Below are 115,343 nucleotides of genomic sequence, written 5' to 3' on the forward strand. Positions count from 1 at the left end.
TTATCTCAAATTTATTGCTTGCGAATTGACTTCGCTTTCGTTTGGGGTTACTCACCCCGCACACTTTGCGAAACTTTGTTCAGTTTTCAAGGTACGAAAGTCGATAAACGACTTATTTAATTTATCATATCTCGTCATCTTTGTCAAGATGTTTTTTGATAAATTGTTGCGCTGTCTAATGACAACTTTATTAGTCTAACATTACTTATTAACTTATGCAAGAAGAAATTTTACTTCTTAGTCACTTGTCATAAGCAACGAATAATACTTTACATGATTATCTTCTCTTAGTCAACACCTTTTTTATAAAAATAATAAATTTAATCTATACTTCTGATTGATAGTCCTGCCTTAAGCTCATTTGTTGCGTTATTAAATGCCCTAACCCAATATTCACCACTACCGTTTATTCTAATCCACTTGTCTCCTTCCACACATAATTGTTTTGTAATTTTTCCGTTATTGATTATCTCAATTTTTAACTTTTGATTTTTATCTTGCGAAATATGAATTCTACATCCCTTTCGACAATTAATTTTACTAGTACTAGCCGTTTTTACTCCTTCATAAAGACCACCTTCACCATAAGTTTCATATTTTTTCTTCCTAAAAAGCATAATTTCCCCCCTAAAATAAAAATCTTTCTTCAAACGAAGAAAGATAATTATAACTAAAACGTCTTCATACTGTTCAATGGCCAATAACGCCAAATAACCTTGCCAATAATTGCAGATTTCTTAACGTAGCCAAAGTATCGACTATCTTTAGAAACATTACGATGATCACCCATAACAAAATAAGAATCTTTAGGAACAGACTTACCTAAATGCTTTGATTGTAATGAAAAGTTCTCAGTATAAAGTTGTCCTTTTGAATTAAACTCTTTTTTACCCTTGGTTAAATATGGTTCTTTAACTTCCTTGCCATTAATGTAGAGTTTATCATTTTGATATTTTAAACTATCGCCTGGCGTCCCGATAACTCTTTTAATATATAAAGCACCTGGTTCATCTGGCGCCTTTAAAATTACAATATCGCCTCTCTGCAGCTTAGAGTTTCTTAGTGCAATAACTCGATCACCTGATTCAAATGTCGGCTGCATCGAAGTACCTGAAACAGTATCATTACTCAAAAAGAATTTAAATACTATGCCGAATACAGCCCAGATAGCTACAACAATCACTACTACTTGCAAGATATCTTTTAATAATGAATCTTTTTTCTCCATAAATAAAAAATCCTCCTACTACATAGGAAGATTTTAGTATAAATATTTTATTTTGACTAATTAATTATTCACCAAGTTTTGGTTGTTTAGTAATAACTTCCATGCCATGCATGTAGGGACGTAATACTTCAGGAACAGTAACACTACCATCTTCATTTTGGTAATTTTCTAAAATAGCTGCCACAGTTCTACCTACAGCAAGACCAGAACCATTTAAAGTATGTGCTAAGTGAAGCTTACCATCTTCATCTCTATAACGAATTTGAGCACGACGTGCTTGGAAGTCGGTACAGTTAGAACAGCTGGAAATCTCACGATACTTATCTTGAGCTGGCATCCAAACTTCTAGATCGTAAGTTTTAGCACTTGTAAAGCTAGCATCCCCTGTTGATAAGGCTACTACATGGTATGGTAAGTTTAATTTTTGTAATAAATGTTCCGCATTATGGGTTAATTTTTCCAATTCATCCCATGAACTTTCTTCATCAACAATCTTGACCATTTCAACTTTTCTGAATTCGTGCATTCTGATTAAGCCACGGGTATCGCGACCAGCAGATCCAGCCTCACTTCTGAAAGCTGGAGATAATGCAGTCACATTGATTGGTAATTGCTTATTATCCAAAATCTTACCACGGAAATAATTTACCAAAGGAACTTCAGCAGTTGGAATTAAAGTTAAATCCAAAGGTTTAGTTGGATCATCATTGTCAACAATAGTATATACATCTTCAGTAAACTTAGGGAATTGACCTGTACCTTGCATAGAATCGCGATTTACCATGTAAGGGGTAATCATTTCAGTGTATCCATCTTTAATATTTTCATCTAAGAAGAAATTAAAGACAGCACGCTCTAGCATTGCGCCTGCACCCTTATAGTAAACAAAACGTGCACCTGAAACTTTAGCAGCAGTATCCCAGTCTAGAATATTTAAATCAGTACCAATATCCCAGTGAGCTTTTGGCTTAAAGGTAAACTTAGTTGGCTCCTCCCACTTACGAACTTCTTCATTGTAACTTTCATCTGGACCGATTGGGTCAGAATCTGCAGGGAAGTTAGGTAGGCGAAGTAAGATATAATTTTGCTTTTCAGTTAATTCATTAACTTCACTATCTAAATCCTTAATTTCTTTACCAACTTCACGCATTGCAGCAATTGCATCGCTAGCATCTTCTTTGTTGCGCTTAGCTTGGGCAATTTGATCAGAAACTTCATTACGCTTTTGTTTTAAAGTTTCACTCTTAGTCAAAGCTTCACGACGCTTCTTATCAATTGCGACTAATTCATCAAGTTCTTCTGGCTTGATTCCTCTAGTTGCTAACTTTTCTTTTGACCAATCAAGGTTTTCGCGGATAACTTTAATATCGAGCATTTTTTCCTCCTAAAAATAAAAAAACTGATTCATCCCAATATTGGGACGAATCAGCTCACGGTTCGCGGTACCACCCATCTTCGGTTATAAAACCACTCTCTAAAGCAGTAACGGCGCCAACCGTGTAGAATTACCTACCCACATTTTGAAATCTGGAAATGACGTTCACCTACTCACACCAACCGTAGGCTCTCTGAAGCTGTCTTAGGATTTCGTGTTTAGTTGCATTATAACACGCCAGTCTTGTGGTGTTAATACAAAAAATTTTTCTTTATAATTTAAAAGCTCCGAAACCCCATCATAATCAACTGTATAAACGTATCTAAAACCTAATTTTTTTAGCAAGTTTTGTGAAGCTTCATTTGATGAAAAGGTTCCTGCCCAAATTTGGTTCTGTCTTAAATCACTAAAAGCATAATTCAAAATAATAGTTAATGCCTCAAACATATAGCCTTGGTGCCAATAACTTTTATCCAACATAAAGCCAATAGACTTAGTAAAAAGCAGTCCAGCTTCTACATCTGTGCCTCGCTCATATAGTTCTACCAATCCAATTGTTTGCATATTTTCTTTTAAGACTATGGCATAGCTATACGGTCGTTTACTATAAATTTCGGCACCTTGACGTGCTTTTTCAAGTGAGGAATAACCACTATAGCCTGCCATTTTATGATAAATCGGATCCTTACCCCACTTAAATAAAGCCGGAGCGTCACCTATTTCTATCTTCCGTAAGTAAATTCTCTTCCCTATTAACATTATTTACCTAATAAATTCATTACCCACTTAGCACCATACATTAAGCCGAAGCTATAAGCCGCAATTGTCCATGGTTTACCTAGAATAATAATCAATAAATATGTTGAAAATTTCATCTCAGTTAAGCCTGAGATCATACATAGAACATCATCAGGTGCAGCGGGGGCAATAATACATAAAGCAAAAAACCAATTATATTTTCGTTGGTTTTTGGTCCATTTCATATATTTTTGATAAGTTTCTTCAGAAACTAAATGCAAAATAAACGGCTTACCGTAATATCTCGCCAAAAAGAAGATGATAATCGAACCAATACATATACCAACATAATTATAGATAAATCCCCACACCGGGCCGAAGAATACTACCCCACCTAATAAAGAAATTCCACCTGGAATAATTGGAATAACAACTTGCACAATTTGAATCAGAATAAAAACAACCGGTCCAATAATTTGCTTGTTAGCTAAGTATGCCCTCATTTTAGCCTGACTATCAAAGATACCCAGCCTATACCAATAAATCGTAAGTAAAATAATGATAATAGTTGACACAATAGTTAAAATATTTATTAATTTTCGGCTAGTTTTAGCAGTCATACATCACTCCTCCTTCGAACAGTCATAGTTAAAAATATTATACAAATTATTATTACAATTTACGAACTTCATCAAGTTAATTTTAGTAACTTTAAATTATAATTAGTAATAGTAGTAGATTAGATTTTTCGAGGTTTAATTATGGTTTTAATAAAAAAAGACATTGTATATGATCAAAGCAAAAATTTAAAAACTGATATCTATTTTCCTAATGATACCAGCTCTAAGACTAAAATTTTAATTTTTTGGCATGGTGGCGGCTGGTTCCGTGGCAGTAAAGACGATCTCAAAAAAATAGGTATTCACTTAGCCAATGCTGGTTTTATGACCTTAATTCCAGACTACCGCCTAGCTCCAAAATATCTCTTTCCATGCGCTCATCAAGACAGTGATGACTTTATTCATTGGCTGCTAAATTCTCGATATACCGATGAAGATGATATAAAAAATATTGTTCAAATCGGAGCTAGTGTTGGTGGCAATATGGCCTTGTACTTAGCTGGAAAATATGGTTTCCCAACTGTTACCTGGTCAGCTCCATTAGAGTTCTCTAATTGGATTAAAAACCACGCCAATACCATCCCTTCTAAAGATGGTGCTAACGAATTAGGCTTATCTGATCCACACCAAATAAGAGAAGCCTTTTATAAATATTTCACTCTAGCCTATATTGGCAGTGAAGATAACAGTTTACTAGAAAAAATCGACGCAAGTAACTTTGACTTTTCCAATCTAAAGCAGCTAAAGATGATAAATTCTGCAGATGAGTTAACACCTCTGGCTAGTGTTTTAGATTTTATTCAATTTTTAGCTAGTCAAAATCATGAAGTTGAACTCTTAGTAATTAAGGGTACAGGTCATGCAATGGATTATGCTCAAGATTACCTAGATGAATCACTGGACTTTCTCTATCAAACAATTAAAAGACAAGATAAGGCTTAACAGACCAAGTTATTACTATCACAAACTAAATATTTGCTTTCAATTAAGAAAGCGCTTTACAATGAACTCATAGAATTGTGAGAGGTGATTTTTAATGTCAAAATATGAATCCGTTAATCCTTATACCAATGAAGTTTTTAAAACATATGATAATGCTACAGATGAGCAAATTGAGCAAGCTTTAAAAACAACCCATGAACTCTATCTTAACTGGCGCAACCAAGACATTAGTGAAAGAGCTAAATTACTAGCTAAAGTTGCTGACAGCTTTGAGGCAAATCGTCAAGAAATGGCTAAAATCATGACCTTAGAAATGGGAAAGCTCTTAAGCGAATCGCTTGAAGAAGTTGACCTATGTATTTCGATTTGTAGATATTATGCTGAAAAAGGCCCTGAGATGCTCAAGCCACAACCAATTGAATCCTCACTTGGCAAGGCTTACTACCTCAAGCAAGCTACTGGTGTAGTAATGGCATGTGAGCCTTGGAACTTCCCACTCTATCAAATTATTAGAGTTTTTGCACCTAACTTTATTGTAGGTAATCCTATCATCTTAAAGCATGCTCATAATGTACCTGGATCAGCTGCTTTAGCTGAAAAAATTATCTCAGAAGCCGGTACTCCTAAGGGAAGCTTGATTAACTTATTCTTATCTTACGATCAAATTAATCAAGTAATTGCTGATACACGTGTACAAGGTGTAGCCTTAACTGGATCAGAGCGTGGCGGCAGGAGCGTGGCTGAAGCCGCAGGCAAAAATCTTAAGAAGTCGACAATGGAATTAGGCGGCAATGATCCATTTATAGTTTTAGATGATGCTGATGCTAAAACCTTAAAAGATGTTCTCTCTGATGCTCGTACTTATAATGCTGGCCAAGTATGTACATCTTCCAAGCGGATCATTGTAGTTGAAAGTCGTTACGATGAAGTTTTAGAAGATTTAAAGGAGATCTTCTCTAATCTAAAGCCTGGAGATCCATTGAAAGACGACACTACCTTAGCCCCATTAAATTCTCAAAAAGCTAAAGAAAAACTAGCTAAACAAGTTGACCAAGCACTTGCTGGTGGTGCTAAAGTCTACTACCAATACCCAGAAATTGATAACAAGGCTGCCTTCTTTAGACCTATTATCTTGACTGATATTAATAAGGATAATCCAATCTTTGATGATGAATTATTTGGTCCTGTTGCTGAGGTTTATAAAGTAAAGGATGAAGCTGAAGCCATTAAATTAGCTAACGATTCAAGCTATGGATTGGGTTCTAGCGTAATCTCTTCTAATCCTGATAGGGCTGCGAGAGTCGCCAGTCAAATTGAAACTGGAATGACAGTGATTAACGGACGCTGGATTACCGCTGCAGAATTGCCATTTGGTGGGGTTCAGAAATCTGGATATGGTCGTGAATTAAGCGAACTAGGCATTATGGCCTTTGTTAATGAACACTTGGTAATTGACGTTTCTAAATAAAATTTTATTCAGTACGTAAAAAGGAGTTGACTCATATGAGCCGACTCCTTATTTTTGTGTATTCAGATTTTTACTTGCGATTATAGTGGTTAAGATACTAGAAATGAATAATAAATACGCTGAAATACCGAAAGAAACTACATTAGCTAGCACTTGCTGAATTTTTGCATCACTTATTACATTACTGTTAGTTATTCCAATTGATTTACCAGCATTAAGAAAAACTAATTCAAAAACGCAAATAAATAAAATAATCGTTTCAACTATGGCTAAGGTAAAGACTATTTGTCGATTATACTTTTTATTTTTTATCGTGATGACAATAATTGCAATAGGAATTAGAGTAAATACCAGCCATAGTCCATACCCAATTAAAGCGTACTTACCTCCAAGTCCACCAAGATTCAATAATACCTTAGAAGTTGATAATTCTCTATACCCTAGCATAGCGTTAGATGCAAATGGACCAAAAAAGACCGTTATTAAATTGAAAGCCGCCATCAATATCACTCCAAATTGAGCAGCTGTCCTCTTAGGTCTTACTTCAATAGATTCACTATCTCGTTGTATTCCTCGTTTGGCATCTAGGCGCTTTTTTTGAACTTTGAGTTTATTTTCACCTTGCTCAAGTGAATTAACTACATTGGAGCTAACCCTATTTACTTCTTCGGTTAAGCGTGCATCTGCAGTATATTGCTGGGGTTGTTTATTTTTATTACAAATTATAAATAGCCATACCATTAAAGCAAAGAAACTAAACCAAGCTAAAGGTCTTGAAAAACTCATCAATATCAACAATGCCACGCCTATTAAAAAGACAATAGTCGCATTGACACGTATCCAAGTAATCATAGCCTCTACTGTACTGTTAGAATTCTCATGGAGGTCCTTTTCATGGGCTGCTCTTCTAGACATCCTAGTACCAGTCTGCCGGGTTGGGTTTGGACCATTATTAATAGAATTTTCTTGAGATACTTTTAAATTAAAGCCACAATGTGGGCACTTTTCATCATTTTCGTTTATGACTTGATCGCAATTAGGACACTTCATATTTCTTCCTCAACATTCAATTATTAATTTACTTGATGATGCTCTTTACTTGCTAGATTTACTAAAAAAATTGCCATTACAAATAATACTAAAATTACAATTACTACCCCGATAATTCTGCTCATATCTCCTTTAAATATTGCATCCCCACCAAAGGCATATAAGTATGAAGTTGGTAACATTCCAAATAATACTATTGGAAGATACTTCTTTATACTTAACTTCATATTAGCACAAGCGTAATTAACTAATACACTTGGTATAAACGGAATCATGAAACCGATACTTAAACCTAATAAGGGATTGTTTTGTTGCAAAAGAAATTTCAAAATTTTATTTTCTTTAAAGCGATGAGAAAAATCAATTTTTTCAATTAATGAAAGAATTATACTGTTGCCTATAATATTACCAATCCAATTAATTAAAAAGCCTATCCAAGGCCCGTAACATAATCCTGCCAAGATACATATTAAAGAGTTAGACAAGCCAGGAATCGCATTTAGGATCGCTATCAGACCTAGCAAGAATATACTATCCCTAAGTTCGTGTTGTCTAATAAGTATTAGTAACTTTTCCTGGGTATTATCAGTAGGATGTAATAAGAGATTAACTTCTGGACGATAATCTCGATATAGTAAAGCTATTAAGATAAAAGCAAATCCTAAGCCTATAACTACTAAAATTGTTTTTTTAAATTTCTTTTTCATATCAATTCTTTCGTAGACTAAACAAAAATCCATTCATACTTAGTATTATTTTCTAACAAATTAACCCAATAAGCAAAAAAGTTCGCAGCCAAAAACTACGAACCTTTTAAAATTATTCATTTAGCTTACTTAGAAGTACTTTTCTTTTTAAGCCAATTAAAGTTAAGTCCTTCATAAGTAATTTTCATTGCTGCTGACATATTTATCGGAATTAAGAAGATTAGTAATAATAAACCAAAGATCACCGCTAAGGCAACCTCAATCAAAGTTGGAACACCCGATGGCATCAATGCAGCAAATGTACCACCTAAGATAATTGCAGCAGAAATGACTACGACACCAATTGCAATACATGCCTTTAGGATTCTTTCACTAGCTGTCATATTGCTATCTTCAATTCCTTCTTCACGATATCGCATCATCAAGAAGATACTATAGTCTACACCAAGTGCTACTAACATAATGAAGCTAAAGAACGGCGTATTCCAAGTTAACATTGAACGATGCATAATGTCTTTTACTACTAATTCAGTTATTGATAAGGATGTGAAGTAAGCGATTAATAAAGTACCTAAGATAAATACAGGCTGTAATACTGAACGGGTAATAATAATCAAGGCGATTCCGATACCAACTAGCATGATAGTAGCTGTTCTTAAGAAGTCTTGGCTAGCAATACTTTGTGTATCATAAATTTTTTCAGATTGACCACCCATTGCTACGGTTGCCTTATCTAAATTAGTTCCTTGAAGTGACATCTTAGCCATCTTATTAATTTCATTGGCTTTTTTAGCCATTTTCAATGAACTTGGATTACCCTTAAAGATAATCATAATCTTAGTAGCTTTTTTATCTTGGCTTAGATAGTTATCAATAGCTGGCTTAAAAGTAGCTGACTTCAGTACTTGAGTTGGAATATAAAAAGTATCTGCAGCAGCCGACTTACTTAATGGATTAGTATAATCTTCAATCTTGCCTAGTCCCTTATTGACCTTATTCATACCTTTAGTTAATTCAGGAGCTTGAGAATAAAGTTGCTTAGCACCAGAATTTAACTTATCTGCTGCAGGCATAGCTTGACCTATAGCACTCTGTACTTGAGTTAATCCACCTTGTAATTGTGTAATGGCACTTGCTGCCCCTGGTAAGGCAACATTAGAAGCAGTCGCTAATTCATTGACTGAGCTTCTTAAAGTAGATAGTTGTCCCATACTACTTTGAAGTCCTTGCATACTTGAAGCTACACTAGTCATGGATCCAGCAAGTGAACGATCTGCTAAGCCCGCAGCTTGTAAGTTGTTAGCGACTTGTTGCAATTGTCGACCAGCTGCTATTTGTTGACTATTAACCTTAGACTTAACTCCTTGCAAGGTTTGTTGCATTACCTTACCCATTGCAGCTTGCTGAGCAGTAGTTAATCTTGCCTGGCTAGCAGCATTTTGATATTGGGACATAATTTGCGTGGTATCCATATTTGAACTTGAACTAGCAGCTTGAATATTTCTTAAGTTATTACCAGCAGATGTTAAATTATTACCAATATTTTGAGCTTGAGTTCCAACATTATTCAAATTACCAGCAATACTTGCTGTATTTGGCATTTGGGCATTTTGAAGTCCACTATTAATTTGTTGAATACCGTTGTTAATTTGTGGCAAGCCACTTTGAAGTTGAGCCAATTGACTAGAGCTACCAGACATTTGCTCACTTAATTGGTCATTCATAGTACTTAAGCCACTGCTTAATTGTTCAGTACCATCACTTAATTGACCTAATCCTGTAGTTAGTTGTTCAGAACCCTTAGATAATTTATTTAAACCTTTTTTTGCGCTAGATAGACCGCTATTAACTGTCTTAAGTTGATTATAAAGGTAAAGGTCACTGACCTTCTTACCAGCAGGCTGCGTAATTGACATTACGCTAGATACATCTTTATCTTTTTTGATTTTCTTAGTAAGAGCATCAATTTCTTTGAGATACTTTTCATTATCAAGTTTTTTGTTGTTCTTAATATACAGGGTCGAATATTCTGCTGTTCCCTTAGTGAAGTGATCTTGAATAACTAATAAACCAGCTTTAGCAGGTTCAGAATCCCTTAGCTCATCTGCATCATCATAATTTAGATGATTAGAATATTGCAACATAATTGGAACTGTGATGATGGCAGCTACAGCTAAAAAGATCAGTGGGTACTTCAAAGTACTCTTAGATAACCAGCCCCAAAGTTTGGAAGATGATTTGCCGTTAAATTCTTTAACTGGCCAGAACATTTTTTCACCTAAAGTAGCCATAAAGAATGGATTTAGGGTTAAAAGAACTAGTAACAAGACAGCGACACCAACAGCAACACCAACAGCTGACTTATAAATTGAGAATTTAGCTAAGCCAAGGGCAGTAAAACCAATCAAAATTGACGAACCAGAGAATAAGATTGTGCGTCCTGCCTTTTTGCGGGCATCTTTAGCTGCCTCATAGCGCCCCATATCAGCGCCCAAGTTTTCCTTAAACTTATCATACAACAGGATATTATAGTCTGTCCCAATACCAAATAGGACAATAACCATAAATACCTGAGTAAAGTTAGAAAATGGGAAGTTAGCATGTTCCACTAAGTTAGTAACTAAGGAGAATGATACTAAGAATGAAATTCCTACAGTTAATAACGAAATTAATGGCACAATTGGTGAACGGAATACTAAAACTAAAACAATAAAAATAAAGATTACTGTAATTGCTTCGGTTTTCTTAATACCTTCCTGTACTTCTTCTGAAAAACTGTCTTCCAGAATCTTAACACCAGTGACATAAGTCCTTAGCCCCTTAGTTTTAGCTGCTTTTATTAACGCTTTATTAGTAGCTGACACAGTTGAATGGTTCTTATCAATATTTAATTGAACTATTTCTGTCGTCTTATCTTTAGAAATTAATTGCTTTTTAGCAGCTTCATTATCATTAGGGGTCATCATAGACTTAATACCTAAGCTCTTTTTATTGTCTTGGAGGTATTGAATCGTATTATTAATTTCAGATTTATCCTCACTTGTAAGCTTGCCATTCTTCTTATTAAAGACAATCCCAGCTTCATAAGTATTATCTTGATTATGACCCCACTTATTTTGAATATTAGTGGCGATTGAACTTTCAACATTTTTAGGAAGTGTGATATCCGAATGTGCACGTGTTAATGCATTTACATTTGGTAGTGTCACTACAGCAATTATTAAAATTGCCAACCATGCTATTAATGAGCCTACATGGTTCTTGATGAAATTCTTCATCGAGCTAATCCTTTCTCTAATAACTTTCCTTAACTAACCTTTTCTTTAGGTGCGACCAGTCTAAGAAGTAATTGGTGATAATTATCATTTGATTGCTTCTCAGTTTCATGTTCAAACATGTGTGACCTATCTAAGAAGACATATCCCAATACAGCCGCCAATAATCCATGTAAAGAAACGATGTTTTTGTTATCAACATCGAGCTTTTCACCTAATTTTACAATTTGGTGCACCTCTTGCTTAACCCCTGAATTGTTCCCAATCTCATCTATATTGTAAAAAATACTCGACATTGCGTGGTCATTCAAAAGAAAATTTCTAATCTCATCTGCAAAGGCAAACATAGCCTCGCGACCAGATAATCCAACTATCTCTTGTAATAATTGTTGACGCAGAACTTGCAATCTCTTAACACAGACTAGCGAGAGCAACTCTTGGCGATTAGCGACATAGTGATAAAGTGATTGCGAACGAATATTTAATTCTTGGGCTAAGTGCGGCATTGTCAGTGCACTTAGTCCCTCATTATTAATTATTTCGGTTGCTTTGGCAATAACCTTATCTTTATCTAAAATTCTATGTTTAGTTATGGTCCTCACCTCGATTTTTCTATACCTAGATACTATATCATCAAATGGTGTAGATTACAATCTACAATCTGTAGATTTTTGATAAAAAAATAAAACTTTATTACCAAATTCTCGACAACTAAGCATTCAGAAATAAAGTTCCATGTTAAAATTATTTTTTACTTTCGCTTATTCTTTATCGCTTGTGGACTGCACTATTAACAGCCTCACCTAAAGATTCATAATTAAAGTCTGCTTTCTCATTGATGCAGGCCAGAGCATAATTTTTACCATTGACTTCTACTAATGCTACACCACCACTAGGTCCACTAATGCTATAAGACCTGCCTGATATTTTGGCAGTTAGTTTTTTATTCTTTGATCCAATTAAATAGCCGATTATTCTAGTATCATGCATAACGCCTAAAACTTTCCCTTGATAAAGAGATTTCATAACCTTAGTCATATCATAAGCACTAGTTTGACCAATATTCTTGCTACCAAATTTACCAGTAATTTCAGTATTAGTTGCTCCAAATTTTTTAGCTACTTTATTAACTTGCTTGCGTCCAATTTTATTTAAGAGAATATTTGCAGCTACATCACTATCCTGATTTATCATCATATCTCTAATATAAGTATAGCTATATTGCAATCCTGTCTGGAGCATCTTATCCTTAGACTTTAGTTGATCACTAGATTTTATTTTATAAGAATAATTAGCAATTATTTTTTTAGATTTTACTGCGTTTTCATAAGCCAGTAAGAGATAAAATTTTAAGCTGCTTTTTGCCTGTAAACTTGCCTTATTGTTATTAGCCACCCTAGCAAAGTCATTAGGCTTATCTAAATCCAAAAAGCTAACTTGATAATTCTCATCTTGGTCAGCTAACTGCTTTTTGATATCCTTGACAATCTTTTTATTGCTTCCAGAAGCAATTGTTAATTTAGAAGTAGTTTTTTTCTTCACAGTTTTTTTAACACTTTTTTTAGGTGCTGGAGCCTTATTGACAGATTTTTTACTTTGCTTATGTTGAGTTACTTTAGTAGTATTGCCATTATAGACTTCAATCTTAGTCATTTTTATACGATTAATATTTGTCATATAAAATGCTAAACTACAAAATGCTACTAAAGCTGAACCAAAAAATATTTTATTTTTCATAAGAATAATTCCCTTGTGTTTTTTTATTTATTTTATCATGCAAAAAATGATAAAGTAGTAAAAAGGTTAATATGATTTATTTCATTAACTATAGACCATACATATAAAGTTATAATATAATGTATGCGTTCACAAATTAATCTTTAGATTAAACTTTAAATTTTATAGGAGAAATGGTTATCTATTATGATTAAATACATGATTGGTATTGATGCTGGTGGTACTCACTCTACTGCTATTGCATATGACGAAAATGGTAAAGAATTAGGTCGCGCAGAAAGCGGTCCAGGTCAAATCAATAACGATTACGATCTTGGTATTAAAAATATTGCCGCTGCAGTCAATGAATTACGCGATAAAATCGACGGCGACTGTGTTAAAGTTTTAGCAGGTATTGCTGGACTATCAGTTGTAGGAAATGCACCAGAAGTTGCTGCAACAATTTCTTCATTAGTTGGTAACATTCCAACTCGTGCTATTACTGACTCTTTATTAGCACTTTATAACGGTCTAGAAGGTGCTGACGGTGCATTAGTTATTGCAGGTACCGGTTCAGTTGTTAACGGCCGTCAAAATGGCTCATTAATTTCTGTTGGTGGCTACGGTTCATTACTTGGTGATGAAGGTAGTGGTTACGCTATTACTAAAGCCGCTCTTCAAGCAGCATTACTTAAATGGGATAAACGCGAAAAGAGTTCATTAGTTGACCTCTTTGTTAAGATTTGGAAGCTTGATTCAATGAATGATGCTCCTGCTAAATTCTACGAAATGACCAGCCCAGAAGTTGCTTCTAACGCCGTTGAAGTGGCTAAACTTGCAGATAGCGGTGATGAAGAAGCTCGTGATATTATCCAACATCAAGCTCATCTTCTTGCTAGAGATATTATAATGTGCCTTAACCGTTACGAAGAACCTAAGCCAATGCGTGTTGCTTTAACTGGTTCTGTTCTTTCTAATAACGCTATGATTCGTTCATTTATGGAAGATGAAGTTAAGGAACAATATCCTGATGTTGTTTTCAGTGTTTCAAACGGTGAAAACGCACGTGGCGTTATCTTCGACAAGAGTAAGGACTACCGTTACTTCACTAATCACGAAGATGAAAAATAAAAAACTAACTTACTTACAAAAATCCGATGCAAATGCATCGGATTTTTGTGTTTTATTGCTGAATTTAGAGTCTTTTTCTCATACCAATATGTTTAACTCCGCCTTCTAAGAAATAGTCACCTTCGGTTTCATAGCCAAGATTGGCATAGAAATCTTGCACATATGCTTGCGCATGGCAAAAAATACTTTCTGCATGGACTTCATTTTTTAAATAATCATGAACTGCTTCTAACATTTTTTGCCCTAAATGTTTTCCACGAGCTTTTTTTGAAACAACTACCCGCCCTAAAGTCCATGTTTTATGTTCATCTTGAAAAATTCGACAAGTTGCTAGGGCATCATTTCTTTCATCATTCAATAAAAATACATGGATTGCCTTTAAGTCTTGGTCATCTAGGTCAGGTAAGGTAATTTTTTGTTCAGCTACAAAAACTTCATTTCTCAACCGAAAAATGCAAAAAACTTCTTGTCCAGTCATTTCATCAATTTTTTTAAACTCAAAATTCATCCTAGGCCTCGTCAGTTAAGCTTTTTAATAAAATATAATCAGTCTGAGGGTCATCACCTACAATAAAAGTATGCTGGCTAATGCGCTTAAATCCATCCTTTTGATAGAATTTTTGAGCATTAAGATTATGCTCCCAAACTCCCAACCACATATTATCTTTATTGTTTTCTCGCGCGATCTTTTCAGCTAATTTAATTAGCACTAATCCTAGCCCACGATGTTGGTAATCTTTAGATAGATAGATTCGCTCTACTTCCAAAGCATTTTTGGCAACATCTTCACTTTGAGCGTCAGCTTCATTTACCTTTAGATAACCGGCGACTTTATTGTCAACTAGCAAAAAGAAAAATTGACTGTTAGGATTTTTTATTTCCTTGAGTAACTTTTCTTCATCATAGGCTTTATCTAAAAACTCTGCCATATTTTCTGCACTATTATCAGCTCCAAAGGTTTCTTTAAAGGTTAAACGTGAAATCTTTTGAAGTTCTTTAACATCTCTTGTAGTAACTTTCTTGATTGTATAATCCATTAATATCCCCTTCTACCGCCATTTTTGACAAAATTCCAACTTCTTGATGTATTACGTTCAACCTTGGCTAACATTTCCTGTAACGATTTTTGTTCATCTTCTGAGAGTCCAGCTAGGGCATTTTTATTAGAGTAAGCATTTTCTCTTTCAATTACTTCTGCAAGATGTAATCCTTTATCAGTTACAAAGAGCCGTTTAATCTTTTTATTTTTTTCATCAGCTTCTTTATGAACCAAGCCTTGCTTTTCTAACTTTTGAATACTGCGAGCAGCAGTAGTTCGGTCTACATTTAATAAGTTAGCTAACTGATCAGAGAATAAGCCTGGATATTCCATAATCCTTACCAAGTATAAATATTGACCTCGATTCAAGTTAATCTTTTTAAACTCAATATTAGCAATAGAATCTAATGCTCGAGCAATTGTACCAATTTGTCGCAAAATATCTTCACTCATATTTATCTTCCTTTCAAAATTATTTTATCTAAAAATTGTCGTACTTACCACGATATAGTTTTAAAAAGTTAAAAAATATTCACTCCTAGTAAAAAATAGGCTATCCTTATATGTGTTAATTAATTCTTAGAGAGGATAACAATATGCAACTGATCGGAATAATTTTAGCTTTCATCGTTGGAGTTGAACATTTAGGCATCTGCTTTTTAGAAATGTTTGCCAAACCTGAAATGCAGGCCAAGGCCTTTGACATGGATTCTAACTTTTTAAAACAAAAGCCAGCTCAGATTTCAATGGCCAACCAAGGAATTTATAATGGCATGCTGGGGCTTTTAATTATATTGACCTGGTTTATTTTTCCAATGCACTATTTAGTAATGGTATGGCAACTACTATTAGGATTTATAGTCGTAGTTGCAATATTTGGTGGCTTTACCGCAACTAAAAAGATCTTTATTGTCCAAATGTTGCCAGCTTTAATTGCTTTGATTTGTATATCGCTTTAGCATAAAGAGAGTAGTCCTAGTTCTCGTGACTGCTCTCTTTTAAGCATAAATTTAATTTTATTAATCTCAGGCACTTTGAAGTTAAGTCTTATCATCAATCAATTTGTAAATTTCAATTACCTCCTTTTTTGCTTAAGCAAAAATATTCTCTATCTTTTTTAAATACATAAATAGTTAGTATAATTATGTAATAAATCAACAAACCGTTTACTTAACTTAACAGCTAATATATAATACTATTTTAAAATAGTAGAACAAGATAATAGCATCTTTGTCACTAATGAAACTAAATTTGAAAAATCAAGAATTATAAAAAAGATACTAGAAAATGTAAATTTTTATGCCTAACTTCATACAAATAAAGTTAAGCATGAATAAAAAATGCTAAAAAGCTATGAATAAACTTGCTAATGAACTAGGCTTAACAGTAATGATCTTGAACTTAAAAAATATGATACTTTAATTTATGAAAAAGAAGACGCTAATGATTAATAATTTAGAACTAAAAAAACAATTGCTAGACATAATAAAGCAGTATGATGATCCTCATACTGCTTTACCTGAAGATGAACATCCAGATTTATCTAAACTTAGTATGGAAGATTCATTAAGATACTTCACATTACCTATGGCCTTAGATTATAGAAGAGATTCTTATAAGCTATGGCAAAGTGCAAAAGCGACTTTTTTGGATCCAGCTACTAACTTTGTATTCAAGCCAGAGGAAGTAATTAATTTAAGCGTTAATGACGTTCAAGAAGCATTAACTAAATATAAATTAGCAATTCAATATAATAAACAAACTGAGATATGGATAAAATTATGCGAAACCTTGCACAATAATTACAATGATAAAGTATCTGAGTTATTGGCAACAAACAATTATTCTGTTATGCTCTTGAAAAAAGAAATGCAGAAAACTAATAAAAAATCATATCCATATATTTCAGGAGATAAGTTATTTAACTATTGGCTAATGGTTCTAAAGAAATATCTAGATATTCCATTGCAGGATATAGAGAAGTTATCTCTTGCAATAGATTCACATATAGTTAAAGCAAGCTATAAGTTACAAGTAATTACTGAAGAGGAATTAAATAAATATAACAGTGCCAAGTTATCAATGAGAGCATGGGATAAAGTACTACAAGAAACATCAATACGAGCAATTGATTTACAAAATCCTTTATGGCTTTGGGCAAAAAATGAATTAAACGAATAATAGCACAAAAATTAAACATAAAAAGAGATTTCCAAATTGTAGGAAATCTCTTTTTATGTTTAATCTAAATTTTATTGATTCCAAGCGCTTTGAAGTTTAGTCTTGCCAGCATCAATTTGTGAGTTCCAGCTGCTGCCCTTCTTTGCTTGAGCAAAGATATTTTGCATAATTGGGTTTAGTTCACTGTATGCAGCGTTACCGTTGGTTACTACTGGTACACTGTACAAGTTCTTCATAGCCTTACTCAATTGAGCTGGGACTTTAGACTTAGTTGAGTTCTTGTAAGCTGCTGAATTAATTACTGAATTAGTTACAGGAATATAACCAGTTTGGTTAGCCCAAGTTAATTGTTGCTTCTTGCCTAATAAGTACTTAATGTACATGAATGCGGCAGCTTTTTGTTCTGCAGTACCCTTGTTGAACATGTAAATATCAGTACCTTGTTGCATATTGTATTTTGAAGGACGTGGTGCAACACCGTATTGGAACTTGTTACCTACACCCATCTTAACAAATCCTTCACCAGCACTTGTACCAACGAACATAGCTACCTTTTCGTTAGAGAAGTCACCAGAAAGGTAACCTGCTGAACCAGCAGTCTTGAAATAACCAGCCTTGATACCATCTGCGTAGTAGTTGATTACCTTCTTAGATTTAGAACTAGTGAAGTCTAAGTTCTTACTAAAGTTCACACCTTCATCTTTCATACCCAAAACGTAGTAATTTGAAAGTGAATCAAATCCAGCACCAACCACTTTACCCTTACTCTTCTTGTAAATAGTTTGAGCTGCTTGCTTTAATTCAGCCATTGTCTTAGGTACCTTAACACCGTATTTATCTAATAAGTCCTTGTTATAAGTTAACATTTCAACTGACTTATTAAATGGAATACCGTATTGTGTTCCCTTAATTTGAGCACCATCTAACAATTCTTGTCTAATATCACTCTTAGCTGCAGAGCCCCAACCAATATCAGAATTATTAATATATGGCGTCATGTCAACCAAACGCTTAGAGTTAGCTGCATTAATTAACCAACCTGGGTATGCTTGAGTAATAGTAGGTAAATTATTTGGTGATTGCAAGGTGGAATTAATCTTAGCTTGCAAGTCAGTATACTTACCTTGGAATTCAAGCTTAACTGTAACTTTTGGATTCTTCTTTTCAAAGTCCTTAGTTAAACTCTTCAATGTCTTTTCCTGGGTTCCAGTCATACCATGCCAGAAAACAACAGTTGTTTTCTTAGTGATCTTAGTTGGAATCTTAGCAGAACTGCTACTACTATTGCTGCTCTTATTTGAACAAGCTGCAGTACCTAAAAGTGCTAATGCAGCAACACTAACAGCGGCTAACTTTTTAGTGAACTTCATTGGGTCCTCCCATAAAACAAAATATAAAATACAACAATTTTAATTTTAACTAAGTGTGAATACTTCTCCACGCTTAGGTAAAACCCGTTTCCCAAATGGGTTTTCTTCTAATTCTGGATGCAATGTGTGCACCGGAGCCAAAATCTTCGGCTCAAAACCCGCAATGATTTCTTTAAGTTCCTTGGCATCGGCATGCCCAGAGCAACGTAATGCCACGAACTCAATTCCTCGCTTCTCAAAGCCTTCAACAAAAGGCCGATAAGCTGGATCGAAATCACCTAGTGGCTGCGCATTACTATGAATGTATAAGCCACCTTCTTGTAACTTATCGTAATCTCCAACTGCTTGCCAGAAGAATTGGTGATCATCAGCAAGTAAGTCGGAGTAACTTACTTCTAATTCAGATTTAAGATCATCAATCTTTGTCTCTCCTGGCAAGTAATAATATGCTACATCCTGATCAAGAGCACCTTTTAATAGCTGTGCCCGCTTAGCATGCAAGACAACCTTCCTAGGTGAATCAGAGATAATTCTTAACATTCTCTCAACATTAGTTAAGTAAGTATTGAAAGTAATCTGGCGTTGAGGATTATCTTTTTGGTACTGGATGATTTGTTCAGTTAATTCATTCTCATTTTTGGGACCCTGGAATTCTTCTCCATCTTTTTGCTCTGGAAACGAAACTCCAGTCCCTTCAATGATTAACATGTCACATCCCTTACCCTTAGCCATAAACTCACGCACCCAGTCTGGATGATAGCCATGCAAGCGAATATCGCCTGTATGAACGATAGTCTTATCAGGTGTATGGATGATTAATCCTGTAGCCCCATAAGCATCATGATCACTAGGAACTATTTCCAGGGTAATATCTCCAACCTGGATAGGCTCGTTGAGTTTAGCAGCGATAATTGGTCTAGTATATCCCTTCGGCTTATCTGCTGCTGGCAAAAGGAAGTCCCCATCCCTATTTAAAGCAGGTAATAAATGCGCCGTAATTGGTCCTGTGTAAAGTGGTATTTCAGGAGATAACAAATTTAGCGCCTTACTATGATCTAAATGCACATGTGAAATATAGGCTGCACTGTGTTGCCAATGCTCATGGTCAATCTCTTTACCAGTAACTTTACTATCATAGAAGTTAGGTACATCACCAATTAATTGATTTTTAATCAATACTTCGTATGTTTCATCTTCTAAACTTAGACCAAGTTCAGGTCGATAAACTTCGCCCAAATCAAATAACACATGTGACTTATCATATGCCACTTCAATCATTGGACCACCTATCGTAGTCAATCCATTATAAAAAGTTACTGTCGTTTTAGGCTTTAAGGTCATTTCTTACTACCCCATTAATAATCTGTTTTCTGAAGATAAAGTAAATAATCAATACTGGTAATACAGTTAAAGTAGCTGCGGCTAATTGCAATTGGGTTTGAGCACCTGCATCATTAGCAAAGGATGACAACCCATTATTCAATAGTCTCATACTATCTTCGTTAGTTACCAATAATGGCCATAAGAATGAATTCCATCCTGAAATAAAGCTAAGCAAGGCTACTGTTACTAGTCCACCCTTAGACATTGGCACTAAAATCTTCCAAACGTATTCCCAATCTGATGCGCCATCAATTTTAGAAGCTTTATAAATAGTTGGTGAAATTGCAGTAAAGTAGCTTTGAAGATAATACATGTAAAAAATTGAAGTTAAGAATGGCAAGACCAAGCCCAAGTAAGTATTAAGCAAGCCTAACTGTGCGATTGTATTATAGTTAGTAAAAATTATTGCCTCACCTGGTACCATCAACAAGGATAAGAATACTAATTGAACAAATCCCTTTCCCTTAAACTTCAAACTAGTCATCGCAAAAGCGCCTAATACTGAAGTAAATAAAGTGACAACTGTAGTTACACTAGCTGTAATGAAGGTATTCAAAAAGTATCTAGCAAATGGAGCCTGCTGGAATACCTTTTGATAATTAGACCAGTTCCAGTTCTTAGGGATAATAGTAGGTGGGATAGTTGTCGTTTCTTGATAAGACATCAATCCGCCCAAAATCATATAGATAAACGGAAAGACCGTTACAATAGCAAAGATGGCTATAAAGAGATAAACAAATATCATACCCCAACGGAATTTACTTTTTTGCTTCATCTTAGCTATTCACCTTCTTCATGAGTTTTCTTTGTAAGTAAGTTACAAATAAGATAAACAAGAATAATACTACTGTAGCTGCCATTGCTACTCCAGGTGTTCCTACTATTTGGAACTTATTATAGATATAGAACACAGCAGTCATAGCGGAGTTACCAATTCCAGCTTGTCCATTAAACAAGGCATAGACCTGAGTATAAATCTTGAATGCCCCAATGATATTAACAGTTAACAAAAAGGCAATTGTTGGAACAAGTTGAGGTAAGGTAATTCTCCAGAACTTTTCTTTATCACTGGCGCCATACATATTAGCTAAAACGTAGTAATTAGGGTCAATATTTCTTAAAGCTCCCATTAAGATAACAATATTAAAAGCCAACGACGACCAAATACCAAAGATAATCAATGATACTAAGCTTAAACTAGGATTATCTAACCAGTCTGGCTGTGGTAAGTGAACCGCCTTTAATAAGAAATTTAGTAAACCATATTCGCCATTAAAGATGTATCTAAATACGATTCCAATTGCAATTGTACTTGTTACATAAGGCATGAAAAACATCGTTTCAAAAAAAGCTGTATGCTTGATCTTGGAAAAAATAAACCAAGCTAAAGCGATTGAAATTACTAAAGCAACTGGAACAGCAACGAAAGCATAAATCGCAGTATTCTTTAATGCACGCCAAAACTCTGGATCAACAAAAATATATTTGTAATTCTGTAAGCCATTAAAGTGCATGTCAATTAAAGGACCACCCTGAAAGCTCATCAAAAAAGCCCTAATAATTGGCCAAATACTGAATAAAGTGATTAAAACTAGAGATGGAGCTAGAAAGAGCCAAGCTTTTTTCTGGTTTTCTTTCATTAGTAAACACGCTCCCCATTATCTTTAAACAGAAATGCCCGATTTAAGTTCATATTGAGGCTAATCTTATCTCCAGAATTTACATCTTGTTCTAAGTCAATTAAAGCACGCTCTTGTAAATTATCATGCGTAAACTTAACTACACGCTCGCGTCCAATCAACTCAACATCGTCTACTACACAGTTCAATAATCCATCTTCATCAAGTGATAAGTTCTCTGGACGAATAGCTAAAGTATATTCGCCATCTTCTAAAGATTCTGGTAGGCGACTTGGCGTAAGTTCACTAACCGAGAAGCTAAAGCCAGCACCAATAATATTGTTATCTTCAACACGAACTTTAAAGTTATCAATCACAGGATTACCAATAAAGTTAGCAACAAATTGATTATTAGGATTCAAGTAAAGTTCTTGCCCTGAATCATCTTGCTGGATAACACCTTCATGGAACAAAATAATCTTATCCCCAATTGACAAAGCTTCTTCTTGATCGTGAGTAACAAATAAGGTAGTAATTCCGACTTCTTTGACTAAGGAGCGGATTTCTTCACGAATCTTTAAGCGCAAACGTGCATCAAGGTTACTTAAAGGTTCATCCATCAATAAAATCTGTGGCTCTTGAACCAAAGCACGGGCAATTGCAACACGTTGCTGCTGACCACCTGATAATTTACCTGGCTTTTGATCAGCTAAGTCTTCAATATGAGTAAGTTCCATAAAGTGCTCGGCAATCTTTTGTGCTTCAGCCTTAGACTTTTTATTTTTACCGACTGTCATTGGGAACATAACATTTTGTAAAACAGTCATATGAGGATACAAAGCATAATTTTGGAAGACATAACCAATATTACGATCCTTCGGCTCAACATCTAACATTGACTTGCCGTTAACAATGATATCGCCGCCAGTGGGATTTAATAAACCAGCGATCATATTTAAAGTCGTTGTCTTACCGCAACCACTTGGTCCTAGCAAGCAGACTAAGTCACCCTTCTTAACGGAAAAACTAACAGATTTAATGGCTTGATAGCCATTTTCGTATGTTTTTTCTAATTGTTTTACTTCAATAAAATTATCGTTGCTCATTTAACTCTCACTACTATATATAGAATTTATTTATGTTTATTCACCACAAATTGTATTATAAATCTGGCTCAAGCACAAACCTTTTTTATAAGAAAAAATTCGGACTTCATCAATTCTATACAAATAAGTTGATAATTTTTTCACTAAAATTAATCAAAAGCTGAACTTTATAATATAAAATTGATATATAAATCGTTCTCTGCTGTATAGAATAAATTACAATCATTGAATTGTCAACATACTATATATTGATGCAAATAATAAAGACGAACAATACTACTATTTTCAAAAAAATAAAAATACACAAATAATTTTTGTCTCATAAAAAAGCCTTCAAAAAAATTGAAGACTTTTAAACCTTTATTCATTAACGTACATATTACGATCTATTCTTGCCCTACCATTTGCATAATTAAAGGTGTAATTTGGCTGTACATTAAAAATATAGACATTAAAATCTAAATTACCAGCAAGAGAAATTGCCTGCAAATTAATTCCCCGCGCCATTAATTCATTTCCTCTAAAGATTGGCGTTGCTTGATATATCACCTTATAGCCTTGACGCAGGGCTTTACGGACTTTAGATTCAAAAATTGTTTGAATTTTTTGATTCGTAAAAGCACTCTGAGTAAATAAGTTCTTAGGATTATTCTGGTCACCTGACTTATTCGCTGGATTATAATTTCCATCTTGGTCAATACCTGCCGACACAGAATATGCAATTAAGTGGCCACGGTTATAAATCTGAACACCATTGCGCCTATTTGAATGCCAACCAGTTGGATCAACATATTGACGCACACGCAAGCTCTGGTCAGCAACGTTACGCCTTTCTAAAAAGGCTGTGTTAGATGACGAAGTCCGATTTAAATTATCTAAATTAGAATAAATAACCTTATTAACTTTCCAGGCATTTTTGATTAATGTAGAGTGGTTATTATTGACATATACATAAGCTTGCCCACCACTCTTAAAGTTTAGATTGGCTAATTTTTGATAGTCTGTTTTGGACAACCCACCGTAGGGAGTATTAGCGGTACCAGCATTTTGGGTAGTATCAGGATTATTATTTGTGTCATTGGCATGATTAGGTTTACCCCACTGATAAACAGCAAAAATAACCATAATAAAAAATATAATCCAACTTATTATTTGTTGATTGCGTTTATTTTTCCTTTTTCTTCTTTTCGCCATAAAATATCTCACTTAACTTCAAACTAAATTATACTAATTCTAAGTTAACTACCAGCTACTAAGGTAGCTGGCTTGCAGACTTCAAGCTTCAGCTCATCACCTTAGCTCTACTAGCTGCAACTTATCCAGATAAGGCACTACCTCAAGCCGTTGACGAAAGCAAGCTTTCGTGACTGACTCTTGGTCTTACACGCCAATTACCAGGACTTTCGACGTGAGTTACCAAACACCGATAGATTCTTTATTGTCTATCTACAAAAGACATATTCGTTATTAGCTACTTTTAATGATTGATGTCCTTTAGCTAGAATATTCTTAGCGGCATTGTAGTCTCTAACGTGATGTTTTCCGCAATTAGGACAATCCCACTCACGCTGGTCTAGCGTTCTAAAAAATATATTCAAACATATCTAGTGCTTACACATTAGTAATTTATATGTTTTATTTTTCTCACTGCCGTCTACGCAATCATTCCAGCCATATCCCCTCAGAGATATAGTCACATTGGATCACCACGCCTAAATGACCGATCATTCCACTGACCTTTTTACATCATCTAGGTTGCTAATCTTTTTAGATTAGTCTGACAACTCCTAGCTCAAATTACTCTGAGCACAGACGGAACTCGCCTGCAATACGTTGAATTAATAAAGCTTATAAATTATGCAAATGCGTAAACTCTATCATTTGTTTTCTTTTGTTTTAGAATGCTTTTCATCATTGACTTACTATAGCGCATTAATACAGGAGCTACTTTTTCATCTCGATCCGCTTTATATCCACAACCATAACAAATAAATTCATTATGTGCCGTTTTATGCTTTTTATTACCGCTTAAACTAATTTTTTCATCGCCGGTTTTAATCAATCCGCATTTAGGACACATCTGTGTAGATGGAAATAGCTTATCTGCAATAATCAGCCTTCTACCATACTCTTGACACTTATATTCAAGCGTTCGTCTGAAATATCCAGCCATTGCTCGATGCATTCCTTTAGAGGCTACATGGCTCATAAGCATCTTTTTAACATTTAGATCTTCAATTGTAATTGCATCATGATATTTAACTAAATAAGTAGTATATTTCTGCATCAAGTCGTGTTGAATATTAGTAACTTTTCGGTGATCTCTACGCAGGTGTTCTTGAATTATTTGATAATTTTTTGATTGTCTTGCCTTTTTCGTACCATTGACTATCCTTTTTTTGGCAAGCATTCTTTGATAGTGCTTAATTCTTTTGTACAGAAATTCCAGTCTTTTAGGTAAAACAGTTAAGCGATAGCCTGTTGAAACATACTCTCTTGTATTAACATCAACGGCATCGTTTTGTCCTGTCTTCATTAAATGAAGCAAGGTTTTTTCTTGAGCAATAGCTACATAGTAATTGTCATCTTTCTTAATAACAGTTATTGTTTTAAGTTTTTGATCAGGTAGTTTTTCGGCCATTCTGATATCACCATAGGCTTCTTTTTCATTAGCACCACTGGTTAAATGAAGTTTGCCTTGTTTAATGCTTGCCTGATCATCTTTGTAAGAACCAGTTAGTGAAGTTAAATTCTTGTATTTTGGCTTTTTTGCTTCAGGTCGTTTCTTATCAAAAAAAGCTTTATAGCTTTGACCCAGATCTTGCATGGTCAACCCTATCAAGTGCGCTGGAAAAAGATAATCTGAATTATTCTTTTCAGCTACAATCTCATTTCTAATACTACGCCAATTAGGAGAAGGATTAAGATGATGGTCAATTTGTTTAACCTTGATTTTGCCATGTTTGTCTTTTTTAGGAATGAATTCTGTATATAAAATTTTGTCTAGCAAAGAATGAGCCTGGTATTTCATCTCCCAGTAGGAGATACCTTTATTCCAAACAATATCTCGCATCTTGATATAGCGATTAATACGTCTCTTATTTTGATTATTTGGATAGATTTTGATTAGATGAGTTAGAGTTATTGTGTTCTTGCCCACGCTTTTGTTCTTCCTTTAATTCTTTTTTTATCTTACTTTGATATTTACGAATTCCATAAGAGCGGCTACTGAATACATGTAAGATAGTAATTAAATCATCAGTGATTTCTTGCTCAGGTGAAGTTTCTGGATTGTTTAAAACAATAATTTCAGCGTTATGTTCACTACAATATTGCTTAAACCAATCAAAGCCAAATCTTATAAAGCGATCTTTATAAGTAACGAATATTCGATTCACTTTTCTTGCTTCTACATCTTTCAATAACTTGTTCCATTTGGGACGTTTATAGTTCAACCCAGAACCAATATCAGTAATTTCTTCATTAAGAATAAATCCCTTAGCATTAGCGTAATTTCTAATGTATTCAAGTTGATGCTTTAATTCTGCTTTTTGACTATAAGATGATACTCTAGCATACGCCACATTTATTTCTTTTGTTTTAGACTTAATACCTAAAAATTCATTTAATTGATCTTCAGTATAGTATCTACGATTAGTTGTTGTTCGGTGCGCAACTAACTTTTTTTCACGATCAAGTCTTTGTAAAGTAGTAACTGATCGATTTATCTTTTTAGCAGCGTCTTTAGGCTTATAAATTTTCAAAAAAACACCTCAAATCTACTAATTATTATAACAGATTCGAGGTATAAATACACAATATTTAAATATAAGCAAGTATAATTAAATACATTTTTAATAACTATTAATTAACCGTAAGCTTTTTTGTACCGTTTGTCCCCATAACAAATTTACAGTCATAACAAGTCTGCGTTGTATAAGCTGGATTGACTAAAACGAAAGTTTTACCGTGCAGCGGTGCTTTATACTGAAGCATTCCAATAAATGTTCGCCAACCAACATCGCTAATGCTCATAGCCAAAGCGTGATCCTTCAATAAGTTCTTGCTTTTTAGATTTTCACCAACTACTAAATCGTGGTTCTTGATATATGCAGTTGAAAGTTGATCTAAAAAACTGTGTCTTTGATTGAAGATTCTGTGATGAAGTTTAGCCACCTTAATCTTTTGCTTTTGATAATTCTTAGACTGCCAAAGCTTGCGCTTTTCTTTCTTGGCTCTTCTGGCTCTTCTAGATAGCTTCCTTTGTTCTCTAGCTAGCTTATTTTTGATCTTTTGATAATACTTTGGGTTAGGCTCTTCATGTCCAGTTGTATCCATCAAGAAGTTCCTAACATTCAAGTCATAACCTACTTCAGAACTAGTTTTAGAATATGTTTCAGCTAGGGCATCATTGCTTTTAATTAAGAGTGAGATAAAGTATTCACCAGACGACAGATGAGAAATAGTGGCTTTCGTAATCCTAATTTCTTCGCCTTCAGGCAAAGGACGAGAAAGAACAACTTTCAAGTTGCCTAATTTGGGCAGCTTTAAGTGCTTCTTATCAATAAATCTAACTGTCCCATTGAATAAAGATTGCTTATTATCTTTAAGTCCAACATACTGACAATTAGTTGAATAAGACTGCTTTGGAGCAGATTTACGTTTGAACTTAGGATGACCTGCATGATTAACTTTTCTAAATAAGCTCCAGGCAGCTTGATAATTAATCTGAGTATTATAAGGCATCAAGCTATCTAAATCTTTATCAGCTAGCCAAGGGTATTTATCTGCAGTAATTCTGTCTAGTCCAGTCGATCTCTTCTTTGATTTAGCGATCACGTTTCCTTTAGAATTATAGCGCCAGTACTCTTCAGGTATTGGATAATGCTTATCTAATTTATTACGATGAATTGCACTGTCAGTACAAGAATTAGCTAAAAGCTGATTATAGATAAAGCGAGCAGTGTCCGTGTTCTTTTTGATAATGGCTTCTTGCTTATGATTAGGAAAAGCTCGCATCTTAAGACCAAGCATGTACTTCATTTCCGTTTTACGCATGTTTTTCACCGCCTGCAATTAATTATACCTTATGCCAATGTATGATACAATTATATTGTTAATGTCAGGTAATATAGGAGAACATATAAATGTCAATGAATAAGAAAAGAGACAAAATAAAAGATGCAGTCTATGAAAGAAGATATGTTTATACTACTCACTATCATCTAATCTGGTGTACCAAATATCGTAATCAAATTTTTACTACTCAAACACTGGCAAATGAGATGAAAGAGCTGTTACTACAAATTGCGCAAGATAATGACATCAAAATCGAAAAAATTGAAGTAATGCCAGAACATATTCATCTGCTTATTTCATTCAAGCCTCATAAAGCAGCTTCAAGCGTAATCAAAGCTCTAAAGGGAAGAAGTGCATTTTTATTTTTTCAAACTCATCCTGAGATTAAGAATTCTAAAATGTGGGGTGGACACTTATGGTCGTCTAGTTACTACTTGGGGACTGTAGGAAATATGTCGAAAGAAATTGTCGAAAAATATATCAATGATCAGATATACAATGCGAAAAAAGAAAAAAAGCCCTATCCATCCAGGGATTAAAATCCCTGGATTTTGGGGCAAATTTCATTAAAAATCATGCTAAAAAATACAATTTTTTTAAAATTATAGTTAACTTGTTACAATTAAGATGTAATTAGAGAAAGTGAGGTCAATCAAATTGGAATACTTTAACTTAAATGATGGTAACCGCATCCCTAAAGTAGGATTCGGAACTTACAAACTAAAGGGCGCCAGCGGCGTAAATGCTATTAAGGCAGCATTAGATGTTGGCTATCGCCTACTTGATTCTGCTGTCAACTATGAAAATGAAGGTACAGTTGGTGAAGCTATACGTAAATCTAGCGTTAAGCGTAGTGATATCTTTGTAACCTCTAAGCTTCCTGGACGCCACCATGACTATAAAGAAGCTATTGACCAAATTAAGGAATCATTGTTTGCTTCTGGATTAGATTATTTTGACATGTATTTGATCCACTGGCCAAATCCAAAGCATGGTGCATACGTTGATGCTTGGCAGGCATTAATTGATGCACAGCGCTTTGGCTTAGTTCGTTCAATTGGCGTTTCTAATTTTGAACCAGACCACTTAAGAAAGATAATTGCTGCAACTAGTGTAGTACCAGCTGTTAACCAAGTTGAACTTCACCCTTACTGGTCAAGTCGTGATGTTCGTGAGTTTGATGACAAGCACGGCATTATTACTGAAGCTTGGAGTCCACTCCGTCGCGGTAATGAAGTATTTTCTGAACCCATTATTAAAAAACTGGCTGAAAAATACCACAAGTCACCAGCTCAAGTTATCTTGCGTTGGGAAACACAATTGAATGTTGTGCCAATTCCAAAGGCAAGTTCATACGTCCACCAAGAAAGCAATATCGATATCTTCGACTTTGAATTAACCAAGGAAGAAATTGCCTCAATCTGTGCATTAGATGTCTTAAGCGCAAGACGTTTTGATCCAAATGAACATGAAGAAATGTAACTTTTTAACTTTAAAAGGGAATCTACAAAAATGGATTCCCTCTTTTTATTATGATCTTGCCCAATTATCTAAAACATTCAAGAAATATTCTTCTGACCAAATACTAATTTTTTGACCGCTCTTTTTTAGAGATTTCGCTTTAGTTAAGTCAACAATATCAGTTCTAAAACGATCATGATCACCAATTAATACATAATCAGTATCGCTGCCAACTTCATCTTGAACAATTCCGCCTAAATTTTTAATTGCATTAGCTAATTCTAACTTATCAATTTCCAAATCTCCAGCTACCACAACTCTTTTGTTCCTAAATGGGCTTCTGAAAACTTGCGTTTGCTTAACAATATCAGGCCACTCTTGACCCAAATCTAGCGTCTTTACCATCTCATGAGCCCTAAGTAAATGATCTTGCTTGAATTGCTCGTGGAATTTATCAAATACCTTCTTAGTATCTAAGCAATCATCTAAGCCACGATGTTCTTGACTTTCCGCAATCCCCAGTCGCTTCATACAATCTAGTAAGCGATTATGTCTTTCATTTGGATAAAAACTACGTGCCAAGCGATAGACATCTACATAATCATTGCTTAATACGGGCAAATTGAACTTCTGTGTTAAATCATAAACAAAATTCAAATCAAAGTTAACATTATAACCAACAATTGGATCACTACCAATGAAGTAGCGGTATTTTTCAATTGCTTCTTTCACTGGCATCCCTTCAGCTTCAATTTTAGCCTCATCAATTCCGTTTAATTTTGTAATAAATGGCGGGACATAATTAGACTTGGGAAACTTTACCAACTCAGAAAAAGTATCAACTACTTCTCCATGTCTGACCTTTAAGCCACCCATTTCTGTAATTCGATCACGCCATGGATAAAGACCAGTCGTTTCAACATCAATTAAAGTATAATTTTCGGGAAAACTAGGCTTTTCTATTCCTTTAGCACGGATCTTATGTTGTGATCCTGGGATATTTAATACACCCTGGACAATTGCAATACTCATAATATTATTTCATCTTTTCTAGTAATTCTTTGCTGCCAATATTTAAACCTAAGCCGCGATTTTTAAGACTATCTGGCAATTCATCACGGCTTAGGTCTGCAGCTATATACTTCCAATTGCCAAATTGCTCAACTAGTTTTACCATTGGCTCTAATAATTGGGGGCTAGTCAAGTCTACGCCTAATTCTAAGACAACAACTTTTTGATCCTCATTTCTAGTCAAAAACCAGCGAAAACGTGTATTAGCGTCCCCATCTGGGAAAAAGTGCTCATTAAGCGGCATATGCAATTCCATCTCTGAGTTGCAATCCTCACACTTAGGGACTTGTCCGCATCCAGCGACATAATCTTGTACTGCCTTAACATCTGACACTTGTCCATGATTCAGCCCACTAGAGCATTGCATCCTAGTCCAATCACCAAAAACATTAAAGATTCTATTTTCATCAAATCCTGCTTTTTCAAAGAAATGCCCATATGTACTTGTAGCAATAAAGTAATTTTTGCCTTGCAACAAGTCTACTAGTGTCTGCATTTCAGGACTTGGCTCATAGTCTAAGGAATATTGCTTTATTAATTTACTCCAAAAGTCCCACTGCTCATCCCAAGAATCGAATTTTTTATCTAAAGCATCAGCAATAGTGTGTACATGGTATTTTGGGCTAATTTGAGGATAATTGTATTCAAATCCTTCCTCACTAAGCATATCGAGCCCTTCCATTTGAGCAAAGCCATTCCCCGCCGTTACAATTACTGCATCAGCATCATCTAGCCATTTTTTTACTTCTTCTATCTGATTCATTAATTTCATCTCTTCTTTTTACTATAACCAATAAATTTCAGTTTTCTCTGATTATATTCAGCCAAAAATACATCTTCGATGTTCTCATATCCAGCATAACGAGCTTCTTGACGCAGCCAATTTTCAGATTTGCCAATTAATTCTAAAACATCTTCATTAATCTGCCCATCACTAATAATGGGGAAGCGAATATTAGATTCATCATTTTCAATCACAGTCAGTTGCCCATTTTGTTCGAAAATACAGTTTTTAACCTTTTCAACGCTATAAATACCACGGCTACGTAGTTTAAACATCAATTCATTAGCTGAAATTCCAGCCTTCATGCAGTTAGCCACTAAAACCTCACCATTTTTGATTACTTGGACAGGTTTGCCATCAACTAAATTTCTAATCCACCGATTGTGTTCACGGGCAAACTTCAAAATAAAGACTACCAATGTCCAAACTACCAAAACCAACAAAAATTGCAAAACAGTAATACTCGAATTATAGATCATACCACCTACAATTCCACCTAAAACGTAATTTTGTAGTTGATCCATTGCAGTCGTCGGTGCCAAGTTAGTCTTACCAAAAAGATTAATTTGCAAAATTAAAGTTAACATTCCTAAGGCAAACTTGATAAATAACTCTGTATAATTCATCTCTATTTCCTTATATCCACCTTATGATCAATAACATGTGCCCGCGTTAGGGTATAGCTATTATTATCTTCGTTTAAATGAAGCTGATAATCAATGTTCTTGGAATCAATCCTGACTATCATTCCATCTTGCAAGCTTGTAGCGTTTACCAGCACATCGCTTTGCTTGACATTATGGTCAATTGCTACAGCTTTAATAAAGGGAATGATCTGGGTAGCTTGAGCTTTTTGAGCGCTAGTTTGGACATACTTTTCATACTGTGTCCCCGCAAAGAGTAACAAAAACAGTAGTGCTATAATGCCTAAATCACGATATCGCGTAGCAAAGCGGTCTCTAAGATATAAGAAAGTAAAGACTAGTAAAGCTAGGGCTGCAATTATCATCAAAATGTATATAGTAGTTTTATCTTTTGCTTGATTGTTTTTTATGTAATTTAAACTATAAAAAGTCATCTTAGTATTTTCTTTTTAGTTCAGTTTCATCACGGTTATTATTCATCTTAAGGTGGGTTTTAACTATTTCTACCAAAGTTTGAGATAGTTTCATCATGCTTTCCGTTGTTACATATTCATAAGGTCCATGGAAGTTAGCCCCTCCATTAAATAAGTTAGGCGTTGGTATCCCCTTCTCAGAGATGAAATCACCATCAGTACCACCCCGAAATGGAATAACCTTGGGCTCAATATTTAAATTATGGTAAGCATGTAAGACGAGATTTACTACATATGGATGAGCTTTAATCAGATCGCCAGGGCTACGGTATTGATCATGCATCTCAAGTTTCACATGATCTTTGCCATATTTTTGGTTTAAATCAGCAACTATCTTATTAACTAGATTCTTTTTAGCTAAAAAAGTTTCCGTATCAAAATCGCGAATAATAAGTTCTACTTGAGCATGATCTACATTACCATTATTAGACACAACCATAAAATAGCCATCAAAGTCTTTACTCTTTTCTGGTACTTCATCACTAGGGAGGGCACTGATAAATTCACTTGCCATTACAGCTGCATTAACCATTAATCCATATGCTTCTCCGGGGTGCACAACCGTTCCCTGAAAATCGATCTTAGCATCTGCAGCGTTAAAAGTTTCATAAGCAATATCACCAATATCGCCATTATCTAAAGTATATGCAAACTCGACAGGGAACCGACTAACATCAAATCTGGCTGCCCCTTTACCAATTTCTTCATCTGGACCAAATGCTACCCAAATATCACCATGCTCTACTTCTGGATTATCTACCAAGTACTTAAGCATCCCTAATAACCCAGCAATTCCAGCCTTATCATCAGCACCTAAGAGCGTATCGCCACTAGCGGTAATCAGTGTTTCGCCAATATGCTTATTTAGGCTAGGGAATTCATCACTTGAAAGAATCAATCCATGACCCAGGTCAATATCTTGACCATTATAAGCTTTATGAACCTGGGGTGTTATATTTTCTGCATTAAAATCTGCCGTATCAACATGTGCAACAAAGCCAATTGGGGTTGCACTTTTATTACTATTGGCTGGCAACTTAGCGACAGTATAAGCATCTAAATCAGAATAAGATACATCAGTTAAGCCTAGTTTTTTTATTTCCTGGGCAATAATTTTAAGTAGTGTTACCTGCCCCTGAGTTGTTGGAATTGCATTGTTACTGTCATCTGAACGGGTATTCAATTTACAATATTCAATAAATTTATCTTGAATATAGTTGCCATCATAATCTGTCATGTTTAGTCCTCCTACTTTTAATGTTAATTTAATATTAATAAAGTTATACTAATAAAGAAAGGACTAGTCAAGCACCTAAGTCCATTCTTCAGATGCACCGGTACTTGTGTCTACTTCTGGAATATCTACTTCATTATCTGGATCATCTACTAAACTTTGACCAGTTGCTCTTAAATAAAATTTGACTAGTGGATAAATATCCTGACTTTCAATACCTATTCCAGCAAAATGACTATCCTGATCTTCTATTCGATAGTAAGAATCTACCACAAAGTGCTTTTTAGTATTACCTGAATTGCCCTTATAAATAACCTTTTTACCAGCTTTCAATTCCGCGAAAATTTTATTAGCTTCATTTACCTTATCGGGATCTTGTAAATACGTTCCAAATTCTTGCCCGATTTCATCAGGACTATAATTTAAATTCACAGGTTGCTTATAATAGTGCAGTCTTTTATCTGAATCAACAAAAGATAAGACACTAGTACTATTTAAAAAATTGTCAATTTCATTGATAGTCATCAACCCTGCATTCAATCTAATGTAATCTTTATTGTTGCTATTTTGTTCAAGCCAATTATCCTTCAAAATTATCACCTCAATTCTATTTTAGAGAATAAAAAAATAAGTTGAAACTAATTTGTTTCAACTTATTATCTAAATGTTAATCTTTTATTTCTTCTAGACCTTCGCGACGGCGACCATGATTGAACCATGGAGATACTGTAAAGGCTAAGACATCGTTCATAACATAAATTAATGAATTAACAGCCATTGCCAAGGTTGCATCCCCTTGGGCAAAAGTAATAGCCCACAAAATCAATTGAAATACACCTGAAGCAGTCCACCAGAAGTATTGGTTGTTATAACGCATAAAGCACATAATACCAGCTGTCAAAGAAATAGCAAAGCTGATAGCATCAATCCAAGGACGTGGATCATTAGTGAACTTGCCAATTAAGTAACCAGAAACTACATAAACAACTAAGGTACCAACGATAGCAACTAACCATTCCTTACCGCCAAACTTACGCAAGTGATTCTTAGTATCATCATTCCAAGATCTAACAGAGATAATCACTGGCAAGTCCAAAGTTAAGATATAAGCAACTTGCTCGAATATAGAAAGGTAATTCTTAGCTTCTAAACCTGCATAAATAAAGCAAGCAGCTGAAATTAACCCTAGCCAACCATTAATTGCCTTAGTAGCATTGATTGCTAATACACATAAAGTTCCAAGTAAAGTACCAATAAAGGTAATTACAGTAACTGTAGTAATCTTATTCTGAATTAAAATCGCTAATTGAAAGCCAAAAGCGAAAAACCATAACATATAATTTTGGATTGGCCAGCCTTGAAGCTGCTTAAATAACCAAACGAAGTAATTGTCTTTTTTGGTAGACTTAGAACCATTAAGTGATGCAGATTCTTGCATACTATCTCTCCTTAACTTTAATTAGGTTCACAATACTAGATATTGTGCCTTATCCGCGTTTTTATCAAAAAGCGCATCGATATCTAGTATACCAGTTCAAAATATCAAAGCAAGGTATTGACAAATTTAATAAATTATTGCATACCTATCAGATTGGGATTTGATTATATAAAAAATTTTTTTGAATTTAAAATAGATTTTTGACAATTATTTCTTTATAATCTTTATGAAAACTTTAATAATTTATTTGAAAAAGGAGAAATCTATGCTCAAAGAATTTAAAGAATTTATTTCTCGTGGCGATGTTATGAACTTAGCGGTCGGTGTAATTATTGGATCTGCATTTACTGCAATCGTTAATTCTCTAGTTACTAATTTGATTAATCCTTTAATTGGACTTTTTGTTGGAAGAATTGACCTATCTAACTTGGTCCTAAAAGTTGGCGATGCCACTTTCAAATATGGGAAGTTTATCAATGCTGTTATTAACTTTTTAATTATTGCATTTATTGTCTTCTTATTAATGAAGATGGTTAACAAGCTTATGCCTAAAAAGAAAGAAGAGCCTGCAGAACCAGAACCAACACAAGAAGAAGTTTACTTACGTGAAATCCGCGATTTATTGGCTGAACAAAAGAAGTCTAAATAAGGATTTTATAATAAAAACGACCCATTTGGGCCGTTTTTATTTTTCAAATTTATGCCAATAATCTTTGAGATATCGAATTGTCAAGCTATTGTTATCCATAATTAACTTATCTGGCTGACCACTTGCGACAATCTTGCCACCTTTATTTCCGCCTCTTGGGCCAAGATCAATTAGGTAGTCACAATTGATAACTAAGTTAAGATCGTGTGTAATTACAATAATGGTTGCACCTTGATCAAGTAGTCTCTGCATTACTTGGACTAGTACTCTAACATCAAGTGGGTGTAATCCTATTGTTGGCTCGTCAAAGACAAATAGAGTATCATCTTGCTTTTTAGAAAGGTGAGTCACTAATTTTAATCTCTGTGCTTCACCACCAGATAAGCTTGGTGTACTCTCACCTAAATGCAAGTAATCTAATCCTACTTCTTGAAGAAGCTTTAAATCACGCTCTATATTAGGGACTTTTTCAAATATTGGCAATGCTTGTCTGACATCGAGATTTAAGATATCAACAATCGAATAGCCATTCCATTTTATAGCTTTGATTTCTTTTTTGTAGCGCTCGCCATGGCAAGTAGGACAAGTTTGCTGCATATCAGGCAAAAATTGAATATCTAGCGTTACAATTCCTGTCCCATTACAAGTTGGACAAGCTCCTTGTTTATTATTATAAGAAAAATAAGTTGGCGTGTAGTGATGTTCTTTAGCTTGCGATTGACCAGCATAAAGTTTACGCAAATTATCCATTATTGAAGTATAAGTAGCAACAGTTGAGCGCAAGTTTTTGCCTACTGGGGACGCATCAACGCTCACTACATTATTAATTGGTGATGAAAAGCTTGTAACTTGCTTGGGTAAAGATAGTCCCTTTTTCTTATTCTGAATAGCTGCTACTAAGCTATCTAAGATTAGGCTTGTCTTACCTGCACCAGAAAAGCCTGTCACACCCGTCAACTGATTAACTGGTATCTGTGTCGTTACGTCCTTTAAGTTAAAATAGTTCTTAACTTCAAAACTAATCTTCTCATTATTAATTTCTTTAATATGTTGACGAACAATTAAGTCTGCATTGCCATTTAAATATGGGGCAATTAAAGAGTCTTTATTAGCTGCTATTTGACTTGGTGATCCCTGAGCTAAGATTCTTCCACCATTTTCACCTGAACTTGGCCCTATCTCAATAATTTCATCAGCAGCTGCTATTAAATCAACATTGTGGTCAACTACTACTAGCGAATTTCCTTGTGCCACTAATCTTCTTAAAATCTTGATTAAACCAGATACATTAGCCGGATGTAGTCCGATTGATGGTTCATCTAAAACATATAAAACACCAGTTGTTTCGGTTCTTAAGGTGCGAGCTAATTGAATTCTTTGTAATTCGCCAGTAGAGAGTGTATTACCATTTCTTGCAAGAGTTAAATAATCCAAGCCTAAATCAAGCAAAGGTTGCAAATTATCGTCAAATTCCGCAAATAATGACCTAGCCATTTTATGCATATTGTCTGCTAACTCAGACTGCAGCTTATCTTGCCAAGAGTGTAATTCTCCTAATTGCAAGTGTGATACTTGATCGATATTCAATCCACCAGCTAGCTGCTTAAGTAATTCAGGCTTTAAACGTGAACCATGACAGACAGGACAAGTTTGGTAAGAAAAGAATTCACTAATTCGCTTCTGGGAACGTTCACTCTTACTTGTTTGAGCTGACTTCAATACTGCTTGATGTGCATTTTCATAAAGTGTATTAAAATCGTGAAAGACACGCCCCGTTCCAGAAAGAAAATCCATTTTAAATTTTTGTTCTGGACCGTTTAAAACGAAGTCCTTTTCCTTATCAGTCAAGTCCTTATAAGGAATATGGATTCTAACCCCAGCATGCTCTGCTACACTTGGCATAAAGTTTCTACCTGGTAAGGACCAAGCCGCAACTGCTCCATCGGCAATAGTAAGATTTTCATCTGCAATTAGTTTGCTTTCGTCTAATTGACGAATCTTGCCTGTGCCGCCGCATTTAAGACAAGCTCCTGTGGAATTAAAAGAAAACTCTTCTGCACTAGGAACAGCAAATTTTACTTGACAGATAGGACAGGTAATCTTGCCCATATTTTCTTCGGAACGACTCATTGCCTGGGCAATATCCAAACTGGGACTTATCCTGTGACCATTAGGGCAGACAGGTGAACCTAGCCTAGAGAAGATTAAACGCAATACATTGAGCACTTCACTCATCGTTCCCACTGTTGCCCGTTCATACGGAATCGTAGGACGCTGGCGCAAGGCTAAGGCTGACGGAATATGCTTGACACTAGTTACATCTGCTTGGTTGCCTAACTTAATTCGGCGCCGTGTATATGTAGACAAGGCATCGAGATAACGTCTAGATCCTTCCTCATAAAGAATCCCCATCGCCAGCGAGCTTTTTCCAGATCCAGAAACTCCAGAAATTGCAACAAATTTATGTAGCGGAATATCAACGTCAATATTTTTTAAATTATGGACTCGACCGCCACGAACTTCAATTTTAGTAGGTAAGTTTTGCATTGTTAATTAATTCTCCAATTTTTTGAACATGATTTTGGGCAATTGGGCTGAGGTTAATCATTTCTTCAGCAGTTAGCCTTCTTCCAGTATTAAGAACACCACTAGAAATAACTTCTCCCAAATATTGAACCTTAGTATATGCAAAAATTCTTTTAATCGACTTTAACATTTATCCACCGACTAATTAAAGATGAAAATGAATACCAAAACACAGGCGGTACACTCTGTAGCTATTTCTGAACACCAAAACTCTCTTTCTGGAGTAGAAATAATTTTAACCTGATTTAATACTAATTTTATGTCATCTAATGATAAATCTAATTCACGTAATCCAGCAATTAATTCAAACTGATAGAGTTGATCGGGATCATATAGCCTGTATCCTTTTTCAGTTACTTTAGCTGGTGAAAAAAGTCCCTTTTAATCATAAAAGATCAGAGTACACCTTGTAGTTTTAGCCAATCTAGCAAATTCAGAAATTTTTAGCATTTATAGTTACCTTTAGGTCATAATTAAAAGAAAAAGCCCTAATTTCTTAGGACTACTTCAATCTAGAACTTATCAGCACGAGCCTTATAATCGCCATTCTCAGTACCGATTACCAACTCTTCGCCTTCTTTAATAAAGTCAGGTACTGTAACAACTAAGCCTGTTTCCATAGTAGCAGGCTTACCTCCAGCAGCTGCCGTTGCCCCTTTAATACCAGGCTGAGTTTCTACGACTTTCATTGTAACTGTTGAAGGCAGGTTGATACCAATTAATTTACCATCACTAGTGAACTTTAAGTCTACATCAATATTAGGCATCAAGAACTTAGACTCAGCTTCTAAGTGTTCTTTAGGAATCATGTACTGTTCGTAAGTATTAGTATCCATGAAGATATAGTTAGTTTCATCGTCGTACAAGTATTGTGATTTAACTAGTGATACTTCTACTAAGTCAACTTTTTCAGTTGGACGCATTGTCTTATGAACAACTGCACCCGACATCACATCACGTAGGTCCATTTGCATAACGGTGTTACCCTTACCTGGCTTGTGGTGGTTACTCTTTAACACTTCGATCAACTTACCGTCTTGACTAAAAATCATGCCTTTTTTCAATTCAATTGCTTGTGTCATCTTTTTTCTCCTCAGAATTTCCGTAAATAAATATCACTAAAAGAGTGATCGAATTTTTTCTTAAGAATCATATTCGCCCTTTCTTTAGTTGGAGCAATATACTCATCTAAATTTTTTAAATTAACATTTTTCCAAACTTCATGAGCAAACTCATCTGCTATGTAGCGTGGCTTATGCGCCCATTGATAAAAGAAGTTGCCTGGATTATCTTTATTAATATCTAGCATTTGATGAAAGCGCTGCATGTACCACTCTTCTAAATCTAGCCTGTCTGCGTCTAGATAAAAGCTAAAGTCAATAAAGTAATTGGGGGAAATTATACCCTGGGGAGCTTGTTGTAACATATTTATTCCTTCAACTATTAAAACATCTGGTTGAGTGATATATCTTACCTCATCAGACAAGTCTGATATTTCATGAGAATATACCCGATATGGCACACGAGTTGCCCCACTTTTAACTGAAGACAAAAAGTTCGCTAAACTTTTCCAATTAAAAGATGAGGGGAAGCCCTTTTCATCCATTAAATTTTTAGCTTTTAATTCATCATTAGACATCAAAAAGCTATCGGCAGATACTACTTGTACTTTCTCTTTAGAATTATTTTCAACTAGCTTTTCTTTTAAATTTTCGGCAAAAGTTGACTTTCCAACAGACACTGAACCAGCTACACTAATAATAAAGGGAGCTAGCGACCATGTTTGCTTTAACAAGTCTTGCTGCATGTTGATTACTTGTCTTGAATTATCTTTTTTAATGTTGATAATCTTAACAAGAAGCTGCCATACATCACTTGGGGGCATTAAGTTGCGCCATTTTTCAGGTGCTAAATGTAAGTACTGACTTTGCAAAAATGATCGCCTTCTTTCAAAAAAAACGCTTAACTAGTATTTTTACATTATTCAGACTAACATATTTATAGATAGAAAGAAAAGATGATAATATGCAAAAAATAATTTTATATGGCGATTCCATTCTAGCAGGTTATCGAAATGGTCACGCGACAGAACTTGTAACAGAGTCCTTGCAGACATACTTTTCAGATCATCAAGTCATCAATAGCTCAATTCCAGGTGCTACAACAGAAGAAGGGTTAGACTTTTTATCCTTAAAAGTAACAAATCTAAAATATAGCGCCGTTGTCTTGGGGCTAGGAACCAATGACTGCAGTGTTAAGTTGGGTTTATCACCAGGTCATTATGCAGCTAACCTTGATAAATTAGTGCAAATGATCGGTAGAGATAAAATTGTCTTAATGGGACCAGCTTATACCAACTGGAAGATTGCCGAAGATCATTCTTGGTCCCGCACCTTACAATTTCAGCTAGTAGCTCAAGAATGTGCTAAGCATAATAACTTGCCTTTCTTAGATTTAGCTAAAGCGATGGAAAACAGCAACCATCCTAATGACTTACTAGAAGATGATGGCATCCACCTTAATGATGAAGGAATTGCTCTTTTAACTAAAAAGCTAGCGCCATTAATTAAGGAAGTCCTTGCCTAATAAAAAAATCAGCCGCATTGCAGCTGATTTTTTTACTTATTGCGATATGTTTTTGGATCAAGATTATCTAATAATTCACTCTTTTCACCAGTATAAAGCAAGTCTAGCTTATACATTGCGCGTGAAGTGATTGTATACAATAATTGAGTTTCATCAATAGAATGATAATTATCTTCAGACACTTCCCAAGCAATTACTGCATCGAATTCTAACCCCTTAGCCAAGTATGATGGCATTACTAAAGTACCAGGAACTAGACGCTGATTAGCACTACCAATTAAGGTAGCCTTGACTTTTTGTTCTTTTAAAGCTCGAGCAACAGCTTGAGCTTCTGCTAATGTCTTGGTAATGATTGCCGTAGTTAGATCCTGTTCAGCATTTTCTGATAGGATACTTTCTAATGCATGGTATTCTTTTTCAAGATTATCCCGCTTATAAAATACTGGCAATGGCCCTTGTCGGTCAAATGCTTCAATCTTTTCACCTTGGCGTAAGATTTGCTTGGTAAATTCAGTTAATTCCTTGGTAGACCGATATGACTTAGTAAGTTGGACAACTTCCGTCTTTTCTGAATCAAATAATTTAGAAATCTGACCCAACAAAGTCCGACTTTCATCTTTAGTAAAAATCGCCTGGTTCAAGTCACCTAGCATTGTAAACTTAGCACGCGGAAAATTGTACTTCAAGTATGCTAATTGAAATGGCGTATAATCTTGGATCTCGTCAATAAAGGCATAACGCATTTCATAATCAGTTCTTCGCCCAGTAACTAAGTCATACAAATAAAGATAGGCAGAAATATCAGCCATCTTGATTCTACGCTCAATAAACCGATGCTTGACCCTTTCTAAGTGATCCTCCCATTGCTGCTGGCTAATGTTCCACTTAGAAAGATCAATTAATTTAGGTACTGCTCGTAAGAATGCTAGATATTGCCCTCTAATATTTAAGAAACGATTTTGATTAATTTTGCGGCTGACCTGCTTTAATTGCTTAATGACAATTTTTTTAGCCAAAAAGTGTTCTTCTTTAGCACTTGATTCAAATTCTTGGTCTGGATGATCATACAACTTATTTAATTCTTCTTGATCAAGGGATTCTATTGTTTTACTTACCCAAGCCTTTTTGGTTTCTGGTTCAACACGGTGTGAGAGACTATTTAAAAGTGCTTCTTTAGTAGCTTCAATCCGATTTCTTAAGTGGTAATTTTCATTGAAGCTATAATAAATCTCTTTAACTTTATCCTTACTATAGAAAGGCTTGTCTTTGCTCTTAAAGTAAATATTTTTAAAAAGCATCCCTTTCTTTTCTAAGTGTTTAGCATAATGAGTTATCGCATTGAAAAATTGAAGTGAATCCTTTAATTTAACGATATCTTTATCTTCATGATCGTCTTCGAATTGTTCAAATAACGTTTCAACGTTCATCCCAGGAACACGCCGCGAAGCAAATTGCCAGTAAGTCATCTGAACCATGTTCTGTTCACCCATCTCAGGCAAAACATTTTTAATATAGTCATTAAATAACTGATTTGGGCTAAACATAATCACTTGGCTCGAATTCAAGTTGCCACGATAGCGGTACAATAAATAAGCTACCCGCTGCATAATTGCACTAGTCTTGCCAGAACCAGCAGATCCTTGCACGAACAGTAAATCCGCATCAGTATTTCTAATAATTTTATTTTGTTCTCTTTGGATAGTCGTTACAATCGACTTCATTTGTATTGAAGACTTTTCATTTAAGACATTCAATAACATTTGATCACCAATCTGCTCATTAGTGTCAAACATATTGACAATCTTACCATCTTCAATTAAAAATTGACGTTTCTTAGTCATTTCTACAGTTTGCTCACCATCAGGGGCATTGTAAGAAACTTCGCCAAGTTTACCATCATAATATATTGAAGAAATTGGTGCACGCCAATCATAAATTAAAAAATGATCTTCATTATTCGCAAATGATCCCAAACCAATGTAGATTGTTTCAGGTTTATCTTCGCCCTTTTCTTTAAAGTCTACCCGTGCAAAGTACGGCTTTTGCTCTAACCGTTGCAGCGTAGACAATTGCTTAGTATCATGTTGCCAGGCATTCTGGCGTTCTTGCAACATTTGTTGCTGCTGGTGGATCGAGAGAGCAGTATCCATTGAAGTCGAATAACCGTCATAGTCTAATTTTACATCATCAAAAAAGTGAGCATTTAAATTTTGAGCTTCACTTTGAGCACTGTCGATTGATTTATCAAGTGCTCTTTCTTTTTGTCTAATGAGCTTTAAAATTTTATCTAAGTGCTCTTGTTCTAATTGTTCTTGAGATTCTTTAACCACATTTATCACCTTAATTTGGTTTATTAAAAATTGTTGCATACTATTGTATCATACTGTAAGCACTTTCCCAAATTTATAAGATTTAGTATAGATAGAACTTAATCTAACTAAAAATAAGCCATACGATTTATAATTTATCATAATCAAAAAAAGAAAATGAGATGATGATGTGAAAAGATTTATTCGTAATGTTATTATCCTAACCTTGATTGCCTTTGGATTAAATTTTGCTTATCAAAAATCAGGTCCTTGGCTGGAAAAATATTTTGGAACTGAAAATCCCATTCCCTATCTAACCATGCAAGTTCAAAGTTTAATTAACAATAAAAAAGTTATTCAGGTAGATCAAGAATCAACTACACAAGACAAGACTACACACCGCTTTGTTAAGCCAAGTGCTAATGTCTATGTTGCCATTAAAAACCAAGAACTGCGTCAAGCTGCTATTGATGCTATGAATGTCTGGAATAATACTGGCTCATTTACGTTCAAAATGGTTGAATCTCCTAAAAACGCTCAAATTATCATTAAAAAGATGAACGATAGTTCAACAAACGCTGCAGGATTAACTACCACATCCTATAATTCTGTTACTGGTTATTTATTAAAGGCAACTGTTCGCTTAAACGAGTATTACCTACTTAATCCAGAATATGGTTATAGCAATCAGCGAATTGTCAACACTGCTGAGCATGAACTAGGGCATGCCATAGGATTAGAACATAATCACGGGATATCTGTTATGTATCCACAAGGATCCTACTACACTATTCAGCCACGGGATGTAGCCGCAGTTGAAAAATTATACAAAGAAAAAAGCAGCTCTGCACAAGATGCTGCTTAATTGAAGCAATGATATTCATTCATTGTTTTTTATTTTTGCTTGTTTGATAGTTTTTATGGCTAATGAGGTATACCCTAACCCCACCTATTATAGCTGCTAAGCTCCATATTACCGCAATCAGACACTCCCCAGGCCAATTACCATTAGTTTGATATTTTATAATTGTCGAGTTGATATACACACCAGCTAGCAAGGCACAAATGCCACAAACTATTAACTGAAAAACAAGTAATTTCTCTTTCTTGTTCATTATTTATCCTCCCCATGATTTATTTGCCAAATATGCATGCTTGCATAAGCAACTTCCCATAAAACAATCACAATAACCAATAAATCATACCACCATTGCTTATGAGCTTGAATATCATTAATAGTATTTACTACATAATATCCAGCAATTCCAGCAAATAAGATAAATATACTAATAAGGCTAATAAGGCTAATAAGACCTGATTTTACTTTTTTATTCATAATTTCTCTCTAACCATCTAACACGTCTCTAACTTTATTGTACTACTGTTAGCTTAGCCTTACCAAACCACTTTTTGTTTATTTTAGCTAATTGACCGTCTTTTTTTAAGCGAATAAAGGCCTGGTCGATTTTATTTTTTAAAGTTTTATCGCCTTTTCTCATTCCAACAGCAAAATAGTCTGCTGGAACTTGGTTATTTATAATCACTCGATAAGATGAACTATCTTTTTGGCGAGGAATATAGTAATTAGCATATACTTCATCAAGAAAGATGCCTTGGATTCTACCAGCATTTAAATCAAGAAATTCATTTGGAATTGTATCATATAAGACGCTAGACTTTGCTTTCAAAATATTTTGCTTTCCATCATACCAGGTTTGGGCTGTTGATCCTGTTTGAAGACCAAGATTTTTAGTTTTCATTCCGGCAAAATTTGTAATGCCACTATCTTTTTTTACAACTAAAACTTGGCGATTTTTTAAGTAAGGAGTTGAAAATGCTACTTTTTTAGCACGTTCTGCTGTCTTGCTATAGCCATTCCAGATCAGATCAATCGTTCCATTACGTAACTCTGTTTCTTTCATTGACCAGTCAATAGTCTGAAAGTCAGCCTTAATACCATATAATTTAAATACAGCCTTAGCTAAGTCAATATCATAACCTACTAGCTTACCTGCCTTAGTTTCAAATCCCATTGGTACAAATGAATCGTCTAGGCCAATAACAATCTTCTTTTTATGTTCAATTCTTGACCAAGTATCTTGAGTATTGGCTTTCTTTTGTAAATTTTGGCAACCTGTACTAACTAAAAAAATCATCAAAAACAATAATACGGTATTTATTTTTTTCATCATTTAACTTCACCTATCGGTTCAATTTTTAGTACTTGATCAGACACTTTTTTAGCAAAGTCCATATCGTGAGTAATGATAAATTGAGTATAGCCTGAATTTTTTAAATCCAAAATCATTTCTGTAACTTGATCACGAGTACTTGGATCCAGTGCCGAAGTTGGTTCATCATAACATAGAATTTCTGGCTTCATTGCTAGAGCTCGTGCAATTGCTACTCGCTGCTTTTGTCCACCAGAAAGCTGAAATGGATATTGCTTCTCTCGGCCAGTCATATCTAGATCTGCCAGAAGCTGACAAGCATTAGCTTCAGCTTCTTCTTTACTCTGTTTTAAAACCATTATTGGTGCTAAAGTAATATTTTCTAAAACTGATAAATTAGGAAAAAGATTATAATCTTGAAAAACTACCCCTACCTTCTGCTCAATACTAGGATCGTATTCTCTTCCATCTAAGATTAATTGACCACTATCTTTATTTTCTAGACCAGCAACAATCCTTAAGAGGGTAGTCTTACCTGCTCCAGATGGTCCTACTACAGTTAAAATTTCACCATCGGATAGTTTGAAGTTAATATTATCTAAGATTTTTTTACCATTAAAACTCTTGCTTAAATTTCTTGCTTCTAACATTAAAACCGCCGCCTATCTATAGTAAGAAAAGTGATTTTCAATCTTTTTCAAAATAATGGTACAGATACCAATTAATGCCAAATAAATAATTGCTACTAAAATTAACGGCACTAAAGTAACATCACGTGACATTGCAACATTACCAGCTCTTAATAAATCACCTAATCCAATAACGTAAACTAATGAAGAATCCTTGAACAAGTTAATGACTTCATTTCCAATTGATGGAAAGACAATCTTTATTACCTGGGGAATAATAATTTTTCTTAAAGTTTGAAAGTGTGTTAGCTGCAATACTTTAGCTGCTTCATATTGGTCAGAGTCAATTGCTTGTATCCCACCCCGAAAAATCTCAGCAAAATAAGCCGCATAGTTCAAGACAAAGGCTAGCAGTGCTGCCCCAAAGCGAGGAAAAGTAACCCCTAAAATTGGAAAACCATAAAATACAAATATTAATTGTAATAGTAACGGTGTTCCTCGCATTACCCAAACATAGAATGTCAATATCTTAGACAAGACTTTTAATTTAGAAGTTAATCCTAATCCTACAATAATTCCTAACGGCAAAGAGAAGATAATTGTTTCAAAAAAGATTCTTAAAGTCATCAATAAGCCGTTCAACAATGAAGGGAGTGTCTCTCCTATGTAATTCAGTGACATTATTTTACCTACTTTCCTTAATTAAATAAAAAAGCCTCTTAGACCAAAGTCTAAGAGGACGAATAATCGTGGTTCCACCCCAGATTCGTAACTTACTCACATAAGTTACCTCAATAAGTTCAATTGTATTACCACAATAAAAAGAAAAGCCCTCCTAGACCGAAGTCTAAGAGGGCGAAAAATCGCGGTTCCACCTCAAATTCACAATCTGCTCGCACAGAATTGCCTCAATAAGTTCAATTAAACCCTTGAGCTGTAACGTGCTCATCACGATCTTCCCTACTAAATTCAAGAAAATAACTCACAGATGTGTGTTCACATAACTACTTCACCTTGATTCCACCATCCAAGGCTCTCTATTGAAGACAATTAGTTACTTGTTCTGTTCAAAGTCTTTTTATTTGTTTTTAATATTAAATGATGATTGTCAAACTGTCAATTATTTTTTACTAGAATTATTTTGTTTGAAGAAATATGGTATCCAGAATGTAACTATGTAGCCAACTGCTAAACCAACAAATGTCCAAACCAGAATGTTTTTAACTATTAGTCCAATGATTAATCCAATCAAGGTATACATACCAACAGTAACTGAATTTTGTCTTTTCATGAGTTTCTCCTATAGCATAGAGTATATAATTTATTTTCACTTTTTTATTATAGAAATTGATAAATTATAAACTTATAAATCTTTTTATAATAAATTAATTGACTATAGTATCAATATTCTGTATTCTGATACTAACTATAAACATGTTTGCTCAGAAAGGAGTGGTATATCCATAATGGATACTCACAAACGACCTCCGGCCTACACCCAAGATAGTGCCGGAATCTTACAAAATTTGCGTACAAGTAGCAATGGACTGACTAGTCAAGAAGCACAGCGGCGATTAGCTCTAAATGGACCTAATGAACTAGCTGTGTCTACGAAGGCTAAGAACTTCATCAATCGGCTTTTTGGACGTCGAGTAAATGATAAAATTGCAATGGTTAAGGTTAGGCGCGATGGTAAAGCTAAAAAAATACCTGCTGACCAATTAGTAATTGGCGATATAGTCCACTTACATAAGGGCGATATTGTACCAGCAGAAATTCGCTTAATTAAGACCGATAATTTAAGTATTCAAAATAATAACTTTATTAAGCGGGATCCAATCAAGAAAGATGCAGAGGCTATTTTGCCTGAAAATAGTTCAATTGACGAACGTATTAATATGGCATATAGTTCAGCAATAGTCAAAAAAGGTAGCGGTATCGGTATAGTTACTGCAACCAGCCTAGATCAAGAAGCTGCATCAGTTAATAATCCTGCTGAAGATTATAATATTTCAATTATTTAGAAGCAACATTAGAGAGCCGAAATCGCTCTCTTTTTAATTTTTATTCAAATAGCGATCAATATATGAATGCGCAATATCATTGTCTAATACTAGTAGAATTACCCCATAAATAATCACAGATAAAGCTACAGAAAGCAAAGTACTGATAATTAAGTGCGGGAAAATATTCCTAATAATAAAGCAAACTTCCCAAATTCCTAAACTACCAATAATTGCATCCATTAAGTTCTTAGCAACTGTCTTAGAAATAAAAATTCTGCCTACAATATCTCCTGCATAATAAAAATTGACAACTAATAAGCTGAACTCAGCAATTACAGTCGAGAGAGCTGCGGCATTCTCTGACCAAAACGGAATCAAAATCAAATTCAAAACAATATTCAAAATTGCACTAATAGACATGCTAATTAACATGTATTTTTCTTTTTTGGCTGGTAATAAGACACAATAAGTAATAATCCAAGCTAGAATTGAAAATAAGTAAGCGCAACTTAAAATCTGCAAAGAGCTTTGAGATTGCATATATCTTGCACCTGACAAGATTAAAACAACGTTACGACTCATCATAAATAATCCTACCATCGCTGGTAAGGTAATTAAGACTAAGGTATTAGTAACTTTGGATAAGACCAACTCATAACTATCGAGTTTTCTTTTGCCAAAAAGCATTGAAAGTCGTGGTACCGTAACGATCAAAACAGAAGATATTAATGACTTTACCATCGTATAAACCTTAGCCGAAACGCTATAAATTCCGACAGTATAATTATTCTTCATCAATCCTAATAAAGTTACATCTGAATTTACATAGATTAAATTAGCTACATTAGAAGCAAAAATAATCAGAATTGGTCCCATATGGCGCTTCCAATTGATATGTTTAGTAAGGTGAATGCGGCAGATCTTCTTAGCAGTAAAGTAATTAATTAGGTTAGAGCCAGCAGTCGCAAATACTGTAATTGCAGCATAACTTAAATAATCATTGCTATTTCTTACAAAAAGAAAAAGTAAAATAATTGAAATTGCATTAAAGACAATGCTCCTAATAGTAATGAATGTGTACTGTTCATAAATCGTATAAAGCCATTCTGTCCCCATCGTTACAAAAAACATTTGTAAGCTGAAAATCAAAATACAAGTAATATATGATTTTAAATTAGAAAATACAAGCAAAGATAGCAGCAACAGCGCATAAGAAGCCAAGGTTGCAATAACATTAATAGTAAATACTTCGCTACCGAACTTACTCATCTCTTCAGGATTATCCCGATACTTAGCTCCTTCACGCACCGCATAAGAGGTTACACCAAGTTCCGCAATTAACAAGAAATAACTATTAATTGATTGAGAAAAATTATAAATTCCAATTCCTTGAACTTGCAAGACTCTTGATACATAAGGAAATGTAATCAAGGGAAAAAGTAAGTTTAGAATACTCCTAATGCCATTTAAGAATGCATTAATACTCATCGACTTCTGTTTCAATAACAGCACCACCTAATAAAAGACAATAATATTAATTTTATGTCATTATTGATAAGTTGTATAGTCATAAATAGCTTAAGCTAGTATTAAGCTACTTTAGTCACAAAAAAAGCGCGTTGCCGCGCTAATTACTAATATTTATTGCCTACAACCCTAACTTGGCTTGCTCTAATCCAATAGTGCTTACCTAGCCGATACAGTTGCTTACCTGTCTTTTTGCTTATTTTTACTTTAGTGACTTTGTAGACTTTATTCTTGTTTAAAGCTAGCTTCTTACCTTTTTTACTGGTAAGAACTATGTTGTCAACTTTAGGTATTACTTTAAATAGATATTTTTTGTTCCAAGCCTTGGAATCTCCAGCTAATACATAGGCATCTTGGCCTACACGGTAGGCTTTTTGCCCATTAATAAATCTAAAACCAGAGTATTTTACGCTCTTAACATTTTTAGTATTTTCAATAAATTTCCCCGTTGAATCATAAGTCTTAACTTTTTGTTGAACTTTAATTCTTCTAGGTGCTGCATTAACGGTAGTAGTATTAATTATTGTTGCAAATCCTGCTAACAAACTTACGGAAGTTAAAACTCTAACTAGCTTTCTCATAGTTATTCCCTCCCCTGCTCCTTATCTACCTTTATTTTAGTATAATTAAAACCTAAATAACAGGAAGTTTTTTGAAAATACTTAGGAAATATAGAACCGTCTTCGTCATCTAACGTTTAGTGAAAAGCATTTGAAAAGCGTTCGAACTTTGCTAATTATCTAACTATCATTATCGCTATTTTAATACTTAAATAGTTAGAAAATCTAGACTAATTTGTTATTATTAAATTATTTAAATCCCTATATTTTAAAGTATCAAGTTTTGATATTAATCAAAAACTTGTTATCACTTAAGATATTGGCGGAGTCTGGGGACTAACCGATTACTATAATGATGAGATTGATTCTGAAGAACGGGAATGGATCGGCGATATTGATTTAGACAAGTTTGATATCGATGAAATGAACGAGATGCTTAAAGAATTTGAATAGAAAAATAGCGTTAATTCTAGCTTGATTTAGAATTGACGCTATTTTTAATTATTAGATTACAAAATAAAATTGACCAGTTAATGCTCTATTCAAAAAAGCTGCTAGAGTTTGATACTCTGGCAGCTCTCTTATAAAGGGGAATTAATTATTTTTATTAAAAGTAGCTTCTTTACCTATAACAGTCTTTGCTTTCGTTTTACCAAACTTTTTATCTGATAAAATCTTATCAGGTTGTGTCAAAATAAGAAGAATTACTGTATCTTTCTTTTCCTTTTTTATCATATCCAGATTTACATCTACTAATAACTGTCCTCGCTCTACACTGTCACCTTCCTTAACTTTAACCTGAAACGGTAAACCTTTTAATTCAACTGTATCTAGACCTAGATGAAGTAGTAATTCTGTTCCATCTACCATTTTAAGTCCAATTGCATGCTTTGTTGGTGCAACCATAGTTACATTACCAGATATAGGACTATAAACTGAACGATTAATAGGCACAATTGCAATTCCGTCTCCGACTAATCCTTTTGAAAATACTTCGTCATTTACTTTAGATAATTGTTCTACAGTGCCATCTACTGGAGAGTAAATATTATTATCAATTATACTTTCCTTCTTAGCTTGTGATTTCTTACCAAAAAAGAAAGTTAGGCCAAATGAAAGAACAACTGAAATAATCAAAATAGATAATGCTGCATAAAAGTTGTTATCCATTTTACCATTATTGGCGTGCATAAATGCAGGCAAAGCTGCAATACCAGGGGAAACTATTGCATATTCCTTTACTTGCATTAAGCCAGCTAATAAACCGCTAACACCAGCCGAAACAATTGTACTAAAAAAAGCAATTTTATTGTTAATTAATATACCAAAAATAGCTGGTTCAGTAATTCCTACAACACCTGTAATACCTGAAGAAAGGGCTAATTCACGCTTCTTGATATCATGAGTATATGCTGCAACACCAAGTGTAGCACCACCAACTGCTACATTAGCTGCTAGCATACCTGGTAAAACGAAGCCGTCGTATCCAGATGCAGCAACAGCTGCGATACAAATAGGGAATAAGGCTTGATTAGTACCTGTCATAACAAGTAATGGAGTAATAGCTGCCATAATACCTACAGATACCCAACCCAAATATTGATTTAAGAAAGTTAAAACTGAAACAATTAAAGTACCTATTTGGAAGCCTAAAGGCCCAAGCCATAATAGCGTAACTGGTGCAGTAATAATCATTTCAACCAAAGGAATAATAAAGAACTTTATTTCCTTGGGAATAATTTTCTGCAATCCAATATCCAACAATTTCATAAATAAAACTGCTAATAATACCGGAATGATACTTGTGTCATACTGAATTGAAGGCACTGCAATTCCTAGAAAATCCAAGCCTTTAGCTGAGTTAATCGCATTGTAGGTCAAGAAAGCTCCCATCATTGCGCCTAAGAATGAATTTAGCCCTAAACGCTTAGCTGCACTAAATCCTACATAAATTGGTAAAAAGTAAAAGCCAGCCTCATAAATAGCATTTAATACTGTATAAGTACCTGACTTTGGATTCAAGCCAAAGAAGTTTGTACCAATATTTAAAACAGCTGAGATTAAACCAGCAGCAACTAAAACTGCAAGAATTGGAACAAAAGTCCCACTGACAAAGTCAATCATTGATCTGCCAATACCCTTAAGTGTTAATTTCTCTTTCGGCTGCTTACCTGATGCCGTTTGTTTACCATCTAATAACTTTATAAAAGCATTGTATACATTTCCAACATCTGTTCCGATGACAATTTGATAATTGTTTCCAGCCAGAACTGTTCCCGCAACTCCAGAAATAGCTTTTATTTTATCATCGTTAATTTTTTGTGGATCACTAACCTTTAATCTAAGTCTAGTAGCACAGTGATTGGTTTCAATAATATTTTGACTGCCACCTATAGCTCTTAATATGTCCTGTGCGGTATCTTTATACGATGACATATTATCTACCTCAATTCATTAATCATCCAAATCTTTCCCATTTGATTTAATAACTTTTTGGTACCAGTAATATGAATCCTTAGGGATTCTCTTAAAGTCTAGCTTGTCTTGATCGGTTGTATTCACATAAACAAAACCATAACGTTTACTCATACCATTACCCGTACTTAACACATCCAGAAAAGTCCATGGATTATATGCAATTACTGGGCATCCTTCTGCAATTGCTAAGCCAACATTTCTAATTTGTTCTCTTAAGAATTTAATTCTGTTAGGATCATGAATCTTACCATCTTTAGAAATTTTTTCATGTTCACCATAACCATTTTCAGTGATCATCATAGGCAATTGATAATGATCCCAAACATATTTGAGCATGTATCTAATTGAGATAGGATCAATTTCCCAATCCCAATCAGTATATTCAACGTATGGATTTTTAACTAGTTGATACATTCCGGGAACTTTGGGAAACTTTAATTCGCCCTTCTTGCCTGATTTATTTAATTCATATACTTGCGCTTTATCATCCGGAGAACAATACTTAGCAGTATTCGAACGATAACAATTCAAAGCAAAGAAATCAATCCTAGCCTGTTTGATAAGTTGCATGTCACCAGGTCTGATATTCGGATCAATATTGTTTCTTTCCCAGTACTTCTTAATGAAAGGACTATATTCTCTGTGTGCGTAAAAATCACACCAAACTTTTTCAGTTAGTTCTTCAGCATTCATTGCTGCAATTTGATCCTTTGGGTTACAAGAATATGGATAAATAGGAACATAACCTGGTACTGGTCCAATCTTACCATCAGGTACCAATTCATGACATGCTACAACTGCAGTTGCATGACATAAGTTCATAATATGGTTTACTTTCCACTTATCTTCAAACCATGTATCGGGATGCTTGTCTATACCCAGCCAGTCTCCATAACAAATTTGCATATTCTGTTCATTAATTGAAAGCCAGTACTTAACTCGATCACCAAATTCTCTGAAGATAGTACGACAGTATTTATCAAATTCCGCAATAATACCACGACCATACCAACCATCATACTTTTCATCAATCCACACTGGCATATCATAGTGATAAATAGTTACAATTGGTGTTATATTGTATTTGATTAATTCGTTAATTAAATTATTGTAAAAATCCAAACCTTTTTTATTTACCTTCCCATCTGAAGTCGGATAAATCCTTGACCATGCTATAGAAAAGCGATACGAAGTCATACCAGCTTCAGCCATTAATTTAACATCTTCCTTATAGTGATGATACATATCTGAAGCATATGTATCGTCAGCATATCCTTTCTTTTTTCTTGTATTTAAATCCATTAAAGAAAGAGTTTTACCATCTTCTTCAATTGCACCTTCTACTTGCCAGGATGAAGTTGAGCCACCCCATAAAAATTTTTCTGGAAATTCAGGTTTTAAAGTATCTAATTTATCAGTCATTCTCCTACTCCTTTTCCTCTTTTATTGCTTACACTTATATAATAGAAAGATTAGCAGGCCCTTGCGCAAATAAAAAAGCACCCTATTTCAAAATAGGGTGCAAAATCTGAACCTTGCGTTTATTCATATTCATTGGCTAAGATATCTAAAAAGTAATTTAAACCATACTTGCGATACATACTTGGATCATGTGAATGATCTAAATGACTTAAGAAATAAACATCATCATAATCATCACTGAAATCATCAATGCGATCTACTGTAACCAACATCTTTAACATGTCTAGTTTCTTAAACATATCCTGATAAGCTAAAGCAGAACGACCAGAAATGGAAATAACTATCAGTAAATCTTCTTTAGTAACGATTTCTTTTAAAGCTTGAATATCTTCCCTATTATGCACAAGCTTAAATATCTTCCCCTGCGCTGATAGTCTTACCTGAAAATCTTTAACTGCTGATAAACTAGCACCAAAGCAAATAATATAAAAATGAACTGCTTCTTTAATCTTTCGACAAATTACTGATACCTGATTAGTATCCATACGTTGATTAAGTTCTTCAGTCATTGAAACAATAGTATTAGTTAGCTGTTTACGATAGTTAATTTTATTTAGATTCTGTGGTTTTTTACTATATAGAATCATCTCTTTCTTTAAATTTTGAAAGTTCTTATAACCTATCTTTTCAGCAAACCTACGAATGCTAGCACGGGAAACATTGCATTCAGCAGCAATATTGTATATATTAAAATTTTTAGCATCATAGTAATTATCAATAAAGTACTTAGCTAAAATACTATCAATTGAATCACTCGTATCATTAATAAAACGATTCAAGATATAAAATATATCATACTGCTTCTCATTCATTTGGCATCCCCATACTCTAATCGATAATTCTGTACTTATTTATCATACCTTGAATTTATTTCTGTATAGAAAAATAGTTTCAACTTAGAAGCAAACTATTACATTAATCATACCTCAGAAATTACTAAATACCATTAAAAAAATCACAACCTTATAAAAAAAGTTGTGACATGCAATTCTCTATCTTTTATACAGTAACTAGAAACCTTGACTATTCCAATAGAATTCTTTGAAACGATCTTGCTTAGCTTTACAAAAAAGAAAAATTTCACCATACGTTATATCACGCTCAAAATCTTCCTTAATAAGACAAAGTGAATCAATTCCACGCCTCATGTCAGTATTACCGCAAGCAATATAAACTTGACCAAATTCAGGCAGATTAATCATTTCATTAAACAATTCTACCATGATATTATTAACTATTTAATTTTGTAGGTGATTCCTTTAAAAAAATTGTATTTAATTGTCTAAATTTTAACTCCAAGAATAAAACTGGGTTGTATCTGTAAATCAAGCACAGAATAGGTAACTTACGAATTATACGTACTTGTTTATCAGATGCTCACTTTATTTTAACACAATAATTAAAAATATAGTTTTGTATATTATTAATTTAGTGTATTGTCTAAATTAATAATTATAATTATTAGCTTAGACAATCACAATCATTGAAATATCAAGCTTTACTGTCACTATAGTCTAAATTTACTGTCTAAATAAAAACAATTATCTCATAGTTTAGACAATCATTTTTTTTAACCATGTACTTATTCGCTTATTATCTTTATTACTTCTTACCTCAAGTTTTCCTGTTTAATTATTAATCCTACATCTATTTCTATAAAGCTACCTATGTATTATTATAACTAAAAATTAATTTTACAAATACTACCATAAAAACAAAACTTATATATTCACTAGCATCAGGATTAAAGATTATCAATCAGTTTTGGCTTCTACATTATCGCCTGAAAGTGTAAAAATGATTGTGTAAATTAAGTCTGAAATAGAAAAAAGATTTTCTTTCCTTTATGACTAATTTTAGCAAAAATTTGATCTCTGTACTATTAAATCAAGAAATGTTACTGCTGAATTTCGTACAAGTTTGCAAGAAATTAGTAATGAACTTCTTGAAGCTGAAATGACAGCCTTTTTGGGTTACGATTCATACTCTAGGGATGGTTGAAATACTGGTAATTCTAGAAATAGCTCCTCCTATCGCAAAGTTGATACTCAATATGGCGATAGTAATCGCCATTGCGTAAATTTCCACTTTTCCAGCTTTCTCTTTCGTAAGAATCATAACCTAGAAAAGTGGTTAACTCGAATTTTAGGAGCTCATTTAAAGCAGTCTGCATCAATTTACACAGAGTTTCATTTAATTTTTCTTGATTGAATAGTCCTTGAGTTAATTCTTGAGTAAAATCATTCATGAGAAAGTTCTATTCTTTCTGTATGTATTTTTATTCAAATCAGCCATACAGGAGAGAGATTTTTTTTAATATTTAAAGACAATTAAATCAAGAAACTATTCTTATTTACACAAACTATTTTACAATGTCCGATTGTAGCTCAAAGAATACGTATATATTTTATTTTTTGTTTCAATTTTTATTTCAAAAAATGTATCGGCACTCTTAGTTTCATCACTAAATAAAAATGGATTATACCTTAACTTATCAGTCACTGCGTGAGTAGGATTAACAACATGGCTCGCCATTGTCATCAAAGCATTTATTAATTGAGATTTACCAGATCCATTTGGTCCAAATAAAAGTAAACTTTTTAGTAACGCAGGCTTTTTTTCGAAGAAAGTATTAGTATCCTTTAATTTCCGTAATCTTGCTCCCGTTTCAGCTGAAAGAGTAGTTCTGTCTTTAAAAGATGCATAATTTTCTACCGTAAATTCAACTAACATGCTTTTCCTCCTTCACTTTAAGTATTATTAAGCACATCCCTTACATCTTAATCACAGAAAATTTTGATTTAAATGCAATTCGGTGAATCATGTTGAATCAATAAAATGAATAATTAACCAAAAACACCTCATAATCATTAGACTTATATCTAACAACTATGAGGTACTTCAATAAAGCATGGTGGCTCTATTTTTTCTATATTTTATTCCCAAAGGCCAGCTTGCTCAAGTTGATGTTTTTCTTTGATAAATTTTTTATAATCAATATCATTTTTTAAAGCTAAATATTTATCCTTAATAATCTTAAAAATATTAGAAGATTTATTATAAATATTTTCTAAATCATCTTTTTCTATAGGAATAATATAAACCTTTTCTGCAAGAGATAATTTACGTATTAATCCTTCAGAATCATTCCAATTATTTTTTCCAGTTATTCCATCCCATGCAATCAATAGTCCCAATTTTGTATTAGTATAACTTAATAATGAAAAAAACTTTCCTACATAAGTTACACCAACGGGACTATCATAATTTTTACACTCACAAAGAAAGGAATAACCAAGTGTTGTTTTATCTGGATCTAATCCAGCTAACAAAGCTCTATCACTCCAGTTGATTTGAAGGTCGATTTCATTACTACTAGTTCTTTGATTTCTCCTTACTTCAAAAAGAAATGGGTAACTCTCTTCAAAAATTACTGAAGTTAATTCTTCTAATAACTCTCCTTTTTGAGCTTTGGAATATTTCTTTTCAACTAGTTTTTTATAAATTTTGGCAAATTTTTTATATGCGTCATTACCTAATTTAATCAATTCAAGGTTTTTGTCTGCAGCCACTTGAAGTAATAACGGTAAAGGAATCCCTTCCGAGTTCATTTCGTCTGCAATTTTATTAGCTTTCTCTCTCAAATTATCTTTGTCCATAATTACCTAACTTTGAATATTACTATTGCATGATCGAGAGGGTTTACAATTTCGAAATCACAATTTAAGCAACCCAAAAATTTTGGTACATCACTTATAGTTCTAAAGTTATACCCAGCATTTTGTTGACATCTAGGACATCGAATTCTCAAATACTCTTCCAAAAAATTTTCTTTAGTTAAAAAATCCAATACTTCATATACTTTAATAACATCTATATGCAGTTCTCTGTGAATTACATTTGGGAAAATCCAATTTCCAGACTTATATTTGCTTAAATATTCTATAAACTTATCTATATCTATATCAAACTTTTGTTCCTTTAACAAAGGAGCCACTTTTGCATAAATATTCAATTGCATTGTTCATCCGCTCCATTTCAAGGTCTGTACACGTTCCAGTTAAATGTTGAAGTAACGTATGTCGATGTTGCAAATAATCGAAGGTGATTTTTACAATATAGCTTTGAGAAGCTACGGCATTTCCCCAACTTACGTAAATATACGGATAATTAGCGGTTGCTTCTTTATCATCCAAATATTGTTCAATTAAATTTTTTACTTCTAGAGCACCCTTAAATAACTGATCGTTTTCATTTATTAATTCTCTTATTTCATCTATAAATGGTAATAAATAGTCCTGATCCTTGGCCGCAGTTAGTTCTGCTGATCCTCCTGAACTTAATTCCATCATTTGTTTATATATCTTTACTGGATCATTATTACCATTCTTTAAATTATTTATTGTTCCATTATGATTTATTTCAAATAAGTTGAAGTCTAAAGTGTTTTCTAGCCATCCAATACATTCTTCAACAATATCTTCATATACATTGCTAGTATACTTTCTACCGTACTTAACAGAATCATATCTAATTTCCAAAAAGTTTCTATTAGAATTTAAATATATAACAACTGGATATCTATAATCCACTTGTTCCATCGTATCAACATCCGGATAAGACTTTTGTAAAACAAACTTTATAACATACTCACCGTTTTTTATTTCCTTATAAATAGGTGTCTCACTGCCTATTTCTGTAGGCAGAATTCTGTTACTCCTGTAAGTATCCTCATCAAATTTTTTTATCTTATTTTCGTTCAATACACTTAAAGCATTTTTAGTCTTACTATCAAAAAAGAATGGAACAGAATATTTATAAAGCTTTATAAACTCCCAATTTTCGTAAAAATTGGAAAAATTTTTATTTAAGGTAGTTTGTCTAATTATTTCATCAACATCTTTTTTATCTTGAAAATACATCGGAAAAGTTTCATTGTCACCTAAAGTCATCTGAGTTTCAAAGGTGATTTTTCCTTCTTCTTCCATTTTCTTACAAATTGCCGTCTTCATAGCCACTGAATAGTTCAAAACGGTACTAAGATAAAATTTTATAAAAGTTTGTTCATCAATTTCATTTTGCATATTCTATTCCTTCCTTGTACTAATTCAATTACTATATATCGGATTAATTATAATACTTCTTATTCATTTTACCATGAGAATAAATCTAGACCGTAAAATATTTTGAAGTGTGCCAAATAAATTGTATAAATACGATTGCCGTTTTTGCTTCAGTTGATCGATTAACTTTCGACTTCTATATCTTAGATATGAATAGAGAATCATATCGTTTGGAGCATTCTAAAAAATAATAGTCAATTAAAAGGTGGCTCAAATACTAATTGACAAATATGCTATCTAAAGTTAACAAATCCACCTGTTTCCTGTAGAATGTATTATGTAATTATACATATTTTCACTTTTTAACCTTATTATTTTCAATTAATGGATTATGTTATGCAGGCAATATTAATACTAGCTCATAAAGATATTGAACAAGTTACTAAACTAGCAACTGTCCTAAACGACAATTTTGAAATCTATATTCATTTTGATAAGAAATTGAATATACCCAAAAGTTATAAACAAATCCTCAATAAAAATAGAATTCACTATATTTCTAAAATATATGTTAATTGGGGGAGCTGGAGTATAGGAGCTGCTACTGTACTATTAATGAAAGAAGCTCTTAAAAATCCCAAAATTGACTATATACATGTTATTTCGGGACAAGATTGGCCAACTGATTCTCCTGTAAATATTTATAATAGATTTACTAATGATAAACATATTTACATGATTTATTCAAAGGCTAATAACAGAAAGAAATCTGGTGAACCTATTATCTGGTGGCAAAAATACTATTTCAACTATGACAAAATCAATCGTCGCTCAACGTTTGGTAAATTTTATCATCGAGCACTATTACTAGTACAAACTTTATTCAGAGTTAACAAATTTAAAAAGTTAGGAATTGATTTAGAAATCTACTCTGGATCAAACTGGACAGACATGCCTAGAGATGCGGTTGAATATTGTATCAACTATCTAGATTCTCATCCTAATCTCCTTAGAATGTTTCAAACAGGTTGCTTTTCTGATGAATTCTGGATGCAAACTATTCTTTGTAATTCTCCTGAATTTAAACAAAGAATTATTGGGAATCATCATCGCTATATTAAATGGCGAAAACAGCACAACAGTTATCCAGCTATTTTAGATGAATCTGATTTTGATAGTATTATTAATAGAGATTATATTTTTGCCAGAAAGTTTGATAGCAGATATTCAAGAGAATTGATATTAAAGTTAAATAATGTGTACAAAAATAACGGTTAGATAGGCTAACCGTTATTTATTATTTTTAACACGCATAGTTAGAAAACAATATTATCTTGACTGTTCAACTAAGATACATAGACTACTTGGGAGGATTAACTGATTTATGACATAATTACACATTTTATCTATGCACTTTCAAAATCAAACTAGTAAAATACAATGGTATTTTTTGGAAAGGAAATCTATATGTCAATAAAACATAGAAATTATGGTATTGATTTAATAAAAATCGTTGCCTGTATACTAGTTATAACACTGCATTGTTTGCCACCTACTAATTCTGTAGTAAAAAATAGTATATTTAATTCTGGACTTTACTATGCAGGCACTCTAGCTATCCCTGTATTCTTTATGGCTAGTAGTTACTTTGTTCTTAATAAACAGACTATTTCCTACTTATATTCTTTCAACAGAATAAAGAATATCCTATTTGTTATCATCAGTTGGGTTTTATTATACTCATTAGCACAATTTATTATTAAACATAACTTTACGTTTATTCAACAGCTAGAAGGATCAGCATTTACAGAAGTATCGCAGCATAATTTTTATCATTTCTGGTTCTTTTGGGAACTAATTATAATGCTATTACTAGCACCATTGATGTGGTGGCTCCTTCAGAAGCATTTCATCGTATACATTATATTAACTATTGCTGTTATCTGCATATGTTTAAGTGTGGACATACTGCTACATTTAGGATTTAGTACCACAATACAATACATTCCTCAAGTTTTTAGATTTTATCTATATATAGCATATTATTTGATTGGAGGAATAATAGGTAACTTACGTTTCAAAAGGATTTTAGACTATATTTCTACTTATTTTTTATTTTTTATGATGTTAGACATAGTCTTATATGTAGCTGTAATAGCATATTCCTTATGGAATAAAAACATCATTAACTGGCCTTATGCTGAAGCAAACTATGGAAATATTCTTGTAATTATAACTTCAAGCTTAAGTTTTTGTCTATTTACAATATCTACTCCTAAGTTTCAATCTATTATAGAATTTTTAATTCCTTTTACTATGGGCATTTACATGCTACATCCCTTTTTAATTGGAAAGCTTTCAAAATTGGCGCTTTTTAGTTACTATCCTAGTTTAATGATAATTGCTGTATTTGTTATTTGTCTAATTATTACCTATCTAGCGCTAAAAATTCCAGTAATATCCAAATTGTTTAAGCTGTGAAAATCAGAGAAGTCTATATGTTAAAACCCGATCCTAATTCTAATAAGATCGGGTTTGCCATTATTAACCTTATTTAACATCACCAAGTTGCAATAACATTATGTAGCAAAAAGGCAAATATATTATATTAAAACACTTTTTCAAGAAACTTCTTAAAATTCTCAGACCATGCATCCCAGCTGGTAGATGTTTTGTAAAGTTCTAATGCACCACGAGATAAGTCATCAAATTTCTTATCTTTATATGCATCTTCTATACATTTACCAAAATCTCTACCACTAGCAGAAAGTGGAAGACGATAACCATTTACTCCATTGACCACATAATCTCCTACTCCCCCAGTTTCTGTAGAGAATATAGGCATTGCGTAAGCATTAGCCTCAGCAAAGACTAATCCTGCACATTCTGCTCTTGTTGGTAAGATAAATGCATTACATTCATGATATAAGCGCAAATACTTATTATACCCATCTGGAGTATTTTTATCTATATAACCTACTAATTCAATAAAGTCCTTATTCTTCAAGTTCTCAGGGATATTAGATACTCCTACAATATATAGCTTAGTATTTATTCCAACTGAATTTAAATATTCAACGGCTTCAACTGCTATATTGCCACCTTTTCTTTTCCAATCTTTTCCAGAAAATAGTAACTTTAAAGTTTTAGATGAATAATCAGGTATGCTGGCGAAATCATGATTATTTGGCACATCAGCACCAAATGGAAAAACATAGGTATCTTTTCTTTCTGCATGATAATCTTTGATAGAAGAATTGGCAGCCCATTTAGAAGCCCTAAAATTATACGTAGCCTTACTTGTAGCGAGATCTTCTGTAATATTTCCTTCTTTAATTGCCTTATCAGAGAAACCGAACCAATAATAATTCACCATAACTTTAAATGTACCATCAGTGTAGTAAATTATAGGTTTCTTAGTATTCAGTTTAGCTAACATATCAATTTGTCCTGGAGCAAAAATTACGTCACAATCATTTAATTCTTTATTATCAAGAAATCTCACATGTATTTTACTCATTAATCTACTATGAGTTGAGGATCCTTGACCATATCGTAATTTATAAATTATATTAGCCAGTTTAGTTTGAATTTTAAAGTTTAAGCTATCTGCATTATAAGAAAGCCATTTAACATTTACACCTGTATTTTTAATTGCATGAAATGTATTATAGTATGTTCCCGACCATGACATCCTATCCTTTTCTGGATTAACCGGTGAGATGTATCCAACTGTAATCTTTTTATTATCCATATTCTACCTACTCTCTTATAGATACACTTTGTCTAAATAACTAAATATTATTTCTTCAAAATACGTGTCATTACTAATTTTTTAGCTTGCCCCACTATCTCAGCACGCAAAATTATTACCATTACACAGTAAACAACTATTCCAACTAAGACTTCTAATCCCATCATTAGCCAAGAACTTGTAAGCTTTCTATTCATGGCAAAAACGATTGCAAACATTACCAAGCCTGAAACAAAATACTTCCAAGAATCTTTAAATAATGCTTTCCAACTTAGCATCTTACGTACAACAAACAATTGATATACTGTAACTGAAATTTCTGAAATTACTGTAGACCACATAGCGCCATAAAGTCCCCAAGTATGAATTAAAGGGATATTAAGAATAATATTTACAACAGCGCCAGCTGTTACAGATGCGGTGAACTCCTTATTTCTATTAAGAGGTAGTAAATACTGAACTCCTAAAACATTACTCCATGCAATCATCAAAATGACTATTGATTCTATCATCATTGCAGGTCCAACCGGTTCATACCCTGGACCATAATATTTAGGAACAAGGGTAAGTGAAATAGCAGCTAATCCAAACATCATCGGATATGAAACAGCAGATACGAAGTCAAATGACTTATACAACATCTTATTAACTCGCTTCATATTTCCCTTAGCTACAGCATTAGCTACATGGGGAAGCATAACTGTTCCAGTTGCAGTAACTAATGCTAATATAAGCTTTACTAAATTATCTGAATATTGATAGTAACCTGATGAAGTTTCACTAACCATTCCACCTAGCATAGTTTTATTTAGCTGAACATATACTTGGGTAGCAATCTGCGGGATAAATAATTCTGCCATTGGTAAGAAGTGCTTCCACGGATCAAGATATTTAACTTTAACCTTAGATAGATCATGGAAAATATTAGGCCATAAAGTTAAATTACCAATTAATGTAGATATTGCCAAAACAATAATATAAAGAGTTACATCTTGTGGACTCTTTATAAATATAAAAATAGCTACCATTGATAGTATTTTTACAAAAGAGTTCTTCAAGACTGTAACTCTAAAGTTCTCTACGCCAGCATAAAACCAAGAAATGTCAAATGCTACAGCAACCAAATTAATTGATTGTGCCCACATATAACTAGTTTGCCTTGCATAAAAAAGCATAAATATCTCAAAAGATAAGAATGCTATTAAAGTCATTATTGTCTTTACAATTTGTATTTCCCAAAAAGCTTCAGACATTTTTTGCTTATTCTCACGTACATAAGCTATTTGCCTATTTCCGTAATATCCTATCCCCATATTAGCTATGAGAATAAAATATTGGATAATTGAATTAGTAAATGCATTAACGCCTACTCCTTCTGGACGTAATACGCGGGAAACATATGCAGATGTAATAAGTGGGACAATAATCGCTAATACTTGATAGCCCACATTATAAAGGTAATTTTTTACAACCTTCATTGAATCTATTCACCAAATTCTTTATCAACAGTATCTAAAGCTACTGCCGTTACTTGATCCATATTGTAATACTTATATTGCCCTAAACGACCGCCAAAGATAACCTTATCTTCTTTATCAGCTAATTCTTTATATTTAGCATATAATTCATTATTCTTATCATCATTTACTGGATAATATGGTTCATCGCCCGGCTTCCATTCAGCAGGATATTCACGGGTAATAATTGTCTTATCCTTATCGCCTTTGCCAAATTCAAAGTGCTTGTGTTCAATGATACGGGTATAAGGAATGTCAGCTTCAGTATAGTTAATTACAGCATTTCCTTGGTAATTATCAATGTTCTTCTCTTCAGTTTCAAATCTTAATGAACGGTATTCTAAGCGACCTAGCTTATAATCAAATAATTGATCAACTGGACCTGTATAAACAATCTTGTCAAAACTCTTTAAATATTCATCTTTCTTATCAAAGAAATCAGTATTAAGCTTCACAGTAATATTAGGATTATCAAGCATCTTTTCAACTATTTGAGTATATCCACCCTTAGGAATGCCTTGGTAATCATCATTGAAGTAGTTATTATCATAAGTTAAGCGCACTGGTAATCTCTTAATGATGAACGGAGGTAAATCAGTAGCCTTACGCCCCCATTGCTTTTCAGTATAGCCTTTGATTAACTTCTCATAGATATCACGACCAATTAAAGAAATAGCTTGCTCTTCTAGGTTCTGCGGCTTCTTACCTTCCATTTCCTTGCGCTGCTCATTAATCTTATTCATCGCTTCTTGCGGGGTTCTAACGCCCCACATTTCACTGAATGTATTCATGTTAAATGGTAGGTTATACATATGCCCCTTGTAATTTGCGACTGGACTATTTGTGTAGCGGTTAAATTCCGCAAATTGATTCACATAGTCCCATACTTTCTTATTTGACGTGTGGAAAATATGTGCACCGTATTTGTGCACTTGAATGCCGTCAATTTCTTCAGTATAAATGTTGCCTGCCAAATGGTCTCTTTTTTCAATTACTGTGACTTGGTGACCCTTTTGAGCAGCCTCATGTGCAAAAACTGCTCCAAACAGTCCTGATCCTACTACTAAGTACTTCATAATCTCTACCTTTCCCGTAATATATAATTCTTTTATTCCAAACTTCTTTCATTTGCCAGAATTAATCCCATATAAATTGGTAATAGAGGTATCAATATATATACATAAATATTAAAACTACTGTTACTAATCAATAGATATAAACTAAGACTCAAAAAAAAGCTAGAGAAAAAAGTATATTCTTTTTTTATTAATTTTAATCCTTTATATATTCCTACCACTATCGGTAAGATGCAAATTACTAAGCCAATTATTCCAAATTGATATAGTTGCATTGGTAGTCCGATATCACTTCTATACATAGTGTATCCATTATATATTCCCATCGTATCAGGAGTAAACCCAAAGCCCCATAAATTACTAGTGGATTTCCATAGCATAGGAAAAAATTCATATTCTTTAATTCTAGTTAGAGTTGACCCCGAATATTGACTGTTTATGGAAAATGAATTTATAAATCCAGTTAATTTATCTTTAAAAATATATGCTGTGCCCAATATAAAAACACAAGCTATTACAGAACTAAGAAATTTATATTTCTTACTGAAAGCCCAACAAAATATATTTATTAAAATAGTTGCGAAGTAAAAAATTAATTGTGCACGAGACTGATAAATCAAATAGCTATATGTTATTAACACTAGAAGTTGAACTATGTATTTTATATTTTGATTTTTTGATTTTTCTGAAGAAAAAAGTTCTCCTATAGCATAAGCCAACAAAAAACCATCTAAGAAAGTACCACCACTTCTACTAAATATATGATTTCCAATAACTCTAGTCCAAGTTATTTTTCCGCCAAGTAGAGTAAAACCAATATCTCTATTAAAAAAGTTATATATTACCCAACTTAAGGTTTTTAAAACAAGAAAGGACATCCCTATTCTATTTATTCCCCTTAAAAATCCAGATTTATCTGAATTTACTAATTCAGCAACCGGATAAGCTATAATAACTAAAAGATAGCCACCATAATTTGTAATTATTCCTTTTATGGTTAAAGGAGTGTAACTCCCTAAAAATAAAGATCTAAATGCATTTATAAAAAATAATAATATTATCGATATCACACTTATATCAATAATTACATTATATGACTTCTTAGTCTTAGGGAAGTATAAGTATAGTAACCACAGGATAACCGCAATAAAAATAGACAATAACATAGTCATGGCAGAAATTCTAAACAAAAGAATTATTACTATAAGATATATCAAAAATTTTTCTATTTGCAAATTTGTTAGTTTCATTTATACTGTTAATCCTTTTTCTCTTTGTATTGCTATGATGGCTAACTATGATGGCAAATTATAAATATTAGGTGCACAATTGAAAAAATACATATTTTACTTTCTATATTCTTTTTTAACAAAAAGTTTTATAAAACATTTAGATGTGAGATTATTAAATATCCCATGCATAAGTATTTTACCCTTTATCGGACCAGAGTAAGTTCGATAAATATCCTTCTTATATTTACTCAAACACTGTGCTACAGCACATAGCTCCTCAAAATATTTATCATGAAATAAATCTTTGCTAGACGCAGCATATTCTTTCATAATAAATCTTAGTTGAACATACATCCTTTCTAGCAGATAATCAACATTTCTTGTCTTTTGTGCTTCTAATATATATGACAGAGTTGCATACCACACTTTTGTATAATCATCTATAATAGATGGTCGGCGATCAGTTCTTGTATTTCCTGGTCTATTTGTTAAATAATATGCTAATGCTTCATTATAGTAGGCGATATTTTTTGCTCTAGATAAAGCAACTACATATAATAAAAAGTCTGTATAACTTACATGCTTTGGGAATACAACGTTCTTCACTATATTTGTTTTGTATAATTTTGCATGTGGTGAAACTTGTAAAAAAGAAAATTTTTCTATATCTTCTATAGACTTATAAACTTTTTTAGGTTCTATCTTTATAAAAGAAGGTACGACACATATATATTCTTTAGCATTATTTTCCATGTAGACATTATATTTATCACCGACTACTAAGTCTAAGTCTTTTTGGTTAGCAAATGAATATAATTTTTCTATTGCATCAGATTTTAGCCAATCATCAGGATCACAAATTATAAAATATGGAGTTTGTACACTATTTATACTGTATTCTAGTACAGAGCCATAGCCTCCATTTTCCTTGACAATCAGCTTTACACGCTTATCTTTTTTTGCGTATTCTTTTACAATTTCTTTTGAATTATCAGGAGAACCATCATCTACAGCCCAGATTTCAATATCTCTAAATGTCTGACTAAGTAAACTATCTAAACACTTAGAGATATATTTTTCTACATTATATATAGGTACAATAACAGTTACTTCAGCAATCATTAACTTCTACTCCTTAACTTATCTAGCATACTCATTAAATTAGGACAACACATCGTTATAATAAAACTAATTCTTGGCTTCAATGGCAAAATTGTATTACGTCCTAGCACATCTGTAATATATTTTTTTCCAAATGAACGAAGTTCCCTCACTAAGTTTTTATTTTGTATATTATTTTCTTCCTTCTTTATTCTTCGAATATAGTTAGAAGCTATCAGTGCCGCACATGCTCTAGCATTTATCCGACCTATTTTATTATCTTCGGGAATCAATTCTATAATTTCTTTGTTAACTTTTAAAAAGTCAGAAAATGCTTCTTTGTATTTTGGATTATTATATGTTAAGCTAACCCTATTACTTAAGCTATTTGCATAATACACATAATTATAATCCGAGAAATTAGATATAAAAATCTTATCAGTATGAAGCAAATATTCTACAGTAAATAATAGATCCTCGGCCATGCTTATTTCTGACTTTAAAAATAAATTATTTTTTTTAATAATCTTTGTTTTCCATAGCTTATTCCATAGATAGCCTTTTACTCCATCTGATTTTAAAATATCTGCTAGTAATTGTTGTGAGGAACATACTTGCCTTTCATAGGTAAGGTTCTTTTTATTGGTTAAACCAACATTATTAACACCAGATATGGACAAATCGACATCTTGTATGCCATATCCTTCCATCAAATGAGTTAAAAAATCAGGAGACACATAATCATCAGCATCAACAAATGCCAAATATGGTGTATACGTTCTTTTTATCCCATTATTTCTTGCAATTGACACTCCACTATTCTTTTGCGTTATTACTGTTAATTTATCACTATTAAACTTGGCTAGTTCTTCCAAAGTACCATCTTTTGAGCCATCATTTATGACTATAATTTCAAAATTCTGGTACGCTTGGTTTAGCAAACTTGCAATACATTTTCCTATGGTTTTTTCTGAATTATATGCAGGAACTATAACCGTTATTTTGTCTTCTAATTTATTCATTTTAAAAACTATTTCTCGCTACATTTGAATTAAAGTATAAAAATATTTTATATTATGACCAACGTATTACAATATCTGTTAAATAAAAACGTCTATAGTTCAAATTTAGACTTTTCAGGAAACTTCTTATATAAAGCATCTTTTATAACAACTATCTTTTCATCATAGTTTTCTATGTTTTTATCATTTATACACATTGTAGATGATACTTTTTTAGTCAGATCTTTCACTATATTATCTACTTGGTCCAAAGTATAAAAACTATTAAACTTAGCGCTTCTAGGATAGAATTCACCTAGCTCTAATTGAAGATGTCTGATTAGCCAAACAGTTATATCATCTAATTCCCTAAAGCGATGAGTATTATTTTTTTCAATTTTATCTCCCCATATTTCTTTAGCTTTATAAAAGCTACTTTTTCTTAAACTTAAAGGACCATGCGGCTCAACATACCCTGGAATCCCACTTTTTAATAATTGGGGTAAAAATAAAATTGTACGAAGCAAATTTATACCATTTTTTAAATTAAAAATTCCTCGTTTACTTATAGGCCATTTATGATCTATATATTTATTAAGTAAAATTCCATTAGCCAATAAAATGTGATCAAAATCTTCTTTAGGTACTATTCCAGTGTATATTCGACTATCTCTGGGTAATTCATCTTTAAAAAAATCAGTAGGTTGTAGTTCTTTATTTAAAATCATATCATCATTAAAATATACAAAATATTCCGATAAGTTTGGAATTTTATACATATTCATTTCAATGACGCTAGAATTAAAAATAGGTAGATACTTTTTATCGATTATCTTTGTATGGTCGATTATTTTAACTTTATCATTAGTATTTAACCACTCAGGAGTTTGATTATCAGTTATTAAATAGATTTTATGCACCCACGGACTATATTTTTCTATACTCCTAAATAAAAATAATAGCGTTCCATAATCTCTAAAACGCTCACTGCTTGCCCCATCCTCATATGCATTGTCATAATCCGGCATATATTGGGCTCTTTTTTTATTCCAATTTTTATCTTTATCATTTACCCATGTAATTACAAAATCGATTTCTTTCGACATACATAACCCCTACATTATCTCTGATTATTTTGCCTTTTTTCATTATATTTTGCTCTTAGTTCATATAAAATATCCGCCATAATTCCTAAATGAACTTTAAAAAATAGCTGAGGCAAAAATCGAACTTTACATAAAGAAAAAATACTTTCTTCTTTTAAAGCTTCTTTATAAACAATATTTTGTCTGATTTTTTTCTCTTTTATAATTTTGTCTATAAACGATATATCTGATCTATTAAAAACACCTCTGACTATAGACACATTTTGATGAATTAAGATATATTTATTAATTGCAGAACTAGAATCGCGATTATCTTTTTTATATAATCGCATTTTTTGCATTGATTGAATATATTGACTTACAATTGCCGATTTAGCAGATCTTATGGTAGATTCGTTATCTATAGAATAATGATAAAATGGTTTTTCTATCTCTAAAACGCTTTTGCAAAACTTTAAATATCTATAAAAAAAATCACTATCTTCTGCCACTTGCAATTTAGGATCAAAAAAAATCTGATTCTCTTTAATAATCGTATTTTTTAAAAGTTTACTCCATACTGTCATATAACGAGTAGGATTACTCAAGAATTCATTCTTTAGTTCGAAAATACCAGCTTTGTCATCGATACTTTGACTCGAAGTAAATAATTTTTTGTCTTTGTTACCTACAAGATAATCAAAAATGACCAAATCTACATTATCATTACAAATAGGGGTAGATACAATGTAATCATCTGCATCGACGAAACATAGCCATTTTCCTCTAGCCTTTTTTATCCCTAAGTTTCTAGCGTTCGAAACTCCTTTTTTACTGTGAAACAAAAAAATATTAGTGAAACTAGCTAACATTTTTTGTAAAACTTTTTTTGTATTATCAGTAGAACCATTTTCTACTATTATTATCTCATATTGCTGTTTATCATTATTGGCTTGTATGCTCTTAACAGTACGCATAATTGTATTTTCACAATTATGTGCCGGAATGATATAGGATATTTCCATTCTAGATAATACTCTCCATTTTAAAAATGAGTTTTTCGCTTACCAATACCTAGCTTTCGCTTGATTAAATTAAATCCCTTTTGTAAAGTGTTTCTTCCACCAATTTGCCCCCAAGCAAGTTCAGTAAAGCTTTGCTTAGTTGTATACAGCCAGACATCCATCAATAGCTCAGATACATAGCCATATACGCGTTGTTCTTGAACTGAATAATTAGAAATATCAATTTCTTTCTCTAAGCGATTCAATACACCAAACATAAAAGTACAGTATGAATCAAACGCTGCTTTTTTCATGACAAACATATTGAACATATGAGCTTTTCTCTTATTCATTACAACATCAAATGCAGATAAATAAGCTGGATAAAATTCTTTAATTATTTTGCGAGTCTTATCCAAAGGCTCTCTATGATGCGCATGAATATAGTGAGAATAGTTGGATTCAATATAGTAATTTCTTTGTTTGGGCAGTATTACATCATTGCTTTGTAATAGACGATTTATCTTATTTATATCCAATACATTATCTAAATTATATGGTTTTGAACCATATAAGTATCTACGATAATGCACAAGACCTATCGCATCAACATCTCTCAAATTCTTCCAAGCCCAATAAACGGCAGTTAGCTCATTATAATAAGGATTCTTAGAAGAAATATTCTCCCCTTTATTATCTAATTGATAATCTATACCTTCTCTATAATTTTTATCAGCACCAACTAAAATTGGAAGATATCCTTCTTGATTAGGCATTGGAAATTTTTTATGTGCTGCTACTAAAATAATAGTTTTCATATCAAACTCCTAAAATGCCCCATCTTTTTTTATAATACTGATTATAGTCTTAAAGAATATTTTTAAATCATACATAGCAGAAGCATTATCAACATATTCAAGTTCGACATCACAGCGTTCAGGATAGGTAACATTGCTCCTACCACTTGCCTGCCATAATCCAAATGCGCCGGGTTTTACAGATAGAAGCTTATCTACGCGATTTCCGTATTCCGCTAATTCATCTTGGATAATTGGTCTAGGACCCACCATACTCATTTCGCCTTTTAAAACATTATAAAATTGTGGCATTTCATCCAGAGAAGTCTTACGTAGGAATCTCCCTAGTTTAGTAATACGCGGATCTTCTTCAGCTGGTAATTTAAATCCATTATCTACATACTTACGATACAAATCTGGATTTTGTTTTAATACTTTATCAGCATTTGAAATCATAGACCTAAACTTATAAATTTTAAATAGTTTTCCATTCTTTCCCACACGTGTTTGTGCGTAAAATGGTGAGCCTCCGTCTTGACGCTTAATTAAAATCGCTATAACTAAAAAGACAGGGGACAACCCAACTAGTGCCAATGAACTCGTAATAATATCAAAAACTCTTTTAGAGAAATGATAGATCGGTCTATTTGTACTCACTTTGTCCCCTTCTTTTTTTACTCTATCCATTTCCATAAGCATACAGCTGCTTTACCCCCCCCATTTTCATTCAGCTAAAATAACCAAAAACGTTTTTTCTTCTTAAGTGGTTGCCAATTTAATTGAACTTTATCACCATTGATGACGTTACGAGCATTCTGTTTGAATTGTTCGCTTACTTGCTTACCACTCTGCTTAGCAAGCTTATTATAAGCATCGGTCATGCGACTTTCACGCTTAGCTAAGCTATGTGCATCTGAAGCAAAAGTTGCAACTTGTCCAGCGTCAATTAAGCGTTCACTAAGTTGCTCAATTTCCTTGCCAAACACGCCGACATAAGAACTTGCTGTAACTTGTGTTAAACAACCTTGTTCTAGGAATTGCTGCAACACTTGCGGATCATGCAAGATCTTATTGTTACGCTCTGGGTGCACGATAATTGGTGTAATTCCTTCACCTAACAACCTAAAGGTCATATCTTTAGCGTACATTGGTACATCTTCACTTGGAAATTCCAAAAGCATATATGTACCCTCTTCATCACAGAACAAGATATCATCATTCTCCAAAGCTTCAGGAATATCTGCACTTAAACGAACTTCCTGACTTGGAAATACCGTTAACTCAATATCATTATCGTCTAAAGCTTGCTGAAACTCTTTTGTTTCTTTAATCACATCTTGCTTATGGTTAGTATACTTACCGTTCAAGTGATGTGGTGTCATTAGTGCATGCGTAATTCCATCATCGACTGCTGCTTTAGCTAACTTCAAGGAAGTTTCTAAGTCAGGAGAACCATCATCAATTCCAGGTAAGATGTGGCTATGAATATCAACTAAGACCATAACCTAATCCTCATCTGTCTGACCATAACCATAACCATAGCCGTAACCATAGCCATCAGCACCTGTACGTACGTCATTCATGACATAGCCTAAGATATTAGTCTTAGTCAATTTCAACATTTCGACAGAACGTTGAATAGCTGCTTTTTGAGTGACATTTTGGCGAACAACTAAGACTACACCATCCATCTCGCCAGCTAAGACTTGTGTATCAGAGATTTCAAGAATCGGTGCCATATCAACTATTACCATATCATAGTGAGAAACTACTTTATCTAAGAAGTCTTTCATCCTTCTAGATCCTAGTAATTCTGATGGGTTAGGCGGAATTGGGCCTGCTGGTAGAACGGATAAGTTATTAACTTCATCAGTTTTAACAACATCCTTCATATCAATCTCGTTAGCCTTAGAAGTCAAGATCGTAGTCAAGCCTACCTTATTCGACACTTCAAAGGTCTGGTGCAAAGTAGGTCTGTGTAAGTCAGCATCAATTAACAAGACTTTCTTGCCAGCTTGAGCCATAGTCACTGCTACATTGGCAGTTATAGTTGACTTACCTTCAGAAATGTTAGCTGAAGTAAAGGCAAGCTTATTAACTTGATTGTCAACACTCATGAAGTCAATATTCGTACGAATAGTCCTAAATTGCTCCGCAATTGGACCTTTCGGTTTGGCGATGGTGATTAATTTTGCACCGTGTTCCATGGTTTCAGTCGTACCACGCTTACGCTTAAATAATGCCATTAGTTAATATTCTCCTTAAACACGTCTACGCTTCTTGTCTTTCTTATCTTCCGTATTCTTAATGCTGAAACTATTAGATAAGTGGAAGTGAGTAACAGTACCTAAGTTAGTTAATCCTACTTCCTTAGTCATAAAGTCATCAGTTCTAACTGTTGTATTCATTGCATCCCGAAGAATCATAATTGCAAACGCAATAATAAATCCTAATACTAAGCCTGCTGCAGTGAATAAAAGTACTCTAGGTGACGTCTTAACACCAGTAGCAGCGTCAGATACGATAGTAACGTTGTTAACACTCATCAAATCTGGAACTTTCTTTTGGAATGTTTTAGCTACAGCATTGGCAATTGCCTTAGACTTATCTGGTGTATTAGCAGTTGCACTTAAAGTAAAGACCTGAGATTGTTGCTGAGTTGATACCTTAACTGCCTTCTGCATTTGCTTAACAGATACTGAGAAACTCTTACCATCACGTTCAATTACTGCAGGACGTGCCTTACGAACTAATTGACGGTTACCATTAGAATCTCTTCGATATACAGCAGGACGTGCCTTACGAATTACAGTAGTGGGATTGGCTAAGTACTTAGAAGCATCCTTCAGAATAACTGGGCTTGTAATAATATCCTTATAAGTATTTACCATTTGAACATTTGCTTGTTGAGTAGCGTAAATTGAGTTAGGATCATTATTATTTTTCTTTTGATTAACTAAAAGCTGTGTACTAGAAGTATACTTCGATGGAATCGCAAAGGCAGCCAAAGCATATCCAATAATTCCTAAACCTACAGTCCAAAATATAATCCGCCAAATATTTTGCTTAACTAATTGCCATAAGTGACGCATATCAATTGTATTGTTTTGCGTTGCTTTTTCTTCCATTAATTATTCTCCATCATTCGTTACGTTAACTTTATTTAATTCAAGTGCTTGACGTATCTCATTAGAAACACGCTGGCGTTCCTTCTTAGGGACAAACTCAACTTCCATTTGGCCATACTTCTGATTACTAATCATTCTACTCTCGCCTTGTGCATGGTCAGTCTGCTGGTTCACAGTAGCTTGGCGATAATCTGCCCCAATATGATACAACTGTGTCATCGTTAAATCTGTCTGCATTTCATTAGAGATTGAACTTAGAAAGTCCTTATTAAGCAGCGTCTTGACTGAGATTGATTTTTTAAGTAAACCAACCACAATACGACGATCACGATCTTGACGACCATAATCATAACGAGGATCGCCATGACGAAGTTGCGCAAAGGCTAAAGCTTCTTTACCCATCATATGATAAGTCTGACCTTTAACGAAGTTATAACCCATATTAGAGAAGGTCAATGGTGAAGTTACAGTAACACCACCGACTTGATTAATAGCCTTCTCTAAGCCGCCCATATTAATCAGAATATAACCATCAATTGGGACGCTGTAGTACTTATCAAGGGTCTTAATAGTTTCACTTACGCCACCGAGATTATAAGCTGAATTAATCTTAATTGGTGATACATCAGGATAATCTGGTAAAACGGCTTCCATATCACGTGGAATAGATACTACCTTAGTAGTCTTAGTTGTAGGATTAATGGACAGCATCATAATCGTATCTGTCCGTCCCTTCCAGTGACGATCCATTGCCCCAGTATCTGTACCAAGTAATAAGATATTAATTGGCTTCTTGGCAGCTAATAGCTTATCTAGACTACGGCCTTTATTACTCTTAGTGTTTTTGGAAACAGGAGTATACATATTATCGGTAGTATCACGTAAGTTCTTGTAGACATAACCTGCAAATAATGCACCTGCTACAATAACTATTCCAATGACAAACCAAAACCACCGCCAAAATTTTCGATGATGTCTGTGATGATGGCGGTGTCTTCTATGTTTCGTATTGTTATTTTTATCTTTATCCATCTTAACTCTCTTCCAAGCAAAATTTCCGCATAAACTGCTACTCAACAGTTTACACCGTTTTGATATTTTTTTCAGCAATTTTTTCAAATTACCATCTTCACAATGTTATCGATTTAACATTAGAAACGCTTATACTATAATAAAGACAGCAATTTTGGTTTGTGCCAATTTTTTAATGTTATTTTTTTAGTTTTAGTTATTTTTAAGTTTAAAGGAGTTTTAAATTGAAAAAAATATACGTCATCCGTCACGGACAAACGATCATCAATCGTTATGATAAAATGCAAGGCTGGTGTGATACACCATTAACTGAAACAGGAATTCAAGGAGCTAAAGACGCTGGCAAGCAATTGGCTAACGTACCATTCGATATTGCGATTTCAAGTGATATGAAGCGGGCAAGTGATACTTGTGAATATATTATGGCTGAAAATTGTAACCATGATGAATTGCAGCATATCGCTACACCACTATTTCGTGAACAATTTTATGGCTTTTTTGAAGGTATGAATTCTGATGAAGCTTGGCGTATGATTGGTGGACCTCATGGCTATCCAACTCGCGATGAATTATTTAACCATGTTGATATTACAACTGTTAAGGATTATCTCAAGCAAGCTGACCCTTATCATGAAGCCGAAGGCGCAGATGAATACTGGCACCGTCTTGATCAAGGCTTCGACATGATCAAGCAAATGAACGGGGCAGAGAATATCTTGCTTGTAACCCATGGCTTCACTATCCGGAGCATTGTGTCGCGCTTTGCCCCAGGTAAGTATGACTTGCGCCATGGTCCACAAAATGCCTCAATTACGATTCTCAATATGGAGAATAATGGAGAATTAAGCGTTGCTTCCTATAATAAGATGACTCTTTAGCTTAGCGTACATTCTCTATCTCTGTATCAAATTCTGCCAATCTGCAGATAACCTGCAGATAATCTGCTAATATTTCCTTATCAAAAGCAACCAATATAATAACAGTTATAATTTATAAATAAATATTTTTATTATGTTTCTTAACCTACACAAAAAAAGGAAAACTCATTAAAGCTTGAGTTTTCCTTTTTTTAGTATCTATCTCTTTTTCAAAACAATTCTTTGATACAAGACTACTGTCAGCAAGTAATAGCCAAGATACAGCACACCAAAAATAGTAAATGGCATCCAAATTCCCTGATACGGATTAGGCAATAGTTTTTTAAAGAACTGTAGCCCAAACAAAACGTCACTAACTCCTAAGATTGCTGGCAATACAAACAATGCAGCAATTTCTTTAGCAATTGAAGCTTTGAGCATCCCTTGCCCAGCTCCCATCTTCCATAGCATCCTATAACGTGGCTTATCACCATTAGCCCCACTTAATACCTTAAACATTAAAGTTTAAGCTAACATTGCTAAGAAAGCAATTCCTAAGAAGAATCCCATAAATTCAAATCCTGCCGCAATAGCATTAATTTCAATAAATTGCCGTACTTTTACCCCAGTTCGTAGCAATTCATAGCTAGGCTTATTCGGCAAGCCAGCCCGCTGCAAACTTTCAATATTCTTAATATTCTGCTTAAAGTTATTGACTAAGAGTAAGCTTACATGATTATTCTGGGCTTTAAGCTGGTTGAATTTATCTTGGTTAATAACTTTAACATCGTTATCACCCATCGGCAATAAAGCCAATAAGCCATTTAAGCTAGCATTATCAGGAAGCTTATTCTTGACTAACTCTTCTGGCTTAATTGTTATCGTATAGTATTCAGTCTGTCCGTTCTTAATCCTAAATTCTTGGCTCTTAATCTGATTATTAAGCAGTTGCTCTTTAGATACATAGATTTTATTCTTCACTTGCTTATAATCAAAGCCGGTCTGCTCACGGACACTAACTTTCTTCAGCTGCTTCCTAACAGCTGGCGTATCTTGATAAAGCTGAACATCATAGTAATTAGCTTGAAGCGAAATATCCGTCACATGAACAAAGTCTAAGCCAACTGTAATTGCTCCTAGTGCTAGGGCAAATAATAAAGAAATAACTGTCAAAATTCTTGTATAATCACCCAGTCTAAACTTCAACTGTCCAATTGTAAATGAGCGTAACTTATGATACTTAAAGTGCCTGTTCTTACTTAAAATATTTATTACTCCAGTGAAGAGAGCATCGAATACAAAGAATGTTCCAATTACAATTGTCAAAAAAGCAATCCAAATAGTATTTGCCTTAAACACCATAGCTTGGGTCATTACCCAATAACCACCAGCCATTAATACTATGCCGGCTAAAGCCTCAATGTTCTTCAATACTGGATGATGGTGCAATCTAATGGGCTTTTGATCTTCGTGAAGTAGATCAATTACTTTAGACTTCACTAGTCGACGCCGATTCCAGAATGCTGCCAAAAAGAAAATCAAAGTAAAAAATACCAAAGTCCATAGCAGTGCTGGCAAATAAAAGCCAATAAACTTATGTAGCGTCAAGCCTAGCTGACTCACTAGAACACTTGATACCCATTGAGCTAAAACTATCCCGATTAAGATACCAACAAGGGTTGCAAGCAAGCCAACTAGTAAGGTTTCAACGAAGATTAGCTTACCAATCTTACTAGTCCTCGCCCCAAGTATCATATACATCCCATAATCCTTCTTGCGCATGCTAAGCAAGAAGCTATTAGCATAGACAATATAGATAAAGGTAATTAAAATCAAGAGCACGATCCCAATCCCAAAAGCTAACCTAATCGTCTGGCTAGTTACAGGAAGGCTGTCATTAAGGAAGTCACCATTAGTTGCCAGCGTCATAAACATATAAAAGATAGCACCAGCTAACGTCAAGCCTGAGAACAATACCAGATAATCCTTAAAGCGGCTCTTAATTCCGGTCATTGATAATTTCCATAGCATAGCTTCCCACCTCCTAACGTCGTCCAAGTTCAGCAATAATCTCTTGGTAGAACTCTTCTCTACTCTTAGAATCTCGCTTTAGTTCCTTGCCGATCTTACCATCCTTAATAAATAAGATCCGACTAGCATAAGAAGCTGAGAAAGGATCATGCGTTACCATCAAGATTGATACTTTATCCTTTCTATTTAAGTCCTTCATCGTTTCTAGTAATTCAGTTGCACTCTTAGAATCTAAGGCACCTGTTGGCTCATCCCCGTAAAGTATTGCTGGATTATGGACTAATGCTCTAGCCGCAGCGACGCGTTGTTTTTGTCCACCAGATATTTCAGCCGGATACTTCTCCAAGATACTACCAATCCCCAGCTTCTTAGCAATTAGATTAACCTTAGCTTCCACTTGGTCAGGCTTTGCATTTTGCAAGGCAAGCGGTAAGGCAATATTCTCACGATTAGTTAGGTTCTCTAATAAGTTAAAGTCTTGAAAGACAAAGCCAATTTCCTGTCCGCGAAAGTCAGACATCTCGTTATTCTTAAGCTTAGTAATATCACGACCATTTATCACAACATTCCCACTAGTTGGTCGATCAAGCGTTGACATGATATTAAGCAAGGTAGTCTTACCTGAACCAGATGCTCCCATAATTCCAACGAATTCTCCACGCTCAACATCGAAGCTAATTCCCTTTAAAGCCTGGTATTGCTTCTCACCTTTTTTGCCATAAGTCTTAGTAACATTAATAACCTTCACCACATCAGTCATAATTATTCCTCATTTCGTACTAGTGTACTACATATCTATTACACTAATAATAATGGAGAAAAATTATTTTGTCAAAAATATTTCAAAAATAAAGTAACAAAGTACCATTTTATCTTTGACTTAATCTAAAAAAAGCCTAAGATAAAGGTTGAGAAACATCTCAGAATTATTAGCTGATGTTATTTCTCAAATGATATTTTTGTTACCAAGTTTGTTATATTCATGACTATACTTATTACAATTATTTTCCATCTCATACAAGATTGCCTTGATTTTATGATGACTTTTTTCAGTTTTTTTAGGAAAACTTAGTGTGAGTCAGATTTTTTTCAATAGTTCAATCCCGAATATAACAAACTAGTGAATCTTTTTTTCTTCATGGTGATCAACTAATTTTTCCTCTTAAAGTCTTGCTGGTAGGTAAGGCTTTTTCTTTTTGGCTTTAGATGCTGTATAATTTAATTAATTTATCAGAAAGCTATCAAATAGAATGTAGGTGAAACAATGATAAATACTAAAGTTGAAAAGCCTAAGGCCTTCCTAGCTGGAGTTAATCTTAATGATCCTAACTTCGACTACTATATGACTGAACTTAGTGAATTAACCCAAGCCAATAATATGGAAGTAGTTGGTCAAGCCAGTCAGAAGCTAGAGAATATTGTAGCTGGTACTTACTTCGGTCTAGGTAAAATTAATGAAATCAAGCACCTAGCCCAAGGCTTGAAGGCTAAAGCATTGATTATTAATGATGAATTAACACCCACACAGATTAGAAACTTAGAGTCAATGACTAAGCTGAAAGTCCTAGATCGGACTGAATTGATACTAGAAATCTTCTCTAACAGAGCTAAGACTAAGCAAGCAAAGCTGCAAGTTCAACTTGCTCGCTTGCAGTATGAATTGCCACGTCTCCACCCTTCTGAAAATAACCTTGACCAGCAACATGGATCCGGTGGTGCCAGCGGCGGCTTCGCCAATCGTGGCTCTGGTGAAACTAAGCTAGAATTGAATCGCCGAACCATTCAAAAGCAAATCAGTGCGATCAAAAAAGAACTACAGGCAATCTCTAAGCAAGAGCAAGTTAAAGCTGCTCGCAGGAATAACTCCCGCCTGCCTAAGGTTGCTCTTGTCGGCTATACTAATGCTGGCAAGTCAACCACAATGAATGAGTTGCTTAGGGCATTTGCTCAAGATGCACCTAAAAAGCAAGTCTTTGAAAAAGATATGCTCTTTGCCACTTTAGATACTAGCGTGAGGAGGATTGAATTAGATGATGATTTAAGCTTTATCTTATCTGATACAGTTGGTTTTGTTTCTAAATTACCACATAACTTAATCGAATCATTTAAGGCAACCTTACAAGAAGCTAAAGATGCCGACTTACTTGTCAACGTCGTTGATAGCTCCGACCGCAATATGGTCCAGATGATTAACACTACCCAAAAGGTCTTAACTGAACTTGGTATCACTCATGTTCCAATGATTACTGCTTATAATAAGGCTGATTTAACTGAAAGAAACTATCCACAAATTGAAGGCAATGATATTCTCTACAGTGCTAAAGATCCAGAATCTATCCGCCAGTTGGCTGACTTAATTACTAAGCGAGTCTTTGCTAGCTATGATAAGGTCAATCTACTCTTACCACTAAACAGCGGTAAGGAAATGGCTTATCTGCACCAATATGGCCAAGTAATAACTGAAGACTACCAAGATGACGGTATTCATGTCATTGCTCGCTTAGCTCCTAGTGATATTATTAAGTTCAAAAAATATGAAGTATAACAAAAAAGCAGCTGAATCAAAGACTCAACTACTTTATTCAGTATTTACGTTGATAAATTAGCTCAATATCGCTACCCTGATGCAGGTCAGTGCATCATCACTACGAATATTATAATAAAGCCTGTAAAATCCTTTAAATTAGGGAGTTACAGGCTTTTATTCTTGTAAAAACAAAATAAGCATGTAATAATAAAATCACAACTTGAAGCAAGTGCATAAGGTCTAGCAAGCCGTCTTGCCTAGCCGGTGTAAGTCCTCAGCTAGCGAAAGTAAGCCGTATGGGTTTGCTTTTTCTGGTGTTAGATTAGAGCTAATAACCTAGTCAGGCGTTCGAAAAGCGTGTAAGCGTGAAAAGAACGACGAGGAGATCGGATTAGGTCTACTGTCGACGGATGCTAATGCGCAGAAGGCAGGCGTAATGAAAATGGTAATGCCCTACCGTAGTTAATACAGCTTGAAAACTGTAGAACCAAAGCGGCTGTTTCAAACATTACGTGGGCTGTTGAAAATGGTTAATAACCATCTATAACTGTTGTCTCTGGCAGATCTGCTAAAATCGGTACTATATGTTATTAAAACATTTTTAATCCGCATGCTTGGCAGACTTGAGCGAGAAAGATTCGCCCCGGAATCCTTAGCTTGAAGGCTAAGGCAGTAGAGAGGATCGAAGGTTAACAAGGTACTGGGTCGCTCCCAGATGCTGCGGTGTTGACTGTTCCGTTGCATAATAAGCATTGTTGATAGATTGATAGGTACTAATAATACCCAAGTTGTATATGAGAGGTAGAGTTTGCGCTCTACCTCTTTTTTTAAGTTTGACTTACATAATCGATATTACTTGACTTTAGGTGGAAAATGCATCACTTGAGGATGCATTTTTGCTACAAAAAAAGACGACCTTGGGTCGTCTAATCATTAATAAACAATAACTGGTTCATAAGTATGAACATTGTTCCAAATACTCTTAATCTCTGAAGGGCGAACGTTAACGCAGCCGTGAGATCCACCGCGAAGATATGCCGTCTTAGACCAGTCAGTTCTCCAGCTGGCATCATGGATTCCACAACCATCAAGAGTAAATGGCATCCAATAGCTTACCTTAGAAGCATACTTAGAGCCATCATCATTAGTACCCCTTAAGACACTAGGTGACTGCTTGTAGCCAATATAGTAAACGCCTGTAGGTGTCGCATCAGAACTACCACTAGACTTCTCTAAGGTACCAGTAACAACATCATTAACTGTTACTACCACCTTGCCACCCTTAACAACCCACAGCTTCTGAGCCTTAAGCGAGACAATTACATAAGAGTTACCTAAGCCATGGTTAGACATACCATAGCCCAGTCCACCATCAGTAAAGCCTTCACCATAAATGTAGTCCTTACCATCGACTTGCTTAATACCCTTGCTAAAGGCTTGTTCAATAGCTGGAATTAGGCGATCATTATTAATTGCCCAACCATAATTACCATTAGTAACCTTCAACTTCTTACCAGTTGCTAACTTAATAGTATAAGAAGTGTGAAGGGTATTAACCTTCTTGGCAATTGACTTAATCTTATTCTTCAGACCAGTATTATCTTCATAAATATACTTACCATTCTCATAAGTAATGCGACCAAACATCTCAGCCTGCTTCAAGTCATAAGACTTGCCAGCAACCTTATATGTAACTACTCTACCAATCAGCTCTTTTAGCTTCTTCTCTGCAAGATGAGTATCCTTAGGCAAGTAACTCACACTCTTACTACTTGGCATCTTAGTGTATTGCTGCTTGAAATACTTTTCAACTTGCTTCTTAGTGATAATTTCATCAGCGGACTTGCTAAAGATTATCTTGTTACCTTCTAAGGTAACGCGGTCCTTGCCCTTCTTATTAACCTTCTGATAAGCCTTATTGACGGTTAGCTTACCTACTGAAACATCATAAATCTTAACATTTTGGTTGAAGTGTGTCTTATTAAACTCTTCTGCTTGGGCATTCTGCTGAGCGTGCACATGTCCAATAATTAACCAACCGAGCAAAAGAACAATAACTATTGCCGCAACCCCAATTATCCAGCGAGTATAATTCGGATTAGTATTATTACTACGACGTCTTGGCATTTCCTCGTTCATTTATACCCTACTCTTTTCCTTAATTCTTGTGTTCTATTGTACCACAAACACAAAAAGACCGCTGTTATTAATACTCAGCGGTCCTAGTCTTGAATTTTAACCTTAAATATTAAAGTACACGTACACCGTATGATGGATAGAAGTAACTACTAATTGATGCAACAGTTACGTTCTGACCTGGTTGTGGTGCATGGATGTATTGGTTATTGCCAAGGTAGATACCTACGTGGTAGTTACCCCAGAATACTAAGTCACCTGGCTTCAAGTTAGAAACAGAAACTCTCTTACCAGCATTTAATTGTACATAAGTAGTACGACCAATATTCTTACCTACAGCATTGCTGTATACATATGAAGTTAAGCCTGAGCAGTCAAAGCTGTAAGGACCTGCAGCACCGTAAACATAAGGCTTACCTACTTGCTTTTTAGCTAAATTAATAACCTTTTGAGCAGCTGCAGTTGCAGTAGTTGAAGTAGGTGCTTGAGAAACAGGCTTCTTAGCAACTTTCTTAATTACAGTAACATTCTTAGCTTGGATCCATTGATCCTTGCCAACCTTGTACCATTGAACACCACTTGCATCAACAGCTTGACCCTTAATCTTGTAAGAAGAACCAGCAGCCAAAGTCTTACCAGTAGCCTTACCATTGTAGTAGCTAGTCATAACAGGAGTAGCTGCATTAACCTTAGCAGTCTTAGTAGCTGCTTGTACATGATGAGCAGCAGAATTATTTACAGTATTAGCAGTTGCTACACCGGTAAAAGCAATAGCGGCGGCAGCAGAGATTTTAATAAGATGACGTTTAAGATTCAAGACAGTTTCCTCCAAAATTTATTTCGTTAGTTTAAATTCATTAAGTGTAGCTCGTCAATTAAATTAGCTACAAAATTAAAATTCATGTTTATCAATTCACAACAACTATTGTAGTTCCTTATTGTTACAGACATGTTACAGAAATAAACCGGACTAATTACAAAATTGGTTAAGTTTTTATTATTTTTTGTAAAAAAGCTTCTTTTCTTAATTTTCGGATAACATTTTTACAACTCTATCAAGATATACAGCCGTATCTTTCCAATTATCATTTTCTAAAATGTGGGCTTGCTTCTTTAATTCAGGACGTAGATGCAAATCACGCTTAAATTCGGCACTATTAAGGCGACGTTGAATCTCAAGTGGATCATCACCACGTTCAATTAATCTCTTAGTCAAGGTATCAAAGTCCTTAACTGTTAGATAAATAAAGTAAACTTGCTCGCCTAAAGCTTCTAAATAAGACTTTACGCCATCTGTTTCAACAATTAATGATGCTAAATTATTCTTATCCCAAGCTCTCTGCAAGGCTTCCTTACTGGAGCCATATTGATAATCACCATACCTTACATGTTCAAAAAAGTGCAGCTTTTCAAAGCTAAGATCATCTTCAAAATAATAAGATATACCATCTACTTCACCCTTCCTCATTGGGCGCGTTGTATGAGTTACTACCCGGGGAATATGATATTTCTCTTGTAAATAATTAGAAACTGTCGTCTTGCCAACCCCACTTGGGCCAGCAATAATGATTATTTTATTCAAAACTTTCACCCTTGCTTGAAATTGGTCATTATATATATTAATATTTCACATTGTAAAACAAAACGTACGTATTAAAAAAGGGGATTTTACTATGAAAAAATCTGACGTTAAATTAGGTCAAATCCTTGCAGCTACTTCCGAAGAAGAAATGAAGCATCCCTTTCAAGGTAAAGTTGAAAAAATTTACGAAAATTCCGCTCTACTTTCAATTACTTCATATGATCCTAAAGATGAAACTGCAGTTAGTGATTTAAACAATAAGATGGTGGTTAACTTCAAAAGGTTAAAGAAGGTCAAATCACCAGCTCAAGGCAGGGTTGCTTCCATTAACGATGTTAAAGTTTCCAAAATCGGCGATAAGGAAAAATCATCCAAGAAGTCTAAGTAAGCAGATAACTTAAGGTGAATCAGCTGATTCACCTTTTTATTTTATAGTTAAGAAAGGAACTTATCGTGCAAAAGAAAATACAACAGGGCTTGTTCTGGTTTATCTTACTACAACCTTTTTTGGACTTTTATTGGCTCAATAAACCGCCACTAGCTGATATTTTGCCATTTTCGATTCCAACAATTGTTAGAATCTTAGGAATTTTCACTTTAGCTTGCATGTACTTTAGCCAAAAAAAGAGCTGGCAGCTACTTAAACAGCAGCGATGGCTTATAATTTATCTGCTGCTATTATTAATTTATAGTGCAGCTCATTTATTACACGTGCGCAACTTTAATAGTTTATCACCAACTAGTTACAATTTCTCAATAAGTTCAGAAATTTTTTACTTAATTAGGATGTTCTTGCCGCTGGCTGTCATTTATCTAACTAAGTTTAGTGATTTTTCAGAAAGAAAACTAATACACCTAATTCAAGGTTTAGTAGGGATCTTTGCAGGGATTATCGTTTTTTCGAATTTAGTTATTAAGTCATTGCGGGCTTATGGTGATGGCTGGATCAGTTACAATATTATTGACTGGTTCACCCATAACCTACTCTCCTATACCTTAACAGCAGCTAAAGGATTCTTTTATTTCACTAATACCTTAGCTGCTATCATGTTTATGTTAGCCATCTTAATGCTCTATGCGATGGTCAGAAACTTTAACTGGTTGAATGTCTCACTCTTCATCTTGCAAGGTTTAGCCATGTTAATTATGGGTACCAAAACCTCGACTATGGGCTTTATCATTGCGCTAAGCGTTGGGTTAATCATCTACCTCTGCCATGCCTTGATATTGAAGAATATCATTATTTCAAAAAAAATTGTTCTCTCTTTGATCTTAATTGCTGGTCTTTATATTGCGGCCTTGCCTAAGAGTCCGATGGTTGCCCGCTCAAAGGCAGACATCGCCTGGGTCCAGCAAAATAAGGGACCTTATAGTGAAAATCACCTAAACAAAAAATTAACCAGCGGCTTAAAAAAGACCGACTCTAAAAAAGAACACCAACAATACTTGCGGAATTTTATCGAAAAATACTATAACTACTACCACATCAATCCAAAGTTTATTACTAAGTCTTACCCCTATCAACAAGACCCTGAGTTCTGGTATCACATCATTACTAAATATTCTGCTGAAAAGCGCTTGAATAACCGTCTAATTGAAATGGCAATGCTTAAGCAAGTCGTTAAATATAATCATAATCCACTTGATAAGTGGCTGGGTATCTCTTATGCTAGAACTTCTAATATCTATAACCTTGAAAGGGACTTTCAATATCAATCATTTAGCCTAGGTTGTATTGGAGTTATTCTCTTCTTAGGTCCATATCTGATTAGTGAGTTATACGCTATTTATTGCTGGTTTAAAAATAAGTCTGCACGGCATATAATCAATTCAATCTTAATCAGTGCTAACGGCTTTTGCCTGATAGCAGCTTATTATTCAGGCAACGTCATGGACTTTCTAACTGCGACAATTATTTTAGCCTTCTTCACTGGCTACATGATTAAAGAAATTAATACATCCCGTTCAAAAAAGCTCGCCTAGGCGAGCTTTTTTATCTTTTGGTTTCTTTAACAAAGGTTCTATCCGGAATTCTGATTAAGTAATACTTAGTTGCTTGGCGACCTGAATGAAGACCTAAGCCGTTAAACCAGTTCTTCTTATAAGTAGCCGTATAGGTTGCAACATAGGCCCTCTGATAATGAGAATCAGCCTTTAGCAACTCTTTTTTAGAAAATGGAATGGCACTAGCACTAACTGTCATCGGATCCTTGCCATCAGACACTGTCGCGTTATTACTTGAAACAGTATAACTATTACCATTGCTATAAAACTTATAAGTCTGCACCGACGATGTATTATTAGATTCTGCTTTAACGTAATATGAACGTTTATTACCAGCCGTTAAAATCAGCGGCTGATAATCTATTTCAGAAGAAATAGCCTTCGGATCATCCAGCTTCGGATTATTAAAAAAGGTAAGGAATAGCATAAAGCCTGTTGCTAATACTAAGATAGCTACTTCTAAAATATCAATCAACGTTGTCTTCCATTCAAAGCGCTTACGGTCACGGACAATCATTACTAGGTGACGACTGCGAATATTTTGAATAATAAAAACTAAATATAAAACAATGCTTAACCAGACAATAATTCCTAGTGCGTTCCAACCAATAGTCATTTTTTATCCCCTAATTCTTAGCAGCTAGACTTTTCTTAGTAGTTGCCTTTTTGGTAACTGTCTTTTCTGATTTTTGATATGAACGAACTTCCTTTAGCTTAGCAGTGATATTCTCAGCTAATGACTTAGTATAAGTTTCAGGATCAACCACAATCTCTTGTACACTAGCCAAAATATCTATTCTAAAGTGGGATACATTAATAAAATCAGAAATAGTTTCAAAATAAATATTTACTTCTACAGGATCTTGATTATCGAAGAAGTTGCTAATTTTTTTATAGTTGGTAAATGGTAAGTTGATAATATTACTCTCCAAAGCAAACGTCACCGGTCTTTGACCACTAACGGCGAGTTGGGTCTGAATAAGTGAGTCATGCTTAGCAGCCTGCACAACTTCTTTAATCATCTTTTCTGCAAAAGACTTAATCTTTGTCTTGTTTAATTCGCTATATTTAACAGTTTCAAGATCTTGCAGATAATCTTGCTCTTCAATTTTTTTGGTTATGGTTTCTTCATTAATCTTCACAATAAAAATTCCTTTAACATGTCTAATTCACTAACTAAGGTTAAGCGATTATGTTAAAACTTTCAAGAAAAACTAGACAAAAAAAGAGATTAAGAAAAAATCTTAACCTCTCCTTAAAGCGAAGAAGATATAAAATCTCAGGGTCTTCGTTTCACAGCCGAAGGAGCCCAACATCAGCACTTCCCGTGCTCCGATATTCAAATCAGATGTCTTCTGTCAAAGAACGCACTTCGCGTTATCCTCGACTCGTCGCAGAATTTATCATAACAAACTTTTTTTATTTTTTCTAGATTTATGTATCTTAAAGAAGACCTCAATTACTAATTGAGATAGCATGAACCCCATAGCAATAGCAATCGTAATAATCGCCACTCGCAAGATAAGGTCTTCTGCTTCAGATAGTTGCCCTTCAACCATTAGCCTTACTGCCTGATAAGCTGGCACGCCCGGTACTAGAGGAACAATACCTGGAATGTTAAAGACAGTAACCGGGCACTTCTTACGCCGAGCAAATAAATAACCTAAAATACCAATTACCATCGTACCTAGTAGATTAGATGCCAATCTGCCAAAAGACAGCTGCATACTAAACCAATATACCATCCAGCCAATTCCACCACTCATCCCGCACAAGATAAGGCCACGATGCGGCACATTAATAATCAAGCCAAAGCCCACAGCAGATAGCCAAGCAAAACTAAAATTGATTACAATCTCTAACCAATATGGCATAATTACCTCCTACAAAAATAGTTTGATAGCTAAACCTATTCCACCGCCTAGCGCTACAGCTGTTAGTGCAGCATCAGTAATTCTGGCAATCCCAGAAATCAAATCACCACCAAACAAGTCACGCAAGCCATTAGTTAAGGCAACACCAGGCACTAGTGTCATCAAAGAGCCAATCAAGATATTATCAACTACTACATTCGGGAATATCTTCCAAATTCCAATCGTCATTGTTCCCATAATAAGGGCTGTGACCGCTTCTGCTAGAAAGCGAACATTAGTATATCTTTTTATTCCTAAAAATATCCCATAACTCACACCACCAACAATAGCGGCAGCAGGAAAGTCAAGCCAGTCATAATCACCCATAAAGAGCACCATCAATGTCGGGCTCAAAATCATAGCACCCACTATTTGTAGCCAAATGGGGAAGTCTGGTGTTCTTTGGGAAATATCATTTAACTTTAGCTTTAATTGATCCAGGTTGATCTTTTTACTAGCAAATTCACGTGATAATTCATTAACTCTGTCTACTAACTCTAAATTAATATTACGCTTCTTGACCTGGGTAATCTGAGTGTAAGATTGCGTCCCCAAGCTCATAAAGATACCTGTTGGCGTAACAAAGCAACGCGCCCCTGAAACGCCAGCATTGCTAGCAATCCTAATCATTGTATCTTCAACACGATACATTTCGCTGCCGCCCTCTACCATCAACCTGCCGGCCTTCAAGCATGTATCTAAAACTTCAGCAGCATAATCAGAATCAATCTTTTTTTGTGGCATTTTTTTACCTCAATGAAATTTAACTCATCTTTTCAATGTCAATTGTCTTATCTATCCAATTACCACGGAAGAAATCTCGCTCGTGGCTAACAATAATTACCCCACCTTTAAATGATTCAATTGCCTTGCGTAGCGAATCTTTAGTATCAACATCTAAGTGGTTAGTCGGTTCATCTAAAAATAATAAATTTGAAGGTTCAAAAGCCATTTGGGCTAATTTTACCTTTTCTTGTTCTCCACCAGAAAGTTCCTTTAACGGGCTCATTGCTTGCTGGGCTGTCAATCCCATTCTAGCTAAACTCTGTCGCAATTCACGCGGCCTTAAGCGAGGGAACTCTTCTTGCAAATACTGCAAGGGCGTCATATTCTTATTCGGCCAAACCAGATCTTGCTTAAAGTAAGCTAACTTAGCTGTTGCAGATAATTCATAACTGCCATATATTGGCTTCAGCCTGCCTAATAAGGTCTTTAACAAGGTAGTCTTACCAATTCCGTTGAAGCCGGTAACGGCAACTTTTTCACCATTACCAACAGAAAAGTTAAAGGCAGACTTAACTAGCGCTTCGTCATAACCAATTACTAAGTCTTGTGTCTGCAAAAGTAGGTTTGATGCAGTTTCAACATAAGGAAACATTACATGTGCCTTACGATTATTTTTTGGCGGGGTTAAAATATCCATCTTAGCCAATTGCTTCTCACGTGATTTAGCACTCTTAGAACGTGAACCAGCTTTATTCTTGCGAATATAGGCTTTAGTCTTCTTAATCTTGCGCTGCTGGTTGGCATAAGCCTTAAGATAACTCTCTCGGTCGGCCTCTTTTTGGCGCAATGCGTGCTTTAAATCACCGGTATAACGCGTAATAGTACCAAAATCAATATCAATAATACAATTAGTAATTCTGCCCAAAAAATCATAGTCATGTGATACAACAATAAAGGCCCCAGTAAAGTTATTCAAATAATCGGCTAACCAATCAATATGATTCACATCAAGATAATTTGTTGGTTCATCTAATACCAATACATCGGGATTTTGTAAGAGTAACTTGGCTAAAATTAGCTTAGATCTCTGGCCACCTGAAAGCTTGGCTACATCATGATTATAACCTAATTCAGCCAGCCCTAATCCTGTCGCAACACGGTCAATCTTGGTATCAATATCGTAGAATTCTTTTTCTTCTAGTAAGGTCTGTATCTTACCAGCCTGGTCAAGCAATATTTCATCACCGCGTTCCCCATATTCAGCATAAAGTTCATTGAGTTGCTTTTCTTTTTTATATAATGGGGCAAAGGCTGTTTGCAAGAATTCCTTAATCGTCATTCCTGCTGTTAAGTGGGCGTACTGGTCAAGATAACCAACTTGAATTTTATTCTGCCATTTGACTTGTCCATCGTCTTGGCTAATTTCACCAGTTAAGATTCTAATAAGAGTTGATTTACCGACACCATTTTGACCAGTAACACCCATATGGTCTTCTTTATTTAATACGAATGAGGCATCTTCGTATAAGGTTTTATCAATAAAGGTTTGACTTAAATTTTTTACAGTTAATAAACTCACTTACGTTATCTCTTTTCTTAGTTTTTGTCACTTATCGGATGGGATTTTTCGTACTTTTGCAAGGCATCTAATACTAATGGCCACTTACGCTTAGGGATAATCAATTGTAATCTATCATGATAAATAGGAAAGTCTGTCGCTTTCATTCCGGTTATCTGGGCTAATTGCTCGTCACTCAACTGATACTTAAAGGCTATCCGCTTAATCTCCTGAGATGCATGTCCCCTAAAATATGACAGCCCATAAAAGAAAATCGCAAAAATTGCACCAATTCCTACCGATGCTGGCAATGATAGATGAAAAGTCCTCAAACAAATAAAACAAGCCGCAATAAAAGAAATTAAAGCTGAGATAAGGGCATAAATCACAGGAAAGTATTTATTTAAGTTCATTGATTACCATTCCTTTCAAATATATTACAAAACAGTTACAAATAGATAACGAATACTAGATTTTTGTAACTTTCATTTTATTATGTTGCAATAATCACTACTTATAATAACAATTGTTAGAAAATAAAACATTATTATCAATATATTTATTAAACTACTTTAGGATTACAGAAAGAAGAAAAAGTTTGGATACTAGAAAAATTGCTCTTAGCGCTGCTACCACATCGCTTTTAACTATTTCATTAGCAACTGCACCGGCAAGAGCTCAAACGATCAATCACAATGATATTTCTAATAGCTTAGTTAAAGATACTATCAAGCCTCGCCTAATGGAGCAAGCCTTTCAAACTAAGCAAAACCAAATTTCTAAAGAAAAGAAGTTGCAGGAAGTTAAAGCTGAACAAAAACGGATGGACGCCATGGAAAAAGCTAAGCTAGCTGCTCGCAAAAAAGCCAACGCTAAAATTGCCCAAGCCAAAAGAGAACTAAAAAATCGCCTTGCATCCTCCCAAGCTCCTAGAATTAGAAAGTTATCTAATAATACTCAACCTGCAACTACTGTTAATAAAGGGCAATTTAAGCTTAGCTTCTATGACCCAGCTGCAATGGGCTCTAACATGGGTTATGGTGGTGTTGCCGCTAACTTAAGTGTCTTTCCACGTGGAACAAAATTAAAGATAACCTTATCCGATGGTACAGTGTGGCATAGGGTTGTAAATGATACTGGCTCATTTGCCCAGAATAATCCTCGTCAACTTGATGTTGCAATGCCTAATAGTCAAGTTCCAAGTGCTGGCATCTTATATGCGACAGTTGAAGTTGAACAATAATTAAGGCTATTTTAGTTAATCTATTTCATGATTGACTAATTTATCAAAAGAACTAAGATATACGTATCAACAGATACATAAAAAGAGAAGTTAGTATAATTGCTAGCTTCTCTTTTACTTTATTTAATTATTATCCGAAGAATTATCACTGCCAAAAGCGCTATTAGTATAGGGCTCTGTATCTGAATCTTTGTCATAGACAATGTAATTCCTAAAGGCGTCAGGCTTCTTCCACTTAATATTTTTTTGGAGGCTATTTTGACGAGTTTCTTCATTATGGAGCGTTTCCTTCTTTAAACCTAGATTAGTTCTTACTAAGTTAGAAACCCGTTGTAATTCAGACGTAGCAGCTACCTGCATTGAAGCATCCCCGATCCAGGCATCATGACCATGAATATAGCCACTCTTAACATTAGCAGCACAGTCACGATAATGAAGAGCGATGCTCATCATATCATTAAATGTTAGATTAGTTCTCACATATTTTGAAAAAATCTTCAATATCTTGCGGTAATTATCAATTGAATTGACGTTCATACCCTTCTTAACAATAGCTTGAATAATCTGTCTTTGTCGCATTTGACGACCATAGTCGCCCTTGGGGTCTTCTTTACGCATTCTAGAATAGGCCAATGCATGGCGCCCATTTAGGTGCTGCATCCCCTTATGGAAGTCTGCCCAATCATAACTAAAGCTAAACGGCACCTTAACATCTACACCGCCGAGCGCGTCAACTAACTTATATAAGGCGTCCATTTGAACTTCCATAGTATAGTCAACCTTGACATTTAACAAGCTACTTACTGTCTTAGCTGATGCACTACTGCCACCCACTTGATAGGCAGAGTTTACTCTGAACATGAAGTATTTGCCACCATTGGCTCCATCACCCTTAACATCAACCAGTAAATCTCGCGGTATCGAGGTCATAGTTGCTGACTTCTTCTGAGGATTAAGCGTTAATAAAATCATAGTATCAGAGTTACCACGATCATGGCGACCTTCAATTCCCTGGTCAACCCCCAATACTAAAATAGAAATCGGCTTTCTCTGCGAAATGGCTGCTGATGTATTCTGACTGCCTTGATATGTTTGCTGGGCTGATGACATTGCAGCAAAATATATTCTAGCAAAATAAGCCACACTAAAGCCCACTAAAAGAATAACAACCAAACCACATATTCTTGAAAAACCATTATAGTTTTTTAACTTTGCTTCTTCCGCCGCAAAAAAGCCATTACGTCGTAATTTTTTTGTTCTTTTTTTTGATTTTTGTGGATCCATTCGTCAATTTGCCCCTTTTTTCAATATAATATTATCAAGAAAAATTTATCTTTTCGCAAGTGGCTAAGTATGCTTTATAATTAGTCTTAACATAAATTTAAGGAGGAAGAAAAATGACTATCCCAAATAGAAACGAAGTCAGCGAAGATCTTAAGTGGGATCTAACGCGTGTCTTTCCCAACGATGAAGCTTGGGAAAGAGAATACGATAATGTTGCAAATGATATTCAAGACCTTGCACGCTTGAAAACAACACTTGCTAAATCAGGCAAAAACTTATACGAAGGAATCACTGAAATTCTTGAAGTAGAACGCCGCCTAGAAAAAGTCTACGTCTACGCTACAATGTCTAGTGATGTTGACACTAATGACAAGCATTACTTAGGTTATGTTGCTAAAGCGCAAAAACTAGCTACCCAAATGAGCGCTGCTACTGCATTCGTTGATCCAGAGATCCTAGCTATCCCTAAAGAAAAGCTAGAAGAATTCAAGCAAGACGAACCTCGGCTTAATCAGTATGCTCATCGCCTAGAAATGGTGACTAGCAAGCGCCCCCATACTTTAAGCTCTGAACAGGAAAAGCTTGTTGCCGATGCCAGTGATGCAATGGGTGTCTCAGCTAATACATTCAACGTCTTAACTAATTCAGATATGGAATATGGCTTCACTTTAGATGAAAATGGTGAAATGGTTCAACTTTCTGATGGTCTTTATTCATTATTAATTCAATCCCAGGACCGTAAAGTCAGAGAAAGTGCCTTCCATACCTTATACGACTCATATGCTCAATTCGAAAGCACTCTTGCTTCTACTCTCTCAGGTAAAGTTAAAGCTCATAACTATAACGCTAAAGTTCATAAATTTGACTCAGCTCGGCAAGCTGCCCTAAGTGATAATGGTGTTCCAACTATTGTCTATGACACTTTAATCAAGCAAGTTAATAGCCATCTTAACTTGCTCCACCGTTATGTCGCTTTACGCAAAAGAATCCTCGGCTTAAATGATCTCCAAATGTATGATATGTATGTTCCCCTGACAGGCAAACCTTCTCTATCATATAACTTTGAACAGGCTAAAGCCGAAGCTAAGGAGGCCCTAGCACCATTAGGTGAAGATTACTTGAAGCATGTTGATTATATCTTTAATAATCGTGTCATTGATGTAGTTGAATCTAAGGGCAAGGTCACCGGAGCTTATTCTGGTGGTAGTTATGATACCGATCCTTATGAATTGTTAAATTGGCAAGATGATGTCGATAACCTCTATACCCTTGTCCATGAAACAGGCCACTCTGTCCATTCATGGTACACTAGAAATACCCAGCCTTATGTCTACGGTGATTATCCAATCTTTGTAGCAGAAATTGCCTCTACTACTAATGAAAATATCTTGACTGAATATTTCCTGGACCATATTACCGATCCAAAAACACGGGCTTTTATCTTGAATCATTATCTCGATTCATTTAAAGGTACCTTGTTCAGACAGACACAATTTGCGGAATTTGAACAATTTATTCATGAAGCTGATGCTCAAGGTCAACCATTAACTGCAGATATCTTAGATAAGTTCTATGGCAACTTAAACCAAAGATATTATGGTGACAGTGTTGAAAGAGGTGGTGATATCGCCATGGAATGGTCACGAATCCCACACTTTTACTACAATTTCTATGTTTATCAATATGCGACTGGTTTTGCCGCAGCTACTGCCCTTGCTAATAATATCGTTCATGGTAGCAAGGAGCAAAGGGATGCTTATATCAACTTCTTAAAATCAGGCTCATCTGACTATCCAGTAGAGATTATGAAGCAGGCTGGCGTTGATATGACCAAGCCAGATTACTTAGAAAATGCCTTTGCCACTTTTGAAAAGCGGTTAAACGAGTTTGAAAATCTGATTGGCAAGTTTTAATCATTATTAACTTAAAAATCCACGTATTCTATTTTTTGGAATACGTGGATTTTTGTTAAGTTATTTTTTAATTCGATGAACAAAATAAGCAGTTAGATAAATCACTACTTCAATCATGGAAATAAAGAAGGTTACTGGCAGGTTAGTATAATAACTGATTACTAATCCTGCCCAAACACCAACAAGTGCAATACCAACTGACCACCATAGCATAGCACCAATCGTGCGTCCCAGATAGCGAGCAGTTGAAGCGGGCAATGTCAACAAGATAAAGACTAACAAGGAGCCAACAACTTGTGAACCAATTGCGACTGCCATTGCTAAAGTAAGCAGGAAGACCACTGATATTAAGGCAGTATTAACATGGTGACTCACAGCTCCAATGTGGTCAAAGGAATCATAGTTTAACCCCTTTAAAACAGAGAATATCAAAGCAATGACAATCAGAGATAATACCACCATCTGAATAACGCCCTGCTTATCAACACCAATAATACTACCAAACAAAATACTAGTAGCATAACGACTATTTTCACCAGAAATTGCTAAAAATAAAACTCCTAATCCAATAAAGAAAGCGGATATTGATGAAATAGCTGATTCCTTTTGATCAGTGCGAAGTGATAAACCACCAACGCCTAATGAACCCAATAAGGTGAATAGTAACATTCCCCATAACGGCTGCCAGCCCAAAAAGACCGCAAATGTACCGCCAGCAAAGCCGATCTCTGATAAAGTATGAGCCAAGAAGCTATAGTTGCGTGCTACAACATAAACACCCACAATACCACAAGTGATCGCAATAAAGGTACTTGCTAAAAAGGCATAGCGCATAAAATCATAAGCGAACATTAGCTCTCCACCTCCCTAGATAAATTAGCCATCTGACCACTAACTAAAGTCTTATTCTCAAATAGCAGATAGTCCTTCATATACTTGCGAGCTAAAGGAATATCATGAGTAGTAAACAAAACTGTCATGTGGTGTTTCTCATTTAAATGATTAATCAACTCCATTAATTCGACTTTAGCCATCGGGTCTAAACTAGCCGTTGCCTCATCCAAAATAATAAAGTCAGGCCGATCAATTAAGGCTTGAGCTAAATATGCTCGCTGCTTCTGACCACCAGAAGCTTCACCCATACGGGTATTTTGAATTTCAGTTAAATTCGTTTCTTCTAGAATATGGTTAACCCTCTCTTTAACTGCAGCATTCTTAAATAGAGGCGTATCAAGCTCTACGAAGGCCCTAATTGAAAGAGGATAGTCAGCATCAATATTTCTAAATTGTGGTACATAGCCAATCTTAGTTTCTGAATTAAAATCAACCTGACCACTCGTTGGCTGCAACATCCCCATTAATATTCTAATAATAGTAGTTTTACCACTACCATTGGCTCCTAAAAGAGCCGTAGTTGATCCTTTCTTTAAAGAGAAGTTAACATTAGAAAAAATCTCCTTATCTTCAAATTGCATTGCTAAATTTTTAACGGTTAAGACGTCAGACATGTTACACATCCTTTCTTAAAATTCATTAACCGAGTAGTATAACACTTAATCACTTAATAGTTCAATAATTTTCTTTTGTACACTAGAATCTTCACTTGAGCCAATAATTTCGCTTGCAGCCTTCTTAGCCTCTGGAAGCGCAGTTGACATAGCATAACTTCTACCCGCATATTTCAACATACCAGCATCATTACCACTATCACCAAAGGCAACCATTTCACTAGGATTAATATTTAACTTCTCTCCCAGGTGTTGCAAGCCAACAGCCTTATTCATACCCCGAGATGAAATATCAATCGTATTTTCTGAACCAGAAACAAAGCTAAATTGAGAATATTTACTACGCAATTCCGACATTACCTTAGGCATATCCGCCTTGCCAGTGACGATACTTACCTTAAAAATCCGGTCATTAATATCTTCAAAATTATCAACAGTCTTAATTTTGCTATAGTACTTATGATTCTCTTCAATCCAGTCTGGATCTGCACTCTTGAGTAAGTATGCACTAGTTAAGCCGCTAACAGCAGTAGGATAACCGTACTCATTAACAATCCCAAGTAAGGTATGGTATAAGTCATCACCTAAATCATCAACTCTTAAGATTTGGTGTCCATGAGCAACCAAAGAGCCATTTTCAGCCACGAAATACATCTTATCTTGTGTTTCGGGAAAGCGTGAAAAAATGTTTTCATATTGATTACCGCTAGCAATTACAAACTTAACATCATGATCCTGCATTAATTTAAATGCTTGTGCAAACAATTTTTTATCATAGGTCTTATCATTCTTAAGCCAAGTTCCATCCATATCAGTAGCAATTAATTTGATCATATTTGTTCCTCCAATCTCATCTATCTTACCATAATAAAAAAGTACTACCCCAATAGGCAGTACTTTTTAGTATAATTTAAATTTCTTATCTTATTCGTTAGGATCTTCGCTAACTGACTTCTTCCAGAAACTCATAACCAAAGCAGCCACAATTGAACCAACAATAGTTGCTACAAAGTAAAGCAAGATGTGGTTAGCAAGTGGGGATACCCAAAGTCCACCGTGAGGTGCTGGAACTTGAATGTGCCATAAACCAACTAACAATCCACTAACAGCTGAACCAATAATACATGAAGGAATTACACGACCTGGATCAGCAGCAGCAAATGGAATTGCACCTTCAGTAATGAATGAGAATCCTAATACCCAGTTAGAAATACCAGCACGTCTTTCTTCATTAGTGTACTTGTTCTTAAAGAAAGTAGTACCAATTGCAGTAGCAAATGGAGGAACCATACCACCAACCATAACAGCTGCCATCATAACTTGAGCAGTAGTTGAGTTAGGATCGTTAGCAAAAGCACCTGAAGCAAAGACGTAAGCAGCCTTGTTGAAAGGTCCACCCATATCAATAGACATCATACCTGCTAAAATCATAGTTAAGATTACTAAGTTACCAGTACCCATACTGTTCAAGAAGTGGGTAACAATGAAGTTGATAGTACTAAAGATTGGGTTGATGATGAAGTACATAATCAAGGCAATCAATAGCAAGCCCAAAATTGGGTAAATAAGCATTGGCTTCATACCTTCAACTGACTTAGGAAGCTTAGCAAATAACTTCTTAAGACCAATCATTAAGTAACCAGCAATGAAACCAGCAGCAATACCACCCAAGAATCCAGCAGGTGAAGTTGCATGAGCTTGAACATTAACTTGCAAGCCATTAGTACCATTGACAATGGCAGCCATATAACCACCAACAAAACCAGGCATTAAGGCAGGTAAGTCACCAATTGATTCAGCAATATAAGCAGCCAATACTGGAACCATGAAGGCAAAGGCCAAGTTACCTGCAGAGTTTAAGAAGATGAAAGCAGGATTCTTAGCACCACCAGCCATATAACTTTCAACGATGAAAGAAATGGCCATTAAGATACCACCACCGATAACAAATGGAAGCATGTGGCTAATACCACTCATCAAGTTCTTATAGATAACTGACCAGACGCCTTGCTTTTCATTACTGTTATCGTCAGAAGATGAAGCAGCAGTATCTGCATGGTAAACTGGAGCCTTGTGTTGCAAAACATCTTCAATTAATTCTTGAGGCTTGTTAATACCGTCAACAACTGGCTTCATTACCAATTCCTTACCATCGAAACGTGGCATCTCAACCTTCTTGTCAGATGCAATTACTACACCAACAGCACGGTTGATTTCTTCTGGGGTTAATCTGTCCTTAACACCTTCAGAACCATTAGTTTCAATACGTACATCGACACCTAGCTTCTTACCTGCCTTAATTAAGGCTTCTTGTGCCATGTAGGTGTGGGCAATACCGTTAATACATGCAGTAACACCAACGATTAATGGCTTTTGCTTATCAGCAGGTTGACTAGCAGCTTTAGCAGCTTCAGCTTTTCTCTTTTCAGCATCAGCCTTATCTTGAGCATCTTTTTCAGCTTCAGCCTTCTTGAAGATGTCAATAACTTCTTCTGGCTTAGCTGCTGACTTCAATGCAGCAACTACATCAGGATTGATAAGCAGACTAGATAACTTAGCCAAAGCTTGCAAGTGAGTATTATCTGCACCTGCTGGGGCAGTAATCATAAAGAACAAGTGAACTGGTTGGCCATCTAATGAATTATAGTCAAGTCCTTCAGAACTCTTAGCAAATAATACTGCAGCACGATTAATGTATTCATTTCTAGCGTGAGGCATAGCGATCCCATCACCGATACCAGTGGTTGATTCATTCTCACGTGCCCAGATAGATTTAATAAATTCGTCTTCATTGTTGACTACACCTTGAGCAACTTCAAGATCTGCCATTTCTTTAATAGCATCTTCTTTATTAGTTGCCTTAAGGTCCATAATCATCAAATCAGGACTTAAAAGATCTTCAATCTTCATAAGTTTTTCCTCTCTGATAAAAATTAATTACTTAACTTCTTCAACATCAATGTCAGGTAACACCGCATCAATTTGGCTCTTAACTGCAATATCTTCAGTAAATGCAGTAGCACCACCACAAGCAGAACCCATCTTCAAGGCTTCAACAACATCTCTAGTCTTGTAGTAAGTACCTACAAAGCCCGCAATCATTGAATCCCCTGCACCAACAGAGTTAACTGCAATTCCTTTAGCAGCACTTGCATGGTAGACATGGTCCTTAGTTACTAAGTAAGCACCATCACCTGCCATTGAAATGAGGACGTTTTGAGCACCCATATCTAACAACTTCTTGGCTGCTTGTAACATCTCATCAGTGTTAGCGAAGCTTGTATTAAATAAGTCAGCTAGTTCATGGTGGTTAGGCTTAATAACTAATGGTTGATATTCCAAAGTATCAAGCAAGGCCTTACCAGTAGTATCAACTACAAAGTCAGCCCCAGCTTCTTTAATAGTTGGTAATAATTGCTTGTAAAAATCAGTTGGTAAGCTAGGAGCCAAACTCCCACTCAAGACAACAATATCGCCTGCCTTAAGATCATCTAAACGAGCCTTAAATGCAGCAATCTCTTGGTCGTTAATGTTAGGACCAGCAGCATTAATCTCAGTTTCTTTTTGGGCATGAATCTTAACATTGACACGAGTGTCATCGCTAATAGTAACAAAGTCACTAACAATATTCTTAACGTTTAATTGGCGAATAAGTTCCTTACCGGTAAATCCACCAACAAATCCCCAAGCAGTATTATCAACTGCCAACTGGTTCAAAATTTGTGAAACGTTAATTCCCTTACCACCAGCCAAAAATTGAGTATCATCTGAACGGTTAACTTCACCCCTATTAACCTTCGATAACTGCATTACATAATCCAAAGCCGGATTAACAGTAACTGTATAAATCATTAATTAGCCTCCTCAAGCCTGACATTCTTGGGTAAAAATTGTTTTTTACTTGAATTTAAGTGATTGGTGATGAGCGTTGCCGTATCCACGTCAGTAAAGTTAGCGAAGTTAGCAACCCCTATCTTAGAATCATCCATTAAGATGAATGTAGAACTCGCCTGCCTAATGCCTGCTTGCTTAACGGCAGCCTCACCTGGATCAGGTGTTGTGAACTTACCTTCTGATGTTAAGCCATTAGCACCAATAAAAGCAGCTGAGAAGTTCATTACTTCTAACTCTTGCAAAGTTGTACTTCCTACAATCGCATGAGTTTCAAACTTAGCTTCCCCACCTACTAATCTGGTATGAATATGGGCTTCAATACATGCCAGGGCTGTATCTACACCATTAGTCACAACATGAAGATTAGGGATCTTCTTAAGAAACGGAACCATCTCATAAATTGTAGTCCCTGCATCTAAAAAGATATGTTCTCCAGCCTTCACATATTGCTTGACTGCATATTCAGCAATCTTACGCTTCTTATCTACATTAAGGTTGAAGCGTACGCCTTGTTCAACATCACGTGAATAGTCATGCAATGAGCGAGCACCACCATGGACGCGAACAATAACTCCACGCTTTTCTAAGTCGATCAGGTCACGACGAATGGTTGATTCTGACGAATCAGTCAACTTGCATAAGTCGACTACACGGCAGAAGTCATTATTGTTAATATAAGTTGTTATCGCCTGTTGGCGCTCCTCAGTCAGCATACTCTTTTCACCACCTCAATAACTATCATAACCGCTTACATCTTCAAAATCAATCTTTTTTAGTCATTTTTCTTCAAAAATATTCAAATTAATTCAAAAAGGCGCCATTTTGAACAATAAAAAAAGCAAGGCTAATGCCCTGCTATGACTTGATTGATTAAATATCTTTAGTGTGATGATTATTTGTGATTACTTTTAGGTAATTCGTGACTGTTTTGTTTTTGAATGTTCAACGACTGACATAATAATTGCTAAAAAATTTAAAAGTTAGTAAGTGCTAAAGTATCACTGAATGTTCATTGCTACAGGATAAATAAAAGGTATTTTTAATCCAATCCATTTAACAATGTATTGTACGCTTTCTTCTGAATCAATGATGGGTCAAATCAAGTGAAATTCTTTTTTAAAATCAGATACAGTTAATTTCATAGGATCTTTGGCATTCAATACTATTTCAGAAGCTTTTTGTAGTAGCTTAGTTTCTACAGATGAATCCGCTATACCTATCCCAAGTAAATATAAACTTAAAGATATAGGATTATCAGTACTATCATTCAAAGCAACTAAGACATCATCCAGACCTTCCATTAGCATTTTTATAACTTCATCACGATTGTCATTAGTAATAATTTTATAATCCATCACAGTCCACCATTAAATCAATCAAAATGCAGCTTTTACGTTTACTACCATCCATTAGTGGTATTGAATGAATTTAATCTACCTAACCATCCATCTTGCTGAGATATTTCTTTAATTTTATCTAACAAAGCTAATTCTTTGTTTGTTAGTTTGATCTTATTTACTAAGCAAGTTGTATTTATTTCCTGATACAAATATCTAGCTATGTCAGTATCATTTACGGGATTTTTGGATAATTTTTCTTCTGTTTTCTTCAGAAGATTTAGTAGATAAATATTATTTTCACGTATACTTGACTGCTTAGCAGTTACGCTAGTAAATTGCTTTACTGTTTTTGATAATTTATCTTCCATAAGCTTAATCACTTAATACATATACTTAGCGATCGCTTGCTTAGGATCCATGCCATTTCTAATTTTTAAAGCTAATTCAATCGACACATCAGCAATAATAGATTGTGGATCAATGACATGATAAGGATGATCTGGTGCCTTTTCTTGGGCCAAAGATAACTCAGTACACCCGAGCAAGATAACGTTACAGCCATACTTATCATGCATTGTCTTTAATATCTTATGGTATAAGTCATGATCGACAATGCCTTTTTCTTTGATATTGCTGTAAATCAACTCATTGACCATGGGCTGAATTTCAGGTCCACCAAGTTCTGCCTTCTTACCGACACGTTCTAACTCATCTACATACAAATGGTCATAGATTGATCCTTCAGTGGCAATTAAGCCAATTTTATCTTCATTAGGGTAATCTTCAACAAACTTATGAACTGCAATTCTCATCATATGTAAGAAAGGAATATCAGTTAAAGCAGCTAAATCATCATAAAAATAATGTGCTGTATTACATGGCATCACAAAAAAGTCAGGCTTTAATTTAGCCTGTCCTTCAACGTCATCTTTTAAGTCATTAAAGAAGTTGGGCATGGAATGATCCTTGATATATGCGGTTCGATCTGGAACTTGAGCATCGTTAACCAAAATATAATTTAAGTAATCCTGATCTTTAGTTATCTTTACCCGATGATTGATTAGGCGTACATAACTTTCAGTAGCAATTGTTCCCATACCGCCAATAATTGAAAAAAAGTGCTTCATATTGTCTTACCTAACTAGTCCTTTTTATTCTTATCGTTTTTTTCTAATTCATGAACGACACTTTCAGCAACTTTAATATCAGTTGGGTACGGTGTATCAACACCACGAACCTTCTGGTAAGGATCTGCTCCCTTACCACAGATTAAGACAATATCATTCTTGCCAGCCATTGTAATTGCATCATGAATAGCCTTCTCACGGTCAAGTTCAATTGTAACGTCAACCTTATCATGATCAATACCAGCGTCTATTTCTTGAGCAATATCCATTGGATCTTCAAAACCTGGATCATCAGTTGTCAAGAAGGCCTTATCTGCATAAGCTGACAAGCTCTCACTAAAGCCTGGGCGCCTTGAGACACCCTTATCACCAGGTGCTCCTACTACTACAATAATCTTAGGATTATTAAATTCCTTACGCATAAAGCCCATAAGAGCCATCATTGAAGCTTTATTGTGAGCATAGTCGACGACGATCGTACCGTGACCATCTGAAGGAAGAGTCTCCATTCTACCAGGGATAGTAACGTGACGCACGCCCTTAGCAATATCTTGATACTCCTCCCCAGCAAGACCAGCACCAATAATTGCTGCTGTACCATTGATTTCGTTAAAGTCACCAATCATTTGTAGTGTATATTCACCTGAAACAGATAGCTTTTTAGCCTTTTCAGTAGCACAATATAGCTTGAACTTAGTTTCAGCCATATCAGTTTCAAGTGATTCAAAGCGGAAATCAATTGGAGCTTTTAAGTTAGGATTGTCAAAGTCATTTTTAGCAAATAAATAGATGCTATCAGGTTGAGTAGTGGTAGTTGCTGCCGCATAAACTTCATCAAAATGATCAGTCATTGCATTAATGATACATTTACGTGAATTTACCATTAATTGCAACTTACAATGTAAGTAATCTGCAAAGTTAGGGTGTTCATTTGGTCCAATGTGGTCTGGACTAATATTTAAGAAGAATCCTAGATCATAAGTTAAACCAAACACACGATTCTTCTTATATGCCTGACTAGATACTTCCATAACTAGGTGGGTCATACCATTATCAACTGCAGTTCTCATATCACGGAACAAGTCCAATGATTCTGGGGTAGTCAAACTAGATTTAAAACTATCTTCTGGTCTTGGGCCAACGACATCATTAACTGAAGAAATCAAGGCAGTTCGCCCACCATTAACTTGGTCAAGCATCCCCTTCAAAAAGTATGCCGAAGTAGTCTTACCCTTAGTACCAGTGAAGGCAACCACATACAAGTCGTCTTGTGGGAAGCGGAAGAAGGCAGCAGATAATAAGGCCATCGCTTTGGAAACATCACGTACAATCAAGGCGTGCATTCCCTTACCTTCTGGATATGGTTGCTCAGCTACATAACAGATTGCGCCATTATCTTTGGCCATTGACAAGTAAGTTGGTCTAAAGCCAGCTCCCTTACAGAAAAATAGCGTGTTAGTCTTAATATCACGTGAATCATATGAAATATAATCCATCTTAGTAGGAACTGCGTCTTGGACAGCACTTGACTTTAACAAGTGGTGTTCCTTCAAAATTAATATACAAGTGTTTAAAGAAATACTAGATTCGCTCATTGTTTCTCCCCAATTTAAATCAATTCAGATAAATTATATCACATCACTTTGCTACTTTGTTTGGACTGTCACTAAGTGGTAAGCGAATGATAAAGCTGGTTAATTTCGGTGTTGATTCACACTTAATTGTTCCACCATGCAGTTCAACAATACTCTGCGTAATAGCAAGACCTAGTCCTGTTCCGCCCGTTTTTAGGTTACGTGACGATTCTACTCGGTAAAATCTTTCAAAAATCTTCTTAAGTGATGCTTTAGGGATCGGCTCACCATCATTTTCAACTCTTAATTCAACGGCATCATTATTAACCTTATTAGCTATCAAGGCGATTTTTTTGGCACCATGACCATACTTTAAAGCATTAGAAATCAAATTGTTAAACACACGCACGATTAATTTGGCATCGGCATTAATGACCAAGTCCTTGGGACGGCATACTGTTTCAATCGTAATCTCCTTCTTCTCTGCTTCTAATTCAAATCCTGCCGCAATTTGTTCAAGCGTAGAATTAATATGTAATGGTGCTAGGCTTAACTTGCGGTTACTGGTTGACTTTAACTTAGTATATTCAAATAAATCATCTGCCAATGACTTCATCTGTAGTGCCTTAAAGTAGGCAATATCAACATATTTTTTACCATCTTCAGCACTAACATTGCTTGTCTTTAACAAGCCTAAATAACCAATTATTGAAGTCAGCGGCGTCCTAATATCATGAGAAACATTAGTAATTAGATCATCTTTTGATTTTTCAATTTGGCGCTCTTCTTCCATTGCGCTTACAGTAGAATCAACCAAGGCATTGATTGAATCGACTACTTTTTGTAAATCAGGCCTTACTGCAAAGGTAATCCGATGTTCAAAATGTCCATTAGCAATATAATGCAATTCATGAATCACATGGCTTAACTGCATCTGGTGATAGCGGCGAATTAAGCGCCAATAAACAACGACCGCATCCCCCACCAGCATAAAACTAACAAATAACTTCTGCCACGACCAGATATGGTACCCATCTCCAAAGGTAACATTCTTTTTTAAAAAGAAAATACCATTTTCTAAACTGGGGTTATTTAACACGACTAAATTAATCAAAATAACGATCGACAAATTTAATAATAAAAGTAAAATGACCGTTACAACACCCTCACCAAAAAGTTCACTTTTTTCTCGTGTAGTTAATTTTACTTTTTCTTTTTTCATTATTAAAACTATGCTTCTACTTTGTAGCCAACGCCCCAAACAGTTTGAATAACTTCTTCACCATTCGTTGCCTTCTGAATCTTATCACGTAAGTGTGATACGTGCACCATAACTGTCTTAGCAGACACAACTGATTCTTGTTGCCATACCCGCTCAAAAATCTCCTCTGCACTAAAGACACGATTAGGATGACTAGCTAGCATATATAAGATGCCAAATTCCAAAGCAGTTAACTGAATTTGAGTACCATCAATCGTCTTAACTTCATGAGAATCTTTATTAATTACTAGTGGCCCTACTTCTAATATATCAGGCTTATCATCTTTGACCTCTTTTTGACTACGGCGCAATAACGAACGCACCCTCGCCATAACTTCAAGTGGATTGAATGGCTTTACTACGTAATCATCAGCACCTGTAATCAAGCCTTGAATCTTGTCCATATCACTAGTTTTGGCTGAAACAACTAAAATTGGAATTTCTGAATCTTTTCTAACTTCTTTGATAACTTCAATACCTGACATTTGTGGCATCATTATGTCTAAGATCATACATGCGATATCAGGTGTAGTAGATAATTTAGTTAAGGCTTCTTTCCCACTATATGCCGCGATTGGCTCATAACCTTCATTTTTAAGATAGATACTTAATAATTCAACAATTTCCTTATCATCATCAACAACTAAGATCTTCATAAGAATTAAATTCCTCTCTACATTAGCTTAACTTATTACTATTATTGTACTCAATATTGTCTTATTAGCTTATCTTAAAGTCTTTTTTAACAAAAAAATTAATAAATTCTTGAAGAAAAAAAGCGCTCAATGCGCTTTTTAGATTATTGTAGTTCCTTCTTACCAGTATAGAGTTGGTAATAGTAACCTTTTTGCTTAAGAAGTTCTTCATGATTACCACGTTCAATAATGCGACCATGGTCAAGCACTAAGATCAAATCGGAGTTAACAATTGTCGACAGACGGTGAGCAATAACAAAACTAGTTCTACCAGCTAATAAGTTATCCATTCCGGCTTGAACCATCTTCTCAGTTCTAGTATCGATACTTGAAGTTGCTTCATCCAGGATCATTACTGGTTCATCAGCAATCATTGCCCGAGCAATACTTAGCAATTGTTTTTGCCCTTGAGACAAGTCACTACCATTGCCATCAATTACAGTATTATAGCCATCATCTAACTCATGGATAAATTCATCCGCATGAGCTAAGCGAGCGGCTTGATACACTTCATCATCACTAGCATCTGGCTTACCGAAGCGAATATTATCCATAATTGTACCAGAGAAGAGGTGCGTTTCTTGTAAGACAATTGACAATGAGTGACGCAGATCATCTTTGCGGATATTCTCAATTGGCACACCATCATAAGTAATCTTACCTGATTCAATTTCATAGAATCGGTTAAGCATATTAGAGATAGTTGTTTTACCGGCACCTGTTTCACCAACTAAGGCTACCTTCATGCCCGGCTTAGCATCAATATTAATATCATGCAGAATTTGATGACCAGGTACATAAGAAAAGTTAACATGGTCGAAGATAATGTGTCCTTTAATTGGGACTTTTTTAATCTTATTGCCTTGTTCAGGAATATCCCAGAACCATGAATTTTCTACTTTTTCATTTTCAGACATTGTAACGTTACCATTATCAATTTCTGAATGTTCGTCAACTAATTCAAAGATTCTGTTAGCACCAGCTAAGGCTAGGACAATAGAATTCAATTGCTGTGAAATCTGCGAAATTGGTTGAGCAAAGGACTTAGACAATTGTAAGAATGATGCAATCGTACCTAAGGTTAATGGTGCCCAACCATTGATTGCAGCAGCCCCACCTAAAAATGCGATCAACACATAAAGCAAGTTACCCATGTTACCCATAATTGGGAACAAAATCGTTGCATAAGTATTAGCCTTACCTGAAGCAATACGCAATTCATCATTAAAGCCGTTAAAGCCTTCCTTAGTAGCTTGCTCATGCGAGAAGACCTTGATAACCTTCAGACCATTAAGCATTTCTTCATCGTAACCATTGATTTGACCAAGCTTATTTTGTTGCACTTTAAAGTAATAACTTGACTTGATAGTTAAGAAACGAACGATCCCAATTGATAAGGCAAAGACTACAAATGAAAAGACTGTCAATTGCCAGCTTAAACTAAACATGGCTACGATAACAAATACCAAGCTCAAAAGCGAATTCAAAAATTGCGGAATAGATTGCGAAATCATTTGCATCAAGGTATCAATATCGTTAGTATAACGACTCATGATATCGCCGTAATTATTTTGGTCGAAATATGCAATTGGTAAAGATTCCATATGTTCAAACATATGGTTTCTAACATTGAATTGCACCTTCTGAGATAAAACAGCCATTAAGACAGTAAATAAGTAGTTAGCTAAGACCCCAATGGCAAAGATTCCACCCATAGTTAAAACAGCAGTTAATAAAGGAGTAAAGTCTGGATTACTCTGCTTAATTAATGGAGTAATATACTTATCAATCAGCTGTTCAATGAATAGTGACCCATAAACAATTGATCCGGCACTAATTACAATACTAATCATTGAAATAATGAACATTACCGGACTAGTCTTGTAAACAAGCTTTAGCAAGCGGCTTAGGGTTCTTTTATGGTTAATTTTTGGTTTTGAATTTGTTGCAGTTTGATCCAAGTCTATCACTTCCCTTCTTCTTGGAAAGTAGCAATTGAACGATACAATTCATTACTCTTCATTAATTCATCATGACTGCCAATATCTTCAATCTTACCATGGTTCATTACAATAATGCGGTCAGCATCCTTAATAGATACAATTCTCTGTGAAATAATAATCTTCGTAGTTTGTGGCATATCTTTACGCAATGCTTCACGAATTTCACGTTCAGTAGTTGTATCAACAGCAGAGGTAGAATCATCCAAAATTAATATTTTTGGCTTCTTTAGTAATGCTCTAGCGATAGTCAAGCGTTGCTTTTGACCACCAGATACGTTATTACCACCTTGTTCCACCATTGTGTTATAGCCATCTGGTAATTCCCTAATAAAGCCATCAGCATGGGCTACCTTAGCTGCTTGAATTATTTCTTCATCAGATGCATTTTCATTACCCCATAGAAGGTTTTCTTTAATAGTACCTGAGAATAAAACATTATTCTGCAAGACTACCGCAACGTTATCACGTAACGCTTTAAGGTCATAAGACTTAACATTATGCCCAGCTACTCTGACAGCACCACCAGTGGCATCGTATAATCTTGGAATCATTGACACCAGAGTTGACTTAGAAGAACCTGTTTCACCAATAATACCGATTGTTTCACCTGGCTTAATATGTAAATTAATATCATCTAAGGCAGGGTGCTTCTCATCTGGCTCATACTTAAAAGTAACATGATCAAAAACAATGTCACCATTATTAATATCATATAACGGCTTTCTTGGGTCGGTAATGGTTGGTTCTTCATTAAGAACATCTGCAATTCTGTGTCCACTAGCTTGGGAAATAACTAATTGAGTAACGATCATTGCTAAGATGTTTAAACTAAACAAAACTGAATTTGAATATGAAAACATCGAAACCAATTCACCAGTACTCAAGCTTCCACCAATGATCTCTTTAGCACCAAACCAAGAAATCAAAAGCATGGATAAGTCTAAAACCCCAATCATAATTGGTGCATTCAGTGACATGATCTTTTGCGCAGTAGCAAAAAGCTTATAAATTACACCAGACGCATTTTTAGCTTTTTCAATTTGAGATTTTTCGCGAACATAAGTCTTAACTTCACGGATACCACGGACATTTTCACGGACAACTTGGTTTAAGTTGTCATACCCCTTAAAGATCTTAGGAAAGTATGGATAAGCACTTTTTACTATTAAAAATAGCGCAATAACCAAAATTGGTCCCAAAATTACAAAGATTAGAGCTAATCTTGGACTAACAATAAACGACATGACAACAGAAACAATTAGCATTAATGGTGCGCGCACCGCAATTCTAATTAACATCTGATAAGCTGTTTGGATATTAGTAACATCAGTTGTCAGACGTGTTACCAAACTAGCACTTGAAAACTTATCAATATTTTCAAATGAAAAGTCCTGAATATGGTAGAACATATCTTGCCGTAAGTTAGCCGCAAATCCAGCCGCAGCATGAGCCGAAACATAACTAGCCCCAGCACCTAAGACTAATGAAATAATTGTAATAATAAGTAAAATTAAGCCCCATTTATTAATGTAGCCCATATTCCCTTTTAAAATACCATTATCAATCAATGAACCTACTAAATAGGGGATCAGCATTTCAATAAACACTTCTCCTGCAACCAATAATGGTGAAGTCATCGATAGTCTCTTATATTGTCGAACCGACTTCTTCAAGGTATTGATCAAGTTAATTCCCTCCCTCTGTTGTTATAAAAAGTAAATAAAAATAAAAAGACGCAAAGCGTCCAATTATTATACTATATATATTCTAATCCTTATAAATCAATTAATCACGTTTTTGATTTTGAGCACGTTGTTTTAGTGGATCAACTACATGATATTTTTGCTTGAAAAAGCGCCGTCCCAAAAAGGCAAGAACTGCCAAGATAATTTCTATCCAAGGATTAATAATTGGGTTAAACGGTCTGAAGACTGGCAAGCTAGTAAATGTGATCCATAAGAAGACAGCCATCAATACAACCGCTGCAATTGCAATCATCTTCCAGATTGCTGGGCGATCTTCCTTATCACGAGCAAGCATATTATTGTAGTATGCCATAATTATTCCAAACAAAATTGCCACTGAAAGCATGGTAATGATACCCATTTCGCTGCTTTGGCTATCTTTAGATTTCGGCATGAACAATTGCACAACGCCAAACATCCCCAAGAAGAAAGTTAGATACAAGAGAACATTATCTACAATTTGCATCCAGAATTTGCTTTCAACGGGCTTAGCCTTAGGATGAGCTAGTTCATGAGCCTTTTCAGTAGGTGATTGTCGATAAAGCGTGCTAGCTGGCATACCCTTATATTGAGCAATAATAATCTCAGGTAAAATACTATTAATTGCATTATCTACTTGTTCACCCGCTAGTTTTTCATTATCGCGCATTGCCTTTTCTAAGCGAAAAATATAGTCTGCATTCTTATTGCTCAGCTTTTGCCGAAGTTGCTCAGGATTGGTATTTTTTAATTCTGCTTCTGTTTCTAAGCGTTTAGATTGCTTTTGCAACTTTGCTTGTTTAGATCCAGCTTGAGCGGCGTTTTTTTGTTCAGCAGTTAATTTTTCTTTTGGCTCTTCTTTAGTTTGATCTTTTGGATCCATTAAAACCTCCTAAACATTAAATCTAAATTCAATAATGTCACCGTCTTGAACAACATAATCTTTACCTTCAAGACGTAACTTACCAGCTTCTTTAACTTTTTGCATGGTTTCTAATTCGTTTAAGTCATCAAATGAAACAACTTCTGCTCGAATAAAGCCACGTTCAAAGTCAGAGTGAATAACACCTGCAACCTGTGGTGCCTTCATTCCTTCATGGAAAGTCCAAGCACGAGTTTCAGGACCACCTGCAGTAAAGAAAGTTCTTAAGCCCAAAATGTGGTAAGCAGCCTTAATCAAGCGGTCAAGCCCCGACTCTTCAACGCCTTCCATTTCTAAGAATTCTTTTCTTTCGTCTTCATCCATTGATGCGATTTCTTCTTCTGTTGCAGCTGAAATCCCCAATGCTTCTGCATTTTCACTTTCGGCATGCTTTTTGACAATTTGATAGTACTTATCACTTTCTGGGTCAGCCATTGAACTTTCAGCGATGTTAGCTACATAAATGACTGGCTTAGAGGTAAGCAAGAATAAGCCCTTAACAATCTTTTTCTCATCATCATTGAAGTCGATTGAACGAGCTGCTTTCCCCTCTTCAAGTACTGGCTTTAACTTGTTCAAAACTGCCATCTCAGCCTTGGCTTCCTTATCACCTTGCTGTGCTACCTTTTGAACCTTACCTATCCGACGATTAACTGCATCTAAATCGGCAATTGCTAATTCCAAGTTAATAGTATTAATATCTTCTTCTGGATCAACTTTACCAGTAACAGAAGTAATATTATCATCATCAAATGCACGTACTACATGGACGATAGCGTCAGTTTGACGGATATTCTCTAAGAACTTGTTACCTAACCCTTCACCTTTAGAAGCACCCTTAACAAGACCAGCAATATCAGTAAATTCAAAAGTAGTATGTACAATCTTTTTAGCCGGGATCAATTCTTGAATCCTAGCCAAGCGGTCATCGGGAACTTCAACCATTCCAACATTTGGTTCAATTGTTGCAAATGGATAATTTGCCATTTCAGCTCCCGCCTTAGTAATTGCGTTAAACAAGGTTGACTTACCAACATTTGGTAAACCAACAATACCAGCAGTTAATGCCATTATTTTTTCTCCTTATCTTTATTAACTTAATTAATCAAAATGGGGTATAGCAATATCTTCCTTAGGTACATAATGCTCTAACTTGCTATTAACAGGATCATTAGCAGCGTGCAGAACCTTTTTTAATTTTTTATTGAAATCTGCCCGCGGCATCATAATCATATGTCCGCATCCCATGCACTTAATGCGGATATCCGCACCCATGCGCAAGATTTCCCATTTATTTTCACCACATGCATGATTTTTTTTCATTTGAACCACATCTGCTAAGTGAAACATGAAAAATCACTCCTATTAAAAACTTAACTATCTAAGTCTACACCTAATAGATTTAAAATACGATTCAATTCATCAACTGAACCAAAATCAATTGCCAGATGGCCTCTTCCTTTTTTGCCTTCGGTAATATTAACCTTAGTACCAAATTTATTGGCCAACTCTGACTCACTTGCCCGAATGAAGGCTGACTTTTTAACCACCTTAGGTTTAGTTATCTTAGATTTTTCATTTAGATTATTAACTAAAGCTTCCAGCTTACGAACAGTAATGCCTTCCTTGACAACTTTTTTAGCTAATTTATCAATGCCATCTTTATTCTTTAACCCCAAAAGAGTCCTGGCTTGTCCCATTGAGAGTTCACCACGTTGAAGCAGACGCTTAGTTTTTTGTGGAAGGGTTAGCAAGCGCAAGTAATTAGCGATATATGGTCGCGATTTACCTAAACGCTTAGAAACCTCTTCTTGAGTTAAACCAAGATTTTTTTGAAGCATTTCATAAGCTTGCGCTTCTTCAAGTGGCGTTAAATCTTCTCTTTGCAGATTCTCTAATACCGCTACTTCCATCATCTGAGCTTCGTCAAATTGACGAGTAATCGCTGGAATAGTAGTTTTGCCGGCTAGCTTAGAAGCACGGAAACGTCGTTCGCCGGCAATAATCTCATAGCCATTAACTGACTCTCTGATAATAATCGGCTGAAAGACACCATTCTCTTTGATTGATTCAGATAATTCTTTTAAGCTCTTATCATCAAAAGTCTTACGTGGTTGATATGGATTAGGACGAATCTCAGCTAAAGAAATGTCTTTAACTTCTTCAGCTTCTTTAGCTTGTGGACTATCTTCAAATAAGGCTTCCAGACCACGTCCTAACCCTTTTTTTTGTGATTCTTTAGAATTTCTTGTCATGAGCTGTCAGTACCTCTTTTGCTAGTTCGTCATAAACCTTAGCCCCTCGTGACTTAGGAGCATATTCGGTAATCGGTTTACCATAACTCGGAGCTTCGGCTAGTTTAGTTATTCTAGGAATAATTGTCTTATAAACCTTCTTAGTGAAGTAAGATTGTACTTCTTTTACCACCTCTGCGCCTAAATTAGTGCGAGCATCAAGCATCGTTAATAAAACTCCTTCAACGCCCAAATCCTTATTGAAGTGCTTTTGAACAAGCCGAATAGTATTAAGTAATTGACTTAGCCCTTCCATAGCATAATATTCGCTTTGAACAGGAATTAGAATTGAATCAGATGCTGTAAAGGCGTTAATTGATAATTGACCTAAAGAAGGCGGACAATCAATTAAGATAAAGTCATACTTATCAGCTACTTCATCAATTCCTTGCTTAAGTCTTGTCTCCCGTGCCATCATGGAAGTTAATTCCATTTCGGCACCAGCTAGTTGAATGGTAGCTGGTACAACATCTAAGCCCTTAGTTGAAGTATGATGGATAGTTTTAGAGATAGGGACTTCATCAATTAATACATTATAAATATCTTGATCGACATCTGATTTCTCTACTCCTAAGCCAGATGTAGCATTACCTTGCGGATCAATATCTACAAGCAATACTTTATAACCATATTGTGCAATGCTGGCTCCCAGATTGATAGTGGTAGTAGTTTTACCTACACCGCCTTTTTGGTTAGCAACAGAAATAATTTGAACCATTTTTTGCCCTACTTTCTAAGCATTTCAATGGTAATTTTATATGAATCTTTTCCTTTGTCTTCAGTGTACTTAACTTTCATACCTGAATCTTTTGCCATTTTAATTGCTTTTTTGATAGTGTTGATTTGAACTTTAAAGTCCTTAGTTGGCTTGGTGTTAACGACTGTCTTTTCTTTTTTAGTTGCTTTCTTAGGAGCTTTTTGATCAACTTGCTTAGCTGCTAAGTAGCCGTCAATATCTTTAGCCATTTCTTCAGTCTTTTTTACATTAAGACCATCGGCTATTATGATCTCAGCTGCACGATCTTGATCTGCTGGCTCAAGTGCTAGTAGCGCACGACCATGGCGCTGACTAAGAGTTCCATCAACTAAGAGCTTTTGTACCTTGTCACTTAATTTTAGGAGGCGGATCTTATTAGCAATATAAGATTGGCTCTTACCTACTTGCTGGGCCAATTCGGTTTGTGTTAAGTCATTAGTTTCCATTAGCTTAACATAAGCTTCAGCTTCATCAATTGGATTTAGATCTTCTCTTTGTAAGTTCTCAATAACTGCTAAAGAGGCGACCTTTTCATCATCCATTTCTTCTACAATTGCAGAAATTT

Annotated in this window: 115 protein-coding genes, 3 pseudogenes and 1 other annotated feature (1 of these 119 running past the window's edge); of the genes and pseudogenes, 19 read left to right on the forward strand and 99 right to left on the reverse strand. The window is 34.8% G+C overall.

Features of this window, described 5'->3' with window-relative positions; genetic code table 11:
• Window positions 1-320 precede the first annotated feature (320 nt).
• The 5 genes from J2Z60_RS05985 to J2Z60_RS06005 form a co-directional block, all read right to left on the reverse strand.
• Window positions 321-617, reverse strand: a complete 297-nt coding sequence (locus tag J2Z60_RS05985) for a hypothetical protein (protein ID WP_209686779.1) — start codon at window positions 615-617, stop codon at window positions 321-323.
• 53 nt (window positions 618-670) lie between these two features.
• Entirely contained in the window at window positions 671-1,228 is a 558-nt protein-coding gene (gene lepB, locus J2Z60_RS05990) for a signal peptidase I (RefSeq protein ID WP_209686780.1), read from the reverse strand.
• A 64-nt stretch (window positions 1,229-1,292) separates the two neighbouring features.
• Window positions 1,293-2,603 carry a serine--tRNA ligase gene (gene serS / locus J2Z60_RS05995; RefSeq protein ID WP_209686781.1) on the reverse strand — a complete coding sequence of 437 codons (1,311 nt, stop codon included), beginning with the start codon at window positions 2,601-2,603 and terminating at the stop codon, window positions 1,293-1,295.
• A 204-nt stretch (window positions 2,604-2,807) separates the two neighbouring features.
• The gene (locus J2Z60_RS06000) at window positions 2,808-3,362 is read right to left on the reverse strand and encodes a GNAT family N-acetyltransferase (protein ID WP_209686782.1); all 555 of its coding nucleotides are present in this window, start codon (window positions 3,360-3,362) and stop codon (window positions 2,808-2,810) included.
• The gene (locus tag J2Z60_RS06005) at window positions 3,362-3,961 is read right to left on the reverse strand and encodes a TVP38/TMEM64 family protein (protein ID WP_209686783.1); all 600 of its coding nucleotides are present in this window, start codon (window positions 3,959-3,961) and stop codon (window positions 3,362-3,364) included. The genes J2Z60_RS06000 and J2Z60_RS06005 overlap by 1 nt, the downstream gene beginning before the upstream one ends.
• Window positions 3,962-4,102: 141 nt before the next feature.
• Between J2Z60_RS06005 and J2Z60_RS06010 the strand changes: the two genes are divergently transcribed.
• Together J2Z60_RS06010 and J2Z60_RS06015 are read left to right on the forward strand one after the other, a co-directional pair.
• Entirely contained in the window at window positions 4,103-4,903 is an 801-nt protein-coding gene (locus tag J2Z60_RS06010) for an alpha/beta hydrolase (RefSeq protein WP_209686784.1), read from the forward strand.
• Window positions 4,904-4,997: 94 nt separating this feature from the next.
• A complete protein-coding gene (locus J2Z60_RS06015) occupies window positions 4,998-6,371 on the forward strand; it encodes an NAD-dependent succinate-semialdehyde dehydrogenase (protein WP_209686785.1) in 1,374 nt (457 codons plus the stop codon).
• 48 nt (window positions 6,372-6,419) lie between these two features.
• Here J2Z60_RS06015 and J2Z60_RS06020 read toward each other — a convergent pair whose 3' ends face one another.
• The 5 genes from J2Z60_RS06020 to J2Z60_RS06040 form a co-directional block, all read right to left on the reverse strand.
• On the reverse strand, window positions 6,420-7,421 hold the full coding sequence (locus J2Z60_RS06020; RefSeq protein WP_209686786.1) for a zinc ribbon domain-containing protein: 1,002 nt from the start codon (window positions 7,419-7,421) through the stop codon (window positions 6,420-6,422).
• 23 nt (window positions 7,422-7,444) lie between these two features.
• Window positions 7,445-8,128, reverse strand: coding sequence for a TVP38/TMEM64 family protein (locus tag J2Z60_RS06025; protein ID WP_209686787.1), 684 nt, complete (start codon window positions 8,126-8,128; stop codon window positions 7,445-7,447).
• Window positions 8,129-8,253: 125 nt separating this feature from the next.
• The gene (locus tag J2Z60_RS06030; protein ID WP_209686788.1) at window positions 8,254-11,406 is read right to left on the reverse strand and encodes an MMPL family transporter; all 3,153 of its coding nucleotides are present in this window, start codon (window positions 11,404-11,406) and stop codon (window positions 8,254-8,256) included.
• Between the two features lie 29 nt (window positions 11,407-11,435).
• Window positions 11,436-11,996: a TetR/AcrR family transcriptional regulator gene (locus J2Z60_RS06035; protein ID WP_209686927.1), complete on the reverse strand. Its 561-nt coding sequence runs from the start codon at window positions 11,994-11,996 to the stop codon at window positions 11,436-11,438.
• Between the two features lie 175 nt (window positions 11,997-12,171).
• The gene (locus tag J2Z60_RS06040) at window positions 12,172-13,140 is read right to left on the reverse strand and encodes a serine hydrolase (protein ID WP_209686790.1); all 969 of its coding nucleotides are present in this window, start codon (window positions 13,138-13,140) and stop codon (window positions 12,172-12,174) included.
• A 186-nt stretch (window positions 13,141-13,326) separates the two neighbouring features.
• Here J2Z60_RS06040 and J2Z60_RS06045 point away from each other — a divergent pair, with 186 nt between their 5' ends.
• Window positions 13,327-14,250 (forward strand): N-acetylglucosamine kinase, encoded by a 924-nt coding sequence (locus tag J2Z60_RS06045; protein WP_209686791.1) that lies wholly within the window; start codon window positions 13,327-13,329, stop codon window positions 14,248-14,250.
• Window positions 14,251-14,314: 64 nt separating this feature from the next.
• Here the strand turns inward: J2Z60_RS06045 and J2Z60_RS06050 are convergent, their stop codons facing one another.
• Genes J2Z60_RS06050 through J2Z60_RS06060 form a run of 3 tightly spaced genes read right to left on the reverse strand, consistent with a single transcriptional unit; the run spans window position 14,315 to window position 15,742 of the window.
• Entirely contained in the window at window positions 14,315-14,758 is a 444-nt protein-coding gene (locus J2Z60_RS06050; RefSeq protein WP_209686792.1) for a GNAT family N-acetyltransferase, read from the reverse strand.
• A gap of 1 nt (window position 14,759) precedes the next feature.
• Window positions 14,760-15,287, reverse strand: a complete 528-nt coding sequence (locus J2Z60_RS06055; RefSeq protein WP_209686793.1) for a GNAT family N-acetyltransferase — start codon at window positions 15,285-15,287, stop codon at window positions 14,760-14,762.
• Window positions 15,287-15,742: a MarR family winged helix-turn-helix transcriptional regulator gene (locus tag J2Z60_RS06060; protein ID WP_209686795.1), complete on the reverse strand. Its 456-nt coding sequence runs from the start codon at window positions 15,740-15,742 to the stop codon at window positions 15,287-15,289. Before J2Z60_RS06060 ends, J2Z60_RS06055 begins: the two co-directional genes overlap by 1 nt.
• 143 nt (window positions 15,743-15,885) lie before the next feature.
• Here J2Z60_RS06060 and J2Z60_RS06065 point away from each other — a divergent pair, with 143 nt between their 5' ends.
• Window positions 15,886-16,248, forward strand: a complete 363-nt coding sequence (locus J2Z60_RS06065; RefSeq protein ID WP_209686797.1) for a DUF1304 domain-containing protein — start codon at window positions 15,886-15,888, stop codon at window positions 16,246-16,248.
• A gap of 484 nt (window positions 16,249-16,732) precedes the next feature.
• Complete coding sequence (locus tag J2Z60_RS06070; RefSeq protein WP_209686799.1) at window positions 16,733-17,470, forward strand: hypothetical protein; 738 nt, start codon at window positions 16,733-16,735, stop codon at window positions 17,468-17,470.
• A 71-nt stretch (window positions 17,471-17,541) separates the two neighbouring features.
• Here J2Z60_RS06070 and J2Z60_RS06075 read toward each other — a convergent pair whose 3' ends face one another.
• The 10 genes and pseudogenes from J2Z60_RS06075 to J2Z60_RS06120 all read right to left on the reverse strand — a co-directional run bounded on the left by J2Z60_RS06075 (window position 17,542) and on the right by J2Z60_RS06120 (window position 28,006).
• Window positions 17,542-18,840: an extracellular solute-binding protein gene (locus J2Z60_RS06075; protein WP_209686801.1), complete on the reverse strand. Its 1,299-nt coding sequence runs from the start codon at window positions 18,838-18,840 to the stop codon at window positions 17,542-17,544.
• 45 nt (window positions 18,841-18,885) lie between these two features.
• A complete protein-coding gene (locus J2Z60_RS06080) occupies window positions 18,886-20,181 on the reverse strand; it encodes an MBL fold metallo-hydrolase (protein WP_209686803.1) in 1,296 nt (431 codons plus the stop codon).
• Window positions 20,165-20,998: a carbohydrate ABC transporter permease gene (locus J2Z60_RS06085; RefSeq protein WP_209686806.1), complete on the reverse strand. Its 834-nt coding sequence runs from the start codon at window positions 20,996-20,998 to the stop codon at window positions 20,165-20,167. Before J2Z60_RS06085 ends, J2Z60_RS06080 begins: the two co-directional genes overlap by 17 nt.
• Window position 20,999: 1 nt before the next feature.
• Complete coding sequence (locus J2Z60_RS06090) at window positions 21,000-21,863, reverse strand: carbohydrate ABC transporter permease (RefSeq protein ID WP_209686807.1); 864 nt, start codon at window positions 21,861-21,863, stop codon at window positions 21,000-21,002.
• Entirely contained in the window at window positions 21,863-22,948 is a 1,086-nt protein-coding gene (locus J2Z60_RS06095; RefSeq protein WP_209686808.1) for an ABC transporter ATP-binding protein, read from the reverse strand. Before J2Z60_RS06095 ends, J2Z60_RS06090 begins: the two co-directional genes overlap by 1 nt.
• A gap of 360 nt (window positions 22,949-23,308) precedes the next feature.
• Window positions 23,309-24,142, reverse strand: coding sequence for a DNA/RNA non-specific endonuclease (locus tag J2Z60_RS06100; RefSeq protein WP_209686809.1), 834 nt, complete (start codon window positions 24,140-24,142; stop codon window positions 23,309-23,311).
• Window positions 24,143-24,390: 248 nt separating this feature from the next.
• Window positions 24,391-24,528, reverse strand: a pseudogene (locus tag J2Z60_RS06105) (zinc ribbon domain-containing protein); the annotation flags it as partial.
• 275 nt (window positions 24,529-24,803) lie between these two features.
• Window positions 24,804-26,108, reverse strand: a complete 1,305-nt coding sequence (locus tag J2Z60_RS06110; RefSeq protein WP_209686810.1) for an RNA-guided endonuclease InsQ/TnpB family protein — start codon at window positions 26,106-26,108, stop codon at window positions 24,804-24,806.
• On the reverse strand, window positions 26,056-26,712 hold the full coding sequence (locus J2Z60_RS06115; RefSeq protein WP_245328736.1) for an IS607 family transposase: 657 nt from the start codon (window positions 26,710-26,712) through the stop codon (window positions 26,056-26,058). Before J2Z60_RS06115 ends, J2Z60_RS06110 begins: the two co-directional genes overlap by 53 nt.
• Before the next feature lie 100 nt (window positions 26,713-26,812).
• Complete coding sequence (locus J2Z60_RS06120; RefSeq protein WP_209686811.1) at window positions 26,813-28,006, reverse strand: RNA-guided endonuclease InsQ/TnpB family protein; 1,194 nt, start codon at window positions 28,004-28,006, stop codon at window positions 26,813-26,815.
• A gap of 95 nt (window positions 28,007-28,101) precedes the next feature.
• Here J2Z60_RS06120 and tnpA point away from each other — a divergent pair, with 95 nt between their 5' ends.
• Window positions 28,102-28,566 carry an IS200/IS605 family transposase gene (gene tnpA, locus J2Z60_RS06125; RefSeq protein WP_209686812.1) on the forward strand — a complete coding sequence of 155 codons (465 nt, stop codon included), beginning with the start codon at window positions 28,102-28,104 and terminating at the stop codon, window positions 28,564-28,566.
• Between the two features lie 118 nt (window positions 28,567-28,684).
• Window positions 28,685-29,509, forward strand: a complete 825-nt coding sequence (locus J2Z60_RS06130) for an aldo/keto reductase (protein ID WP_209686813.1) — start codon at window positions 28,685-28,687, stop codon at window positions 29,507-29,509.
• 48 nt (window positions 29,510-29,557) lie between these two features.
• Here J2Z60_RS06130 and J2Z60_RS06135 read toward each other — a convergent pair whose 3' ends face one another.
• The 7 genes from J2Z60_RS06135 to pnuC form a co-directional block, all read right to left on the reverse strand.
• Complete coding sequence (locus tag J2Z60_RS06135) at window positions 29,558-30,520, reverse strand: exonuclease domain-containing protein (RefSeq protein ID WP_209686814.1); 963 nt, start codon at window positions 30,518-30,520, stop codon at window positions 29,558-29,560.
• A gap of 4 nt (window positions 30,521-30,524) precedes the next feature.
• Window positions 30,525-31,322: an SIR2 family NAD-dependent protein deacylase gene (locus J2Z60_RS06140; protein ID WP_209686815.1), complete on the reverse strand. Its 798-nt coding sequence runs from the start codon at window positions 31,320-31,322 to the stop codon at window positions 30,525-30,527.
• Window positions 31,323-31,327: 5 nt separating this feature from the next.
• A complete protein-coding gene (locus J2Z60_RS06145) occupies window positions 31,328-31,969 on the reverse strand; it encodes a DUF421 domain-containing protein (protein WP_209686816.1) in 642 nt (213 codons plus the stop codon).
• Window positions 31,970-31,971: 2 nt separating this feature from the next.
• Complete coding sequence (locus tag J2Z60_RS06150) at window positions 31,972-32,421, reverse strand: DUF3290 domain-containing protein (RefSeq protein WP_209686817.1); 450 nt, start codon at window positions 32,419-32,421, stop codon at window positions 31,972-31,974.
• Between the two features lies 1 nt (window position 32,422).
• Entirely contained in the window at window positions 32,423-33,697 is a 1,275-nt protein-coding gene (gene pepT, locus J2Z60_RS06155; RefSeq protein ID WP_209686818.1) for a peptidase T, read from the reverse strand.
• Window positions 33,698-33,772: 75 nt separating this feature from the next.
• Window positions 33,773-34,285: a PAS domain-containing protein gene (locus J2Z60_RS06160; protein ID WP_209686819.1), complete on the reverse strand. Its 513-nt coding sequence runs from the start codon at window positions 34,283-34,285 to the stop codon at window positions 33,773-33,775.
• 76 nt (window positions 34,286-34,361) lie between these two features.
• Window positions 34,362-35,132, reverse strand: a complete 771-nt coding sequence (pnuC, locus tag J2Z60_RS06165; protein ID WP_209686820.1) for a nicotinamide riboside transporter PnuC — start codon at window positions 35,130-35,132, stop codon at window positions 34,362-34,364.
• Window positions 35,133-35,397: 265 nt separating this feature from the next.
• Between pnuC and mscL the strand changes: the two genes are divergently transcribed.
• Window positions 35,398-35,781 carry a large-conductance mechanosensitive channel protein MscL gene (gene mscL, locus J2Z60_RS06170; RefSeq protein ID WP_209686821.1) on the forward strand — a complete coding sequence of 128 codons (384 nt, stop codon included), beginning with the start codon at window positions 35,398-35,400 and terminating at the stop codon, window positions 35,779-35,781.
• A gap of 36 nt (window positions 35,782-35,817) precedes the next feature.
• On the opposite strand, the gene J2Z60_RS06175 is transcribed toward mscL, so the two are convergent.
• The 5 genes and pseudogenes from J2Z60_RS06175 to coaA form a co-directional block, all read right to left on the reverse strand.
• Window positions 35,818-38,328 (reverse strand): ATP-binding cassette domain-containing protein, encoded by a 2,511-nt coding sequence (locus J2Z60_RS06175; protein WP_209686822.1) that lies wholly within the window; start codon window positions 38,326-38,328, stop codon window positions 35,818-35,820.
• Window positions 38,309-38,497 carry a hypothetical protein gene (locus tag J2Z60_RS06180; RefSeq protein ID WP_209686823.1) on the reverse strand — a complete coding sequence of 63 codons (189 nt, stop codon included), beginning with the start codon at window positions 38,495-38,497 and terminating at the stop codon, window positions 38,309-38,311. Before J2Z60_RS06180 ends, J2Z60_RS06175 begins: the two co-directional genes overlap by 20 nt.
• An 11-nt stretch (window positions 38,498-38,508) precedes the next feature.
• Window positions 38,509-38,736: pseudogene (locus J2Z60_RS10910) on the reverse strand (MerR family transcriptional regulator); the annotation flags it as partial.
• 143 nt (window positions 38,737-38,879) lie between these two features.
• Window positions 38,880-39,449 (reverse strand): elongation factor P, encoded by a 570-nt coding sequence (gene efp, locus J2Z60_RS06190; protein ID WP_209686824.1) that lies wholly within the window; start codon window positions 39,447-39,449, stop codon window positions 38,880-38,882.
• An 11-nt stretch (window positions 39,450-39,460) separates the two neighbouring features.
• Window positions 39,461-40,300, reverse strand: a complete 840-nt coding sequence (gene coaA / locus J2Z60_RS06195) for a type I pantothenate kinase (RefSeq protein WP_209686825.1) — start codon at window positions 40,298-40,300, stop codon at window positions 39,461-39,463.
• 92 nt (window positions 40,301-40,392) lie between these two features.
• Here coaA and J2Z60_RS06200 point away from each other — a divergent pair, with 92 nt between their 5' ends.
• Window positions 40,393-40,953 (forward strand): SGNH/GDSL hydrolase family protein, encoded by a 561-nt coding sequence (locus J2Z60_RS06200; protein WP_209686826.1) that lies wholly within the window; start codon window positions 40,393-40,395, stop codon window positions 40,951-40,953.
• Between the two features lie 32 nt (window positions 40,954-40,985).
• Here the strand turns inward: J2Z60_RS06200 and helD are convergent, their stop codons facing one another.
• Window positions 40,986-43,322 carry an RNA polymerase recycling motor HelD gene (helD, locus tag J2Z60_RS06205; protein ID WP_245328737.1) on the reverse strand — a complete coding sequence of 779 codons (2,337 nt, stop codon included), beginning with the start codon at window positions 43,320-43,322 and terminating at the stop codon, window positions 40,986-40,988.
• A 130-nt stretch (window positions 43,323-43,452) separates the two neighbouring features.
• Between helD and J2Z60_RS06210 the strand changes: the two genes are divergently transcribed.
• On the forward strand, window positions 43,453-44,127 hold the full coding sequence (locus J2Z60_RS06210) for a matrixin family metalloprotease (protein ID WP_209686828.1): 675 nt from the start codon (window positions 43,453-43,455) through the stop codon (window positions 44,125-44,127).
• A 19-nt stretch (window positions 44,128-44,146) separates the two neighbouring features.
• Here the strand turns inward: J2Z60_RS06210 and J2Z60_RS06215 are convergent, their stop codons facing one another.
• The 6 genes from J2Z60_RS06215 to J2Z60_RS06240 all read right to left on the reverse strand — a co-directional run bounded on the left by J2Z60_RS06215 (window position 44,147) and on the right by J2Z60_RS06240 (window position 47,353).
• Complete coding sequence (locus J2Z60_RS06215; protein WP_209686829.1) at window positions 44,147-44,377, reverse strand: hypothetical protein; 231 nt, start codon at window positions 44,375-44,377, stop codon at window positions 44,147-44,149.
• Window positions 44,377-44,598, reverse strand: coding sequence for a hypothetical protein (locus J2Z60_RS06220; protein WP_209686830.1), 222 nt, complete (start codon window positions 44,596-44,598; stop codon window positions 44,377-44,379). The genes J2Z60_RS06215 and J2Z60_RS06220 overlap by 1 nt, the downstream gene beginning before the upstream one ends.
• A gap of 34 nt (window positions 44,599-44,632) precedes the next feature.
• Window positions 44,633-45,454: an amino acid ABC transporter substrate-binding protein gene (locus tag J2Z60_RS06225; protein ID WP_425352226.1), complete on the reverse strand. Its 822-nt coding sequence runs from the start codon at window positions 45,452-45,454 to the stop codon at window positions 44,633-44,635.
• Window positions 45,451-46,083 (reverse strand): amino acid ABC transporter ATP-binding protein, encoded by a 633-nt coding sequence (locus J2Z60_RS06230; RefSeq protein WP_209686831.1) that lies wholly within the window; start codon window positions 46,081-46,083, stop codon window positions 45,451-45,453. The genes J2Z60_RS06225 and J2Z60_RS06230 overlap by 4 nt, the downstream gene beginning before the upstream one ends.
• 12 nt (window positions 46,084-46,095) lie before the next feature.
• The gene (locus tag J2Z60_RS06235; protein WP_209686832.1) at window positions 46,096-46,743 is read right to left on the reverse strand and encodes an amino acid ABC transporter permease; all 648 of its coding nucleotides are present in this window, start codon (window positions 46,741-46,743) and stop codon (window positions 46,096-46,098) included.
• Between the two features lie 167 nt (window positions 46,744-46,910).
• Window positions 46,911-47,142: a binding site (T-box leader), on the reverse strand.
• 40 nt (window positions 47,143-47,182) lie between these two features.
• The gene (locus tag J2Z60_RS06240; RefSeq protein ID WP_209686833.1) at window positions 47,183-47,353 is read right to left on the reverse strand and encodes a hypothetical protein; all 171 of its coding nucleotides are present in this window, start codon (window positions 47,351-47,353) and stop codon (window positions 47,183-47,185) included.
• A gap of 175 nt (window positions 47,354-47,528) precedes the next feature.
• On the opposite strand from J2Z60_RS06240, the gene J2Z60_RS06245 reads away from it, so the two are divergent.
• Window positions 47,529-48,086, forward strand: coding sequence for a P-type ATPase actuator domain-containing protein (locus J2Z60_RS06245; protein ID WP_209686834.1), 558 nt, complete (start codon window positions 47,529-47,531; stop codon window positions 48,084-48,086).
• Between the two features lie 33 nt (window positions 48,087-48,119).
• On the opposite strand, the gene J2Z60_RS06250 is transcribed toward J2Z60_RS06245, so the two are convergent.
• From J2Z60_RS06250 to J2Z60_RS06300, 11 genes are all read right to left on the reverse strand, one after another.
• Window positions 48,120-49,571: a flippase gene (locus J2Z60_RS06250; RefSeq protein ID WP_209686835.1), complete on the reverse strand. Its 1,452-nt coding sequence runs from the start codon at window positions 49,569-49,571 to the stop codon at window positions 48,120-48,122.
• Between the two features lie 131 nt (window positions 49,572-49,702).
• Window positions 49,703-50,176, reverse strand: a complete 474-nt coding sequence (locus J2Z60_RS06255) for an SLAP domain-containing protein (RefSeq protein WP_209686836.1) — start codon at window positions 50,174-50,176, stop codon at window positions 49,703-49,705.
• 573 nt (window positions 50,177-50,749) lie between these two features.
• Window positions 50,750-52,591 (reverse strand): glucose PTS transporter subunit IIA, encoded by a 1,842-nt coding sequence (locus tag J2Z60_RS06260; RefSeq protein ID WP_209686837.1) that lies wholly within the window; start codon window positions 52,589-52,591, stop codon window positions 50,750-50,752.
• 18 nt (window positions 52,592-52,609) lie between these two features.
• Entirely contained in the window at window positions 52,610-54,055 is a 1,446-nt protein-coding gene (locus tag J2Z60_RS06265) for a glycoside hydrolase family 1 protein (RefSeq protein ID WP_209686838.1), read from the reverse strand.
• Between the two features lie 119 nt (window positions 54,056-54,174).
• Window positions 54,175-54,927, reverse strand: coding sequence for a MurR/RpiR family transcriptional regulator (locus J2Z60_RS06270; protein ID WP_209686839.1), 753 nt, complete (start codon window positions 54,925-54,927; stop codon window positions 54,175-54,177).
• A gap of 198 nt (window positions 54,928-55,125) precedes the next feature.
• Window positions 55,126-55,338, reverse strand: coding sequence for an IS66 family insertion sequence element accessory protein TnpB (tnpB, locus tag J2Z60_RS06275; RefSeq protein WP_209686840.1), 213 nt, complete (start codon window positions 55,336-55,338; stop codon window positions 55,126-55,128).
• 791 nt (window positions 55,339-56,129) lie between these two features.
• The gene (locus tag J2Z60_RS11090) at window positions 56,130-56,363 is read right to left on the reverse strand and encodes a transposase (RefSeq protein WP_209686841.1); all 234 of its coding nucleotides are present in this window, start codon (window positions 56,361-56,363) and stop codon (window positions 56,130-56,132) included.
• Window positions 56,364-56,482: 119 nt separating this feature from the next.
• Window positions 56,483-56,848 (reverse strand): AAA family ATPase, encoded by a 366-nt coding sequence (locus tag J2Z60_RS06285; protein ID WP_209686842.1) that lies wholly within the window; start codon window positions 56,846-56,848, stop codon window positions 56,483-56,485.
• Window positions 56,849-57,051: 203 nt separating this feature from the next.
• Window positions 57,052-57,774, reverse strand: coding sequence for a restriction endonuclease (locus J2Z60_RS06290; RefSeq protein ID WP_209686843.1), 723 nt, complete (start codon window positions 57,772-57,774; stop codon window positions 57,052-57,054).
• A gap of 2 nt (window positions 57,775-57,776) precedes the next feature.
• Window positions 57,777-58,136 (reverse strand): hypothetical protein, encoded by a 360-nt coding sequence (locus J2Z60_RS06295; protein ID WP_209686844.1) that lies wholly within the window; start codon window positions 58,134-58,136, stop codon window positions 57,777-57,779.
• Window positions 58,081-59,199: a hypothetical protein gene (locus tag J2Z60_RS06300; protein ID WP_209686845.1), complete on the reverse strand. Its 1,119-nt coding sequence runs from the start codon at window positions 59,197-59,199 to the stop codon at window positions 58,081-58,083. The genes J2Z60_RS06295 and J2Z60_RS06300 overlap by 56 nt, the downstream gene beginning before the upstream one ends.
• Before the next feature lie 375 nt (window positions 59,200-59,574).
• Between J2Z60_RS06300 and J2Z60_RS06305 the strand changes: the two genes are divergently transcribed.
• Both J2Z60_RS06305 and J2Z60_RS06310 read left to right on the forward strand, forming a co-directional pair.
• Window positions 59,575-60,456: a beta-1,6-N-acetylglucosaminyltransferase gene (locus J2Z60_RS06305; protein ID WP_209686846.1), complete on the forward strand. Its 882-nt coding sequence runs from the start codon at window positions 59,575-59,577 to the stop codon at window positions 60,454-60,456.
• Window positions 60,457-60,645: 189 nt separating this feature from the next.
• Window positions 60,646-61,659 (forward strand): acyltransferase, encoded by a 1,014-nt coding sequence (locus J2Z60_RS06310; protein ID WP_209686847.1) that lies wholly within the window; start codon window positions 60,646-60,648, stop codon window positions 61,657-61,659.
• Window positions 61,660-61,786: 127 nt separating this feature from the next.
• On the opposite strand, the gene J2Z60_RS06315 is transcribed toward J2Z60_RS06310, so the two are convergent.
• The 14 genes from J2Z60_RS06315 to J2Z60_RS06380 all read right to left on the reverse strand — a co-directional run bounded on the left by J2Z60_RS06315 (window position 61,787) and on the right by J2Z60_RS06380 (window position 75,905).
• Window positions 61,787-62,932 (reverse strand): glycosyltransferase family 4 protein, encoded by a 1,146-nt coding sequence (locus tag J2Z60_RS06315; RefSeq protein WP_209686848.1) that lies wholly within the window; start codon window positions 62,930-62,932, stop codon window positions 61,787-61,789.
• A 47-nt stretch (window positions 62,933-62,979) separates the two neighbouring features.
• A complete protein-coding gene (locus J2Z60_RS06320; protein WP_209686849.1) occupies window positions 62,980-64,410 on the reverse strand; it encodes a flippase in 1,431 nt (476 codons plus the stop codon).
• A gap of 5 nt (window positions 64,411-64,415) precedes the next feature.
• Window positions 64,416-65,525 (reverse strand): UDP-galactopyranose mutase, encoded by a 1,110-nt coding sequence (gene glf, locus J2Z60_RS06325; RefSeq protein WP_209686850.1) that lies wholly within the window; start codon window positions 65,523-65,525, stop codon window positions 64,416-64,418.
• A gap of 32 nt (window positions 65,526-65,557) precedes the next feature.
• On the reverse strand, window positions 65,558-66,775 hold the full coding sequence (locus J2Z60_RS06330; protein ID WP_209686851.1) for a hypothetical protein: 1,218 nt from the start codon (window positions 66,773-66,775) through the stop codon (window positions 65,558-65,560).
• Window positions 66,776-66,871: 96 nt separating this feature from the next.
• On the reverse strand, window positions 66,872-67,879 hold the full coding sequence (locus tag J2Z60_RS06335; RefSeq protein ID WP_209686852.1) for a glycosyltransferase family 2 protein: 1,008 nt from the start codon (window positions 67,877-67,879) through the stop codon (window positions 66,872-66,874).
• On the reverse strand, window positions 67,879-68,880 hold the full coding sequence (locus J2Z60_RS06340; protein ID WP_209686853.1) for a glycosyltransferase family 2 protein: 1,002 nt from the start codon (window positions 68,878-68,880) through the stop codon (window positions 67,879-67,881). The genes J2Z60_RS06335 and J2Z60_RS06340 overlap by 1 nt, the downstream gene beginning before the upstream one ends.
• 92 nt (window positions 68,881-68,972) lie before the next feature.
• A complete protein-coding gene (locus J2Z60_RS06345; RefSeq protein ID WP_209686854.1) occupies window positions 68,973-69,965 on the reverse strand; it encodes a Stealth CR1 domain-containing protein in 993 nt (330 codons plus the stop codon).
• Between the two features lie 14 nt (window positions 69,966-69,979).
• On the reverse strand, window positions 69,980-70,969 hold the full coding sequence (locus J2Z60_RS06350; protein ID WP_209686855.1) for a glycosyltransferase family 2 protein: 990 nt from the start codon (window positions 70,967-70,969) through the stop codon (window positions 69,980-69,982).
• A gap of 20 nt (window positions 70,970-70,989) precedes the next feature.
• Window positions 70,990-71,766 carry a DUF4422 domain-containing protein gene (locus J2Z60_RS06355; protein ID WP_209686856.1) on the reverse strand — a complete coding sequence of 259 codons (777 nt, stop codon included), beginning with the start codon at window positions 71,764-71,766 and terminating at the stop codon, window positions 70,990-70,992.
• Between the two features lie 9 nt (window positions 71,767-71,775).
• Entirely contained in the window at window positions 71,776-72,432 is a 657-nt protein-coding gene (locus tag J2Z60_RS06360; RefSeq protein ID WP_209686930.1) for a sugar transferase, read from the reverse strand.
• A gap of 44 nt (window positions 72,433-72,476) precedes the next feature.
• On the reverse strand, window positions 72,477-73,247 hold the full coding sequence (locus J2Z60_RS06365) for a tyrosine-protein phosphatase (protein WP_209686857.1): 771 nt from the start codon (window positions 73,245-73,247) through the stop codon (window positions 72,477-72,479).
• A 3-nt stretch (window positions 73,248-73,250) separates the two neighbouring features.
• Entirely contained in the window at window positions 73,251-73,991 is a 741-nt protein-coding gene (locus tag J2Z60_RS06370; protein ID WP_209686858.1) for a CpsD/CapB family tyrosine-protein kinase, read from the reverse strand.
• A 15-nt stretch (window positions 73,992-74,006) separates the two neighbouring features.
• Window positions 74,007-74,873, reverse strand: coding sequence for a YveK family protein (locus J2Z60_RS06375; protein WP_209686859.1), 867 nt, complete (start codon window positions 74,871-74,873; stop codon window positions 74,007-74,009).
• Window positions 74,874-74,876: 3 nt separating this feature from the next.
• Complete coding sequence (locus J2Z60_RS06380) at window positions 74,877-75,905, reverse strand: LCP family glycopolymer transferase (RefSeq protein ID WP_209686860.1); 1,029 nt, start codon at window positions 75,903-75,905, stop codon at window positions 74,877-74,879.
• A gap of 224 nt (window positions 75,906-76,129) precedes the next feature.
• Between J2Z60_RS06380 and J2Z60_RS06385 the strand changes: the two genes are divergently transcribed.
• Entirely contained in the window at window positions 76,130-76,783 is a 654-nt protein-coding gene (locus tag J2Z60_RS06385; protein WP_209686861.1) for a histidine phosphatase family protein, read from the forward strand.
• A 198-nt stretch (window positions 76,784-76,981) separates the two neighbouring features.
• On the opposite strand, the pseudogene J2Z60_RS06390 reads toward J2Z60_RS06385, so the two are convergent.
• Both J2Z60_RS06390 and J2Z60_RS06395 read right to left on the reverse strand, forming a co-directional pair.
• Window positions 76,982-78,793, reverse strand: a pseudogene (locus J2Z60_RS06390) (ABC transporter permease).
• Between the two features lie 13 nt (window positions 78,794-78,806).
• Window positions 78,807-79,553 (reverse strand): ABC transporter ATP-binding protein, encoded by a 747-nt coding sequence (locus J2Z60_RS06395; protein ID WP_209686862.1) that lies wholly within the window; start codon window positions 79,551-79,553, stop codon window positions 78,807-78,809.
• Between the two features lie 504 nt (window positions 79,554-80,057).
• Here J2Z60_RS06395 and hflX point away from each other — a divergent pair.
• Window positions 80,058-81,338 (forward strand): GTPase HflX, encoded by a 1,281-nt coding sequence (gene hflX, locus J2Z60_RS06400; protein ID WP_209686863.1) that lies wholly within the window; start codon window positions 80,058-80,060, stop codon window positions 81,336-81,338.
• 915 nt (window positions 81,339-82,253) lie between these two features.
• Here hflX and J2Z60_RS06405 read toward each other — a convergent pair.
• From J2Z60_RS06405 to J2Z60_RS06415, 3 genes are all read right to left on the reverse strand, one after another.
• A complete protein-coding gene (locus J2Z60_RS06405) occupies window positions 82,254-83,459 on the reverse strand; it encodes a L,D-transpeptidase family protein (RefSeq protein WP_209686864.1) in 1,206 nt (401 codons plus the stop codon).
• A gap of 109 nt (window positions 83,460-83,568) precedes the next feature.
• Window positions 83,569-84,273, reverse strand: a complete 705-nt coding sequence (locus tag J2Z60_RS06410) for a C40 family peptidase (RefSeq protein ID WP_245328738.1) — start codon at window positions 84,271-84,273, stop codon at window positions 83,569-83,571.
• A 207-nt stretch (window positions 84,274-84,480) separates the two neighbouring features.
• Window positions 84,481-85,038 carry a guanylate kinase gene (locus tag J2Z60_RS06415; RefSeq protein ID WP_209686865.1) on the reverse strand — a complete coding sequence of 186 codons (558 nt, stop codon included), beginning with the start codon at window positions 85,036-85,038 and terminating at the stop codon, window positions 84,481-84,483.
• Between the two features lie 91 nt (window positions 85,039-85,129).
• Between J2Z60_RS06415 and J2Z60_RS06420 the strand changes: the two genes are divergently transcribed.
• Window positions 85,130-85,426, forward strand: coding sequence for a DUF2187 domain-containing protein (locus J2Z60_RS06420; RefSeq protein ID WP_209686866.1), 297 nt, complete (start codon window positions 85,130-85,132; stop codon window positions 85,424-85,426).
• 65 nt (window positions 85,427-85,491) lie between these two features.
• Window positions 85,492-87,021 (forward strand): O-antigen ligase family protein, encoded by a 1,530-nt coding sequence (locus J2Z60_RS06425; RefSeq protein WP_209686867.1) that lies wholly within the window; start codon window positions 85,492-85,494, stop codon window positions 87,019-87,021.
• Between the two features lie 10 nt (window positions 87,022-87,031).
• Here J2Z60_RS06425 and J2Z60_RS06430 read toward each other — a convergent pair whose 3' ends face one another.
• The 6 genes from J2Z60_RS06430 to J2Z60_RS06455 all read right to left on the reverse strand — a co-directional run bounded on the left by J2Z60_RS06430 (window position 87,032) and on the right by J2Z60_RS06455 (window position 91,652).
• Window positions 87,032-87,658, reverse strand: a complete 627-nt coding sequence (locus tag J2Z60_RS06430; RefSeq protein WP_209686868.1) for an LVIS_2131 family protein — start codon at window positions 87,656-87,658, stop codon at window positions 87,032-87,034.
• Window positions 87,659-87,668: 10 nt separating this feature from the next.
• A complete protein-coding gene (locus J2Z60_RS06435; protein WP_209686869.1) occupies window positions 87,669-88,184 on the reverse strand; it encodes a hypothetical protein in 516 nt (171 codons plus the stop codon).
• Window positions 88,185-88,445: 261 nt separating this feature from the next.
• On the reverse strand, window positions 88,446-88,916 hold the full coding sequence (locus J2Z60_RS06440; protein WP_209686870.1) for a threonine/serine exporter family protein: 471 nt from the start codon (window positions 88,914-88,916) through the stop codon (window positions 88,446-88,448).
• A gap of 9 nt (window positions 88,917-88,925) precedes the next feature.
• Window positions 88,926-89,699, reverse strand: a complete 774-nt coding sequence (locus J2Z60_RS06445) for a threonine/serine exporter family protein (protein ID WP_209686871.1) — start codon at window positions 89,697-89,699, stop codon at window positions 88,926-88,928.
• A 19-nt stretch (window positions 89,700-89,718) separates the two neighbouring features.
• The gene (locus J2Z60_RS06450; protein WP_209686872.1) at window positions 89,719-91,260 is read right to left on the reverse strand and encodes an ABC-F family ATP-binding cassette domain-containing protein; all 1,542 of its coding nucleotides are present in this window, start codon (window positions 91,258-91,260) and stop codon (window positions 89,719-89,721) included.
• Window positions 91,261-91,277: 17 nt separating this feature from the next.
• Complete coding sequence (locus J2Z60_RS06455; protein WP_209686873.1) at window positions 91,278-91,652, reverse strand: hypothetical protein; 375 nt, start codon at window positions 91,650-91,652, stop codon at window positions 91,278-91,280.
• A 185-nt stretch (window positions 91,653-91,837) separates the two neighbouring features.
• Between J2Z60_RS06455 and J2Z60_RS06460 the strand changes: the two genes are divergently transcribed.
• Window positions 91,838-92,482: a hydrolase gene (locus J2Z60_RS06460; RefSeq protein WP_209686874.1), complete on the forward strand. Its 645-nt coding sequence runs from the start codon at window positions 91,838-91,840 to the stop codon at window positions 92,480-92,482.
• A 123-nt stretch (window positions 92,483-92,605) separates the two neighbouring features.
• Here the strand turns inward: J2Z60_RS06460 and J2Z60_RS06465 are convergent, their stop codons facing one another.
• A complete protein-coding gene (locus J2Z60_RS06465) occupies window positions 92,606-93,766 on the reverse strand; it encodes an LCP family glycopolymer transferase (protein WP_209686875.1) in 1,161 nt (386 codons plus the stop codon).
• A 113-nt stretch (window positions 93,767-93,879) separates the two neighbouring features.
• Between J2Z60_RS06465 and pepF the strand changes: the two genes are divergently transcribed.
• Window positions 93,880-95,679, forward strand: a complete 1,800-nt coding sequence (pepF, locus tag J2Z60_RS06470) for an oligoendopeptidase F (RefSeq protein ID WP_209686876.1) — start codon at window positions 93,880-93,882, stop codon at window positions 95,677-95,679.
• A gap of 60 nt (window positions 95,680-95,739) precedes the next feature.
• Here the strand turns inward: pepF and J2Z60_RS06475 are convergent, their stop codons facing one another.
• The 20 genes from J2Z60_RS06475 to noc form a co-directional block, all read right to left on the reverse strand.
• Window positions 95,740-96,531 (reverse strand): metal ABC transporter permease, encoded by a 792-nt coding sequence (locus tag J2Z60_RS06475; protein ID WP_209686877.1) that lies wholly within the window; start codon window positions 96,529-96,531, stop codon window positions 95,740-95,742.
• Window positions 96,531-97,187 (reverse strand): metal ABC transporter ATP-binding protein, encoded by a 657-nt coding sequence (locus J2Z60_RS06480; protein ID WP_209686878.1) that lies wholly within the window; start codon window positions 97,185-97,187, stop codon window positions 96,531-96,533. The genes J2Z60_RS06475 and J2Z60_RS06480 overlap by 1 nt, the downstream gene beginning before the upstream one ends.
• A gap of 45 nt (window positions 97,188-97,232) precedes the next feature.
• Window positions 97,233-98,021, reverse strand: coding sequence for a Cof-type HAD-IIB family hydrolase (locus tag J2Z60_RS06485; RefSeq protein WP_209686879.1), 789 nt, complete (start codon window positions 98,019-98,021; stop codon window positions 97,233-97,235).
• Between the two features lie 90 nt (window positions 98,022-98,111).
• Window positions 98,112-100,097, reverse strand: coding sequence for a PTS fructose transporter subunit IIABC (locus J2Z60_RS06490; protein ID WP_209686880.1), 1,986 nt, complete (start codon window positions 100,095-100,097; stop codon window positions 98,112-98,114).
• 27 nt (window positions 100,098-100,124) lie between these two features.
• Complete coding sequence (gene pfkB, locus J2Z60_RS06495) at window positions 100,125-101,039, reverse strand: 1-phosphofructokinase (RefSeq protein WP_209686881.1); 915 nt, start codon at window positions 101,037-101,039, stop codon at window positions 100,125-100,127.
• Window positions 101,039-101,794 (reverse strand): DeoR/GlpR family DNA-binding transcription regulator, encoded by a 756-nt coding sequence (locus tag J2Z60_RS06500; RefSeq protein WP_209686882.1) that lies wholly within the window; start codon window positions 101,792-101,794, stop codon window positions 101,039-101,041. The genes pfkB and J2Z60_RS06500 overlap by 1 nt, the downstream gene beginning before the upstream one ends.
• Window positions 101,795-102,175: 381 nt before the next feature.
• A complete protein-coding gene (locus tag J2Z60_RS06505; protein ID WP_209686883.1) occupies window positions 102,176-102,436 on the reverse strand; it encodes a hypothetical protein in 261 nt (86 codons plus the stop codon).
• 44 nt (window positions 102,437-102,480) lie between these two features.
• Complete coding sequence (locus tag J2Z60_RS06510) at window positions 102,481-102,789, reverse strand: bacteriocin immunity family protein (RefSeq protein ID WP_209686884.1); 309 nt, start codon at window positions 102,787-102,789, stop codon at window positions 102,481-102,483.
• Window positions 102,790-102,801: 12 nt separating this feature from the next.
• Window positions 102,802-103,548, reverse strand: a complete 747-nt coding sequence (locus J2Z60_RS06515; RefSeq protein WP_209686885.1) for an aspartate/glutamate racemase family protein — start codon at window positions 103,546-103,548, stop codon at window positions 102,802-102,804.
• 14 nt (window positions 103,549-103,562) lie between these two features.
• Window positions 103,563-105,143: a UDP-N-acetylmuramoyl-L-alanyl-D-glutamate--2,6-diaminopimelate ligase gene (locus J2Z60_RS06520; protein WP_209686886.1), complete on the reverse strand. Its 1,581-nt coding sequence runs from the start codon at window positions 105,141-105,143 to the stop codon at window positions 103,563-103,565.
• A gap of 43 nt (window positions 105,144-105,186) precedes the next feature.
• Window positions 105,187-106,344 (reverse strand): sensor histidine kinase, encoded by a 1,158-nt coding sequence (locus tag J2Z60_RS06525; RefSeq protein ID WP_209686887.1) that lies wholly within the window; start codon window positions 106,342-106,344, stop codon window positions 105,187-105,189.
• Window positions 106,345-106,352: 8 nt separating this feature from the next.
• Complete coding sequence (croR, locus tag J2Z60_RS06530) at window positions 106,353-107,039, reverse strand: response regulator transcription factor CroR (protein WP_209686888.1); 687 nt, start codon at window positions 107,037-107,039, stop codon at window positions 106,353-106,355.
• A 143-nt stretch (window positions 107,040-107,182) separates the two neighbouring features.
• The gene (locus tag J2Z60_RS06535) at window positions 107,183-109,048 is read right to left on the reverse strand and encodes an ABC transporter ATP-binding protein (RefSeq protein WP_425352227.1); all 1,866 of its coding nucleotides are present in this window, start codon (window positions 109,046-109,048) and stop codon (window positions 107,183-107,185) included.
• Window positions 109,045-110,766 carry an ABC transporter ATP-binding protein gene (locus J2Z60_RS06540; RefSeq protein WP_209686889.1) on the reverse strand — a complete coding sequence of 574 codons (1,722 nt, stop codon included), beginning with the start codon at window positions 110,764-110,766 and terminating at the stop codon, window positions 109,045-109,047. The genes J2Z60_RS06535 and J2Z60_RS06540 overlap by 4 nt, the downstream gene beginning before the upstream one ends.
• A gap of 100 nt (window positions 110,767-110,866) precedes the next feature.
• A complete protein-coding gene (locus J2Z60_RS06545; protein WP_209686890.1) occupies window positions 110,867-111,688 on the reverse strand; it encodes a DUF1129 family protein in 822 nt (273 codons plus the stop codon).
• A gap of 9 nt (window positions 111,689-111,697) precedes the next feature.
• Window positions 111,698-112,798 (reverse strand): redox-regulated ATPase YchF, encoded by a 1,101-nt coding sequence (gene ychF / locus J2Z60_RS06550; protein WP_209686891.1) that lies wholly within the window; start codon window positions 112,796-112,798, stop codon window positions 111,698-111,700.
• Window positions 112,799-112,828: 30 nt separating this feature from the next.
• Window positions 112,829-113,077: a DUF951 domain-containing protein gene (locus J2Z60_RS06555; RefSeq protein ID WP_209686892.1), complete on the reverse strand. Its 249-nt coding sequence runs from the start codon at window positions 113,075-113,077 to the stop codon at window positions 112,829-112,831.
• A gap of 23 nt (window positions 113,078-113,100) precedes the next feature.
• Window positions 113,101-113,982 (reverse strand): ParB/RepB/Spo0J family partition protein, encoded by an 882-nt coding sequence (locus J2Z60_RS06560; protein WP_209686893.1) that lies wholly within the window; start codon window positions 113,980-113,982, stop codon window positions 113,101-113,103.
• Window positions 113,966-114,739 (reverse strand): ParA family protein, encoded by a 774-nt coding sequence (locus tag J2Z60_RS06565; protein ID WP_209686894.1) that lies wholly within the window; start codon window positions 114,737-114,739, stop codon window positions 113,966-113,968. Before J2Z60_RS06565 ends, J2Z60_RS06560 begins: the two co-directional genes overlap by 17 nt.
• Before the next feature lie 8 nt (window positions 114,740-114,747).
• Window positions 114,748-115,343, reverse strand: the 3' portion of a protein-coding gene (gene noc, locus J2Z60_RS06570; protein ID WP_209686895.1) for a nucleoid occlusion protein. The gene runs 262 nt beyond the window's last position; the window shows 596 of its 858 coding nt (coding positions 263-858); the start codon falls outside the window, past its right edge — the gene reads right to left on this strand; its stop codon occupies window positions 114,748-114,750.

The organism is Lactobacillus colini (assembly GCF_017874575.1).
Taxonomy (GTDB): Bacteria; Bacillota; Bacilli; order Lactobacillales; family Lactobacillaceae; genus Lactobacillus; species Lactobacillus colini.

Excerpts from the sequence above, each read along its gene's own strand:
- J2Z60_RS06465 (WP_209686875.1), bottom strand. The coding sequence starts at position 93,766 with ATGGATCCACAAAAATCAAAAAAAAGAACAAAAAAATTACGACGTAAT.
- J2Z60_RS06370 (WP_209686858.1), bottom strand. The coding sequence starts at position 73,991 with ATGGCATTATTTAAGCGTAAGCGTGGTACGACTGAAACCATGGAACAC.
- J2Z60_RS06475 (WP_209686877.1), bottom strand. The coding sequence starts at position 96,531 with ATGTTCGCTTATGATTTTATGCGCTATGCCTTTTTAGCAAGTACCTTT.
- J2Z60_RS06545 (WP_209686890.1), bottom strand. The coding sequence starts at position 111,688 with ATGGATCCAAAAGATCAAACTAAAGAAGAGCCAAAAGAAAAATTAACT.
- J2Z60_RS06200 (WP_209686826.1), top strand. The coding sequence starts at position 40,393 with ATGCAAAAAATAATTTTATATGGCGATTCCATTCTAGCAGGTTATCGA.
- J2Z60_RS06560 (WP_209686893.1), bottom strand. The coding sequence starts at position 113,982 with ATGACAAGAAATTCTAAAGAATCACAAAAAAAAGGGTTAGGACGTGGT.
- J2Z60_RS06230 (WP_209686831.1), bottom strand. The coding sequence starts at position 46,083 with ATGTTAGAAGCAAGAAATTTAAGCAAGAGTTTTAATGGTAAAAAAATC.
- tnpB (WP_209686840.1), bottom strand. The coding sequence starts at position 55,338 with ATGGTAGAATTGTTTAATGAAATGATTAATCTGCCTGAATTTGGTCAA.
- J2Z60_RS06225 (WP_425352226.1), bottom strand. The coding sequence starts at position 45,454 with ATGATGAAAAAAATAAATACCGTATTATTGTTTTTGATGATTTTTTTA.
- J2Z60_RS06330 (WP_209686851.1), bottom strand. The coding sequence starts at position 66,775 with ATGAAACTAACAAATTTGCAAATAGAAAAATTTTTGATATATCTTATA.
- J2Z60_RS06295 (WP_209686844.1), bottom strand. The coding sequence starts at position 58,136 with ATGCAATTGAATATTTATGCAAAAGTGGCTCCTTTGTTAAAGGAACAA.
- J2Z60_RS06050 (WP_209686792.1), bottom strand. The coding sequence starts at position 14,758 with ATGAATTTTGAGTTTAAAAAAATTGATGAAATGACTGGACAAGAAGTT.
- J2Z60_RS06240 (WP_209686833.1), bottom strand. The coding sequence starts at position 47,353 with ATGAAAAGACAAAATTCAGTTACTGTTGGTATGTATACCTTGATTGGA.
- croR (WP_209686888.1), bottom strand. The coding sequence starts at position 107,039 with ATGAAGATCTTAGTTGTTGATGATGATAAGGAAATTGTTGAATTATTA.
- J2Z60_RS06500 (WP_209686882.1), bottom strand. The coding sequence starts at position 101,794 with ATGCTGACTGAGGAGCGCCAACAGGCGATAACAACTTATATTAACAAT.
- J2Z60_RS06045 (WP_209686791.1), top strand. The coding sequence starts at position 13,327 with ATGATTAAATACATGATTGGTATTGATGCTGGTGGTACTCACTCTACT.
- J2Z60_RS06480 (WP_209686878.1), bottom strand. The coding sequence starts at position 97,187 with ATGTCTGACGTCTTAACCGTTAAAAATTTAGCAATGCAATTTGAAGAT.
- J2Z60_RS06525 (WP_209686887.1), bottom strand. The coding sequence starts at position 106,344 with ATGAAAAAAGAAAAAGTAAAATTAACTACACGAGAAAAAAGTGAACTT.
- J2Z60_RS06395 (WP_209686862.1), bottom strand. The coding sequence starts at position 79,553 with ATGACTGATGTGGTGAAGGTTATTAATGTTACTAAGACTTATGGCAAA.
- pnuC (WP_209686820.1), bottom strand. The coding sequence starts at position 35,132 with ATGCAAGAATCTGCATCACTTAATGGTTCTAAGTCTACCAAAAAAGAC.
- J2Z60_RS06290 (WP_209686843.1), bottom strand. The coding sequence starts at position 57,774 with ATGGACAAAGATAATTTGAGAGAGAAAGCTAATAAAATTGCAGACGAA.
- J2Z60_RS06085 (WP_209686806.1), bottom strand. The coding sequence starts at position 20,998 with ATGAAGCAAAAAAGTAAATTCCGTTGGGGTATGATATTTGTTTATCTC.
- ychF (WP_209686891.1), bottom strand. The coding sequence starts at position 112,798 with ATGGCATTAACTGCTGGTATTGTTGGTTTACCAAATGTTGGTAAGTCA.
- J2Z60_RS06445 (WP_209686871.1), bottom strand. The coding sequence starts at position 89,699 with ATGCCACAAAAAAAGATTGATTCTGATTATGCTGCTGAAGTTTTAGAT.
- J2Z60_RS06065 (WP_209686797.1), top strand. The coding sequence starts at position 15,886 with ATGCAACTGATCGGAATAATTTTAGCTTTCATCGTTGGAGTTGAACAT.
- J2Z60_RS06145 (WP_209686816.1), bottom strand. The coding sequence starts at position 31,969 with ATGAATTATACAGAGTTATTTATCAAGTTTGCCTTAGGAATGTTAACT.
- J2Z60_RS06235 (WP_209686832.1), bottom strand. The coding sequence starts at position 46,743 with ATGTCACTGAATTACATAGGAGAGACACTCCCTTCATTGTTGAACGGC.
- J2Z60_RS06075 (WP_209686801.1), bottom strand. The coding sequence starts at position 18,840 with ATGAAGTTCACTAAAAAGTTAGCCGCTGTTAGTGTTGCTGCATTAGCA.
- J2Z60_RS06350 (WP_209686855.1), bottom strand. The coding sequence starts at position 70,969 with ATGGAAATATCCTATATCATTCCGGCACATAATTGTGAAAATACAATT.
- serS (WP_209686781.1), bottom strand. The coding sequence starts at position 2,603 with ATGCTCGATATTAAAGTTATCCGCGAAAACCTTGATTGGTCAAAAGAA.
- J2Z60_RS06405 (WP_209686864.1), bottom strand. The coding sequence starts at position 83,459 with ATGAACGAGGAAATGCCAAGACGTCGTAGTAATAATACTAATCCGAAT.
- tnpA (WP_209686812.1), top strand. The coding sequence starts at position 28,102 with ATGAATAAGAAAAGAGACAAAATAAAAGATGCAGTCTATGAAAGAAGA.
- J2Z60_RS06335 (WP_209686852.1), bottom strand. The coding sequence starts at position 67,879 with ATGATTGCTGAAGTAACTGTTATTGTACCTATATATAATGTAGAAAAA.
- J2Z60_RS11090 (WP_209686841.1), bottom strand. The coding sequence starts at position 56,363 with ATGAATGATTTTACTCAAGAATTAACTCAAGGACTATTCAATCAAGAA.
- pepF (WP_209686876.1), top strand. The coding sequence starts at position 93,880 with ATGACTATCCCAAATAGAAACGAAGTCAGCGAAGATCTTAAGTGGGAT.
- efp (WP_209686824.1), bottom strand. The coding sequence starts at position 39,449 with ATGACACAAGCAATTGAATTGAAAAAAGGCATGATTTTTAGTCAAGAC.
- J2Z60_RS06455 (WP_209686873.1), bottom strand. The coding sequence starts at position 91,652 with ATGAACTTAAATAAATACTTTCCTGTGATTTATGCCCTTATCTCAGCT.
- J2Z60_RS06365 (WP_209686857.1), bottom strand. The coding sequence starts at position 73,247 with ATGGTCTTAGTTGATATTCATAGCCACATCTTACCTGGAATTGATGAT.
- J2Z60_RS05985 (WP_209686779.1), bottom strand. The coding sequence starts at position 617 with ATGCTTTTTAGGAAGAAAAAATATGAAACTTATGGTGAAGGTGGTCTT.
- J2Z60_RS06005 (WP_209686783.1), bottom strand. The coding sequence starts at position 3,961 with ATGACTGCTAAAACTAGCCGAAAATTAATAAATATTTTAACTATTGTG.
- J2Z60_RS06555 (WP_209686892.1), bottom strand. The coding sequence starts at position 113,077 with ATGTTTCACTTAGCAGATGTGGTTCAAATGAAAAAAAATCATGCATGT.
- J2Z60_RS06270 (WP_209686839.1), bottom strand. The coding sequence starts at position 54,927 with ATGAATGAGAAGCAGTATGATATATTTTATATCTTGAATCGTTTTATT.
- J2Z60_RS06260 (WP_209686837.1), bottom strand. The coding sequence starts at position 52,591 with ATGTCATCGTATAAAGATACCGCACAGGACATATTAAGAGCTATAGGT.
- J2Z60_RS06345 (WP_209686854.1), bottom strand. The coding sequence starts at position 69,965 with ATGTCGAAAGAAATCGATTTTGTAATTACATGGGTAAATGATAAAGAT.
- J2Z60_RS06080 (WP_209686803.1), bottom strand. The coding sequence starts at position 20,181 with ATGACCTTAAAGCCTAAAACGACAGTAACTTTTTATAATGGATTGACT.
- J2Z60_RS06360 (WP_209686930.1), bottom strand. The coding sequence starts at position 72,432 with ATGGATAGAGTAAAAAAAGAAGGGGACAAAGTGAGTACAAATAGACCG.
- J2Z60_RS06215 (WP_209686829.1), bottom strand. The coding sequence starts at position 44,377 with ATGAACAAGAAAGAGAAATTACTTGTTTTTCAGTTAATAGTTTGTGGC.
- J2Z60_RS06355 (WP_209686856.1), bottom strand. The coding sequence starts at position 71,766 with ATGAAAACTATTATTTTAGTAGCAGCACATAAAAAATTTCCAATGCCT.
- J2Z60_RS06285 (WP_209686842.1), bottom strand. The coding sequence starts at position 56,848 with ATGTTAGTTGAATTTACGGTAGAAAATTATGCATCTTTTAAAGACAGA.
- J2Z60_RS06320 (WP_209686849.1), bottom strand. The coding sequence starts at position 64,410 with ATGAAGGTTGTAAAAAATTACCTTTATAATGTGGGCTATCAAGTATTA.
- J2Z60_RS06305 (WP_209686846.1), top strand. The coding sequence starts at position 59,575 with ATGCAGGCAATATTAATACTAGCTCATAAAGATATTGAACAAGTTACT.
- J2Z60_RS06265 (WP_209686838.1), bottom strand. The coding sequence starts at position 54,055 with ATGACTGATAAATTAGATACTTTAAAACCTGAATTTCCAGAAAAATTT.
- J2Z60_RS06060 (WP_209686795.1), bottom strand. The coding sequence starts at position 15,742 with ATGAGTGAAGATATTTTGCGACAAATTGGTACAATTGCTCGAGCATTA.
- J2Z60_RS06175 (WP_209686822.1), bottom strand. The coding sequence starts at position 38,328 with ATGCAAAACTTACCTACTAAAATTGAAGTTCGTGGCGGTCGAGTCCAT.
- J2Z60_RS06040 (WP_209686790.1), bottom strand. The coding sequence starts at position 13,140 with ATGAAAAATAAAATATTTTTTGGTTCAGCTTTAGTAGCATTTTGTAGT.
- J2Z60_RS06310 (WP_209686847.1), top strand. The coding sequence starts at position 60,646 with ATGTCAATAAAACATAGAAATTATGGTATTGATTTAATAAAAATCGTT.
- J2Z60_RS06055 (WP_209686793.1), bottom strand. The coding sequence starts at position 15,287 with ATGGATTATACAATCAAGAAAGTTACTACAAGAGATGTTAAAGAACTT.
- J2Z60_RS06015 (WP_209686785.1), top strand. The coding sequence starts at position 4,998 with ATGTCAAAATATGAATCCGTTAATCCTTATACCAATGAAGTTTTTAAA.
- J2Z60_RS06090 (WP_209686807.1), bottom strand. The coding sequence starts at position 21,863 with ATGAAAGAAAACCAGAAAAAAGCTTGGCTCTTTCTAGCTCCATCTCTA.
- J2Z60_RS06300 (WP_209686845.1), bottom strand. The coding sequence starts at position 59,199 with ATGCAAAATGAAATTGATGAACAAACTTTTATAAAATTTTATCTTAGT.
- J2Z60_RS06340 (WP_209686853.1), bottom strand. The coding sequence starts at position 68,880 with ATGAATAAATTAGAAGACAAAATAACGGTTATAGTTCCTGCATATAAT.
- J2Z60_RS06315 (WP_209686848.1), bottom strand. The coding sequence starts at position 62,932 with ATGGATAATAAAAAGATTACAGTTGGATACATCTCACCGGTTAATCCA.
- J2Z60_RS06485 (WP_209686879.1), bottom strand. The coding sequence starts at position 98,021 with ATGATCAAATTAATTGCTACTGATATGGATGGAACTTGGCTTAAGAAT.
- J2Z60_RS06020 (WP_209686786.1), bottom strand. The coding sequence starts at position 7,421 with ATGAAGTGTCCTAATTGCGATCAAGTCATAAACGAAAATGATGAAAAG.
- J2Z60_RS06120 (WP_209686811.1), bottom strand. The coding sequence starts at position 28,006 with ATGCGTAAAACGGAAATGAAGTACATGCTTGGTCTTAAGATGCGAGCT.
- pepT (WP_209686818.1), bottom strand. The coding sequence starts at position 33,697 with ATGACAGATTATGATGGCAACTATATTCAAGATAAATTTATTGAATAT.
- helD (WP_245328737.1), bottom strand. The coding sequence starts at position 43,322 with ATGCAACAATTTTTAATAAACCAAATTAAGGTGATAAATGTGGTTAAA.
- J2Z60_RS06505 (WP_209686883.1), bottom strand. The coding sequence starts at position 102,436 with ATGGATTATAAAATTATTACTAATGACAATCGTGATGAAGTTATAAAA.
- J2Z60_RS06520 (WP_209686886.1), bottom strand. The coding sequence starts at position 105,143 with ATGAGCGAATCTAGTATTTCTTTAAACACTTGTATATTAATTTTGAAG.
- J2Z60_RS06000 (WP_209686782.1), bottom strand. The coding sequence starts at position 3,362 with ATGTTAATAGGGAAGAGAATTTACTTACGGAAGATAGAAATAGGTGAC.
- J2Z60_RS06135 (WP_209686814.1), bottom strand. The coding sequence starts at position 30,520 with ATGAGTATTGCAATTGTCCAGGGTGTATTAAATATCCCAGGATCACAA.
- lepB (WP_209686780.1), bottom strand. The coding sequence starts at position 1,228 with ATGGAGAAAAAAGATTCATTATTAAAAGATATCTTGCAAGTAGTAGTG.
- J2Z60_RS06515 (WP_209686885.1), bottom strand. The coding sequence starts at position 103,548 with ATGAAGCACTTTTTTTCAATTATTGGCGGTATGGGAACAATTGCTACT.
- J2Z60_RS06255 (WP_209686836.1), bottom strand. The coding sequence starts at position 50,176 with ATGAGAAAGCTAGTTAGAGTTTTAACTTCCGTAAGTTTGTTAGCAGGA.
- J2Z60_RS06375 (WP_209686859.1), bottom strand. The coding sequence starts at position 74,873 with ATGGAAGAAAAAGCAACGCAAAACAATACAATTGATATGCGTCACTTA.
- J2Z60_RS06140 (WP_209686815.1), bottom strand. The coding sequence starts at position 31,322 with ATGAATCAGATAGAAGAAGTAAAAAAATGGCTAGATGATGCTGATGCA.
- J2Z60_RS06025 (WP_209686787.1), bottom strand. The coding sequence starts at position 8,128 with ATGAAAAAGAAATTTAAAAAAACAATTTTAGTAGTTATAGGCTTAGGA.
- J2Z60_RS06565 (WP_209686894.1), bottom strand. The coding sequence starts at position 114,739 with ATGGTTCAAATTATTTCTGTTGCTAACCAAAAAGGCGGTGTAGGTAAA.
- glf (WP_209686850.1), bottom strand. The coding sequence starts at position 65,525 with ATGAAGTACTTAGTAGTAGGATCAGGACTGTTTGGAGCAGTTTTTGCA.
- pfkB (WP_209686881.1), bottom strand. The coding sequence starts at position 101,039 with ATGATTTATACAGTTACTGTTAATCCGGCTTTGGATTATGTAATGCAG.
- J2Z60_RS06095 (WP_209686808.1), bottom strand. The coding sequence starts at position 22,948 with ATGAGCAACGATAATTTTATTGAAGTAAAACAATTAGAAAAAACATAC.
- hflX (WP_209686863.1), top strand. The coding sequence starts at position 80,058 with ATGATAAATACTAAAGTTGAAAAGCCTAAGGCCTTCCTAGCTGGAGTT.
- J2Z60_RS06150 (WP_209686817.1), bottom strand. The coding sequence starts at position 32,421 with ATGACTTTTTATAGTTTAAATTACATAAAAAACAATCAAGCAAAAGAT.
- J2Z60_RS06420 (WP_209686866.1), top strand. The coding sequence starts at position 85,130 with ATGAAAAAATCTGACGTTAAATTAGGTCAAATCCTTGCAGCTACTTCC.
- J2Z60_RS06070 (WP_209686799.1), top strand. The coding sequence starts at position 16,733 with ATGATTAATAATTTAGAACTAAAAAAACAATTGCTAGACATAATAAAG.
- J2Z60_RS06380 (WP_209686860.1), bottom strand. The coding sequence starts at position 75,905 with ATGGATAAAGATAAAAATAACAATACGAAACATAGAAGACACCGCCAT.
- J2Z60_RS06440 (WP_209686870.1), bottom strand. The coding sequence starts at position 88,916 with ATGCCATATTGGTTAGAGATTGTAATCAATTTTAGTTTTGCTTGGCTA.
- J2Z60_RS06430 (WP_209686868.1), bottom strand. The coding sequence starts at position 87,658 with ATGACTATTGGTTGGAACGCACTAGGAATTATTGTCTGGTTAAGCATT.
- J2Z60_RS06490 (WP_209686880.1), bottom strand. The coding sequence starts at position 100,097 with ATGAAGATTGAAGATCTTTTAAGTCCTGATTTGATGATTATGGACCTT.
- J2Z60_RS06220 (WP_209686830.1), bottom strand. The coding sequence starts at position 44,598 with ATGAATAAAAAAGTAAAATCAGGTCTTATTAGCCTTATTAGCCTTATT.
- J2Z60_RS06245 (WP_209686834.1), top strand. The coding sequence starts at position 47,529 with ATGGATACTCACAAACGACCTCCGGCCTACACCCAAGATAGTGCCGGA.
- mscL (WP_209686821.1), top strand. The coding sequence starts at position 35,398 with ATGCTCAAAGAATTTAAAGAATTTATTTCTCGTGGCGATGTTATGAAC.
- J2Z60_RS06100 (WP_209686809.1), bottom strand. The coding sequence starts at position 24,142 with ATGGCGAAAAGAAGAAAAAGGAAAAATAAACGCAATCAACAAATAATA.
- J2Z60_RS06010 (WP_209686784.1), top strand. The coding sequence starts at position 4,103 with ATGGTTTTAATAAAAAAAGACATTGTATATGATCAAAGCAAAAATTTA.
- J2Z60_RS06180 (WP_209686823.1), bottom strand. The coding sequence starts at position 38,497 with ATGTTAAAGTCGATTAAAAGAATTTTTGCATATACTAAGGTTCAATAT.
- J2Z60_RS06030 (WP_209686788.1), bottom strand. The coding sequence starts at position 11,406 with ATGAAGAATTTCATCAAGAACCATGTAGGCTCATTAATAGCATGGTTG.
- J2Z60_RS06510 (WP_209686884.1), bottom strand. The coding sequence starts at position 102,789 with ATGGAAGATAAATTATCAAAAACAGTAAAGCAATTTACTAGCGTAACT.